Annotated in this window: 90 protein-coding genes, 1 pseudogene and 1 riboswitch (1 of these 92 running past the window's edge); of the genes and pseudogenes, 51 read left to right on the top strand and 40 right to left on the bottom strand. The window is 46.2% G+C overall.

Translation table 11 applies throughout. The annotated features are described in order from the left end of the window. Window positions 1-709, bottom strand: partial view of a TonB-dependent receptor gene (locus tag LSG34_RS08760; RefSeq protein ID WP_233008478.1) — the start only. The gene continues 1,490 nt to the left of window position 1, outside the view; only the first 709 of its 2,199 coding nucleotides appear in the window; it begins with the start codon at window positions 707-709; the stop codon falls past the left edge of the window. Between the two features lie 246 nt (window positions 710-955). Between LSG34_RS08760 and LSG34_RS08755 the strand changes: the two genes are divergently transcribed. From LSG34_RS08755 to LSG34_RS08745, 3 genes are all read left to right on the top strand, one after another. Continuing rightward, window positions 956-2,539 (top strand): amidohydrolase family protein, encoded by a 1,584-nt coding sequence (locus LSG34_RS08755; protein WP_233008477.1) that lies wholly within the window; start codon window positions 956-958, stop codon window positions 2,537-2,539. A gap of 244 nt (window positions 2,540-2,783) precedes the next feature. Continuing rightward, window positions 2,784-3,392, top strand: coding sequence for a PAS domain-containing protein (locus tag LSG34_RS08750; protein ID WP_233008475.1), 609 nt, complete (start codon window positions 2,784-2,786; stop codon window positions 3,390-3,392). Window positions 3,393-3,486: 94 nt separating this feature from the next. Beyond that, a complete protein-coding gene (locus LSG34_RS08745; RefSeq protein ID WP_233008473.1) occupies window positions 3,487-6,060 on the top strand; it encodes a chemotaxis protein CheB in 2,574 nt (857 codons plus the stop codon). 10 nt (window positions 6,061-6,070) lie between these two features. On the opposite strand, the gene LSG34_RS08740 is transcribed toward LSG34_RS08745, so the two are convergent. The 4 genes from LSG34_RS08740 to LSG34_RS08725 all read right to left on the bottom strand — a co-directional run bounded on the left by LSG34_RS08740 (window position 6,071) and on the right by LSG34_RS08725 (window position 10,528). Further along, window positions 6,071-6,352, bottom strand: coding sequence for a hypothetical protein (locus tag LSG34_RS08740; protein ID WP_233008466.1), 282 nt, complete (start codon window positions 6,350-6,352; stop codon window positions 6,071-6,073). A gap of 70 nt (window positions 6,353-6,422) precedes the next feature. Further along, window positions 6,423-6,728, bottom strand: coding sequence for a putative signal transducing protein (locus LSG34_RS08735; protein ID WP_233008464.1), 306 nt, complete (start codon window positions 6,726-6,728; stop codon window positions 6,423-6,425). Window positions 6,729-6,935: 207 nt separating this feature from the next. Continuing rightward, window positions 6,936-8,408 (bottom strand): mannan-binding protein, encoded by a 1,473-nt coding sequence (locus LSG34_RS08730; protein WP_233008462.1) that lies wholly within the window; start codon window positions 8,406-8,408, stop codon window positions 6,936-6,938. Window positions 8,409-8,641: 233 nt separating this feature from the next. After that, window positions 8,642-10,528: a serine hydrolase domain-containing protein gene (locus tag LSG34_RS08725; protein ID WP_233008461.1), complete on the bottom strand. Its 1,887-nt coding sequence runs from the start codon at window positions 10,526-10,528 to the stop codon at window positions 8,642-8,644. A gap of 166 nt (window positions 10,529-10,694) precedes the next feature. Between LSG34_RS08725 and ggt the strand changes: the two genes are divergently transcribed. After that, on the top strand, window positions 10,695-12,386 hold the full coding sequence (gene ggt / locus LSG34_RS08720) for a gamma-glutamyltransferase (protein ID WP_233008460.1): 1,692 nt from the start codon (window positions 10,695-10,697) through the stop codon (window positions 12,384-12,386). Window positions 12,387-12,431: 45 nt separating this feature from the next. On the opposite strand, the gene LSG34_RS08715 is transcribed toward ggt, so the two are convergent. The 4 genes from LSG34_RS08715 to LSG34_RS08700 form a co-directional block, all read right to left on the bottom strand. Beyond that, complete coding sequence (locus LSG34_RS08715; RefSeq protein ID WP_233008458.1) at window positions 12,432-13,268, bottom strand: hypothetical protein; 837 nt, start codon at window positions 13,266-13,268, stop codon at window positions 12,432-12,434. Window positions 13,269-13,447: 179 nt separating this feature from the next. Further along, on the bottom strand, window positions 13,448-13,795 hold the full coding sequence (locus tag LSG34_RS08710) for an AzlD domain-containing protein (RefSeq protein WP_233008456.1): 348 nt from the start codon (window positions 13,793-13,795) through the stop codon (window positions 13,448-13,450). Continuing rightward, window positions 13,788-14,516 carry an AzlC family ABC transporter permease gene (locus tag LSG34_RS08705; RefSeq protein ID WP_233008454.1) on the bottom strand — a complete coding sequence of 243 codons (729 nt, stop codon included), beginning with the start codon at window positions 14,514-14,516 and terminating at the stop codon, window positions 13,788-13,790. The genes LSG34_RS08710 and LSG34_RS08705 overlap by 8 nt, the downstream gene beginning before the upstream one ends. Next, on the bottom strand, window positions 14,513-15,043 hold the full coding sequence (locus tag LSG34_RS08700; protein ID WP_233008452.1) for a helix-turn-helix domain-containing protein: 531 nt from the start codon (window positions 15,041-15,043) through the stop codon (window positions 14,513-14,515). Before LSG34_RS08700 ends, LSG34_RS08705 begins: the two co-directional genes overlap by 4 nt. A 273-nt stretch (window positions 15,044-15,316) precedes the next feature. Between LSG34_RS08700 and LSG34_RS08695 the strand changes: the two genes are divergently transcribed. Continuing rightward, window positions 15,317-16,174: a delta-class carbonic anhydrase gene (locus LSG34_RS08695; RefSeq protein ID WP_233008449.1), complete on the top strand. Its 858-nt coding sequence runs from the start codon at window positions 15,317-15,319 to the stop codon at window positions 16,172-16,174. A 69-nt stretch (window positions 16,175-16,243) separates the two neighbouring features. Here the strand turns inward: LSG34_RS08695 and LSG34_RS08690 are convergent, their stop codons facing one another. Further along, window positions 16,244-17,065 (bottom strand): AraC family transcriptional regulator, encoded by an 822-nt coding sequence (locus LSG34_RS08690; protein ID WP_233008447.1) that lies wholly within the window; start codon window positions 17,063-17,065, stop codon window positions 16,244-16,246. A 102-nt stretch (window positions 17,066-17,167) separates the two neighbouring features. On the opposite strand from LSG34_RS08690, the gene LSG34_RS08685 reads away from it, so the two are divergent. After that, entirely contained in the window at window positions 17,168-18,385 is a 1,218-nt protein-coding gene (locus LSG34_RS08685; RefSeq protein ID WP_233008440.1) for an MFS transporter, read from the top strand. Window positions 18,386-18,626: 241 nt separating this feature from the next. On the opposite strand, the gene LSG34_RS08680 is transcribed toward LSG34_RS08685, so the two are convergent. The 3 genes from LSG34_RS08680 to LSG34_RS08670 all read right to left on the bottom strand — a co-directional run bounded on the left by LSG34_RS08680 (window position 18,627) and on the right by LSG34_RS08670 (window position 22,473). Beyond that, entirely contained in the window at window positions 18,627-20,084 is a 1,458-nt protein-coding gene (locus tag LSG34_RS08680; RefSeq protein WP_233008438.1) for a winged helix-turn-helix domain-containing protein, read from the bottom strand. Window positions 20,085-20,162: 78 nt separating this feature from the next. Then, the gene (locus LSG34_RS08675) at window positions 20,163-20,927 is read right to left on the bottom strand and encodes a hypothetical protein (protein WP_233008436.1); all 765 of its coding nucleotides are present in this window, start codon (window positions 20,925-20,927) and stop codon (window positions 20,163-20,165) included. 1 nt (window position 20,928) lies between these two features. Further along, on the bottom strand, window positions 20,929-22,473 hold the full coding sequence (locus tag LSG34_RS08670) for an alpha-amylase family glycosyl hydrolase (RefSeq protein ID WP_233008434.1): 1,545 nt from the start codon (window positions 22,471-22,473) through the stop codon (window positions 20,929-20,931). A 514-nt stretch (window positions 22,474-22,987) separates the two neighbouring features. On the opposite strand from LSG34_RS08670, the gene LSG34_RS08665 reads away from it, so the two are divergent. The 4 genes from LSG34_RS08665 (at window position 22,988) to LSG34_RS08650 (ending at window position 26,706) form a co-directional block, all read left to right on the top strand. After that, entirely contained in the window at window positions 22,988-23,995 is a 1,008-nt protein-coding gene (locus tag LSG34_RS08665; protein ID WP_233008432.1) for a DUF1852 domain-containing protein, read from the top strand. Window positions 23,996-24,036: 41 nt separating this feature from the next. After that, window positions 24,037-25,077 carry a methionine synthase gene (locus LSG34_RS08660; RefSeq protein ID WP_233008430.1) on the top strand — a complete coding sequence of 347 codons (1,041 nt, stop codon included), beginning with the start codon at window positions 24,037-24,039 and terminating at the stop codon, window positions 25,075-25,077. Window positions 25,078-25,190: 113 nt separating this feature from the next. Then, window positions 25,191-25,493, top strand: coding sequence for a helix-turn-helix transcriptional regulator (locus tag LSG34_RS08655; protein ID WP_269822845.1), 303 nt, complete (start codon window positions 25,191-25,193; stop codon window positions 25,491-25,493). Beyond that, window positions 25,483-26,706: a type II toxin-antitoxin system HipA family toxin gene (locus LSG34_RS08650; RefSeq protein ID WP_233008426.1), complete on the top strand. Its 1,224-nt coding sequence runs from the start codon at window positions 25,483-25,485 to the stop codon at window positions 26,704-26,706. Before LSG34_RS08655 ends, LSG34_RS08650 begins: the two co-directional genes overlap by 11 nt. Window positions 26,707-26,909: 203 nt before the next feature. On the opposite strand, the gene LSG34_RS08645 is transcribed toward LSG34_RS08650, so the two are convergent. Next, the gene (locus LSG34_RS08645; protein ID WP_233008424.1) at window positions 26,910-27,332 is read right to left on the bottom strand and encodes a type II toxin-antitoxin system MqsA family antitoxin; all 423 of its coding nucleotides are present in this window, start codon (window positions 27,330-27,332) and stop codon (window positions 26,910-26,912) included. Window positions 27,333-27,643: 311 nt separating this feature from the next. On the opposite strand from LSG34_RS08645, the gene LSG34_RS08640 reads away from it, so the two are divergent. Both LSG34_RS08640 and LSG34_RS08635 read left to right on the top strand, forming a co-directional pair. Then, window positions 27,644-32,410 (top strand): DUF3320 domain-containing protein, encoded by a 4,767-nt coding sequence (locus tag LSG34_RS08640; RefSeq protein WP_233008422.1) that lies wholly within the window; start codon window positions 27,644-27,646, stop codon window positions 32,408-32,410. Then, a complete protein-coding gene (locus LSG34_RS08635) occupies window positions 32,407-34,566 on the top strand; it encodes a hypothetical protein (RefSeq protein WP_233008421.1) in 2,160 nt (719 codons plus the stop codon). Before LSG34_RS08640 ends, LSG34_RS08635 begins: the two co-directional genes overlap by 4 nt. A 207-nt stretch (window positions 34,567-34,773) precedes the next feature. On the opposite strand, the gene LSG34_RS08630 is transcribed toward LSG34_RS08635, so the two are convergent. From LSG34_RS08630 to LSG34_RS08615, 4 genes are all read right to left on the bottom strand, one after another. Next, complete coding sequence (locus LSG34_RS08630; RefSeq protein WP_233008420.1) at window positions 34,774-36,615, bottom strand: NACHT domain-containing protein; 1,842 nt, start codon at window positions 36,613-36,615, stop codon at window positions 34,774-34,776. Between the two features lie 614 nt (window positions 36,616-37,229). Then, window positions 37,230-37,709, bottom strand: a complete 480-nt coding sequence (locus tag LSG34_RS08625; protein ID WP_233008419.1) for a PaaI family thioesterase — start codon at window positions 37,707-37,709, stop codon at window positions 37,230-37,232. Next, window positions 37,706-38,230, bottom strand: a complete 525-nt coding sequence (locus tag LSG34_RS08620; protein ID WP_269822844.1) for a DinB family protein — start codon at window positions 38,228-38,230, stop codon at window positions 37,706-37,708. The genes LSG34_RS08625 and LSG34_RS08620 overlap by 4 nt, the downstream gene beginning before the upstream one ends. A 29-nt stretch (window positions 38,231-38,259) precedes the next feature. Next, the gene (locus LSG34_RS08615) at window positions 38,260-38,991 is read right to left on the bottom strand and encodes an SDR family oxidoreductase (protein ID WP_233008417.1); all 732 of its coding nucleotides are present in this window, start codon (window positions 38,989-38,991) and stop codon (window positions 38,260-38,262) included. Window positions 38,992-39,089: 98 nt separating this feature from the next. Here LSG34_RS08615 and LSG34_RS08610 point away from each other — a divergent pair, with 98 nt between their 5' ends. Continuing rightward, window positions 39,090-39,785 (top strand): LysE family translocator, encoded by a 696-nt coding sequence (locus LSG34_RS08610; RefSeq protein ID WP_233008415.1) that lies wholly within the window; start codon window positions 39,090-39,092, stop codon window positions 39,783-39,785. Window positions 39,786-39,860: 75 nt separating this feature from the next. Here the strand turns inward: LSG34_RS08610 and LSG34_RS08605 are convergent, their stop codons facing one another. From LSG34_RS08605 to LSG34_RS08580, 5 genes are all read right to left on the bottom strand, one after another. Beyond that, entirely contained in the window at window positions 39,861-40,322 is a 462-nt protein-coding gene (locus LSG34_RS08605; protein ID WP_233008413.1) for a hypothetical protein, read from the bottom strand. A gap of 152 nt (window positions 40,323-40,474) precedes the next feature. Beyond that, window positions 40,475-41,416: a ketopantoate reductase family protein gene (locus tag LSG34_RS08600; protein WP_233008412.1), complete on the bottom strand. Its 942-nt coding sequence runs from the start codon at window positions 41,414-41,416 to the stop codon at window positions 40,475-40,477. A gap of 329 nt (window positions 41,417-41,745) precedes the next feature. Further along, window positions 41,746-43,170, bottom strand: a complete 1,425-nt coding sequence (locus LSG34_RS08595) for an aminotransferase-like domain-containing protein (protein WP_233008411.1) — start codon at window positions 43,168-43,170, stop codon at window positions 41,746-41,748. A 513-nt stretch (window positions 43,171-43,683) separates the two neighbouring features. Continuing rightward, window positions 43,684-45,816 (bottom strand): TonB-dependent receptor, encoded by a 2,133-nt coding sequence (locus LSG34_RS08590; RefSeq protein WP_269822843.1) that lies wholly within the window; start codon window positions 45,814-45,816, stop codon window positions 43,684-43,686. A gap of 199 nt (window positions 45,817-46,015) precedes the next feature. Continuing rightward, the gene (locus LSG34_RS08580; protein ID WP_233008410.1) at window positions 46,016-50,251 is read right to left on the bottom strand and encodes an EAL domain-containing protein; all 4,236 of its coding nucleotides are present in this window, start codon (window positions 50,249-50,251) and stop codon (window positions 46,016-46,018) included. A gap of 145 nt (window positions 50,252-50,396) precedes the next feature. Here LSG34_RS08580 and LSG34_RS08575 point away from each other — a divergent pair. After that, window positions 50,397-50,987, top strand: a pseudogene (locus LSG34_RS08575) (transposase). A gap of 32 nt (window positions 50,988-51,019) precedes the next feature. On the opposite strand, the gene LSG34_RS08570 reads toward LSG34_RS08575, so the two are convergent. From LSG34_RS08570 to LSG34_RS08560, 3 genes are read right to left on the bottom strand one after another with little or no spacing between them, the layout of a single operon-like run. Then, window positions 51,020-54,160: an efflux RND transporter permease subunit gene (locus tag LSG34_RS08570; protein WP_233008409.1), complete on the bottom strand. Its 3,141-nt coding sequence runs from the start codon at window positions 54,158-54,160 to the stop codon at window positions 51,020-51,022. Then, window positions 54,157-55,776 (bottom strand): efflux RND transporter periplasmic adaptor subunit, encoded by a 1,620-nt coding sequence (locus tag LSG34_RS08565; RefSeq protein ID WP_233008408.1) that lies wholly within the window; start codon window positions 55,774-55,776, stop codon window positions 54,157-54,159. The genes LSG34_RS08570 and LSG34_RS08565 overlap by 4 nt, the downstream gene beginning before the upstream one ends. Continuing rightward, window positions 55,773-57,149 carry a TolC family protein gene (locus LSG34_RS08560; protein WP_233008407.1) on the bottom strand — a complete coding sequence of 459 codons (1,377 nt, stop codon included), beginning with the start codon at window positions 57,147-57,149 and terminating at the stop codon, window positions 55,773-55,775. Before LSG34_RS08560 ends, LSG34_RS08565 begins: the two co-directional genes overlap by 4 nt. An 826-nt stretch (window positions 57,150-57,975) precedes the next feature. Here LSG34_RS08560 and LSG34_RS08555 point away from each other — a divergent pair. After that, window positions 57,976-58,563 (top strand): hypothetical protein, encoded by a 588-nt coding sequence (locus tag LSG34_RS08555; RefSeq protein WP_233008406.1) that lies wholly within the window; start codon window positions 57,976-57,978, stop codon window positions 58,561-58,563. Between the two features lie 13 nt (window positions 58,564-58,576). Here LSG34_RS08555 and LSG34_RS08550 read toward each other — a convergent pair whose 3' ends face one another. Together LSG34_RS08550 and LSG34_RS08545 are read right to left on the bottom strand one after the other, a co-directional pair. Then, window positions 58,577-59,026 (bottom strand): hypothetical protein, encoded by a 450-nt coding sequence (locus LSG34_RS08550; RefSeq protein ID WP_233008405.1) that lies wholly within the window; start codon window positions 59,024-59,026, stop codon window positions 58,577-58,579. Window positions 59,027-59,198: 172 nt separating this feature from the next. Beyond that, window positions 59,199-60,047 carry a LysR family transcriptional regulator gene (locus LSG34_RS08545; protein WP_233008404.1) on the bottom strand — a complete coding sequence of 283 codons (849 nt, stop codon included), beginning with the start codon at window positions 60,045-60,047 and terminating at the stop codon, window positions 59,199-59,201. A 100-nt stretch (window positions 60,048-60,147) separates the two neighbouring features. Between LSG34_RS08545 and LSG34_RS08540 the strand changes: the two genes are divergently transcribed. Genes LSG34_RS08540 through LSG34_RS08530 form a run of 3 tightly spaced genes read left to right on the top strand, consistent with a single transcriptional unit; the run spans window position 60,148 to window position 64,731 of the window. Further along, on the top strand, window positions 60,148-61,323 hold the full coding sequence (locus tag LSG34_RS08540; RefSeq protein ID WP_233008403.1) for an acyl-CoA dehydrogenase: 1,176 nt from the start codon (window positions 60,148-60,150) through the stop codon (window positions 61,321-61,323). A gap of 13 nt (window positions 61,324-61,336) precedes the next feature. After that, on the top strand, window positions 61,337-63,658 hold the full coding sequence (locus tag LSG34_RS08535) for a thiamine pyrophosphate-dependent enzyme (RefSeq protein WP_233008402.1): 2,322 nt from the start codon (window positions 61,337-61,339) through the stop codon (window positions 63,656-63,658). Further along, the gene (locus LSG34_RS08530) at window positions 63,655-64,731 is read left to right on the top strand and encodes a malonyl CoA-ACP transacylase (RefSeq protein ID WP_233008401.1); all 1,077 of its coding nucleotides are present in this window, start codon (window positions 63,655-63,657) and stop codon (window positions 64,729-64,731) included. The genes LSG34_RS08535 and LSG34_RS08530 overlap by 4 nt, the downstream gene beginning before the upstream one ends. Before the next feature lie 90 nt (window positions 64,732-64,821). Here LSG34_RS08530 and LSG34_RS08525 read toward each other — a convergent pair whose 3' ends face one another. Further along, window positions 64,822-65,199 (bottom strand): SirB2 family protein, encoded by a 378-nt coding sequence (locus LSG34_RS08525; protein ID WP_233008400.1) that lies wholly within the window; start codon window positions 65,197-65,199, stop codon window positions 64,822-64,824. A 324-nt stretch (window positions 65,200-65,523) separates the two neighbouring features. Between LSG34_RS08525 and LSG34_RS08520 the strand changes: the two genes are divergently transcribed. After that, the gene (locus LSG34_RS08520) at window positions 65,524-67,785 is read left to right on the top strand and encodes a nitric-oxide reductase large subunit (RefSeq protein ID WP_233008399.1); all 2,262 of its coding nucleotides are present in this window, start codon (window positions 65,524-65,526) and stop codon (window positions 67,783-67,785) included. A gap of 185 nt (window positions 67,786-67,970) precedes the next feature. After that, the gene (locus tag LSG34_RS08515; RefSeq protein ID WP_233008398.1) at window positions 67,971-68,270 is read left to right on the top strand and encodes a hypothetical protein; all 300 of its coding nucleotides are present in this window, start codon (window positions 67,971-67,973) and stop codon (window positions 68,268-68,270) included. A 98-nt stretch (window positions 68,271-68,368) separates the two neighbouring features. On the opposite strand, the gene LSG34_RS08510 is transcribed toward LSG34_RS08515, so the two are convergent. Continuing rightward, a complete protein-coding gene (locus LSG34_RS08510; RefSeq protein WP_233008397.1) occupies window positions 68,369-70,336 on the bottom strand; it encodes a methyl-accepting chemotaxis protein in 1,968 nt (655 codons plus the stop codon). A gap of 149 nt (window positions 70,337-70,485) precedes the next feature. Continuing rightward, window positions 70,486-71,847: an oxygen-independent coproporphyrinogen III oxidase gene (gene hemN, locus LSG34_RS08505; protein ID WP_233008396.1), complete on the bottom strand. Its 1,362-nt coding sequence runs from the start codon at window positions 71,845-71,847 to the stop codon at window positions 70,486-70,488. A 307-nt stretch (window positions 71,848-72,154) separates the two neighbouring features. Between hemN and LSG34_RS08500 the strand changes: the two genes are divergently transcribed. Then, window positions 72,155-73,330 carry an HPP family protein gene (locus LSG34_RS08500; protein ID WP_233008395.1) on the top strand — a complete coding sequence of 392 codons (1,176 nt, stop codon included), beginning with the start codon at window positions 72,155-72,157 and terminating at the stop codon, window positions 73,328-73,330. Between the two features lie 135 nt (window positions 73,331-73,465). Next, window positions 73,466-73,882 (top strand): putative zinc-binding protein, encoded by a 417-nt coding sequence (locus LSG34_RS08495; protein WP_269822842.1) that lies wholly within the window; start codon window positions 73,466-73,468, stop codon window positions 73,880-73,882. Here the strand turns inward: LSG34_RS08495 and moeB are convergent. Beyond that, entirely contained in the window at window positions 73,845-74,618 is a 774-nt protein-coding gene (gene moeB, locus LSG34_RS08490) for a molybdopterin-synthase adenylyltransferase MoeB (protein WP_233008394.1), read from the bottom strand. The two genes, LSG34_RS08495 and moeB, sit on opposite strands and share 38 nt — an antisense overlap. Window positions 74,619-74,675: 57 nt before the next feature. Then, the gene (norR, locus tag LSG34_RS08485; RefSeq protein WP_233008393.1) at window positions 74,676-76,199 is read right to left on the bottom strand and encodes a nitric oxide reductase transcriptional regulator NorR; all 1,524 of its coding nucleotides are present in this window, start codon (window positions 76,197-76,199) and stop codon (window positions 74,676-74,678) included. Between the two features lie 173 nt (window positions 76,200-76,372). On the opposite strand from norR, the gene ytfE reads away from it, so the two are divergent. Together ytfE and LSG34_RS08475 are read left to right on the top strand one after the other, a co-directional pair. Continuing rightward, window positions 76,373-77,071: an iron-sulfur cluster repair protein YtfE gene (gene ytfE, locus LSG34_RS08480; RefSeq protein WP_233008392.1), complete on the top strand. Its 699-nt coding sequence runs from the start codon at window positions 76,373-76,375 to the stop codon at window positions 77,069-77,071. A 148-nt stretch (window positions 77,072-77,219) separates the two neighbouring features. Further along, on the top strand, window positions 77,220-77,468 hold the full coding sequence (locus tag LSG34_RS08475) for a hypothetical protein (RefSeq protein WP_233008391.1): 249 nt from the start codon (window positions 77,220-77,222) through the stop codon (window positions 77,466-77,468). Window positions 77,469-77,604: 136 nt separating this feature from the next. Here the strand turns inward: LSG34_RS08475 and ubiT are convergent, their stop codons facing one another. After that, complete coding sequence (ubiT, locus tag LSG34_RS08470) at window positions 77,605-78,099, bottom strand: ubiquinone anaerobic biosynthesis accessory factor UbiT (RefSeq protein ID WP_233008390.1); 495 nt, start codon at window positions 78,097-78,099, stop codon at window positions 77,605-77,607. A gap of 103 nt (window positions 78,100-78,202) precedes the next feature. Here ubiT and ubiU point away from each other — a divergent pair, with 103 nt between their 5' ends. The 3 genes from ubiU to mog are packed head-to-tail and all read left to right on the top strand — an operon-like array spanning window position 78,203 to window position 80,658. Then, a complete protein-coding gene (ubiU, locus tag LSG34_RS08465) occupies window positions 78,203-79,198 on the top strand; it encodes a ubiquinone anaerobic biosynthesis protein UbiU (RefSeq protein WP_233008389.1) in 996 nt (331 codons plus the stop codon). 4 nt (window positions 79,199-79,202) lie between these two features. Then, entirely contained in the window at window positions 79,203-80,096 is an 894-nt protein-coding gene (locus LSG34_RS08460) for a U32 family peptidase (RefSeq protein ID WP_233008388.1), read from the top strand. A gap of 4 nt (window positions 80,097-80,100) precedes the next feature. After that, window positions 80,101-80,658, top strand: coding sequence for a molybdopterin adenylyltransferase (gene mog, locus LSG34_RS08455; protein ID WP_233008387.1), 558 nt, complete (start codon window positions 80,101-80,103; stop codon window positions 80,656-80,658). Window positions 80,659-80,662: 4 nt separating this feature from the next. On the opposite strand, the gene LSG34_RS08450 is transcribed toward mog, so the two are convergent. Both LSG34_RS08450 and LSG34_RS08445 read right to left on the bottom strand, forming a co-directional pair. Next, window positions 80,663-82,423, bottom strand: coding sequence for a bifunctional protein-serine/threonine kinase/phosphatase (locus tag LSG34_RS08450; protein ID WP_233008386.1), 1,761 nt, complete (start codon window positions 82,421-82,423; stop codon window positions 80,663-80,665). A gap of 30 nt (window positions 82,424-82,453) precedes the next feature. Further along, complete coding sequence (locus tag LSG34_RS08445) at window positions 82,454-83,950, bottom strand: NarK family nitrate/nitrite MFS transporter (RefSeq protein WP_233008385.1); 1,497 nt, start codon at window positions 83,948-83,950, stop codon at window positions 82,454-82,456. Window positions 83,951-84,256: 306 nt separating this feature from the next. On the opposite strand from LSG34_RS08445, the gene LSG34_RS08440 reads away from it, so the two are divergent. From LSG34_RS08440 to modC, 12 genes are all read left to right on the top strand, one after another. Beyond that, window positions 84,257-85,558 carry an MFS transporter gene (locus LSG34_RS08440; protein WP_233008384.1) on the top strand — a complete coding sequence of 434 codons (1,302 nt, stop codon included), beginning with the start codon at window positions 84,257-84,259 and terminating at the stop codon, window positions 85,556-85,558. A gap of 28 nt (window positions 85,559-85,586) precedes the next feature. Then, a complete protein-coding gene (locus LSG34_RS08435; protein WP_233008383.1) occupies window positions 85,587-86,804 on the top strand; it encodes an NnrS family protein in 1,218 nt (405 codons plus the stop codon). Window positions 86,805-87,051: 247 nt separating this feature from the next. Continuing rightward, a complete protein-coding gene (locus LSG34_RS08430; protein WP_269822841.1) occupies window positions 87,052-87,456 on the top strand; it encodes a putative zinc-binding protein in 405 nt (134 codons plus the stop codon). Window positions 87,457-87,644: 188 nt separating this feature from the next. Beyond that, a riboswitch (molybdenum cofactor riboswitch) is annotated at window positions 87,645-87,804 on the top strand. Then, window positions 87,796-88,767 (top strand): GTP 3',8-cyclase MoaA, encoded by a 972-nt coding sequence (moaA, locus tag LSG34_RS08425; RefSeq protein ID WP_233008382.1) that lies wholly within the window; start codon window positions 87,796-87,798, stop codon window positions 88,765-88,767. Its footprint overlaps the riboswitch before it by 9 nt. Window positions 88,768-88,816: 49 nt before the next feature. Beyond that, window positions 88,817-89,377, top strand: coding sequence for a molybdenum cofactor guanylyltransferase (mobA, locus tag LSG34_RS08420; protein WP_233008381.1), 561 nt, complete (start codon window positions 88,817-88,819; stop codon window positions 89,375-89,377). A 42-nt stretch (window positions 89,378-89,419) separates the two neighbouring features. After that, on the top strand, window positions 89,420-89,980 hold the full coding sequence (locus LSG34_RS08415; RefSeq protein WP_233008380.1) for a molybdenum cofactor synthesis domain-containing protein: 561 nt from the start codon (window positions 89,420-89,422) through the stop codon (window positions 89,978-89,980). Further along, window positions 89,977-90,537 (top strand): cyclic pyranopterin monophosphate synthase MoaC, encoded by a 561-nt coding sequence (moaC, locus tag LSG34_RS08410; RefSeq protein WP_233008379.1) that lies wholly within the window; start codon window positions 89,977-89,979, stop codon window positions 90,535-90,537. Before LSG34_RS08415 ends, moaC begins: the two co-directional genes overlap by 4 nt. Continuing rightward, window positions 90,537-90,785 (top strand): molybdopterin converting factor subunit 1, encoded by a 249-nt coding sequence (gene moaD / locus LSG34_RS08405; protein ID WP_233008378.1) that lies wholly within the window; start codon window positions 90,537-90,539, stop codon window positions 90,783-90,785. The genes moaC and moaD overlap by 1 nt, the downstream gene beginning before the upstream one ends. A gap of 1 nt (window position 90,786) precedes the next feature. Continuing rightward, the gene (locus tag LSG34_RS08400; RefSeq protein WP_233008377.1) at window positions 90,787-91,260 is read left to right on the top strand and encodes a molybdenum cofactor biosynthesis protein MoaE; all 474 of its coding nucleotides are present in this window, start codon (window positions 90,787-90,789) and stop codon (window positions 91,258-91,260) included. Next, on the top strand, window positions 91,254-92,039 hold the full coding sequence (gene modA / locus LSG34_RS08395; RefSeq protein ID WP_233008376.1) for a molybdate ABC transporter substrate-binding protein: 786 nt from the start codon (window positions 91,254-91,256) through the stop codon (window positions 92,037-92,039). Before LSG34_RS08400 ends, modA begins: the two co-directional genes overlap by 7 nt. A gap of 8 nt (window positions 92,040-92,047) precedes the next feature. Beyond that, entirely contained in the window at window positions 92,048-92,725 is a 678-nt protein-coding gene (gene modB / locus LSG34_RS08390) for a molybdate ABC transporter permease subunit (RefSeq protein WP_233008980.1), read from the top strand. Beyond that, window positions 92,722-93,939, top strand: coding sequence for a molybdenum ABC transporter ATP-binding protein (gene modC, locus LSG34_RS08385; RefSeq protein WP_233008375.1), 1,218 nt, complete (start codon window positions 92,722-92,724; stop codon window positions 93,937-93,939). The genes modB and modC overlap by 4 nt, the downstream gene beginning before the upstream one ends. A gap of 10 nt (window positions 93,940-93,949) precedes the next feature. Here modC and LSG34_RS08380 read toward each other — a convergent pair whose 3' ends face one another. From LSG34_RS08380 to narL, 3 genes are all read right to left on the bottom strand, one after another. Next, window positions 93,950-95,617 (bottom strand): thiamine pyrophosphate-binding protein, encoded by a 1,668-nt coding sequence (locus LSG34_RS08380; RefSeq protein WP_233008374.1) that lies wholly within the window; start codon window positions 95,615-95,617, stop codon window positions 93,950-93,952. Window positions 95,618-95,821: 204 nt separating this feature from the next. Further along, window positions 95,822-97,057: a molybdopterin molybdotransferase MoeA gene (moeA, locus tag LSG34_RS08375; RefSeq protein ID WP_233008373.1), complete on the bottom strand. Its 1,236-nt coding sequence runs from the start codon at window positions 97,055-97,057 to the stop codon at window positions 95,822-95,824. 35 nt (window positions 97,058-97,092) lie between these two features. Continuing rightward, window positions 97,093-97,737: a two-component system response regulator NarL gene (gene narL, locus LSG34_RS08370; protein ID WP_332909086.1), complete on the bottom strand. Its 645-nt coding sequence runs from the start codon at window positions 97,735-97,737 to the stop codon at window positions 97,093-97,095. A 317-nt stretch (window positions 97,738-98,054) separates the two neighbouring features. Here narL and LSG34_RS08365 point away from each other — a divergent pair, with 317 nt between their 5' ends. Then, a complete protein-coding gene (locus LSG34_RS08365) occupies window positions 98,055-99,671 on the top strand; it encodes an MFS transporter (RefSeq protein WP_233008371.1) in 1,617 nt (538 codons plus the stop codon). A 96-nt stretch (window positions 99,672-99,767) separates the two neighbouring features. Here the strand turns inward: LSG34_RS08365 and LSG34_RS08360 are convergent, their stop codons facing one another. Beyond that, entirely contained in the window at window positions 99,768-101,558 is a 1,791-nt protein-coding gene (locus LSG34_RS08360; protein WP_233008370.1) for an ATP-binding protein, read from the bottom strand. A 329-nt stretch (window positions 101,559-101,887) separates the two neighbouring features. Between LSG34_RS08360 and LSG34_RS08355 the strand changes: the two genes are divergently transcribed. The 11 genes from LSG34_RS08355 to LSG34_RS08305 all read left to right on the top strand — a co-directional run bounded on the left by LSG34_RS08355 (window position 101,888) and on the right by LSG34_RS08305 (window position 115,209). Continuing rightward, window positions 101,888-105,619, top strand: coding sequence for a nitrate reductase subunit alpha (locus LSG34_RS08355; RefSeq protein WP_233008369.1), 3,732 nt, complete (start codon window positions 101,888-101,890; stop codon window positions 105,617-105,619). 10 nt (window positions 105,620-105,629) lie between these two features. Further along, window positions 105,630-107,165: a nitrate reductase subunit beta gene (gene narH, locus LSG34_RS08350; protein ID WP_233008979.1), complete on the top strand. Its 1,536-nt coding sequence runs from the start codon at window positions 105,630-105,632 to the stop codon at window positions 107,163-107,165. A gap of 3 nt (window positions 107,166-107,168) precedes the next feature. Beyond that, entirely contained in the window at window positions 107,169-107,960 is a 792-nt protein-coding gene (narJ, locus tag LSG34_RS08345; RefSeq protein ID WP_233008368.1) for a nitrate reductase molybdenum cofactor assembly chaperone, read from the top strand. Between the two features lies 1 nt (window position 107,961). After that, the gene (gene narI, locus LSG34_RS08340; protein WP_233008367.1) at window positions 107,962-108,666 is read left to right on the top strand and encodes a respiratory nitrate reductase subunit gamma; all 705 of its coding nucleotides are present in this window, start codon (window positions 107,962-107,964) and stop codon (window positions 108,664-108,666) included. Window positions 108,667-108,795: 129 nt separating this feature from the next. Further along, entirely contained in the window at window positions 108,796-109,572 is a 777-nt protein-coding gene (locus tag LSG34_RS08335; protein WP_233008366.1) for a peptidylprolyl isomerase, read from the top strand. Window positions 109,573-109,792: 220 nt separating this feature from the next. Then, window positions 109,793-111,010 carry an alginate export family protein gene (locus tag LSG34_RS08330; protein ID WP_233008365.1) on the top strand — a complete coding sequence of 406 codons (1,218 nt, stop codon included), beginning with the start codon at window positions 109,793-109,795 and terminating at the stop codon, window positions 111,008-111,010. Between the two features lie 396 nt (window positions 111,011-111,406). Continuing rightward, window positions 111,407-112,021, top strand: a complete 615-nt coding sequence (gene nrdG / locus LSG34_RS08325) for an anaerobic ribonucleoside-triphosphate reductase activating protein (protein WP_233008364.1) — start codon at window positions 111,407-111,409, stop codon at window positions 112,019-112,021. A gap of 16 nt (window positions 112,022-112,037) precedes the next feature. Beyond that, window positions 112,038-113,879: an anaerobic ribonucleoside-triphosphate reductase gene (nrdD, locus tag LSG34_RS08320; RefSeq protein WP_233008363.1), complete on the top strand. Its 1,842-nt coding sequence runs from the start codon at window positions 112,038-112,040 to the stop codon at window positions 113,877-113,879. Between the two features lie 194 nt (window positions 113,880-114,073). Next, the gene (locus LSG34_RS08315; protein WP_233008362.1) at window positions 114,074-114,478 is read left to right on the top strand and encodes a ribonucleotide reductase subunit alpha; all 405 of its coding nucleotides are present in this window, start codon (window positions 114,074-114,076) and stop codon (window positions 114,476-114,478) included. Between the two features lie 57 nt (window positions 114,479-114,535). Beyond that, window positions 114,536-114,808, top strand: a complete 273-nt coding sequence (locus tag LSG34_RS08310) for an HU family DNA-binding protein (protein WP_233008361.1) — start codon at window positions 114,536-114,538, stop codon at window positions 114,806-114,808. Between the two features lie 107 nt (window positions 114,809-114,915). Continuing rightward, window positions 114,916-115,209 (top strand): transposase, encoded by a 294-nt coding sequence (locus LSG34_RS08305; RefSeq protein WP_233008360.1) that lies wholly within the window; start codon window positions 114,916-114,918, stop codon window positions 115,207-115,209. Window positions 115,210-115,343: the final 134 nt, after the last annotated feature.

Here is a 115,343-nt window from a genome sequence, read left to right as displayed (position 1 = left end):
CACCCACATCATATTCAGCATCAGGCACATTGATAAATTTGCCTAAACCATCACGCTGGTTGTACCCGGCGTTAAAGTTAAAAGCCAGGGTGTCAGTCAGTTCACGATTAACAAATACATCGCCTTTAGCGCGACCACGACCACCAGCTTCCAGTGCTACTTTGGTCACAGCCACTTCGTCCGGCTGCTTGGTGATGATATTAATAGCACCACCAATAGAGTTACGTCCGTACAAGGTGCCTTGAGGGCCACGTAATACTTCGATACGTTCAATGTTGCTCAGGTTCCAGTTCTGACCTACCTGACGTCCCAGATAGACGCCATCCACATAGACGCTGACACCAGGATCTGTGGTGATCAAGTGATCCTGTAAACCGATACCCCGAATAAAAGGGTTAGCAGAGGACGTATGTCCTGCAGAAAAACCTGTCACATTCAGGTTAGGCACAAACTTACCCACATCAGTAAGGTCGCTGATGCCCTGCTCAGCTAACGCATCACCACTAAAAGCACTGATGGCTAAAGGCACTTCATAAATCACCTGAGTACGTTTGGTGGCTGTCACCTGAATGGTTTCAATTTGGTCTTCATCTGTGGGTTGTGCTTGTTCTTCTGCCCATGCCATAGAGGACAAAGCTGTAGCTATAGCTGCGCCTACTAAACTGACTCGGGTTGCAAAACGCTGGACTGGTAATTTCGTAGTATTCAAAAAGGCTCTCCACTATTATTTTGTTGTGTGCAGGTCGGCCACGAAGGCATACAAGTATATGCGAATTGACTTATATTCGTCATTAACAAAACAAAGAAAATCAGGAACTAAAACCCGGAGATATGCCCGACAGTTGACTGATTATCGCTGCAATACCTCGATTAAACCTATTCAGTTGCAGCTTGCTCTGCACCTTGCCATAGTGATTTACAGCCTATGCAACATAAAAAAATATAAGGAAAAACTATGCGCATTCTGCCTTTCATCGGCACAGCTTTAGTGCTGGCACTAGCTGGTCAGCCAGCCTATTCAGCAGCAAGCACAGCAGAACGAACTCCGTCAGCACCTGAACGTGACAGAGGCGAAGGCCCCTATAAACGACTGATTTTGCGTGGTGGTACCTACATCAGCGGTGAAGGCGCGCCTCCTGTTGGGCCTGTCGATATAGTGATTGAACAGGATCGCATTACAGAAATCACTGCAGTAGGAAACCCAGGCGTGCCTGTATTGCCTGAAGGCAGGCCTAAAGCTCAGTCGGGCGATCAGGAAATGGATGTCAGTGGCATGTATATTCTGCCGGGTTTTATTGATATGCATGGCCATATTGGTGGCTCTGCCAACGGCACTCCGGCCGAATATGTATTTAAACTCTGGCTGGCGCACGGCATTACCACAGTGCGTGAACCCGGCAGCTTTAATGGTGTGGACTGGACCATGCGTCATGTCAAAGCTTCAGAGAAAAACAGCATAGTAGCGCCTCGTATTGTGCCTTATATCGGCTTTGGTCAGGGCCTGAGTAAACCCGTGTTTAGCCCGGAACAAGCCAGAGACTGGGTGCGGGATATTAAAGACTCAGGCGCCGCTGGTATTAAATTTTTTGGCTCTACCCCGGCTATTATTTCGGCCGCTTTAGATGAAGCGAAAAAACAAAAGCTCGGCACTATGATGCACCATGCTCAGCTCAACGTGATGGGCACCAATGCACTGGATAGCGCCCGCATGGGCTTAACTTCGATGGAACATTGGTATGGTTTACCTGAAGCGCTGTTTACTGGTCAGGTGATCCAGAATTATCCGGCCAATTACAACTATCAGAATGAGCAGGACAGATTCGCTAACGCGGGTTTGTTATGGAAACAAGCAGCAGCACCGGGTTCAGACAAATGGAATGCAGTGCGGGATGAGCTGATCAAACTGGACTTTACCATCAACCCTACGCTGACCATTTATGAGGCCACACGGGATGCCAGCGCGCAGCGTAATGCTGAATGGCATCAGGACTACACCTTACCAACACTGAGTAACTTCTTTAAACCTAATCGTTATGCCCATGGTTCGTTCTGGTTTGACTGGACTACTGATCAGGAAATAGCCTGGCGCGAAAACTACCGCATCTGGTTCCAGTTTTTAAATGACTACAAAAACCATGGCGGCCGTGTCACTGCTGGCTCTGATGCGGGTTACATCTATAAAATTTATGGTTTTGCTTATATTCAGGAGCTGGAACTGCTGCGTGAAGCAGGCTTTAATCCGCTGGAAGTGATACAGGTCGCTACCTTAAATGGCGCTCAGGCTTTGGGTATGGAGAAAGACATAGGCAGCTTAGTACCGGGCAAAAAAGCCGATATGCTGATAGTGGCAGAAAACCCACTGGCTAACTTTAAAGTGCTGTATGGCACAGGCCATTACAGACTCAATGACAATAATGAACCAGAGCGCAGTAAAGGCGTGCGTTACACCATTAAAGATGGTGTGGTGTACGATGCACAGCAGCTGTTAAAAGATGTGCGCGATATTGTTCAGAAAGCCAAAGACGCCCAAAAATCTTAAAATTAACCCGTTGTTTCGATGATAGAGGCGGGTCTTGTACCCGCTCCTCTCTTCAATAAACAAACACCAAATAAGCTTCATCTTTCCCTATTCTTCGCCCTGGTTGCTTTAATCAGTGCATGCCCGTCACGAATAGGTCTATACTCGACCCACCTCAGGAAGCCAGACGCAGATGGCCCTCTGTCCGCCGTCCACTTGTGACAGCAAGCGCGGTACATGATCGTCAATCAGAACGGAGACTTATATGTCTGACTTCATTAATCCTCATCAAGATGTGACCTCATTACGCCAGCAAGCCAAAGAAAGACTCAAAGATGGCACAGCTCAGTGTAGTGACGTTGTAGCCGCAAGTTCAGAAGCTCTTGCAGTGCTCTATCAGTTAAGCAGTGCGCCTGATACTGCCGGTGACGGCCTGAAATTACTGCACGAGTTACAAACTTATCAGGTCGAACTTGATATGCAGCTTGAACAATTGCAGGCCAATGAACTGGAATCAAATCATGAATTAAGCTGCTACCGGATGTTTTTTGAGATGGCCGCTACCGGCTGCATGCTGCTCAGAACAGACGGCGTGATTATGGACTGTAATCTGTCCGCAGCCCGCTTGTTTGATACAGTCAAAGAACAACTTTTAGGCCAACCAGTCGATTCTTTGCTGAGCACAGAAAGTAAGGCCCAGCTAAAAACCGCCTTAACCCGGCTACAAAGTGGCGATACCAGCACCAATAAAATTCTGACTACAAATCCCGCTCAGACAGGGTTGCATAGTCTGGAACTGAGCATCACCTTGTCGCCGGATCGACGTGCCATCATGATGATGATCACAGACGAAGAACCAAAGCTGATCAGCTAAAGCTTAAGGTTGTCTGACCTGTTTTTTATTCCCGTCAGCAATGACGGGTTGTCCGTTTTCTGTAGTGAGCCCCCTGAATGAGTACCGTCTTATTGTGAGTTCGAAACATAGCCCAACAACCACTCCCCCTCGCATCGTTGGTATAGGTGCATCGGCCGGCGGCCTTGAAGCGCTGAATCAATTTCTGGCCCAGACGCCAGCAGACACAGGCATGGCCTGGATTGTAGTCCAGCATCTGGACCCGACCAAAAAAGCCTTATTACCTGAGTTATTACAGCGGGTTACCACTATGCCGGTGCAGGAAGCTGCACATGGCATGGTGATTAAAGCGGACCATCTTTATGTGATCCGGCCCGACACAGAACTGACAGTAGCCAATGGGACTTTAAAACTGGCACCTCCGTCTGAGCCTCGTGGCATGCGTCTTCCGGTGAATATTTTATTTTCATCCCTCGCCACCTCTTTGGGTGAACGAGCCATTGCCGTAGTGCTATCAGGTATGGGGTCGGATGGTACTCTTGGCACCCAGGCCATAAAAGCTGTGGGTGGTTTGTCCTTAGTACAAAAGCCTGATTCGGCACAGTTTGACTCCATGCCAAACAGCGTCATTAACGCTGGCTTCGCCGATATTATTGATACACCAGCCGAACTGCCGGGCCGTATTCTTGCGGTGATCGCTCATAAGCCTGAAGTGCATCAACAGCCACAAGACAACGCAGAATTAGTCGATACGCCGTCAGATGCACTGCAACAGGTTGTGGTGCAGTTGCAGCGCCAAACCCGCCATGATTTTTCGTCTTATAAAAGTAGCACCTTGTTGCGCCGTATCGAGCGGCGTATGGCAATTCACTCCATCGGGTCTTTGCCAGACTATGCCGCCTTTTTGCCCGACAACCCGCAGGAAATCGAGCTGCTGTTTAAAGAGCTGTTGATTGGCGTCACTAACTTTTTCCGGGAACCTGCCGTCTGGCAACATTTATCCGAAGTGGTACTGCCTGAATTACTGCAACAACATATAGAAACCAAAGCGCTACGGGCCTGGTGTATCGGTTGTTCGAGCGGTGAAGAAGCCTGCTCACTGGCCATCACCTTTTGCGAGGTGCTGGAGCGGCATAGCGAATTTGAGGGTTTTAGCCTGCAAATTTTTGCGTCAGATTTAAATCTGGACGCTATTAGCAGTGCACGTCGTGGCCAGTATCCGTTGTCGATTGCCGAGCATGTGTCGGCTGAGCGGCTGGAACGTTTTTTTATCCGTCATGACAACTGCTACCAAATCAAGCAGTCCGTACGTGACATGATTTTGTACGCACAGCATGACGTTATTCTGGACGCACCTTTTACCAGACTGGATTTAATTGTCTGTCGCAACCTGTTGATTTATTTTGATACTATGTTGCAGCGCCGCCTGCTGCCTCTGTTTCATTACAGCCTGCGTGAAAAAGGAATTTTGCTGCTTGGCAGCTCAGAAACTACAGGCCGTTTTCATGATTTATTTACACCTATCCAGGCCAAGTTAAGATTGTATCAGCGCCTGCCCCGTCAAAAGACAGCAGGCTCAAAACTGCCGGTTCAATCTTTTCCACCTCTGTCCACACTTGCTAAGGAGCATCCGGTGCCAACTGATAAAACACCCACCCCAAAAATTGATAACCTGCAAACTGCCGCGGATCAGCTGCTGTTACAGGTTTACTCCCCGGCAGCAGTAGTGCTGAACGGCAGCGGTGATATCGTTTATATCAGTGGCAGAACAGGTAAATATCTGGAGCCTGCGGCTGGTAAAGCCAACTGGAACTTCCACGCTATGGCTCGGGATGGCTTGCGGGCGCCGCTCGCTACCGCATTAAAACAAGCAGCGCAACACAATGCCCCCTTGCAGTTACGTGGATTGGCGGTCTCGGAAAAAGACACCAGTCAAAGAGTTGATATTACAGTGCAGGCGCTGCGTGAACCTGCTGCTTTGCAAGGCATGACCATGGTGGTATTCCGTGATGTGGCAGGCGAAGCAACAGATCCACAGAATCCGGCAGCCAGCGTCGATTTTTCATTGGCTGCTGTGCAGCAACAATATCTGGATGAAATTCAGCTGTTGCGCGAAGAAACTCAGGCGTCCAAAGAAGAGCTGCAATCGAGTAATGAAGAATTACAGTCCACCAACGAAGAACTGCAATCAACCAATGAAGAGCTAACGACTTCCAAAGAAGAAATGCAGTCGATGAATGAAGAGCTGCAAACTATCAATACCGAGTTGCAGACCAAACTGGACGACTTAGCTTTGGCACAAAGCGACTTACAAAATACGCTGAACAGTATAGAAATTGCAGTGTTGTTTTTGGATCAGCAGCTCAATGTCAGACGTTACACCGACAGAGCAGCCAAAATTATTAACCTGCGCGAAAGCGATCTGGGCCGGCCACTGACCGACCTGACCAGCAGTTTGTTGTATCCAGCCCTGCATCAGGATGCACAGGATACCTTGCGCACACTGGTGTTTTCCGAAAAACAAATTCCAACCAATGACGAGCGCTGGTTTACCGTACGCATTATGCCGTATCGCAGGCTGGACAATGTGATAGATGGTGTGGTCATTACGCTGGTAGATATCAGCACCACTAAAAGACTGGAAGCAGCGTTGCGGGAACAATCGACACCAACCTCAATTGCGCCCTAATCAAGCCGTTTTATTTGATGCTGACGCCAGGAATTTCAGTGACAGTTTTCGCATTTGAACGCTCAATAATTTTTACCAGTACAGATTGAATAGTCTCATCCTGCCGGACATCTTCTGTACTGGAAAATCTCTGCTCCATAGCAGCCGCACCTTCTTCTAATACAAAAGTCAGCAGCACTTCGGTCGCTTTATCCGTAGTGTCACCGAAATAAGCCAGAGACAACACTGGGTAACCCTCAAAGCCTTTAGTCAGTTGCTTGGAAAGACGTTTTTTCGCTTTATCTAAATTCATAGGTTTTTACACAAAAGGATATTCAGCAAGACTATACAGCGCCAACGCTTGCCGTGCAGTTATTTCTCCTTCAGCCCGGCTCAGTACCACAATTCCAGCATAACTCAAATGAAGCTGCGTTTTCTTCGGCGCATTTGCTGCAGTGCCAATCTTCAGCTTCACTGTCGAGTTTCAGGTTGTTTAATATCATGCTGGCTAAAGCAAAATCATTTTCGTCCACCAGCCATAATTCCAGCCAGCTATCAAAGGCCGACACCTCGCCCATCACACTGACGGCATGTTCGTTTTTAACAAAAACCTCAAAACCACGGCGTTGCAGAATGTTTTTGATATTGCTGACAATCAGCCTGTTTTCATGGGTATAAATCATCTTCATGCTGGTTTTACTCCTGGTGCCATATCACAGGAAAGTGAACACAGTCTGGACTTGGCATAACGAACCATCACGATACAGTATAGAGCTGAGTATTGGTGAACGGAAAATAGTAGAGCCTTGATGAAACTGCAACAGAGCTGCTATTTCAACAATAAAATAGCAGCTCTGCAAAGTGGCCTGATAAAAGCGGGCTAGAGTAAAAATCAGTTACTGCGCAGTACAACCACAGACAGAACCAGCACTGGTATTGACATTGGTCCAGTTGCCGTTCCATTTCAGGTTACTGCCGGCGTTTTGGCATACGCCTGTTGCGCCGCCACAAATACCGGCTGCGGCACTGTTGTTGCTAATCACTGTGGGCGCTGTCACATCCACATTTTCACCTTGCCCAATTTTTACATCTAAAAAGAGATGGCTCAGGTTCTGCGACGTAATGTTATTGCTGACGCTCTGGCCTGTGCCGCTGTAGTTGTGGCAACCAAAACAGTTACTGGCAAAACCTTTTTGCAAATCCACATTCTGAAAGGTAGTTTCGGCTACTGTATTGGCTAAACGCAACGAACCCCGCTCATTTGGTACACCCACTCCACCTGAACTTTGAGTGATATCACTGACCCACAAGGCTCCTACATGAAAGTAGTTCGCCAGTACCTGCATACCTGCCGGAACACTGCTTCCTGCCAGCAACGCATCCACACCACTGTTTTGTTGCATAATATCAGCGACGTTTTCATCCGCTTTTAAGTCGCCTGCTGCAGTGCCATAAGGATAAACCCGGCAGATATTGGTGGCTGTGCCCGTAGGTGCAGTCTGGTTTTTCAATGGGTTATTAAAATTACAGGCATTGCCTGATGCGGCTGTGCCAGGTAAACCACTGGTGCAGCTGGCACTGGCAAAAGTCCAGGGAGATGCAGGCTGAGTTCCAACTGGCGTGCAATCCGGCGAGTTCATTTGATGTTCGTAGGTTGCCCAGACAAATTCAGGATGATCCGTAGTGGCAACAGCGATATGCATACCCACCAAACCTAAAGTCACGTTCTGACCACCAATAGTCTGAGGCTGAGTCACAAAAGTACCGGCAGCCACTTCGGCCGCGGACAGCAGTTTCCAGGCCGATTTCATTTCAGTGGTGCCAGATGGGAAGTTAATGATGTTTTGTTGTTGCAGTGTTACAGCACTGCCCGACAAGCTGCACAGGCCCTTGTCAAAACGCACATCGTAATACACCACATTGGTATCCTGAGCATAAATAGTAGCGCCATCGCCCGCCTGCTCTGTTGATATGGAAGTGCTGTCGGCTTTATCCAGACTGGTTCTTAAAGTCGAACCTGTGATGGCGTTGTCACAGGAATTCACCGGATTACCATTGGCATCAAACTCCAGCACCGGATACAAAGCCTGGTTCATAAAGTTACGCTGACCACTGCTGTTTTGTGACATCAGATACAAAAAAGCCTGAGTGGAAAACTGGTAAAAATCACAAAAATTTGAGCTGCCATCCGAACCGCTTTTTTTCACTTCAGTCGGCATAGAGGGGCTATTCAGCCAGGCTGGGTCTACAGGACAAGCTGCTGCAGCTGCGGTTGTGGCCTTGTAGGCCTGATTTGCCGACACCGGAGTGGATGCACAACACAAGGCGAAAACCAGGCTGCCTGCTGATAGTATTTTTAAGGTATTCATCTGCGGTATTCCTTCCTTTGGGGTTGTTGTCTTTATCTTTTTTAGCAACAGGGTCTGCTGGTTTTACCACACCACATTTACCCGTTTCGAAAACTCTAGTTGCTATTATGGAAAAAGGAAGGTTTTCTAAAAAAGAAACTGTTCTGTTTTCTCGCACGACATATAACTTCTGTGTAAAAACAGCAATTAAGCACTTGAAATAAGTTTCCAGGGAAACATAAGTCAAGCTCAAGCTAGTAATAAAGCTGCACCGACCACAAGTTATATACAGCAAGATAAGAAGCAATAAATAAAAATGCCAAGACAGTCAGCGTATGCAGTATTCGTTGTCGCCAAACACCAGCTCCAAAGCTTTGCTTTAACAGTAATCCCGCAGGAACAAGGCCTAACACTGCAAAAAAGCATAACAACTGGGCGGCGCGGATCAGCAGATCTGAAGGAGCAAAGCTGTAGATCCCATCCAGCGCCAGATTTAACAAAGCTAAACCAGCAAACAGAGCTAAAGCACAGCAAGCCACAGCTATCGCAGTAATAGCTCCTGTCTGGTGCACCCAGCGTTTTTTATACCTGAACCACAAGTACGGCAGTTTCAGCACTGCCAACAACAAAATCACCAGTGCACTGCACCAGGCAGGAAGCAATACAGCAGCGTTGGCCAGAGGGTGAACTTTATTCCAGGACTGTACAGCGGCTAAAGCGCCGATATTTAACATCACAGGCTGGCCGGGTTTGACCACTGCACTCAGCCTGTCTTGCCCATCTACTTGTTGCCACAGATAAGGCTGAACTTCGCGCCATAACCAGGATGTATTGTCTGCTTTGTTATACCCTGCCAAAATCAAATCACCAGTCTCTGTTGCCGTGACTTTTAACCGATACAGAGGTTGAAGCACGGCCAGCAAGGTACTGAAACTTGTCCTGCTGCTTTGGTAATAGCCTATCACTTCATCAGCTCGCTGTTTCTCGCCAGCAGGATCGGAATGCAGCTGAGTTTCAGTAGCCTTGGTTGGCAGGTATTTTTTAATAAAGGCGGTGTTTAACGCTTCGCGTAACTCATAAGCCTGAGCACGGCCAGCCGCAGAACCTATGCTGACAAAAAGCCCGGCACCAAATTCAGGAACCAACATCAAATGACTATGGTAAGTGCGGGTATTGCCACCGTGCTGCCAAATCTGCAAACCTTGCTCATTGTCGCGGAAAAAACCCAGCGCCATAGTGTCCATACCTTGGGCAGCAAATGCAGAGTAACTAAGCATTTGTTCACGGGTTTTGGCATTCAGTAGCGGTGTAGTTCCATCTTTAGCTTCCGCTAAAAAAGCAGCCATAAAAAGCCCCATATCCTGAGCTGTAGCCGATAAAGAACCTGCAGGTATTGGGCTGATATAGTCGTAAGGCACTTGCCTGATGCCTGACTTATCATAAATTTTTGCGATATGACCAGCTAAAGCATCTGGTACAGGCTGGCGAAAGCTGGAGTTTTTCATGCCAGCAGGCTGGAAAATATGCTGCTCAACATAAGTCGCAAAAGGCATTTTGCTGACTCGCTCCACAATGTAACCTGCCAAAGCCGCAGAGTAATTGGAATAAGCCGGCACAGTGCCCACAGCAAAAACCCGTTGTGGCACCCAGCGTTTGAGCCATTCTTCGTTGCTGACTAATTGCTGTGGGCTAGTAGCCATTAAATCACGCAGTACGTCTTCAAAACCTGCTCTGTGCGTCATTAAATGCCGCATAGTCACAGGGCCGCTTGGGTGCTCTGGAATAGTGAAATCCAGGTAGCTGTTAATATCCGTATCCAGATCAATCAGGCCCTGCTCTGCCAACTGCATGACCGCTGTCCAGGTCAGTAGTTTGGACACAGAACCTGGGCGAATTAAATGCTGGGTTGGGTCGAGTTTTTGCCCTGCAGCTTGATCCGCAAAACCATAACCGCGGCTTACTACAAGTTTGTTGTGATACACCAGCGCTACGCTGACATTCGACAATACGCCTTTGTCCAAACGAGGTTGTATCAATTCATCCAGAAATTGTTCAAATTCTGCCTGTGCAACCTGGGGTTGTTCGGCTGAAGCAGCCGCAGATCCCAAAAACAACAAAAGTCCCAAAACCCAATTTCGCATCACCACATCCATGTCAGAAGTTGTATTAAAACCACAGACTAGTCGATAGTAAGATATTCATACAATTAGAATTTCAAGGTTATGACCACAGCAGTAGTTTTAGCCCTGAGCTTGCAATTGAGTGATTGAAAGGATAGAACAGTAGTCAAACATCAAGGAGTTAGTTATGGCTTACCGCTTTTTTTCTTCCGTGTTACTGCTGTCTTTATCCATACTTTTTAGCCCTTTGCAGGCAAAAGAAACTACAGCCCAAACCAAAAGCATAAAACACGGCGCTGTCGCATCTCCTGATCAATACGGTGCTTTAGTGGCGGAACAAATTCTGCGAAAAGGCGGTAATGTAGTAGACGCGGCCATAGCCACAGCTTTTACTTTGGCTGTCACTTACCCCGAAGCTGGCAATATAGGCGGCGGTGGTTTTATGCTGGTCTGGTTTGACGGCAAACCTTATTTCCTTGATTACCGCGAAACAGCACCAGCGGCGGCTCATAAGGATATGTTTTTAAATGCCGACAAGCAGGTGATTGAGAACTTAAGTTTAATAGGCCATAAAACCAGCGGTGTGCCAGGCACTGTGATGGGATTATGGCTGGCACATAAAAAGTTTGGCTCCTTGCCATGGCAAGACTTAGTAGCTCCGGCTATTCACTACGCCAGCACTGGTTTTACTGTGGCTGAAAACCAGTATCAGTACCGCGCCGATTTATTACAGCAACTGGAGGGTAAAACCAACTTTGCGCAGTATTTTGCCGCGATGAAAGCAGGCGAAAACTTCAAACAGCCAGAGCTTGCCGAAACCTTGAAACGCATTGCAACACAAGGCCCTGACGATTTTTACAAAGGCAAAACGGCAGAGCTGTTAGTGGCAGAAATGCAGCGGGGTAAAGGTTTAATCACCATGGAAGATTTAGCCGCTTACCGCGCTGGCTGGCGTGATGCTTTAGTCACTCCATGGCGCGACAAGCAGCTCATTAGTGCATCGCCACCAAGTTCAGGTGGCATAGCTTTGGCTCAGCTATTGGGTTTAAAGCAGCGCCGCAGCAGTGATTTCGAAAACGTAAAACACAACAGCAGCCAGTATGTGCACTTAATAGCTGAGCTGGAAAAACGGGTTTATGCTGACCGGGCAGAGTATTTGGGTGACCCTGGTTTTGTCACAGTGCCGCAGCAGCAATTGCTCGACAGCACCTATCTGGATAAACGCGCTAAAGAAATCAATCCGTTAGCTATCTCAGAAACCAAAGCTATAAAGCCAGGCCTTGAGGGTTATCACACCACTCACTTCTCTATTTTGGATAAGCACGGCAACGCGGTATCCAATACCTATACGCTGAATCTGGATTTTGGCAGCGGCGTGGTGGTGCAAGGTGCTGGTTTTTTATTGAATAACGAAATGGACGATTTCTCTTCCAAACCTGGGGTACCCAATGCCTTTGGTGTAATAGGCAACGATGCCAATGCAATAGCACCGGGTAAACGTATGCTGTCGTCTATGACACCCAGCATTTTGGTGCAGAACAATAAAGTGCAGCTGGTGGTTGGTACACCGGGAGGTTCAACCATCATTACCTCTATTTTTCAGGTGATCACCAACCTGTTCGACTTCGACATGCCACTACAAGAGGCCGTCGCAGCCCCGCGTTTTCATCACCAGTTATTGCCAAAAGACCAAATCACTATGGAGCCTTACGCCCCACTCTCTGCAGAGGTACAACAAGAGCTGACGAAAAAAGGTTACACCCTGCATACCCAAGGCTGGAATTTAGGTGACGTGCAAGCGATACAAGTGACAGCAGATAAAGTAACAGCCGCAGCCGACCCACGTTCCCGTGGTGTGGCGAAAGTGATTGAGTATTAAGTCAGCACTATAAGGGGCTGGAGAGCATCATCCAGCCCGGAGTAGTTATTGTGCTGGCTGATCCGTACCAGAGTTTTTAGCAGGAGCAGTAGTGGTCACACTGTTCTGACTGGCCTTGCTGACCAGGTAACCGCCGTGGCTGATGGCGATAATAGCAAGCAACCCCTCACTCAAATCCGGTAATGACTCAAAAGCAGCGGCCTGGCTCAGTTGTCCATGCAGTAATACAGAGTAAATCAGCAAGGCGACCAGAGTAAAAAAGCACATCTGCAAGCGGGGTAAATCCAGATGCAAGCAATTGCTGTTTTGTTCCCCAGTGATTAAATCCGACCAGCGTGCATCTTGTGGTGATTCGTTTCTGTACAAGGGGCCACTCAGCTCCTGCTCAGACGTCTGATAACCCTGTTTGGCAAGACCATTGGTAATTTCCTCACTTTTCTTTTGGTCTGGTTCTGCAGCACCACTGTTACTCAACAACACAGGAGATGCCACCAGGGTAGCTGTGCTAAAACCCATCAATAACCACAGCTGCTGCGGAATGTCAGGTACACAACCAGTTGCATCACGCAGACAATTGCCATCCCCTGTCTCTATATTGTGCAACACCAAAGCCAGCACAGCTGTAAGCACCAAAATACTCCAGGCCACCATTTGTACCCTGGACAAAGACATCACATTGCGTTCATCGACAAACACACCTTTCCAGGTGCCACACATGACTTTGCCAATCACAGCCAAGACCAGCACAAAAAGCCCCATCAGCCAGTACCAGTTTGTCAGCGCATTGTCTGCATTTTTATAGATGAAATACAAGGCTGCTAAAAAACCAAGCACGGCGATCAGGCTATAGCTATCCCGCCATTTTGTTTGATTTGCATCCATAAACTCTCCTGCATTGTTTGGTTCAACTTCCATTCGGCGCAGGCATAAGGCTGCGCCATTACGTCAGAAAACTTAGCAGCAGCTTCGGATTTAACAAGTAAAGAGGTACAAAATATCCCGAAAAAGAAAACGCAGATAAGCGAGTAACAAATCCCCTGTAGCATCAATTCAGCTGTGGCTCAGCCCATCATCTTTAGCAACACCACCACCACACCGTACACAGTCACACCAACACAAACTGGCCAACCTAAAGAACGGGTGCGCCGCCAAACCAGAATAGTGCAAAGCCCGCCCAAAAGAGTTGCCAGCCAGGAACTGATACCAGCATGAGCAGGAACCAGAGACACACCAAACATAGCGGCAATCATGGTTGGTGCCAGCACAGTCAGCCAGACCGGCATAGCTTCAGTGCTGTTACTAATACTGCGGCGAACCAAATGCCGCCGCATCCAGATCAAAGGCAAAGCCCGCAGTAAAAAGGTGCCCACAGCGCAGGCCAGCATTAACAACCACAGCGATTTATCCATGGATTTTTCCCTCTGCTTTTAGTTTGGCCTGCACCAGATAAAACAGCGACACACCACATAATGCCGCCAGCGGAATAGCAGAATTAGTCATGCCCATCAGCTTCAGCACCAGGGCAGCCACTATGGTGACGAGCATGGTTAAGGTCCACTGCACAGAGGTAAAACGTGGTGCTAACAAGACTAAAAACAGCGCAGGCAAAGCAAAGGGCATCACTTCGCCCAATAAAGGCCATCGACTGGTAATTTCAGCCCCGGCAACAGCCCCTACTGCAGTACCGATAATCCAGCTTCCCCACGCAATCAAAGCAGCACTGATGTACCAACCCATTCGATTTTTTTCTTCCAGCTGCGGCAATCTTGTATGGGCCAAAGCAAAAATCTGATCGGTTAAGCCATGCATAAGCACTGGCCACCAGCGGCTGTTTGATAAATAAGGCGCAATATTAGGCCCGTACACCAGATGCCGGGCATTGATCAGTAAAGTCATCACCAGTACCAGCCACAGTGGCGCACCAGAAGCGACCATAGCAATAAACAAAAACTGCGAAGCACCAGCATAGATAAGAGCTGAAATAAGCACAGTTTCCAGCGCACTAAAACCCGATTGCACTGCAATTAAACCAAAAGAAATAGCCACCGGAATATAACCGCCGAGCAGCGGCAAAGCATCACGGGCGCCTTGCTGCCAGGCTGAGCTTTTCGACAGGTCAACTGAACTCATACCCCCTCCCCGCTTTGCTGATACACAATGGTCAAAAGCGCAGTCGCCCAGCTTTCGCCAGTGCGATACAAATGAGGCTGGTCAGCAGCAAAGCTATGGCTTTGTCCTGCTGTTAAAGTTTTGCTATCACCTTCAGTGCCTACTTCAAGCTGACCGCTGATCAAAGTGATAGATTCCACAGTGCCAGCAGCATGAGCCTCCGCCTTGCGTTCTGTAAAAGGTGCACAAGACATCCAATAGGCATCGACAGGAGGATTGTCTTTACCCTGATCGATCAACCGCACCTGCACCCCACTGTCTCCGACCAGCGCACTGACAGGCGCTATCAAATTGCCAAATGGCACCTGCAGCTGCAACGACAAACGCCAGATAGTATCCAGCGTTGGATTGCCATTGCCCTGCTCTAGTCTGGACAGGTTAGATTTAGCAATACCGGCATCAGCAGCCAGCTGCGACAAAGACAAACCGCGGGCTGTCCGCAAACTTTGAATATGGCGTCCCAGCGTATCAAGAGTAGGTTTATCCATGACAGTTCCAAATCGTTCTTTATATAGAACGTTCTATATAATGAACAGGCTCTTGTCAATGGGATTTATGAAGCCAGGCCAAAACCTGAAGCCAGATAAAACGTCAGACACTCACTTTTTAGTTCGAAAAAAGATGCGTCCAATCAGCGACAAATTCAGCCAGAAAAAGTAGCAAAACGGCATGCTTCGTCTACAGTGTATCGGCTTGGCAAAGCACTCATATTACCCTGATATGTAGTGGCGCATTTGGCCCGGCAGAACCAAGGACATGTTATGAAACTATCTTTTTTTTCTTGTCTGTTATTTTCCGCTGTTGTCTGTAGTGATCTTCAGGCTGCTGAAGGGTCACATCATGCGGTCAGCGATGAAGTGATTGCCCAGCAGAATGCCAAACTAGACGCAGCCACCAAAGGCAAAGGCTATGGTCCGCAATCACCGCGGGATATTAGTGTAAAAACCGGCAGTGATATGCGTTTGTTTGCTCTGGCACCGTCCTATGAACATATGAACTTGTGCAATATTCATATGCATCTTAATGCCGAACACAAAGGTGGCGAGTTCACCACTTACGCTGGTAACGGCGACGGTAAAGGCATGGGCACGGGTTATAAATACAATGGCAAATTAACCAAAGCCGAGTTAACCCCAGTAAAAGAGCCAATCTGTGCAGGCAAGCATGGTAGCCTGCATTCGGGTGACACGGTAGAAGTGCATTATGTGCATACCAGCGCCATGGCAGTGCCAGGTGTAAGCTTGGGCGCCTGTATGACCGAAGCTATTAAAAACCCGGAATTACGGGTAGAGGCTCAGGTGTTTGTGCTGGTAAACGACCCTAAAGCGTTGGACTTCAATAAACTGGCAGCTGTAACCATGGACGATGGCTACAATCAGGCCACGAACATTCCGGACAATACAGGCGAACCTGTCGAGTATGCAGGCTCAACCACAGGTCCTGATTACAACGAAGTAGCTTCACCTTTTCAGGTCAGCTGGGGCGTTCGTCCTAAAGTAGCCAAAGTGAATATCGCTACCATGGGCCAATGGTGTAAAGCCAACCCATTTAACGAATCGGAAGCGCATGCTGTGCGTAATCTGGTCACCAACCCGGATTTATTGTCAAAAATTGACTGATAGCAAATCTGTTTAATGCAATAAAACCAACTGCTTTTTAAAGAAAGGCAGTTGGCAGCTTTTCGGGTTTTAACTTGCAACAGAACTTTGCATTGTTGGTAACAACATGGTGCGCTGGGCATACAACTGCGGCGACAAGGCAAAACTACGTTTAAACATGGCTGTAAAAGCACTGGGGCTACGATAACCCAAAGCAGCAGCGATGCGGGCCACTGGTTCGCCCCGTTGTAAACGTAATACCGCTTCTGCCAGTTGCAGTTGCCTCAGCCATTGCCGGTAACTTAACCCGGTTTCTTTGCTAAACAGCCGCATCAGAGTACGGCTGCTTGCTCCAGCCATCGCAGCCAACTGATCGATACTGTGACTGGTTCCCACCGAATCCAGCAACCACTGACAGACCCGTTGCAAACGCCTGTCCTGTGGCCAGGGCAGATGCATGGTCTGACAGGCAGCCCCCTGAATTTCACTTAATATCAGTGCGGCTAAATGTTCGCCCCGGCCAGGCTGCGGGTATTCGGCAGGTTCCTGTAACAAAGCTAAGATAAGCTCTTTCAATAAAGCAGATACCGTCACAGCCCGGCATTCCTGCCCCAGCGTCTGTGCTACCGCAGCATCAATATACAAAGTACGCATTTGTACATCGCTCATCATGAACAAATCGTGTTCCACACCAGGTGGCAACCATAACGCCCTGTGAGACGGAATAGTCCAGACACTACCTGGCGTATGCACCTGCATCACGCCCTGTACTGCATACAAGAGCTGTGCTCTTGGATGTGAGTGCGCAGCAACTTTGTCACCTGCCTGATAATGCCCGGCCCAGGCCACCACAGATCTGGGCAATTGTTGCAGTTGCTCAGCACTGGAATGCTTCTGGCGTTTAGGTTGCACAGCGTTCTCCTGCCTCAATTTGTCAGTTAAACGATAGTTTATGGCATATCTGCGATTTTTTGCAGTTTATAATGCCCCTGATATTTTCAGTGAGGTGTATTTATGTCTGTTCAATGTCCGCAAAGCCCTCTTGGTCAGGCAAGCAATGCTTTCGACGCCAGCAAAACTATTGTGCCTGTGGTGGCGGCTGTCAGCTTTGTTCACCTGTTAAACGACTTGATTCAGGCCATTTTGCCGTCGATTTACCCTTTGCTGAAAACAGAATACAGCCTGAGCTTTACCCAAATCGGCCTTATCACCTTATGTTTTCAGTTGATGGCGTCGGTACTACAACCAGCTGTTGGTTTGTACACAGACAAATACCCTAAACCTTATTTATTGCCATCCGGCATGGTGATGACCTTATTGGGTTTGATACTGCTGGCACTGAGCAGCAGCTTTTCTATGTTATTGCTGGCGTCCGCGTTGATTGGGATGGGGTCATCGACTTTTCATCCTGAAGCCTCGCGGGTGGCGCGCTTGGCTTCGGGTGGTCGTTTTGGTTTTGCCCAGTCGTTTTTTCAGGTGGGAGGCAACGCTGGCTCTGCCTTTGGTCCCTTACTGGCTGCAGTCATTATTCTGCCACGGGGGCAAACGGCTATTATTTGGTTTAGTTTGTTTGCACTCTTGGGTATCGCTGTCTTAAGTGCGGTCAGCCGCTGGACTATTCGCTCAGGCGCCAGTTTAAAAGCTGTAAAAAAACAGCCACATTTCAGCCATTTATCTTCAGCTCAGGTCAAAGGTGCTTTACTGGTGCTGGCCCTGCTGGTGTTTTCGAAGTACATATATATGGCGGCGATCACCAACTACTACACCTTTTACCTGATGGAAAAATTTGCCGTCTCAGTCGCAGATGCGCAGCTGTACCTCTTTGTATTTCTCTCCTCTGTAGCCTTGGGAACTTTTGCCGGTGGGCCTATAGGTGACAAAGTCGGCCGCAAAACAGTGATCTGGGTTTCCATCCTCGGCGCTGCGCCTTTTACCTTGCTGCTGCCTTATTGCAACCTGTATTGGACAGCAGTGCTGTCGGTACTGATTGGCCTGATTTTATCCTCAGCCTTCTCTGCTGTTATTGTGCTGGCACAGGAATTAGTACCACATAAAATAGGTCTGATCTCAGGTATCTTTTTTGGCCTGATGTTTGGTATCAGCGGTATAGCTGCAGCAGGTCTGGGCGCATGGGCTGATGCCACCTCTATAGTGCAGGTATTTGATTATTGTGCGTATTTACCATTACTTGGCCTTGTAACCATGTTTTTGCCAACCCGGCGTAAAGGCTGAAACCAAAGATGAAGCAGGTAAAAGCCGGCAGGCAGCCCATTTCAGCAAAAAAGCAGCTGTTGCGGTTTTCGGCGTTTTCCCCGCCGCGCCCACCAGCTTCAGTGCGAAGCTGACAGTTTTGTTTTGGCAGTTCATCAGGCATAGGTCTGAATTGCCCCGTCATTTCAAGCAAGGCAATGAGTGCAGGCCGATCTCGAAGGATCATGCCTAACGCAATAACCATGGATTATTTTAGTTTGGTTTAATCGAGCAACAGCTTATGTTGCTTTTCAAATTCCAGTAAAGCCGCATAAAGAAACGACATTTCTTTTTGTTGAATTGCAGTTTTTGCTTTAAGAAAAGAGCGCCTGGCCATCTCAGGCTGTTGATTGCCAATATACAAGGCCGCCAGCTTAAGTTGCAAACTGGCAGTGTTCACCGGTGACTGGATCTGATCATAAAAAGATTGTGATTTTAGGTATCCACGTAAGGCTTCAACAGAACGATTTTGTTGATAAAAGATATCAGCCCGTAATTCTTCCAATTTAGCGCGAGTTAACCAATTGGCGGGTTCATTGGCCAGAGTAATGGCTTGATCTATGTTTGCTAATGCCAGTTCAGGCTGCTGATATTGATAAAGCAGAGCACGATTGAAAAGCAATTCAGCGTGGTGATTGGCATCTGGTGTTGGGTTGGTTAGTCCGGCATTGATCAGTTCTAACGCCCGCTCCGTATTACCTTTCCAGACATACAAACGACTCAAATATTGTATAGCCTGCACTGATTTTTCGTTCTTCAGAAGGTAATGTTCCAAATCTGTTATCGCAGTTTCCCAGTCTGTTTCATACACCACCATAGCTTGAGCAAAATCACGACTCTGCACTACCTGTGGAGACAGGTTCACCACATCAGCGCTGGCTTGATTGATATCCATCACAGTAACTTCAACCAGCAACTGCATTGCCTGCTCAATGGAATGAGCGAAAACGACACCTTCATAGTGTTGCTGCTTATTACTTAACAAATACACCACTTTGTAATCGTACACATCGCCATATACCGAAGTGGCAAGTTGCCATGCTGCATTGGCTTTAAGTGCATTATTTTCGTCTGTCAGACGAGCCAACTCAGACGATGTAATCACAACCCTGTTTGGCAATACATCTGCAAAAGCCTCAGCTATTTTTGTCGCCCCTTCACTTACCAGCCAGCGCAGGTCGTTACTATCCACGTAATTTTGTACTGGCAGAACAACCACTTGTGGCGGCTTATTTTCCGATGTAAAACCGAACCAAAGCAGGCCGCAGATAAATAGGAAGGCCAGTATCCAGCTGTTACGCTGAGTTCGATGATAAGAAGAAGCGACGGATTTAGTGTCTTGAGCCTCAAAAGATGCCGCCTGCTGCAGCGCTACTTCATCCGCTACAGGTGTTACATCGGCTATCCATTGATAGCCCTTACGCGGATGATTCTGAATGACGACAACGTCTGCAAACATTTGTCTGATTTCGCGTATAGATTGAAAAATCACACCTTCATTAACAGTGACATCATCCCAAATGTGATTCAGAAGCTGTTCTTTACTGACGATCTGGCCTTGGCGCTCAATCATAAAAAGCAGCAAGGCCAGTGTTTTAGGCCGAATGGCATGCACTTCAGACGCAGATCTGAGTGATCGCGCGTTCACGTCCAACCTGAATCGATCAATCTGTAAGTTCATCAAAAATCACGTTCAGACTTGTAAGCATTAAAATACACTATCCAGTATGGCGCGCGGGCTGACAAGTAAATTTTCACCTCATAATAAGGCTTCAATCTGCTGTTTCAGTGCGGAATTAACACTGTAGTGTTGATCAGCAAACGCCAGCAGCGTCGCCGCCACTTCAGGCAATTTGTCGCTGCTAAGCAAACACTTCCCAAACAATGCAGTATGGTGTGGGTGGCGCTGCTCTGCGCGTCGGTCAATACAAAAACTATCACGGCGAGCTAACTGCATGGGTAGCAGTTGCAAATCCAGCAAGTTCACTAATCGATCCAGAGCGTAAACCTGAATGAAACGCATGGCTGACAGCTTTTCACCGCGACGGTAACGACAGAGCCCAACATATAAGTTAGTTAATAGCTCACCAAGTAAATAGTCCACATCGTCTGAAAATCTATGTGCTGAGTTATACGGGCTGGCCAGTTGTTCGGCCAGAGCCGGATCCCGCCAAATAAATACTCCTTCTTCAAATGGGATCTGAGATAACTCTGCTTGCTCAAAAATTGCAAATTCACAAAACACACCATCTGCAAATAGCAATTTATAGCCATCAGGACTATTGCGAAAACAATAGGCAATGGGCTGAATGCCACCAAGCCAACTCAAATCCTCCATAAAGTACTGCTTGGTGCCATCGGCAACCAGGGCAAAAAAATCCAGATCGGAATACATATCCATCCTGTCCAATTCTTTACCACTGGAGCCCAAACCAAGCAGGCCCAGGCCATGAGGGTCTGTACGCAAAACATCCCCTATCTGCTGCAGGCGTTGGCGTAATAACAGTGTTTTGTCATCAGGCATATTAATTCTGCTTAGGTGCCAGCAATACATAGCTGTAAGGTGTGTTCAGTTTAATCTGACCATTTTTGACAGTCGTGTTTAGTCCTGAATAATGATCGGTCAGCACAACACCGTCCGCATACACACCATGTAACTGAATCGACTTAGGCCCCTGTGCCAGATCCTGCGCTATCACCACAGTCTGCGCACCAGACAACTCGCGTTTAAACAGATATGGCCTGGCGTTTAACATATGATGCACTCCGGCACCAACAGCTGGAAATTGCTGGCGAAACGTCCCCAGTTTTTGCCAATGAGCCAGCAGAGCCTGAGTTTCTGGTTGCGATAAATCGTCCCAGTTCATAGTGGCGCGCATACCGGCATCACCAAAGCTTCCCTCAACCAGCATAGGTCTGGCAATTTCGTCACCGTAATAAATTTGTACGCCACCGGGTGCCATCATCAATTTAAAAGCTGTGGAAAAATTGTGCTTTCTGGCGCGATCAAAGGAGTCTTGATCATCATGTGAGCCTATGTAGTTCAGCATGCCTTTGCCTTGCATTGGGCCATCATTGAGGTACGCCGAATAGCGACTGTACAATGTCTCAATATCCTGCTGAATATGCTCAACAAATCCCATGTTGATTAACCCATCAAATCCATAATCAAAAAAGTTGACTTGTTTATCACCATAATCGTAGGCCAGGCTGGACTCCACCGCATTTTTGTAGCCCAGAACACCCCAATTGACGACTTCGCCCACCATGTAAAAGGGTTGCGAGTCAGAGAGTTGTTGTGGATGTTTGGCTCGGTATTCAGCCAAAGCAATTTCACTTTCTTTTTTCAGTACAGTCCAAATTCCAGCTTCCACATGCTTAGCCGTATCAACCCGAAATCCATCTACGCCGTAGTCTCTGACCCAGTCTGTTAACCATTTAACAATGTAATATTTGGGCGCACGGGGATAACCTGTACGAGTGAAAAATTGTTCCAATTCAGCCAGTTCTTGCTCCAATCGTCCCTCTGCCCGCCACTTGTCCAGTAAAAAAGCTGGTAACGCCACCGGTGCTTCACTTTCCGTTTTTATATCTGTTAATGAAGTGGCTAAAGCGCATTGGACATTTTGCATAAAGCTGCTCCAATTACAGATGGGACGAGTGCGTACCCAGTCTTCAGGCCAGGATACGTCTGCCTGAGTTGCTGGCCCGGTATGGTTGATAATCACATCAATTAACACGCGGATATTATGTTTGTGCGCTGTTTTTATCATCTGTGCTAACTGCGCCTCAGTGCCAAAGTTGGCATCTACTGCAGTCCAGTCTTTTGGCCAATAACCATGATAAGAATAAGTAATACCAGAGGAGTCATCGTAGCCGTGCACCTGCTCAATCACAGGTGTCATCCAAATAGCATCAACGCCAAGATCAGTGAAGTAACCATCTTCTATTTTATCAATAATGCCTTGTATATCTCCGCCCTCAAAACCGCGTAACAAAGCCGGTGCTGCAGTGCGGTTGTAGCTCTGATCATTTGCTGTTTCACCGTTATTGAAACGGTCAGTGAGCATAAAATAAACTGTGGCGTTACGCCAAAAATCAGAGGTGGCAGCTCGTGCTTTTGCCTCGGTGCTGCATACAGATGCCAACAGGCAAGCCAATAGTAGTGATGTGTTAATTAAGCGATAGCGTGGTAAGAAGATCATCATTAGCCTCGTATTTATAAAAATAACCAAGACCCATCTTCAGCAGTTCGCCTGATAAATGGCATTTAAATCTTCTTAAACTTTCTGAAATTGGAGTTGGGCTGGTTGTAAAACTGCATTATTTACAGCCTCAGCAAAAAACTTCAGTTGCTGATCACCCTTTTGAAAGCCAGTGTTTTAAAAACCAGTGCTCAGCGCTCTTCTATAGATGAATTGCTTAGCCCTCCAACCCCAACATGAAGATCCTTCATACAGCAGATGAAATAAAACCACTTTTCTTCATCCAGCCATCCGCGTATAACAGACACATCAACTTTAGACGTCCAGACTTCTTAATGGATATTTAAGCCGCATAGCAGCGAATGAGAGAGCAGATAGCATGAACAACTTCAGATTCAGCATTAAAAGCATTGGTTTTGATGAAAATTATCAGCCAGCAGACAATACCCGTATCACTACCAACTTTGCCAATTTAGCTCGTGGTGAGCGCCGTCAGCAGAATCTTCGCAACACTCTGGCCATGATCAACAACCGTTTTAATAGCCTGGTGTTTTGGGATAACCCAAACTCAGATCGTTATTCGGTGCAGCTGGATATTATTTCTGTGGCTATCCAGATAGAAGGCACCAGCGAGAGCAGTGACCATAACTTCCCAGCCATTGAAGTATTAAAAACCACTATTATTGACCGCAAAACCAACCAGCGCATTGAAGGCATTGTTGGCAATAACTTTTCCTCTTATGTGCGGGATTATGATTTCAGCTTAGTGCTGGCGGAACATAACAAAAACCAGCCTAGCTTCAGCATTCCGGATCAGTTTGGTGATCTGCATGGCAAACTCTTCCAATTTTTTGTCAATTCAGAAGCTTACCAGCAACATTTTCACAAACTACCAGTGATCTGCCTGAGTGTGTCAGACAACAAAACTTATCAGCGCACCAACAATCAGCATCCAGTGTTAGGGGTTGAATACCAGCCAAATGAAACGTCGTTAACCGAGCAGTACTTCAAAAAAATGGGTTTAGAGGTTCGCTACTTTATGCCTGCGGGCAGCGCCGCGCCTTTGGCTTTTTACTTCTTTGGCGACTTGCTGAACGACTACAGCAACCTGGAGCTGGCAAGCACTATCAGCACCATGGAAACCTTTCAACGCATTTACCGGCCTGAAATTTACAACGCCCATGCCGCCGCCGGAGAGCGTTATCAGCCCAACTTAAAAAACCGCGATCACGCCCTGACAGACATAGTGTACGACAGAGAAGAGCGCAGCCGATTAGCGGTAGAACAAGGCAAGTTTGCGCACGAGCACTTTATCAAGCCGCACCAGGCGCTATTAAGCCGTGTGCTGGCACAAAGCTCTGCTGGCAAACCAGCACAGCAACAGTAAACCCAGCACAGAATTCAATTGAACCAAAGAGCGACTTATTGATGAAAAAATTACTCCCTACCTCAACGGCCGGCAGCTTACCTAAACCTTCATGGCTGGCCCAACCTGAAACCTTATGGTCGCCATGGAAATTGCAGGGCGAGGAATTAACAGACGGCAAACAGGACGCTTTACGTTTGTCGTTACACGAACAACAACAGGCTGGTATTGATATCGTCAGTGACGGCGAACAATCGCGCCAACACTTTGTCACCACCTTTATCGAGCACCTGGACGGCGTTGATTTTGCAAAACGCGAAACAGTGCGTATTCGCAACCGTTACGATGCCAGCGTGCCTACTGTGGTCGGTGCCGTAAGCAGGCAAAAACCAGTTTTTGTCGAAGATGCCAAATTTTTACGCCAGCAAACCAATCAACCTATCAAATGGGCGCTGCCAGGCCCTATGACCATGATTGATACGCTGTACGACGCACATTACAAAAGCCGCGAAAAACTAGCCTTTGAGTTTGCCAAAATTCTGAATCAGGAAGCCAAAGAACTGGTTGAAGCAGGTGTAGACATAATCCAGTTTGATGAACCGGCCTTTAATGTGTTTTTTGACGAAGTAAACGACTGGGGTATTGCCGCTTTGGAACAAGCAGCTGACGGTCTTAAAGAGCTGCAATGCGAAACCGCAGTACATATTTGTTACGGCTATGGCATTAAAGCCAATACCGACTGGAAACAAACTCTGGGCTCTGAGTGGCGTCAGTACGAAGCAGTATTTCCTAAGCTGCAAAAATCCAGCATCGATATTATCTCTCTGGAATGCCACAACTCCCGTGTTCCAATGGAGCTGTTGGAACTTATTCGCGGCAAAAAAGTGATGGTAGGCGCTATTGATGTCGCCAACCACAATATTGAAACGCCGGAAGAAGTAGCAGCCACGCTTCGCCAGGCCCTGCAGTTTGTCGACGCACACCACCTCTACCCTTGCACCAACTGCGGCATGGCGCCGTTACCGCGTCATATTGCCCGAGGCAAACTGAATGCATTAGCAGCAGGCGCGGAGATAGTGCGCCGGGAGCTGGCGGCGAAGTAGTCAGCTATCAAATACTGTCTGTGTAGCTTCGGCTACAACACAACAGATGGCAGTTGACAATCAAACTTAATGAGCCATAATTTGTGCATTAATATATTAATGCACAAATTATAATGCAAAAAGAGGCAATACAACTTAGTCAAGCTTTAGGGCAACTGGTGAAACAGATCAGGGCTGAGTCTATGGACCAATCCGAGCTTGCTGTGCGGGTTGGATTGAGCCGTAACACTATTTCTGCTATTGAAAATGGCAAATCGGTAAACTCCGAAGCGCTGTTTGCAGTGCTGGTCCAACTCAATTTATTGCAGCCCATCACAGATGCAGTAGAACAACAATTGGCTCAATTTGCTCACCAAGTGCAGAAAAAGCAGCGCAAACAACGCAAAGCCAAACCGGAACTATCGAATGACTTCTGAGCAGGCTTATGTATTTATTGACGGCCTGGAGCAACAGCCGGTGATTTGTGGCGTGGTCACGTTAGATCCAACACGGCGCTATGGTGAGTTTCGATATGGTAAAAGCTATTTAGCCCGACCTGACGCCTTCCCTTTGGACCCGCTGAACTTACCTCTGTCAGAACAGTTATACAGCACCAACACTGGCAAAGGAGTGTTTGGCGTGTTATTGGATGCAGGTGCAGACGCATGGGGCCAGAAAGTTATTTTGTCCTTGCATAAAACCAAACCACAAAATGCACTGCAGTTTTTATTGGCGGGTTCCGGTATGGGAGTGGGCGCTTTAGTTTTTAGTTTATCCCGCAGCTCGTCAAAACCTAAACTCAACAAAAATACGCTGGGCGATTTACCTTTGCTGCTCAAAGGCAAAGACGCCATATTGAATGACGAAGCCATACCAGAGGAAGCAAAAAAAGCTTTTGAGCATGGTTCCAGCATGGGTGGAGCCAGGCCCAAAACCTTAATCACATACGGTGACACAACCTTTTTGGCCAAATTTAACAGACCCGACGATTTGTTTAATCAGGTAAAAGTAGAGCACGCCTGTATGCGTATGCTGGCAGAATTACCAGTGCGGGTTGCTACAACAAGAGTCGTCACAACTGACACTGATGATGTATTACTGGTGGGACGTTTTGACTGTCATCAGCAGCGCCCTACCCATCACTTTATCAGCGCCAACTCGCTGATCAATGTAGCCACTGTCAATAACGCGGCTTTGAGCAGCAGCTACAGCTATGGTTTTCTTGCAGAATTTTTGCGCACACAAGGCGCAGAACCCGAAGACGCACACGAGCTCTACCAACGTATGGTGTTTAATGTGTTTATGGGTAACACAGACGATCACAGCCGCAATCATGCATTGCTGTATTCCTTCAGCGATAAAAACTGGCGTTTATCCCCCGCTTACGACTTGTTACCTGTCAATAACAGCCGTCAGCATGGTATGGGCATTGGCGATTTTGGCCGGGATGGAACAGTCGAAAACCTGTTGTCGCAGTCATTACGTTTTGGTTTAAAACAGTTTAAAGCAAAAAAAATCATCGAAGAGGTAGCAGCCTTAAGCCAGGAATGGTCTTTTTACTTTAAACAACAAGGTGTAGGCGAAGGCGATTTGGAACGTTTAAAAGCTGTGATACCGATAATTAAGTTAGATTATCCCCAAGAAACTTGAAGCTGCAGCTTTGTTAGCTGCGCTATCTCACAAGCAAAAATGCACTTCACGTAAAAGCGGGTTGAGTTGATCCTGATCGTAACGAAAAGCAGGCTAGTCTGATTGTTGCCAAATCCACACTATAAAATTCCATGAGGCGAATAGATGGCTTAATCTAATCAAAAAGTGAGGCGAATAGCCAAGTTATTTGCCTTATTGGGGATTTAAGCAGTCAACCCAACCTGTTCAGCCAGAATATGAAAAGCATCCACTGAACTGGCTGAAAGCCTTATCAATTTATCCATGGCCTCAGATTGGGTTACATCATCGGCTTCATACTTCGCAAAAGCGACCGGTCCGCCACCAAATACTCTGGCAGCCTGCGCCTGTGTAATACCAAGTTGCTCACGAATTGCTTTTACCTCTGCGCCAGTTAAAAAACCATCAACTTGTTTTTTAAAAGCAACCATAGCGCGCTTGTTATCACGCAACTGGGCAGCATCAGCCTGCTCTGAACCACAGTGATCACACACAGAGAAATGGCTGACGATAGCTGCAGTTTGCCCTTTATAGTCAACAAGCAAAGAGCCAAGCTGATGTGCTAAATGTCCTTCGCCACATAAAGGGCAAAGATCTTTACCTTGCATACAACTCTCCTTTTTAGCTACAAGATGGGCGACTTGATATCACTACAATCAACTGCCCTGCTTTACCAACCATATGATGCAGAATAACGCAGAAATTACCATAATGGTAATTTTCGGATATTGAGTAACGTCTTCTTAGGAGAAGTTATACCGGATGATCTACTTAGAAACATTGATGCACAGGCTAATACCTGAATGCCATGTTTGCTTTTGGAAACAACCGTTGTTATGTTAGTTTTTTAACCATCGCCACACTTAGAAATAAATAATTAGCAGACAACAAAGGCGATTGGTATTCAAGCAGACCGGAGATGGATTTTATGGTTGTTGAGCAGCAGTTGGAACGTGCGCGTCTTGAATTACTTGATATGGGTCTTCGATCCAACCCTCAGTTGAATTACCGCAGTGGCAGCAAAGCCCTCGACATTATTGATGAACAATCTGCCAAGATTTTTGAAATGCTGGTTGAGCAGGAAAACACGCTTAGCTTTTTGCCGCTGCCGGAAGCTTATCAGCAAAAAATTGCCGACAGCGAAGATGAAGGAAGCTTCTTTCAGTCGGACGACGACTCCGAATTACCGCCGCTTGATTTGTATCTTGAACAAAAGAAAGGTGCTGCCCGCTTTAGCGATAAATACCTGCAAACTGGGCTGATACCAGCAAAGCTGGATAAAGCACTGCTGAAACTCGAAACTGAAGCGCACACCATGCTGCAGGAGCAAGGTGTCGAGGTTCTGTATCTGGCTCTTGGTTTTTTACAGTGGAATGAGCCCACCAACTCATCAGTTTCAAGGTACGCGCCGTTAATTCTGATCCCTGTCGAACTTACCCGATCTTCTGCCCGCGACAGTTTTAAATTGCGTTACACAGGCGAAGAGCTAGGCTCAAACCTGACTTTAGCGGCAAAACTCAGAACAGAATTTAAGTTACTACTGCCAACCTATTCAGATGAAATGACAGTCTCGGATTATTATCAGGCGGTGACAGATGCAATTGCGGCACAACCTTCGTGGCGAGTGCATCAGGACAAAATTGGTTTAGGGCTGTTCTCTTTTGGCAAGTTTCAGATGTATATGGACCTTGACCCAACCGGCTGGCCTGAAGGAAAAAAACCATCCCAGTTGCCTTTGATTGGCCGTTTATTCCGGGATGGTTTTGATCACAATGCCGAGATTAACCAAGATGATCTGAATCATCCTGAAAAGCTCCATTTGGTAAAAGACGCCGACTCCAGCCAAATTGAAGCCATCTTAGCCATGAAAGGTGGTGCAGACCTGATCATTCAAGGCCCGCCAGGCACGGGCAAATCTCAAACCATCACCAATATCATTGCTGAAGCCGTTGCTTTGGGTAAAAAAGTACTGTTTGTTGCGCAAAAAATGGCAGCACTTGAGGTGGTAAAAAAACGCCTTGATGAAACACATATGGGCTTTGCTGTACTGGAACTGCACAGCCACAAAAGTACCAAAAAAGCTGTGCTGGAATCTATTGCTGAGTCGCTCGAACAAGGGCGGCCACAAACCGGGAACCGCCAGCAAGAGCTATCGGATTTAGCACAATCAAAAGCTTCACTGGATGCTTATGTGCATGCCATTCGCGCCCCTGTTTTGCGCAGTGGCCTCAATTATATTGAAGCTTTAGGCTCTTTATTGCAGCTGAAAACAAAGGATCCCGAAAGCTCTTTGCCAGCTTTGCCTTTTAGCTGTTTTGAACAATGGACAGCAGAGCAATACAGTAACGCCAGAAAGCTGGTGGCTGAATTGGTGCAGCAACTGGAACGTGTTGGTGTGCCTGCAGCGCATCCTTTTGCTATGTCTGGCCGTACTGATTTTTCTCCCGCATTGCAACAAGCGTTAACCTCAGCTTTGGCAGAAATAAGCCAATTGCTTAGCCAACTTGATGCACAAACTCAAACCGTCAGTGCATTTCTGAAACTTGAGAAACCACAAAGCTTGCAACAAGTTACCCCACTGATCGCAACAACAAGCTGGCTATCCGAGGTGCCGGATCTAAAGCAGGTTAAAGTAAATAACCCTTTATGGGCTGTTGAACAAAAGCGGATTGATAACGGCCTGGCTTGTTTAGCAAATTTCTTAAACCTAAAAGCCAGCTGCGAACAACACTTTATCGCTCAAGCGCTGGATGCCGATTTGCTAAGTATCCGCCAGGGCTTGATTGGCAAAACAGATAAATGGTGGCGTTTCCTGTCGTCCAGCTATCGACAAGCAAAAGCTAACTTAGCAGGGCTTTGGCGTGGCGCTCTACCCGCTTCGTCTGCAGACTGGCTCACTGCATTAGATACTGCCTTAGCATACCAAAGTACGAAAAAAGAGCTGGCCAGCTACAACGCCATTTTGTCTGAAGTTTTTGGCTCTCAGTGGCAAGGTGAGTTTTCAGAGCATGCTGAATTAACTCAAACCCATAGCTGGATCAGCACCTTTTATGCAAAGGTAAACCGTCTTGAATTGTCGCAGTCATTGGCTGAACTGATTGATACGGGCGTTGATAAAAAGCTGCTGCGCGATCAGGCGAACTCACTGACAGCACTTTGTAACGCCATTGCAGTGCAGGCTCAAACACTGAAAGAGCTGATACAAATCCCCAACAGCAATCCAAACCATGATTTAGCGGCAATGCAATTTACCCAGCTCAATGCTTTGTTAGAAGGCTGGAAAAACTCAGCCCTGCTTTACGATTTCGCTCGCTATAACCAGATTATTCAGGCCTTTGAGCCCTATAAAATCAAAGCTTTCACTGAACTGGCGTACTCATGGCAAGCAGCTCCAGACCTGCTAATGACAGTATTCGAACTTAGTTATTACCGTGGTTTGGTTGATCATGCCTACGACAGCTCGGAAGCCATACGGCGCTTTGACCGCAATAAACATGAACAAAGCCTGCGTGACTTTAAACGTATTGATGGCAATAGTTTGTTTTTCGCCCAAGAGCTGTTAGTGAACACCTTGTATGAGCGCTTACCGAAGAAAACAGCGAAAGGTGAAATGGAATTAGTGCTGCGCGAAATGGGTAAGAAAAAGCGCCATATTCCTATCAGAAAACTACTGGCAGAAGCCGGTAACGTGATCCAGCAAGTAAAACCTATTTTTATGATGAGCCCTATGTCCATCGCCACTTACCTGAAACAAGGTGCTTTGGATTTTGATCTGGTGATCTTTGACGAAGCCAGCCAAATTCCAGCCCCTGATGCCTTGGGCGCTATACTGCGTGGGCGGCAGGTGATTGTGGTGGGTGACAGTAAGCAAATGCCACCAAGCAACTTGTTTGGTAAAGCCGTTGAACTGGAAGAAGAAGAGCTGGAAAGCAGTGCTACCGCTGAAATGGAAAGTATTCTGGCGTTAATGGAAGCCCGCGGCGCGGCAAGTAAAATGCTGCGCTGGCACTATCGCTCCCGCCACGATTCGCTGATTGCCGTATCCAACGACCAGTTTTATAAAAACAAGTTAGTGGCCTTTCCAAGCCCGGGTTTTCACCCCGATGCAACAGGGCTTAAGTTTCATCATTTGCCAGAAACCCATTACGACAAAGGCGGTTCACGCACCAATCCAGGCGAAGTAAAAGCTGTCGTAGCGGCAGTTTTAAATCATGCGTTAAGCAAACCTCACCTGTCGTTGGGTGTTGTGGCTTTTAGCCTTTCACAGCGTGATGCCATCTTGCTTGAGCTGGAAAAAGAGCGCCGCTTACACCCTGAAACCGACGAATTCTTTGCACGACATGCTGGTGGCGATGAGTTTTTTGTAAAGAACCTGGAGAACGTACAGGGCGACGAGCGCGACGTTATCTATATCAGTATTTGTTACGGCAAAACCAGCACAGGCCAACTGAGCCAAAATTTTGGTCTGCTGAATAAACCCGGTGGTGAACGGCGCTTAAATGTGTTGATCTCACGCGCGCGGCTGGCGATGGAAGTCTTTGCCAACTTCAAAGGCGACGAGCTGAAAGTTGAAGCAGACAGCCCTTTTGGTGTGCGTTCGCTGCAAATCTTTTTGCAATTTGCCGAATCAGGCCAGTTGAACAAAGCCCATGAAAAAGAGCAGGAACAAAACTTTGCTTTTGGTGCCCTATTGCATCAAGCGATCCAGCGTTTGGGTTATCAGGTAGCCACCCGGGTCGGCAGTCAGGGTTACTACATCGACTTAGCCATCAAGCATCCGGAAGACCCCAGTAAATTTGTATTGGCGCTGGAATATGATGGCGCAGGTTATTACCAGGCTGCTTCAGCCCGCGACCGTGAACGGCTGCGGCAAAGTGTGCTTGAAGGCCTTGGCTGGAGCTTTGGACGCATTTGGTCCACCGACTGGTTCAGAGATCCAGAGGCTGAATTACATCGCCTGAAAGTATTGATAGATAAAGCCATAACCCAGCACAACGAATTGATGGTATCGATGGCGGCCCAAGCCAATAGCTCCAGACAAGTAAGGCACCAAGTTGCCGCACCGGAGCTTGTTGCAGCGCCTATTCTGCGGGTAGAGGAAGAACAACCAGAGTTTGAAGCCTGCACTACGCCCTATAAAAAGGCCGATGTGTCTAAGCTAAATATTCCTCATGTCGATGATTTCAGTGCCATTCCTTTGAGTATGTTAGTGCATGCGGTGGAACGTATTGTTGAAACCGAATACCCAATATTCGCCAGCTTAGTTGCCACCCGTTTAGCTAATGCTGCTGGCCTGACACGAGTTGGTGCCAAAATTAAACGCACTGTTGACCAAGCCATCGAAAGCGCCGTAGCCAAAGGACTGATCCAGTTAGATAAAGACGAAGTGTTATGGCCCCAAGGCCGCAGCACAGTCAAATTAAGAAACTGGAACAGTGTCGACACCGCCACCCGTAAGCTGGAAAACGTCTGTGATGCAGAACTCACCAATGCCTTATTACTAACAGTGCAAGACGCCCACGCTATAAGCGTAACGGACGCAGCATCTGCGGCGTTGGGGTTGCTAGGTTTTCAGCGTGCAACAGCTCAGGCGGCTGAACGGATGGCTAAGTTAGCGCAGGTTCAATGCGATAAAGGTGTGTTGGTTTGTGAGAATGAAAGGTTGAAGATTGCGGTGAATTCATGAGATTAAAACTGGAACTATCCAACTGCTATGGCATAAATCAACTGTCTAAAGAGCTGGACTTTACCAAGTCCGCAGACAACAACGGTGTGAACTCGTTATATGCACCAAACGGAACGCTGAAAACGTCACTAGCGAAAACCTTCAAAGATGTGGAGGCAAATAAGCCCACGAAGGATCTGATTTTTTCTGACCGAGCCACCAATAGAGATATTAAAATCAATAGCATCGACATTACTGCAAAGCAAGTAATGGTAATTGATTCATACAATGAAAGTTATAGCTCCAAACAAATATCAACACTGCTCGTTAATGACGTGCTCAAACAACAATACGAAACAGCTCTCAATCAAGTTAGTGCGAAACGAGAATTACTGCTGAAAGCTTTGGTCAAGCTATCTGGTAAACGCGATATCGCGGCGTTGATATGCGAAGCCTTTTCCAGGCAAGAGAAGTCGCTATTAGAATTACTCACTGATTTGTCGCAGCAAAATATTCCCGACTATACCAGGTTCAGCGAATTTAAATTCTCCGTACTGTTTAACCCTAAAGTCTTAGAACTCATCTCTTCAGGTGACTTTAGCCAAGAGTTGGCTGAGTATGTAAATACTTACGACCAGCTAATTCAAAGATCCTCTGTTCTATCAAAAACCTTCAACCACCAAAAAGCGGGAGTTGTATCAAAAAACTTAACCGAGACTGGATTCTTCAATGCATCACATAGCGTCAATATCTCAGTTGATGGTGTAAAGCAGGAAGTCGCATCAAAAGAAGAGTTCAACCGATTGCTTCAAGAAGAGCAGGATAAAGTTCTACAAAGTCCTGAACTGAAAGAAAAATTTAGTCGAGTTGATGGAAAACTTAATACCAAAGATACACAAGAATTTCGTGATTTCATTGCTGAACATCAAGAGCTTTTGCCGGAATATCAAAACCTGACCGAATTCAAAAAGAGCGTGATTCTGGGCTATCTACAGTCGCAGCAAAATTATTGGGACGATCTGGTCGCAACCTTTAAGCAAAATCAAGAACTGGTAGGAAACATTATCTATCAGGCCCAACAGCAAAAGACAACATGGGAAGCAGTAGTCGAAACTTTCAATAAACGCTTTAAAGTTCCTTTCAAACTCAAGGTCGGTAATCAGGATGAAGTGATCCTCAATGGTGCCGCACCAGCAATAGAATTTGAGTTCGATGATGGGCGCGGTGAATCAAAACAAGTCAGCCAATCAGGCCTAATTGAAGCCCTGAGCCAAGGTGAAAAACGGGCACTTTATATACTTAATGTTCTCTTTGAAATAGAGATAAGGCAAAAAAATACTCAGCCGACTTTAATTATTATCGATGACATCGCCGACTCATTCGACTACAAAAATAAGTATGCCATCGTTGAATATCTTCGTGATATCGCAAAAGTTGCTCACTTCAGTTTGCTCTTACTTACCCACAATTTCGACTTTCACAGAATTGTGAGCAGCAGATTGGGAGCCAAGCGTCAGAACCGCCATCTTGCAATTAAATCGTCTGATGGGATCATAGTCCGAAAAGAAAAGTACCAGAAAGACGTTTTTAGCACTTGGAAACAAGAGCTTGCAAATAATGAGAGTTACTTGCTGGCGAGTATTCCCTTCGCCAGAAATATCGCAGATTACTGTGGACACAATGCACATTTCGATAGACTAACTTCGCTGCTGCATCTAAAGGAAGATACCAAAGAGATTAAAGTAAGCGATCTTCAAGCTATTTATTCTGAAGTGTTTACAGATCAGGCTGGATTAGTTTTGCCTGACGGACAAACGCCGGTATTCGACAAAATTATGCAACAAAGTGACGCTCTGTTAGCTACCAATGAAGAGTCTCCAGAACTTGAATGCAAAGTCATTCTTGCAATGGCTATTCGATTAAGAGCCGAAGAATTTATGATCAGCCAAATAGCGGACCCCAAATTTTTAGAGGGCATTACCAGTAACCAGACGCGTGAACTATTTGATAAGTACGTGAATATGTTTAGTACGGAGACCGAGATAATTAACTTACTCGATCAAGTTAATCTTATGACGCCAGAGAACATACATCTCAATTCATTTATGTACGAGCCCATTTTAGATATGTCTGCTCATAACTTGTATCAATTATATGAGCAGGTAAAACAGTTATAAACATTATATATTGGTATATCTAATGAATTCCGCGTCAGACAGACTATTAAAGGCTTTTAGCATATGATCTTTTAATACAGTATCATAGTAACTTTCCTCGTCCATATCAGCATTATAGCTACTGAATAGCAACCTTAATCAGAATTTTGAAACAAGCATAACTGTTACTTTTTTGTAAGAAAATCATTTGTAAAGTGCGATAACCTTTTATCCAAAAAGCAACTCAGATAGCTCAGCTTGCTTGCTTTGATATTTATCACGCAATTCGTTTAGTTTTAATGCCAAGAAACTCAGGTTAGCATTTAAATGCTCGTAACATTTTGACTTATATATTACTTTAGCAACCTGACTATCTATTCTTGATACATCAACTAGGCTAAGAAGCTCAGGTTCTTCCCCAGGGATAGCACGTATTATTTCTATCAGCTTTTTCATTGCATTTCTTTCTGCTGGCGTGTTTCCTTTACTTTGAACATTTTCATAGTAACTGTGCATTTCTTCCCCATAAATTTTGTAAAGCACATGGATAAATCGAGCATAATCGCCTTCCCTACTATATAGTCTAAAAGCAATTTGGGGTTCATCTTCATCATCATAAACGGTCAAACCACTATACATTATTGATAATAATCTCAGTTTTCCTTGCACAGTATCAGGAACAGCAGATAGCTCGGATAGCATCAATTCCATTCTTGGCATAATCCATTTTTGTTCAATTAAATCTTGGTTTATGTCAAAAAACATTGGTATCACGTTGTCACGATCATTGATGAAAGCTATTCTATCTATGAGTTCAAATTTATTATCAGGAGCATAATTCACAAGAAATATTGACGTAAAATATTCTTGAAATGATCTGTGCGTAAATGTGTAACCGTTACCATCCCTCTGCATAATGCACACAGTGTCTAACAAATCACACAAAAATAAATTCACATCAATATCAATCCCTGAAATTCTACTAGCGTTTTTCAAATATTTTGTGACTTCATCTTCTGAGAAATAATATTTTCTGTCTACGTAGCTAACTACTGAGAATGCAGATAGCATTTTTTTGAATTCATCCAGAGGTAACTCAGAAAGTGATTTTCGCTTATATAAGCTTTTCAAGGAGTCATGTTTATTAAATAAAGTCAAAAATGCCTGTTCATAAAACAAATGTATTTTATTGGGAATTTCTGCGATTTGCTCATAAGTTAGGAGCATCATTGTTAGCAGCAAAGGATTACTTGCAAAGCTTTCATGTTTTTCAAAAAGAACACTATCAAGCTCATCTAAGAATTTTTGCTTAACTTGTTTATCATAATCCAACTTATTTATTAAAGATTTTGATTTTAGTTTGTCTAAAGGAATTACGTTATATATGTAAAATTCCTCCCACGATTGAAATCTATCATCTGGACGGCTAGATAAGAGAATCAATATGTTTTGATATTTTGATGCAAGACTAACAATCTCCTTTTCATATTTATCTCTAAGCTCATTATTTAGCTCATCAAATCCATCGAAAATCAACAGGGTCTTGCCTAAACATAGGGAGTAATCAAGCTGCGATTTATTAAAATTTGGTTCTATCTCAGATAGGGTTTTAAGGATGAAGTCAAACAAGCTAATTTCAGAGTCAGAGTTTAGATGCCTTAACTCTACAAATATCGGAAAAATGCCAACTGGTTTTTCAATCAAATCTAAGAATACACTTTTGCAGAATGTAGATTTTCCTGACCCAGCAGTACCAGAGACTACAACTCTTTTATTAATTCTTAATTTTCCTAAAAACATTGATTCCGGAAGTATTTCTCCAAATCTCATATTAAGATCTGTTCTGACATAGAAATCTTTTATGTTAACTGGTGCATCACGGTACAGAATAGTTTTTATTTTTGAGTATCGGTCGTAACTTCTGGTTATGTACTTTGAAAAGCACGTATTCAAAGTAACCTTTAATTTATCAAGTGCCTCAGAGCTTATCTTGCCAACACCATCGAACACTGGTTTTACAAATTCCTTAACTAGCTCTATGGCAATTAAGCTTGCATCTAATTCTTTCATAAGAATCCTCTTTATTAATTTCTTATAACCATATTCAACTCTGATGCTAGAAAAAATTGTACTCGTAATCATCAGTCTGCATTTTTTGAATCAGTTAGCACCTAATTATTAATATAATATGCTAGAGTTCCTTATCGTGACTTAAGACAAAATGTAGCCGAGACAGGAAAATAAGTCACTAATAATATTTAAAATCTTTTAGGCGAAACATAGCTTAACCATTCGTTATACAAAGCGAACCGCATCATTGCTTAACATTTTTAACCTTCAGTTTTTGCCAACAAAAAACCCGCCTCAAAGGGCGGGTTTCAAAGTAAATCAATCACTAGCCATCTACCATCTGCACTCAGATAAATCCGACCGTAGTTGGCAAACTGGGGTCACAGCCAAACCGCTGCGCGGTGTTGGATCTGACTGTCAGCGTGTAATTAAGTTTGTGACTACCACACTATAAAAATCAATAAGTTATAAAGAGTTAAATTTAATTAAGATTGTGACTTTTATCAACCTACGACCTTAATGCTGAACTTTGGGTTTAATTAAGTTTGTGACTGGCAGTTAAGCAAGGAGTGAATGTGAACAGAGTCTTTACTCAGCGTAGCTAATTCGGCGACCTAACGCCCTTTGGCCTGCGCTCCACGTAATGTCATCACTATGCCGCTGGCTTTTGCTGCAACTTTGCCATCATCTTTATAAATCATGCATTCATAATGGGTAACGGTTTTACCTGACTGGACAGGTTTTGCCACTGCAGTGAGCTTGTCCTGCCACACAGGGCGAAAGAACTGGATACGCAGATCTATACTGGTAAAAGTTTCATTTGGCTGCATCAAAGTTGAATGTGCAGTGCCAATAGCCGCATCTGCTAATTCAGCTAACAAGCCGCCATGTACTGTACCTTGCTGGTTACCGTGAAGCTTTGGATCTGTATGTAACATCAAGCTTGCCTCTCCGGCAGCAACTTGCAGAATATTGAATTTCAAGGTCTGCGATATAGCCGTTGGGTAGAGTTGAGTAATGTGATCTTGAGCTGTCAGTTCACCAGCTAGCAGCTTTTGTAAGTAACTTAAAACAGGCAACGTGGCGTCAGTCATGCAAACTCCTCAGCACTCAATAATTTCTCTGCATCAGGCATAAAAATAAGGTCGGTACAGCCAGAATTGACGCCCAATTGCGATAATAAGGTAGTGATTTGGCCGCGATGATGTGTCTGGTGATTAAATAAGTGCAGCAGGATCAGATCCAAAGGGTAAAGTTTTGGTTGCGCAGATTGCAGGCTGGTGTATTGAACAGGTTTTTTAAGCTGCGCTGTTGTCAGTTCATTGCTCAGTTTGATCAATTGATGGTCAAGCGTAAAACGTGCTTCTCTCAGCTCAGCATAATCGGTGTAAAGTTGTTGTGCTAAATGTGTTGCTGGGCACTCTATCTGTGGATTAATTCGGGAAAGCCATAATAAATCCACCAGTAGCAAATGATTTAAAGTGTGATGTACAGACCCGAAAAATGCCCCAAGGTTTTTACGTCTCAGCTCATCCGGAATATCATTGCAGGCGTTGTAAAGCGTCTGATTCATCCATTGATTGTAATGCGCTTTGCATTTGAAAAAAGACAACATAGTTCTGTACCCCATTTCTGCCAGTCTGATTAGCGACCACCCGCTACATCCAGCAAAGAGCCTGTGATATAACCTGCTTGTTCCGACAGTAGCCAGGCTATGCTTTGTGCTACTTCATCAGGCTGACCTCCGCGGCGTAGTGGGATCTGCGGGCTTAAACGCTGCACCCTATCCGGCTCCCCCCCATCTTTATGCATATCGGTATGAATAAAACCGGGGCGCACAGCATTTACCCTTATAGCCCGTGAAGACAGTTCGATAGCCAAGCCTTTTGTCAAAGTATCAATGCCTGCTTTAGAAGCCGCATAATCTAAATACTCGAACGGAGAGCCTGTTTTTGCAGCCACAGAAGATACATTCACTATGGCTCCTCCATCTTGCATGCGACGACTTGCTTCGCGACAAGCTAAGAAACAACTTAGCAGGTTGTTGCTGATCATCTGCATAAAGCGCTCAGCACTGATGTCATTAATACCGCTTTGAGGCAATAACATTCCTGCATTGTTGACCAGATGTGTGATTGGGCCTAACTGGCTTTCCGCCTGGTCGAACAGCTTGAGCACGTCTGACTCCTGCGTCAAATCGGCCTGAACTGCAATGACGTTAGCAGCTGTGGCAGACAGCTGTTTTAATAAGCTTTGCGCCTCAACATGGCGCTGGCGGTAACTAAAACAAAGCTGGTAGCCTTGTTGCACCAGTAGCCTGCAGGTCGCAGCGCCAATACCTCTGCTGCCCCCTGTGACAATAACAGTTTTTTTCATACAGCCTCCCTTCATTACAAGCCTACCCATTAAGTGAATTAAATACAGTAACAGAAGAAGTGAATAACATAGGCACAGAGACTGTACTGCAGAAATTTATGCTTTCTGTATCGGGATTGGCGCTTCAATCTCTGATGCAATGGATGCCTAAGCTTTTAACACTGGAGGCCGCTGTGATCTTTACGATGGAATGGAATTATTTACTGGCTTTATTAACATTTAGCTGGGTTGCCTGCATTACTCCCGGGCCAAATAATATGATGATTTTAAGCTCGGGACTGAATTTTGGAGTTCGGGCCAGTCTGCCTCATTTGTTTGGCATAAACCTGGGCTTTTGTCTTATGGTGGTATTGATAGGTATGGGCCTGGGATCTGTGTTTACACTTTACCCAATGTTGCATCAATTGGTGAAAGTGGTTGGGTTACTCTACTTGCTTTGGTTAGCCTGGAAAATTGCCACCACTGATCCTGTGAGTACATCAGAGGGGAAGGTAAAACCTTTTGGTTTTTGGCAGGCTGCAGCTTTTCAATGGGTAAACGCCAAAGCCTGGGTCATGATTACTGGTGCTGTTGCCACTTTTACTACTGTAGGGGGCAATATTGGGCTGCAGATTTTTCTGATCACTGCGGCTTTTTTTCTGGTCGGTTTACCTTGTACTACCAGTTGGTTGTTAGGCGGGCATTTGATGTCCAAAGTTTTGAAAAATGACCGGGCTTATCGTCTGTTTAACAGGCTCATGGGCTTGTTGCTTGCCGTATCCACCTGGCCTGTGGTTTATGAGTTATTCGGTTAGTTTATCTGATAGTTGAGAAGATATGAAAGATTACCTTTAATTAGCATAATCACCAATATAAGTAATATCGCTGATTCACATAATAAAAATATCCCTCACTGACAGATAAGACTTATAACGCTCTGTTGGCAGTTTGTAGGTTGAACTCAATTTCAACTCAGATAGAAGCTGTAACAGCTCTTGTCGGGAGAATGGCTCGGCTTTGTTTAACGTTACCAGCCAATTCTTCTCTTGCAACAGCAGCCTAACTGACAAAAGTCCACTGTCAGTTTGTAGCTGGTAGTGCCCCGCCTGAAGCTGCACAGGCTGACCCAACAACCACACTTGCTCTTTGTTACTGAAATGCTGGCGGACTGCATTTATCCGCAACTGCAGCTGGTTGCTGCCTTGCAGTTGGTCCGCTAATTCCGGCCATGTTTCGTGTTGCATCTGAAGGCGATAAAAGCTGTATTGTCCTGAGTGAGGCTTTATTGTCGTGGCTGCGCAGCTGTTCAGGCTTAGCAGCGCTATGGCTGTTATTAGTTTAGATAATTGCATTAGTGCTCTCCGCTAAGTAAGAGCGCTAAGCTTCGGTTAAAAACTCCGATAAGTGCAGAGACAGTTTTTGAGTATTTTTTATGTACAGCAACGCTGGCCCAGTCAATGCTGTACGCCACTCGCCCAGGGTTTCAGAACACTGAAAAAACGCCTTACTTTTTATCGCCATAGAGCTGTGATGTTAAACGCTGTTTTAGCAGTATAAGTTCGCCCAACACTCTGGTGCGGGTTACCGCCCCCGTAAGGCCATAAAGGTCTGCTTTTCTGGCAACGGCCAGGTTGATGTCATTGATCTCTGTTTGACGTTTTGCGTTTAAGTCCTGCAAGGTGGAAATTAGCAAACCACTGGAGGCTTGACTGATCGCCAGAATTTGCTCTCGTACCATTTGATGCTCCAGTTCAACTCCATCAGCTTGTGCAACCTGAATGCATTCAGCAATGAGCTCATCACCTAATGCCATTACTTCGGGGTTACGGAAAAAAACTCCATTGTCCTGATTCAGAAGTGGGCAAATTGAGTTAAATACAATATTTGCTATGGTCTTTTGCCACACAATAGTTTTAATTTGCTCTGTTGCCTGAAATACCAGTAAAGGATTTTGCAGTTGATTCACCAGTTCGGGCAACAGCTCTGAACTTCCTTTCACTACCCCTACTACTGAAGGTTTTACTGGCTTCACAGAATAAGTGAGCTCAGCTTTTTTCTCGCTGGTGAAATACAAGACAGTGCGGAAAACTTGTTCAAAGCCAGCGTCGATAAATGGAGCTTCAACATCCAGCCCGTTTTGCATCAATACTATAGGGCCTGATATGTTCAGTTGGGAAAGTTGAATTGCAATCTGTGTGTTTACGAAGGTTTTTGCGGTGATAACAAAAATACCTTTCTGCCTCTGCAGTAAATCCAGACTGGTCACGGCTACAGCAATTTCTGTCTCCACGCCATTTTGCTCAATTTTTATCAGCTCAAAGTGCAAACCTATACGACTGACAGAGCTTCTGACCGCTATTACATTTTTTCCAATCTGACTTAAGGACGCCGCAAGTGGAAAACCAATAGCTCCGCATCCAATAACATAAACAGGCGTTGTATCCATAATTTCGGTTCTGGATCAAAGGGTGGCTATATCAGCATAAAGAGGCTGCTGATGACAGATACAGAAGATGTTGATCATTGCGGTACAGCTTCCGAACTGGCATTCAGATCAACAGCTAATCCGAAGCTAGTTAAAAAGGACGGCATGAGCAGACATATAGTCTGCTATGCCGCCATTCTGTTCATCTGAACAGGTGAAACACAGCCAAAGCTGTGACCAGTTAAGAAGGCGATTTCAACCCTATGGATAGAAATCGTCAGGCCTATAGTGCTTTGGATAACAGAGGCCAAGTAGCTACAGAGCCATTAAGTTTTATAAGCACAACTCCATCAGGCCACAGAGGAATCAGCAAACCGGATTAAATCAGCTAAGGTTTTGATGGCATAGTCCATGCGGGCATCCCATGTTCTGGCACAAGATAACCGGACGTAATTACGATACTTTTGCGTTGGAGAAAAAAGCTGACCAGGTGCAATGCTGATGCCTTTTTTTAAAGCCGCATTGGCTAATAAATTACTGTCTATATGCTCTGGTAGCTGTAGCCATAACAGAAAACCACCTTTGGGGACAGTAATGTGGCACTCATCCGGAAGAAGCTGGCACAGTTTTATCACCATTCTGTCTACTGCCACCTGATATTCCAAACGAACTTTTCTCAGATGACGCTCGTATTTACCTGATTCCAAAACCGAAGCAACAGCTAATTGGGTGACTGATGATGTTGCAACATTGCTGGAGAACTTAAGTAGCTCCAGCGCGTTTTTGTGAAACCTTGAGGTGACCCAGCCAATCCTTAAATCGGGAGACATAGATTTAGAAAATGTGTTGCAGTACAAGATATCAGCATGTGGTGCCAGACTGACTAACGAGGCGGGTCTGGACTGGTTGTAACCGAGATCACCATAAGTGTCATCTTCAATGATGCTGATTTTGCGCTCAGATAAAAGTCTGATCAGTGCAAGCTTTCGCTCATCAGACATTGTGAAACCCTGAGGATTATTAAAGTTTGGGATAACAATACAGGCTTTAATGTCCCAATGCTCGGCGGCGAGTTGTAAAGCGTCGAGCGAAATTCCGTTTTCAGGATGAGTTGGAATTTCTATAACTTTTAATCCCAATGATTTTATGATTTGAAGCAGTCCATAAAATGTAGGGCTTTCAACAGCAACCAGGTCGCCGGGTTGCGTGACAGCACGCAACGCTAAAGATAAAGCTTCCTGCCCTCCATTGGTCACAATGATATTATCGGCATCCGCCAGATAGCCTTGCATAGCCATTCGTCGTGCAATCTGAATACGTAATTCCGGCGCCCCTGCTGGTTGCTCATAGCCAGCGAGGCGCTGCATATGCTGGGTAGCCTTGACTAAAGCTTTGTGAACAATTTGTATGGGGAAAAAAGACGGACCAGGTACAGCAGAGCCAAGCTTGATACAATCTGGATCACTGACAGCTTTGGACATCGCCAGTATCATTTCTTGCCCTGTGACCAGACAAGGGGCTGGAAGCTCTGCTGATTTAACAAGCTTCAGTTTCCGGATCACAGGCCGAAGTTTTACAAAATAGCCAGATCTTTGACGAGCCTCGACATAACCCTGCTCTTCCAGTCGGCGATAGGCAGAAACGGCAGTGATCATACTTAACCCACGATCTGTACTCAGTGTCCTTATTCCTGGCAGCTTATCTCCGGGCTGGTATAGGCCTTTTTCTATATTGTGTATAAATTCCTGTGCTAATTCCTGATACCTATGTGCCATAGCTCACCTCCCCCAGCAATCTGTACTTATATTCATTAAATATAACTGATCTGCATAGATACAGATTGCGCTGTTTAGTTAGATACAGCAATTGGATTTCAACCGCCTAAGATTCGAAGCATCCGGATTCATTCACTTATATCACCTCTGGATAGGACTAAAAGACCAGCTCACTCAGAGCCATTGTTTAAACTTTCACTTTATTTAACTCATCAAGATATTGAGATCAGGAAATCATCATTGAAAAATTCACTACAAACAAAAACCCGCCTCAAAGAGCGGGTTTTAAAGTAAATCAATCGCTAACCAGCTGCCACCTGCAATCAGCTAAACCCGACCGCAGTTGGCAAACTGGGATCAGAGCCAAACCGCTTCGCGGGGTTGGATCTGACTGTCAGTGTGTAATTAAGTTTGTGACTAATGTAGGTTCTCCAATCAAATGGTTTTAGAGCTGACTCTAAAACGCTATACACCTTGTCACTTGACTTAAAATTGTGATGTTATCTTTCACTATTAAAACGTGTAACTAACACCCATATTTAAGTTTGCACCTAATCCTTTAACGCTGTAACCAGTACCGTACCTGAACGACTGCGAACGGGCCGGGAAGTAATCTTCATTCAGCAAATTCTCAATACCTGCAAACAGTTGCCAATTGTTTATCTGATAGTTCGCTGACAAATTCAGCACATCGTAACTCTTCACCGGGCCTTGGTCACCTGTGTAAAAACCATCAGCGTTAGGGCTAAAACGGTCCCGGTTAAATACGTGCAGCCAATACATACTAAAACTCAAATCAGCGCTCGAGCGGTAACGCACAGAGCTGGTCAGTTTTGGCGCACTAATTTGGCGGGCACCCAGGTAAATATCGTTTTTCGTATCTTTACCTTCAGCGTAGCCATAAGCAGCGCTTAATTGCCACGCATCAGACAAACGATACTCGCCAGATACTTCATAACCCCAGATTTTTTGAGGTGCCCGCACCGGCCGGTAAATGCCAGTAGCACTATCAAGTTGGCTACCAGTGCCTAATTCAGACTCGCTGCGATAAACTGCAACATTCAGGTACAAAGCATCAACCTGGCTGCTAAAACCAGCTTCATAATTTTTAACCACAGACGCTTCGCTTTGGATCAAGCTGATAGCATTTACCGTTGCAGTGCGCAGCAACAAACCCAGGTCAGGTACTTCAAACCCTTCGGAGTAACTAACATAAGGTGAAAAGGCATCAGACCAGCGATAACGTAAGCCCAGATTGTATGTGGTTGCATCGTAATCTATTTTTCCGCCAGTGACAGCCATCGGTGTTGAGCAGGTTTGAGCATTGCGGCATAACCTTAAGGTGTCATAGTCAGCTACCTTCACGCTGACCGACTCGCGCCGCGCACCGGCTTTTAATGTCCAGTCATCACCGAACGCCCACTTGCTTTGCACAAATAAGCCCTGGGAGCCCATATCCATTTCCGGTACCCAAATACGACCATCTAATAAGGGTTGCGATGTGACATCCTGCAGCACATCGACACCATAGATGAAAGTCGCATCAACCAGGCCTAATGTTACGGCGCTGGTCAGTACGGCGCGCAGGCCGTCTTTTTCCGATAAGATGGCCGATTGGCCACCGTCAAACTCCTGCTCTGGATTCGCCAGCGTTGCTGACCAGAAAAACACGTTGTCGATTTTCTGCCGGTAAGCATCCACAACCAGACCGGTGTTACTAAATAGCTCATTATGCTGATATTTCAGCATCAGATTATAATTGCCTTCAGGCCCTTGCGGCGCCCCCTGCACCACCTCACCTGCCGTCAGCGGCACAGAATAGGTTTTCTCACCCAAATCAATATTGCCAGCAACATCACGGTACTTCGCATCTTGATCCGAGTCGTAATAATTGTAACTGAACTGCAGCGACTGCTCGTCATCAAGCTGGTAGGCTAATTTCACAAAAGCATCACGCTGCCGACTGTCCGACAAGCCATATTGCAGGCCAAGAATATCGCCGTCAGCATCGCGTTGCACACCGTATTTCTCCTGCGACAACTTAGCCACATAGCCCAGCTTGCCCGCATTTCCATTAACCGACAGTACGCTGCGATAACCGATGCTATCTTCAGCTTTAACCAGACTGCTACGGATTGATTGCGACAGCATGACATTAGCTGCGCCCTCACCCGGCTTTTTCGTGATGTAGTTAATCACGCCCCCTGCAGCGCCATTCCCCCAAATTGACGTTGCACCATTCACCACTTCAATACGCTCAATACTGGCCGGATCTAAAGTCCGAATACCGAGGCCGCCATTACGCAAAGGGGTGTCTTGTGGTACTCCATCAATCATCACCAATACATTGCGACCACGTAAAGTCTGCCCAAAATTACTAGTACTGCCAGTACCAGGTGCCATACCCGGCACAGCAAGTGACAGCAGGTTTTGTAGTTCAGAGCTCACCTGCAGGTTTTCATTAATGGTTTGCTGATCTATCAGGGTAATACTGGCCGGAACTTCGTCCAGACTTTCTACTATACGGCTACCGGTAATAGTTATCCGCTCAATACCCTGAGTTTCAGTGGCACTGTTCGCTTGCGCCACTACAGGGTTTAACGCCAGAAACACGGCTAAATACGTCATATTGCGAATACCAGTCATAACTACTTCCAAATGAGGTGAATGCTAAAATTGAGCGCATTATAAACGCCTAAAAATCAATTAACAATCGTTATCATTTGCATTTACTGACGCGTAGTTGCTGCTGTCTATCCAAAAGGAGCAGTTCAAATGCAGGAGAATGCGCTAAACAACAATCTGTTTACAGCGCACTGCAGGGCTCGTCGGGCGGGTACAATTTTTACTTATCAAAGATGGCATACTGCGACGACAGCACGGTATATAAAGTTAACAATTGCTCGATAGAAACTGGTTTACTGTATAAATAACCTTGCATATAGTGACAATTTTTACTCAGCAGATAATCTCGCTCAGCTACGGTTTCTACACCTTCTGCTATACAGACAACTCCCAAACTATCTGCCAGAGTGATAATAGTGTCGATAATGGCGGTATTGTTGGATTTAGTGATGTTCGATACAAAACTGCGGTCTATCTTGATCGCATCCAGTGGAAAATCCTGAATATATTTCAACGAAGAGTAACCAGTACCAAAATCGTCCAAAAAGATCTGAAACCCAGCGTCTCGCAGCTCGTTCATATTATGGATAGCATTGCCTTTATTCTGGATCAAGCTCGACTCCGTGATCTCAAGTCGTATTAGCTTTGGTGACAAGCCCTTTTCCAGAATAATCTTTTTAAACAGCGCAAGAATCGAGTGTGAACACAGTTGTGTTGCTGTTAGGTTGATGGACAAATAAAGCGTGACGCCCTGGTTCTGCAATAACAAGATATCTTCACAGGCTGTTGCAAGAGACAAACAGGTTAATTGGTCAATCAAACCGCACTGCTCAGCAATCGGAATAAACTCGTCAGGCGGCACAAACTGGCCATTGTTGTTCCAGCGGAGCAGCAACTCTACTCCAACCGGTACACCACTTTTTGCATTGATAATCGGCTGATAATAATTGAGCAACTTATTCTGCGAGATTGCATCCCTTAACTGCTGCTGCAGAATAAATTTTTGTTTGGTTTGCTCCAGAAGCCCGGTTTGATAAGAATAATGTTGATAACCACCACTGTCTCTTGCAGCACGCAGCGCAAGCTCGGCTTGGTTCAGTAATTGTTGTCCGGAATAAGGCTCATTAGCACTGCACGCCGTACCCGCTATACCTGATATCGTAATGTCCTGTTCATGAACAGTGATCGGAGTGTTAATCAGTGATAGTAAGCGCTCAGATATAATGCTTACATCCCCAGCTTCACTGTTTTGCAGGGCGACTACAAAAGTTGACTCTGCAGCATGAATTAATAAATTGGGCGTACTTATTATGCTACGCATACGTGTCGATAGTTGTAACAGTGCAGAATTTGTCACTAAGTCGCCAAAAGCACTTTTAATTTCGCTAAATTGCAACAATTTGATGACAATAAAGGCACTGAATTGCAGCCCGTTTTCCGCTTGTGTCAGGTATTGCTGCAGTAAATTACGGTTAGGCAGCCCAGTTACCTGATCATAGTGCGACAAGTGCTCAAGTTCCTGCTCTGTTAACTTATGTGAGGTAATGTCGGTGTACAACCCATAAATCTGCTGTGGCTTGTCTGATTGCAATACGGACAGCTTGCCGACATCTTTAAACCAGCGCCATTGGCCTTCGTTCGTTTTTATCCGGTAAATACAATTAAACTCGGTGCTCTCGTTATCTTTCAGCGCTTGCCAGTTTTGGTAATAACTGGCCCTGTCATCCGGGTGCAGTTTCGCCAGGTAGTCCTCTATACTGTAAGTGTCCTGCAACGTCGGAAAAATAAATAACATACGACTGGAATGGATAAGGCAGTTCTGGTTAAGGTCTGCTTCCCATACGTCACTAGAAGCCACTGCCAAGGCCAACTCAAGCTTATTTTTTACCTGCCTTAAAGCGTTATGCTGTTCAAGTAGTATGGTTCTTTGCTTTATTTTGCTGCGAAGCCAAAGCATTACCATGCTGAGAACCATTACCACATAAAGCGCATAGGCTAAGGGACTACGCCAGGGCGGATAATCTACACTGATCTGCATCAAGGCGGGTTTGCTGTATTGCTCTGTTGCCGGGTTAAAAGCGCTGACCTTCAAGGTGTACTTACCTGGTGTCAAATTTGGCAATGACAAATAGGGAAAAGGTTTGATGTAATCCGGTAATTCCATTGACCCACTCAGGTCAAACCTGTATTGGGTGTCATTCTGTAGTTTGTAATCAAATGCCGAAACTTGGACCCTCAAGCCATAATCATCATGTGCCAGTTTAAGCTCTTGTTGTTGTGCTGGTATAAGTTGTGGTACTAATTTTTTTGATTCAAGCGATACATTCGTAAAATATAACGTTGGCTGGGCCTGTTTTTGAGCGATAAATTGATTTGCTTCAAAAATCGATACTCCCCGCATCGAGCCAAACACCATCTTGTTATTGTGCTGTGAGAGATGGCCCGAAGTACCATTAAACTCGTTATAAGCCAAGCCATCACGACTCGTAAACTGACGCAAAAGCCGCAGCTTGGGGTTAAACCGCCATAATCCGGAATGGCTACTCATCCACAAATAGTCCTTATTGTCTTTTTGCAGCGCATACAAGGTAGAAGTTGATAAGGAGGGCTCATCCGGATTGAAAAAAGTGCTCTTCAAAGTAAAATTCGTGCTGTCCAGCTCAACCAACCCCAGACCAGAGATTAAAAACCACAGGCTTTGGTTCACTTGCTGCATTCCTTCCCCAAATAAAACTTTGTCTTTATGTTGCTCTGGTAGCTGATATACCAACGATACTTTGTCTTGCTCCAGCCTGTATCGCCAAATCGCGCCTTGGTAAAAAAAGAAGAACTCATTTACAGCTGCAGGATCAGCGCCAAACCATTGCGCGTCTTGAGGTGAAGATAAAAACAATGACAGAGATTTCAAAGGCTGTGTACTACTGTCGTTTTTTATCCGAAATGCCCCTTTGGCATTAATAATTAATAAGTCGTTGTCAGCAGTTTGTGTGACACTGTAAATATATTGCTGAAACACATCAGAGTTTTGTATTGAAGTTGGTACCACGAGCTGATTTAAAACGGTATCAAATTGTACTAAAGACACTGCTGTCAGCAGCCATAAATAGCGGTCAGATGCATGCGGGTAAATACCGTATATTGTCGCTGCTGACTCCACAGCTGCACTATCGCTATTCACCAAAAACTGTTTAATTTCACCGCTGTGCCATTGATAACGGTTCAGGCCGTTTTGCGTGCCAATCCATAAATCTGTTGCAGTGCTGTGTAAACCGAAGACAACATTATGGCTCAGTGTATTTTCACCGGTGCGATTAAACACATTTTCAAAACCGGCGAACTGGCTGTTCCAGAAATAAGCCCCATCTCCACGTGAGCCGAGCCAGAAGTTGCCATCATCTAATTCAATAAAGTCCAGAATGGTATCGTCGGCATAAGCAAAAGCAGTACTCCCTGGCTGAAACAACGTCTTTGCTGTGATTGCTTCAGCATCCAGTTGTAACAAGCCAGAGTCAGTAGCCAATAAAATACCGTATTGTTGCGACAGCTTAATTTTCCAGACGTTGTGTTTTGGTAGCAATGTCTCAGCCAGCACCTCAGCAGAGGGCTGCCGTAAAACACTGATTGGTAAGCGATATAGGCCTCTGACAGTACCGATCAGTAAATGCTCGTCATGCAGCAACAACGCTTTACTGTTGAGCTGGTCTTCGACGGCATTTTCCGGTAAATACGGTAGTGGTTTTAATAGTTTATTGGATAAATCGAACTGGTATAACCCCATCGACGTAGCAATAATAAGGGTATCCTCGAAGCGAAGTATATCGCGTATGTGGTGAACAACAGGGTCTTTCCCAGTGAACGTAAATACTTCGCTAAGGTTACCGTCTTTATTCAACTGATATACGGACAGTTCATTGGCATACCAGCGTTCTTGCTGCGCATCTTCGCGGATTATATAGATTGCCCGTGCCCGGGAAAACGCCCCTTTACTATCTCGTTGCAGATAGCGGGCATGACCTGTTAACAAATCCATCTCAATGAGACCTGCATCCGCTGTTGCAACATGCAGTTTGGTATCAGTAACAAAATCAAAGTCCCAGACAATATCGCTGCTTAAATTAAGCGCCGCACGCATGTGCTCTACACTGGTGCCATCAAACCGGTCTAAATCACTTTCTGTGGCTAACCAAAGCTGCTTTTTGCTATCCAGCTTCATTGTGTAAACCACGCCCTGACTTAAACCATTGTCAGGAGAAAGACGCGACACATTGGGGGTGGCAGATACCAGAGTACAAGTAAAAACGGACACAATGAACAGTAAAAACCCCGGCCAACAGCGAAGAGGCTTATAGCGAGTCACAAAAGCGCTGCAGGCAAGAAATATGGTCTGAGTAAGAAACGGCATATTTGGATTTTTATCTAGGTTTGTAAGCCGGACGATAGCACGATAGTAGTACAAATCCCCAATTGCTTACATACTGTTTTAGTAATAAACGAGTGTAACCCAAAGCCGGGATAAGAAAGTTTGCACTAAAGGCTCTCATCGTGATCGGATCTTTCGATCGGCCTCTCAATCACAACAAAGAGGATCTGTGCACAAGTTAGTGGAAGTTTTTTACGATATCGATGATTTTTCTGCGGTTTTCATCCCTGAATGGGGAAAATTCTTTTAACCGATGGAACACGCAAGCTGCAGCGTGCTGGGCGCATGCCAATGAGTGAAATTATGACCATTATTACCTTATTTCAGATACTCAACGCCTCTTTGCAGTTACTTCGTCAGCCTGAAAAGCCAGCCAACTGGCATCGGATCTGTTGATTCCACCTGTATCAAAGTCTGTCACAACTTGCGAATTCAGCGGCGAAAATCCCCTCTGCCAATCTGCATGACAGCAAAACATGGTCCAGTGATCGACTGGAGAAAGGCATTACGCTGGTGACCAACCTATGTAAAAGCATGAAAGCAAAAGCCATATCCTTGTGGGACAGAGTCATGCATTCAAGGTGCTTTATCATCGATACCATCAACGACCAGTTGAAAAATATCTCACATAGAACGCTCCAGACATCGCAGTGTTCATAGCTTTTTGCAGAACATGATAGAAGAGCTCATCGCTTATTAATTGAAGGGCAATAAGCCACAACTGAACATCATAAACGCGAAGTTTATTACTGTTACAGTCATGACTCGTTAAACCGATCTCTGGTTAATTAGACGTCGTGTGCCTCAAACTTGTACATCTAATTGTCGACGAGGCCGATACATCAGATAATACGCTGCCGGGATCACAAACATCGACAGCAGCGGCGCAGAAATCATTCCGCCGACCATAGGGGCCGCAATCCGCTGCATAATCTCACTGCCGGTGCCCGCTCCCCATAAGATGGGTAAAAGACCGGCCAGGATCACAGCAACTGTCATGGCTTTGGGCCGCACGCGTAACACTGCGCCTTCACGAATGGCATCCAGCAAATCAGCTTCACTGCTCTGATGTTGATCGGTTCGTGCCTGCCATGCTTGTTTGAGGTAAAGCAGCATGATCACACCGAATTCGGCAGCCACACCGGCGAGGGCGATAAAACCCACTACGCCAGCAACAGAAAGATTGTGACCGAGACCAAACAACAACCAGATCCCGCCGACCAGTGCAAAAGGCAAGGTTGCCATCAATAGCAAAGCCTCAGCAAAGTGCTTAAAGGTCAGGTAAAGCAGGATAAAAATGATCAGCAAAGTAAACGGCACAACCAGTTTTAGCTTCTCTGTGGCTCGTTCAAGAAATTCAAATTGTCCTGACCACGAAACTGAATAACCGGGTGGTAATTTGACCTGCTCAGCGACGGCTTGTTGCATCTCCCGCACCGCGGTGCCCAGATCCCGACCACGCAGGTCCACGTACACAAAGCCCGCCAAACGTGCGTTTTCACTGCGCAACATCGGTGGACCGTCTTCTATACGAATGTTAGCGACATCACTAAGTATCAACTGCTGCCCTCTGGGTGTAACAATAGGCAAACTGCGTAACAGTGCTAGTGAATCGCGGACCTCACGTGGGTAACGAACGTTGATGGGGTAACGCTGCAGCCCTTCAATAGTTTCGCCAATGTTCATCCCGCCCACAGCACTGGCGACAGTCAACTGGACATCAGCGATATTCAGCCCATAACGAGCCGCCCGCTCGCGCTGGATATCGATATTGACATAACGTCCTCCCGTCAAACGCTCAGCAAAAGCGCTGGTTACTCCGGGAATCTGTTTAACCTTTTGCTCAATCTCTTTTGTCAGTTGATTAATCACCGAAAGATCGCTGCCCAACACCTTCACCCCTACCGGACTTTTGATACCTGTGGCCAGCATATCGATACGGTTACGAATTGGCGGGATCCAGATATTCGTCAGGCCGGGCACCCGCACTGTTCTGTCCAGTTCTTCAATGATCTTTTCCGCCGTCATTCCTGAACGCCATTCGCTTTTGGGCTTAAACTGAATGGTGGTTTCAAACATAACCAGCGGTGCTGGATCCGTTGCAGTATCTGCTCTGCCCACTTTTCCGTATACACTGGCAACTTCGGGTACCGCTTTGATCAGACGATCGGTTTGCTGCAGTAACTGCGCAGCTTTACTGGCCGACAGGCCCGGCAGTGCCGTTGGCATATACAGCACATCACCTTCGTCAAGAGGCGGCATAAATTCAGTGCCAAGATGTTGTAATGGCCATAAACTGGCCACAAAAATGACAAAGGAAAATACAATGGTGGTCCAGGGAAAACGCAATACGATATTTAGTAAAGGCCGGTAAGCAGCGCTTAACCAGCGATTAAGCGGATTCTTTTGCTCAGCAGGGATCCGGCCGCGGATCAGGTAGCCCATTAGTACGGGGATCAAAGTAACCGCCAGACCAGCACTGGCTGCCATAGCATAGGTTTTGGTAAAGGCTAGTGGCGAAAACAGCCGTCCTTCTTGTGCCTCTAATGTAAAAATCGGCACAAAAGACAAGGTAATGATCAATAGAGAAAAAAACAGCGCAGGACCTACCTCTGCAGCTGCATCGGCGATCACCCGCCAACGAGTTTCACCATGCAACAACTCCTCAGGATGATCCTGATGCCATTTCTCCAGATGTTTATGAGCGTTTTCAATCATAACCACAGCAGCGTCAACCATAGCACCTATGGCAATGGCAATGCCGCCCAATGACATAATGTTGGCATTGACCCCCTGCCAATGCATCACAATAAATGCAGCCAGAATACCTAAAGGCAAAGAGACAATAGCCACCAAAGCTGATCGGAGATGGAACAGAAACAGCGCACAAACGACTGCAACAACAGCAAACTCCTCAAGCAGTTTGAAGCTAAGATTCTCAATGGCTCTTTCAATAAGCCTCGAACGGTCATAAGTCGGCACTATTTCCACACCGGGCGGCAGACTCTTCTTCAACGCCGTCAATTTTGTTTTGACCGCCGCTATGGTTGTTAAGGCGTTCTCACCGGAGCGCATAATAATCACGCCTCCAACGGCTTCGCCCTCACCGTCCAGCTCGCCTATCCCCCTGCGCATCTCTGGCCCAATCTGAACATGGGCAACATCACCCAGCAAAACCGATACTCCGGCATCAGTAGTTCTCAGTGGAATGGCACGAAAGTCGTCCAATGTTTTCAGGTAGCCGGAGGCTCGTACCATAAACTCAGCCTCTCCCATTTCCAGTACCGATCCACCCGATTCCTGATTAGCCCGGCGAATGGCCTCGATCACTTGCTCCACAGGAATACGATAAGCAGCAAGTTTGTCCGGGTTCAGTACCACTTGATACTGCCGTACCATGCCGCCGATAGTCGCGACTTCAGCCACTCCGGATACTGCCTTTAATTCAAACTTGAGAAACCAGTCTTGCAAGCTGCGCAGCTGGGCCAGATCCTGCTGACCAGAGCGGTCGATTAATGCGTACTGGTAAATCCAGCCCACCCCAGTCGCATCAGGACCAAGCGCTGAGCTTGCGCCCGGAGGTAGCCGGGATTGCACCTGATTGAGGTATTCAAGTACTCGCGAACGAGCCCAATAGAGATCAGTCCCATCTTCGAACAACACATACACATAACTGTCGCCAAAAAACGAATAACCACGCACCACCCGCGCCCCAGGCACTGACAACATAGTGGTCGTCATCGGATAAGTGATCTGATTTTCAATCAGCTGAGGTGCTTGCCCTGGCCAACTGGTACGGACGATTACCTGAGTGTCCGACAGATCTGGCAAAGCGTCCAGCGGAGTACGAAGCAAAGAGATGACGCCCCATGCAGCTACTAGCAAGGTGGCAAGTAAAACCAGAATGCGGTTGCTAATCGACCAGTGGATCAAGCGGGCAATCATTGCTCACCTCCGTTTGCCTTGTTTTGTTCTGGTTGCCATTGGATAATCAGTGGCGCTTCGTCCTCCGGCAGGAGAAACTCAATTTGTATCGTGCTACCCACCTCAGGTTTGATGGATGAGTGATCAGGAGCCAACCTGAAATCCATCGTCATGCCAGGCCATTTTAATGCCGGTATTTCCGGATGCGTCAGCGTAAGGGTTTCATCGGCTACTGCTTCCACTAATGCAGATGTGTGGTAGCTTTGAGCCTCTGGTGTTACTGAACCTTGTTTCTTGTCTAAAGACCAACGGCCTTCAACACCTTTTAAGTTGGCTTCAGAGTCGATAAGGAATTGTCCGGAAAGCACAATTTTTTGCCCTTGCTTTAATCCTGACAAAATTTCAGTCTGACCGTTCTGTTCATAACCAATACGCACTTCGAACGGACGAAAGGCTTCATTTTCAACCCCAATAACAAGGGTTCGTTGACCGGTACGTACCAGCGCCTCTGACGGAACGACCAACGCAGTGCGGGCTGGTCCGCCGCTGAGCTTCATCTGCACAAACATGCCTGGCACTAACAATTCGTGCGGGTTATCGAGCACCATCCGGGCTTTACGTGTGCGGGTCGTTGGATTAATCTCAGGCAATAAGGCTTGCACCTGACCACGGAACACTTCTGCTGGTAACGCAGCAGTTTGTGCCTCAACTTCTGAGCCAACCCTCACCTGAGCGGTCAGACTTTCCGGTATTTCAGCCTCAACCCACAGACTCGAAAGACTGTTGATGCGCATAAGCGGCGTCCCCATAGTTACTGTGGCTCCGTCACGAACCATCAATTCCGTGATAACGCCACTGGCCGGAGCGCTGAGCGTGATACGGGCATGAACCTGCCTTGTGCTTTTTACCTGGCTGATCTGAGTTTCGGTCATACCCGCCTGACGCATGCGCTGCAGGGCAGCTTGAGTAAGCCTCTCCAGCCCCTCTGTTTTCAAACCCAGAGTGGTCAGGTAATCTTGCTGCGCTGCTACCCAGTCCGGTACATAGAGCTCCAGCAATGACTGTCCCTTACTAACCGGATCTAATGCTGTGCGGACATGTAGCTTCTCCACAAAACCAGTTGCGCGAGCCTGCACCATAAATTGGCTACGGTCATTCCACGCCACTGTACCCACAGCTGATAGTTCAGGAGTCCATTGAGCCTGCATCACTTCACCAGTCCGCACGCCCAGATTCTGCTGAATACGCGAACTGACGGAGACTGTACTGTTGTCTGAGCTTTCGGCTCCGGCGTAAGTTGGTACTAACATCATATCCATAAAAGGAGATTTTCCCGGTGCCTCAAACTTGTTCCCCGGAACCATAGGATCGTGGTAATAGAGAATTTTTCGCTCTGTAACGGGATCTATATCTCCGGCCTTTAGGCCTGCTTCAATATGGCGCTTCGAGGCAACCTCACCTTCAGCGATCCCCCAGGTCGAGGGGTCAACGACTTGGGTTGTTCTTTTAGTTTCTGTGGACCCGACACTTAATGCATGCGTCTCTCCGTTGCTGAAACCTAATTGATAGAAACTTAGTCCCCCAGCCATGAGTCCGGCTGTTATCACTACGATGAGCAGAATAGTTTTGGTACTCATGGCAAAGTCTCCTCAGCTGAGTGATTAGACGGATGGTATGAGTTGGTTGGTCTGCTGTAGTCGCGGGGAATAAGAAATTCCAGTTCAGCCCACCAGGCAGCTGTCTGTTTTTCAAGACCTAGCTTGTCTAACTGGGTGTCGATCAGCATTCGCTGAGCTTCAAGTACTTCTGCCAAAGATGCCTTGCCGCCACGAAATGCAGCAATTAAAGCCTCCACGCGCTGGGTTGCCAGCGGGATCAACCTCGTGTTGTAATTATCCAGGCGGGTCAGGTTGCTGCGCCAGTTTACAAGGAGTCTTTGAGTCTCAAAAAGGTGCTCACGCCGCAATTCTTCGCGCTCAAAACGCACCTGTTCAACTTGCGCAAGTCTGGCTGCAACTTCTCTGTCTTGCTTGTTCGCCTGATCCCACTGCAGAGGGATGGACACGCCAAGCGATACCATATCGCCAAACTGACTGCCTCTCTTGCTGTACATAAGAGACCAGCTCCAATCAGCATCTTTTTCCAGTTCAGCCAGGTCGACATCCGCCAGCGCAATACGCTCACGGGCATTCAGCACGGCGACATCCGGATGCAAATCAATATCATCTGCTAACTGGTGTGCTACAAGACGAGTACTGTCAATGCGGGGCGGGAGGGCAAGTGGATCTGAAGCCGCGTCACCAATCCAACGTTGCAAAAGTGCCTCAATGGTGCTGAGTTCCGCCCTCGCCTCCAGCATTCGGTTGTCAATTTGTGCTACTGCGGATTGCGCCGCCAGGACGTCAGCCTGACTAAGACGGCCAGCACTATAAGAGGATTCGATAGCCTCACTCACCCCTTTGGCTTCGTCACGCTGACGTTGCAACAGTTCGAGCATTTGCTCTTGGTAATAGCGATCGAACCAGGCCTTGGCTGTTTGAGTGAGTAGCCATGCTTTAAGTAATGATTGCTCAGAGGATGCCGCCTCAGCTTCGCGTTCATAACGAACACTGCGCGCCTGACGTTTATCAGCTGCTGTAAACGTCTGCATCAGGCTGACTGAACGCATGGTCATAAAATCATCAGTCAGACTGTAGCGCATGGCTCCTTCGACAGGCAGATTGTCTACAGACAAACGCAGCAGAGGATCAGGCAGGCGAGATGCGGAAACTGCCATCTCACGCGCAGCTCGTTTTACTGAATCCTGAGCCTGAAGTGTTGCAGAACGGCTTTCAGCAAGCTCCAAAGCAGCTTGCAGAGTCAGTGCTGTTGAAGATGATTGCGCTGCTGCAACATTGGCAAAACAAAGCAACAAACAAGCACTGATAACGAAGTTGTTTGAGCAGAGCCTATGGTGGCGAATTGGAGATAACAGAGACCCCCTGACGCCCAATGTAAAAATTGAATGCATTTACGTAATTCCATCAATGATCTTCGCCCAGGCTCTGCGAGCCCGGTTAAAAAGCTGTTGCCTGTATTGGTCAACAACCACATTCCTGGTTAGATGGGATTACTGAATAGAAGGAGGCCGCCAATGACTGGATGAATTACGACTGGCTGTCATGTTTGTTTTAGCTGATAGAGAGTCAGGGAGCTTCAAAGCTAAAGGATAATCGTAAGATGCAAATAAAATGCAAGCAGTTGCAGTGCTACAGGAGGTATCGGCTTTACAGAGCTTGCCGGTCATAGCAATTGTTTTGGCATCCTGACAGCAATCCGCAACGGGGGCTGTCATTTCATCGTTTTCAACGGACGATTCACTGACATTTTTCATCATTGGGCAAGGTTCTGCAGGCGTAAAGGGGGCCGCGAAGCCTTGGCAGGCCACAAAAAAGCAAAGCATGAGAGTGAATATGGTGCGCATTTGATTACTGTAGCAAATACAGAATTTCAATGAAAGTTTCGCATGACTTACTTTAGGAGTCGTTGAACACCTAAATCCGTTTCTGCAACGACTTTGACCTCGAACATTTAGACTTGCAAACAACATAAGAAGTCTTACGAGGCTTATTAACACTGGAATACTTCAATTTTCTACCCGTATCGGATAAGCGAGCGTTTACCGAAGATTAAGACATTCAGCTACCTATTTTGCACCTAAAACTACCACTTGGCGGCATCACTTTTTTTATTTATTTTTATTATTCTTGGCGTTAAAGCGAGGTCTGCAATATCGGTTCATTTTAAAAGAGAAATGAAGCCTCACTTACCAAACCAATGCTGACTGTGAGGCAAACATGAAACATGTACTCATATCCGCAGTATCAAGCTGCGGTAGCTTGCACGATCAGCTTCTGCGCGCAACTGCCTCAGCGCTGGTTGATAAACCTCTCGCCTCACTGCAGGAACTGGCTAAGTCTATTGATGTTAGCGAAGCCATTTTGCGTGGTTTTTGTTCAGACAGGGATAATCTAATTGAGCTGCTGTATAGCAGATCTTTAGGGCAGCTCCATATGGCAATTGAAGTAGCACATCTGGATTCTGGAGTAATACAAGAATCTTTTAAATCTCTCACTGAGGGTTTATTGAGATATAAAGAGCTCCTTATTTTTCTGACACATAGATTCGAACTAGATGAAGTGTCTAGCCCCCGAAAAGCTTCCTGGCAAGATTTTCAAACTAAAATTGATCGTTTTTTTCTGAGAGGCAAATTCGAAGGTTCGTTCCGCAACGACGTAAGTGCAGCCGCCATGAGTGATGTATTTATCGGTATGTTGCTGGCTTTAATAAATTCAGCACGAGTCGGTCGGATAGCAGAATCCGAAATACTCTGTAGTATGGAAACCATGTTTTTAAAAGGTGTTAATTCAGGCTGTAAAGCGTAATAACCCAGCTGTCTCATTTACCATTAAAGAAAGCTGTTATCTGACAGAGCACCAGAAATACGAGTATTGGGGAATAAAATCGTCTTATTGCGGGTGCCGCCAAATTGTCTAGTTGCAGAATTTTGACCCTGGACATGGCACTACTTAGCTCATTGGCAACATCTTTGAGCTCCCACTCATCAGGAGTTGCTCTGGATTTCTGGTACTGCTTAAGTATCACTCTCAGTGCAACATAGTAACCATCCATTAAAGCGCTTAAAAAAACAGGCAGGACTGCAACAAAAGTATAAGTTAGTTGATTGTTGTAAACTGCACCGATCAAAATCGCAGCTACGACAGTAACGCACCAGGCTCGGTAATTTTCGCTATTGCTTGCAACACTCTGCTCCATACTCTGAATAATATCCTCATACCTTGATAATACAGAGTCATCTGAATTTTTGTGCCGGGGTGTAGTCTTCATTATCGATTTCCCAAACTCTCTTTTGGTTGCTCAATTTACCGTAAAAGAGTGAAAGCCAAAGAAAAGCGGACAACATTAACATTCTGAAGAGAAAAAATATCTTACCCAATGGGGTTATACCTCCAAAAGGTAAGCATTAAGTCATATAAGACAAAGAGTTCAACAACTAGAACTATTCACCAATCTGTTTGCATAACTGTCGTAAACAATTTAACAATGGACTGCTGCTTAAGCGTGGGCTCGCTAACCCCAACTCCCTGGGGAGAGTCAGCTCATTAAAGCTTTTCAAAACAATATCAGTACGCTGAGTAAATGCGTCAAAGTTAGGAACGAGAGCAGCTCCAACTCCGGCTGTTACCAATCCAACCGCATACTCTATGGTATGAATATCTGCACGAATGTCAGGCTTGATACCTTGCCTCAACAATTGCGGATATAAAACAGACCAGGCTTCGCAGGGGGTGCGTTTAATCATGGGTAACTTATGGAAATCACTTAATGTTAACTGAGGCTTTAACATTAAAGGATGTTGGGCTGGCAGTGCTAATTGGTATAGATCTTTCCAAAGCGGTGTAAAATCCTCTCCGGCACGCAAATGTTTAATATTGATAATTCTGGCATCACAGGGCTCATCCGGCTCTACAAGCACCAATTCCAGTTGTACTGAAAGATTCGCTGCCTGCTGTTGAAACTCCTTTAACAGCTGGCTCATTCGTTCAACTCCAAGCGCCTTTACCAATCCCAATTTGAACTGCACCCTTTCTGGCGCAGGTGAAAATGTATTTTGTACGGCTTGTAGTTGATTTAATAAATTACAGGCATGCCCATAAAGACGCTCAGCGTCCTCTGAAGCAACTACTCCTTTAGGAATACGCCTGAATAAACAAACCTGCAGTTGAGTTTCAAGTTGAATCATTGCGGCAGATAACGTGGGTTGGCTAATACCCAGCCGTCGCGCGCCAGCGCTCACAGAGCCTGACTCATAAACAGCAATAAAATAATTTAATTGTCTAAAGTCCATAGATAAAAGCTATAGATACCAAAGGATACATCTAATTTAACTTTACATGGTCTCAAGCTAAGCTCCCAGCACTTTTTGTGTTTTCTATCTGGAGTCTAAGATGCGTGCAGCTTTTGATTGGCAAGACCCATTTTTATTAAAACAATTACTGTCTGAAGACGAGAGAATGATCTGTGATATGACGCATAGTTTTTGTCAGGATCGATTACAACCTCGAATTCTGGAGGCCAACCGTAAAGAATATTTTGATCGGGAAATCATGAACGAACTGGGTGAGTTAGGCCTGTTAGGTCCAACCTTACCAGAGCGTTATGGTTGCGCTGGCGTCAATCATGTTAGCTATGGCCTGATTGCTCGCGAAATAGAACGTGTGGATAGCGGCTATCGAAGTGCAATGAGTGTGCAGTCAAGTTTGGTGATGCACCCGATTTACACTTATGGTAGTGAAGCACAGAAACAGCACTACCTGCCGAAACTCGCGTCAGGCGAATGGGTTGGCTGCTTTGGATTAACAGAACCAGATTCAGGTTCAGATCCGGCGAGCATGCGTACAGTAGCCACACGCAACCAGGATGGGTTTACCATCAATGGCAATAAAATTTGGATAACAAACTCTCCTATTGCCGATGTATTTATTGTCTGGGCCAAGCTTGAGGGTGAAATTCGTGGTTTTATCTTGGAAAAAGGCATGCCAGGTCTGAGCGCTCCAAAAATAGAGGGTAAGTTTTCGCTACGAGCCTCTGTGACTGGTGAAATTGTGATGGAGGATGTTCATGTGCCTGAATCTGCGTTATTGCCTGATGTGACAGGTCTAAAAGGTCCTTTCAGTTGCTTAAACAAAGCTCGCTACGGAATTGCCTGGGGCTCATTGGGGGCTGCAGAATTTTGTTGGCATGCCGCGCGCCAATATACTCTCGATCGCAGTCAGTTTGGCAGGCCTTTAGCCGCCAATCAATTGATCCAGAAGAAACTGGCAGACATGCAAACGGAAATTAGTATTGGCCTGCTGGCTTGCCTGCAGGCGGGACGATTAATGGATCAAGACGCACTCGCCCCTGAAACTATTTCACTGATCAAACGAAACTCCTGTGGCAAAGCATTAGACATAGCGCGTAACGCTCGCGATATGCATGGCGGCAATGGTATTGCAGACGAGTTTCATGTCATTCGTCATCTGATGAATTTAGAGGCAGTCAATACCTACGAGGGGACACATGACGTGCATGCGTTAATACTGGGGCGCGCGCAAACTGGCCTTGCAGCATTTGCCAACTAGTTGAGGTCAGAAAATGAAGCACTCCCCCTGGCCCTGGGCGTCATTCACAGAAGACTCTGCTGATCATTCAGCAGAGTCTCAAAGTCATCCATGGTTTACCGATTTTTGCGTTCAACTGCAACAAGCAGACAACAGATTTTGGTCAGACTATCAAATCCATAGTCAAGAACCGGAAGCGGCATTGGACCAGGCAAAGTTCATGCAGATCTATCAAAGCCAGTGGCAAAGTCGTTTGCTGGATTTACGCTCAAGAACTTTGCAACGTCAGGGGCAGAGTTTTTACACTATAGGCAGCTGCGGTCATGAAGCTAATGCTGCCATAGCAGCCGCTTTGACGCCACAAGACCCAGCTTTACTTCACTACCGTAGCGGCGCTTTTTTCATGGAGCGCAGCAAGCAAGTGCCGGGACAAACTCCTCTGTATGATTTACTTTTGTCTTTCACTGCCAGCAGCCTGGATCCAATCTCTGGTGGACGGCATAAGGTGCTGGGTAGCGTACCATTAAATATATGGCCACAAACAAGTACCATTGCCTCGCATTTACCAAAAGCTTTGGGGGCAGCTTTCGCCATTGAATTAAAAAAGCGTCTTGATAAAAATCAGACGGACACCTCTGTGCCTTTGCCTGATGCCAGTATTGCAGATCCAATCGTCATTTGTAGTTTTGGTGACGCATCAGCCAACCATGCCAGCGCTCAGGCAGCTTTTAATACGTCGGCCTGGACCAGTTATCAAGGGCTTGCTCTTCCTCTTCTGATGGTTTGTGAAGATAATCAGATAGGGATTTCAACACCCACTCCTGCCGGATGGATAGCCAGGCGCTTACAGAGTTATGCTGATATCGCCTATTTTACTGCAGATGGCAGGGATCTGTCCGCCAGCTATCATGCTGCAAAATCAGCTGCCGACTATGTCAGGTTTAACCGCAAACCAGCATTTTTACATCTAAAAACAATACGTTTGTTCGGTCATGCCGGTGCTGATGCCGAAGCGACCTACTTAAGTCAAAGCCAAATCGCCCAGAACCACGCCAATGATCCGCTGTGGTTTGGTGCGGCTTATATATTGTCCAAAGGCTGGCTGAGCGCTGCACAACTGCTGCTCTGGTTACACAATCTAGATCAACAAATAGTTCGGGTCAGCCAAAGTGTCATCAAACAGCCCAAAATACAAGGTGCAGAGGCCATTACCGACAGCATTATTGCTAAAGTCCATCCGATTAAGACCAAAGCGCTGACAGCAGTTGACAACCAACTCGCGCTGCAGTTTGACAAACATAATTTAGAAAAGCCGCAACACATCGCCAAATTACTGAACTGGACTCTGCATCAATTGATGAGCCAATACCCTGAACTTATTTTATGCGGCGAGGATATTGCAAAAAAAGGCGGCGTCTATGGCATCACACAGCACTTAGTACAGGATTTTGGCTATAAAAGAGTGATCAACACTCTGTTGGATGAGCAAAGTATTCTGGGGCTGGCAATAGGTCTGGCGCAACAGGGCTTTATCGCCATGCCAGAGATCCAGTTCTTAGCTTATGTGCATAACGCTGAAGACCAAATCAGAGGAGAAGCGGCAACATTACCTTTCTTCTCCAACGGACAACTCCACAACGGTATGGTGATCCGTATTGCAGGCTTAGGTTATCAAAAAGGTTTTGGTGGCCATTTCCATAACGACAATTCATTTGCGGTGTTTCGCGATATACCGGGCCTTTTGGTGTTTTGTCCCTCGACCGGAGAAGATGCAGTTCTGATGCTGCGTCAGGCTGTCCGGTTAGCCTATGAGCAAAAACGGGTCGTGATTTTTCTGGAGCCTATAGCACTGTATATGATGCGAGACTTACATCAGAGCAAAGATGGCTTATGGCTGAACAACATGCCGGATATCAATGAGGCATTACCTGATTTGGGCGCTCCCCGCAGTTATGGCGCAGGCAAAGATGTTGCGCTGCTAAGCTATGGCAACGGTCATTATTTATGTCAGCAGGCGTCGAAACATCTGGCTTGTCGCAATATTGCTTTTCGTATTATTGATATCCGTTATCTGGTTCCTTTAGACATACATGCCATAGTGCAGCATCTGGAGGGATGTAAGAACATAGTGATCGTAGATGAATGCAGACGCCGTGGTTCATTAAGCGAGGAACTCTATACCCTGTTGCATGAAGCTAAACCTGAGCACTTTAGAATTCAACGACTCTGCGCTGTCGATAGTTTTATCCCTCTGGGTAAAGCCGCCTATGACGTTTTACCCAGCGTCGACGGCATAGTGCATGCCGTTCTTTCTCATCTGTCAGTTCACGCTTCATCCTTAGCGGAGTCTGTATGAATTACTCAACGTTAGTGGTAGCTCCGGGAAGGGGCAGTTATCAGAAACAAGAATTGGGCTATATTAGCCATAACCTGAGCGACACAGCTGCGGGCGCTGAATTATTAGCGGGCTTTGATCAGAGCAGAATAAAGCTTGGATTAAGCACTGTCAGTAGCCTGGATCAGGCTCCACAATTTAATGTCAGGCGTTATCAGCAAGCGGACAATGCCGCCGCACTTATTTTGGCCAGTGGCTTCATTGATTATCAAGCCTTGCAGCAAAGCTGTTATCAACCCGCAGTGATCACAGGGAATTCGATGGGATGGTACACAGCGCTGGCCTGTTCCGGAGTCTGGCAGAGCGCAGAGGCTATGCGGATAGCCAGCCTGATGGCTCTGTATACCTCCCAAAGTCAGTATCAAGGCGACAATGGCGGTCAGCTGATTTATCCATTGGTGGATGAGCACTGGCGTCCCAAACCAGAATACCAACAACAGCTTGATGCGCTGTTAGCCCGCTGCAGTGGTCAGCTGTATATGTCCATTCGTTATGGCGGTTATGCCGTGCTGGCAGGTAGTAGTGAAGCCATAGCTATAGCCATGCAAAGTTTAACCAAAATTGATGAACGTTTTCCGCTGCTGTTGCCCGGTCATTCGGCCTTTCATTCTCCTTATATGACACAAGCCTCAGAGCAAGCCCTGCAGACGATAGATCGTTCATCCTTTCAGGCCCCGGCAGTGCCGCTGGTGGATGGTTGTGGCCGGATCTGGCAGCCGGAGTGTAGCGATCTGAACAAGCTGCGTGACTACACTTTGCAACAGCAAGTGACAGAAACCTACAATTTCACCGCATCTATTCAGGTCGCGGTAAAAGAATTCTGTCCTCAACGTATCGTACTTCTGGGACCGGGTAATGGTTTGGCAGGAGCTGTGATCCAGGCCTTGATTAAACTGAACTGGCAAGGATTAAGTAGCAAACAGGATTTTATTGATCAACAGCAACAGCAGCCCTGGTTACTTGCCATGGGCACCCCAGCTCAACGGGCTATTCTGTTGCAGCGACCAGCTTTAACAGTAGCCCAAAGAGCCTAAAGGCAAAGCTGAAGCCGGTGAGTGAACTCAAACCTTCTCTCAAGGGTTGATGTAGCTCACCTTTTGAAAGTTCATCGCTCAACGCCCTGTTTAAAAAAGCACAGGTTTAAACTTTGCCAGATAAAACACCAAAAACAGAGACGAAATAGACAGCGCAGAATAGATCAAACGAGTACGCCATCTGAACTTCTCCTTCATGGCAAAAAAGCCAAAAACTACATAACAAACAATAGCTAATATCTTAAAGCCTAACCATTGATGCACAAAAGGCTGCCAGGGGCCTATCGCCAGCAACACAAAAGCCAGGGTTAATAATATCGAATCATTCAAATGCGGCAGATAACGCAGAGTACTTTTACGCCAGTCAAATATGCCTGTCAGGTCCAACAACAAACGAACCATAAACAACGCGGCGCTCAGATAGGCGCAAAACATGTGCAGCAGCTTCACATCTGGATAAAACTCCATAACCAGCTCCTCAAAACCAGCCTTCCAAAAATACTGCGGCCACCTTAAAACAATTGATAAAGCCTTGCCTATATAGCTAAAGAGGTAAGGCTTCATACTTCTTTTTCACCATGGCAGGTACATTTAACCAAATAAGGTATTTATAACCCAAATCTGCATGGTTAATTTAACCAGTTTAAATAAAAACCAAATAAAAAACAATCACTTAAAATGTGGCCCGTTTATTGATATCACACTGTGACCGACGGGAGAACCGTCCGTAATAGTACAACAGGAGTTAAAAAATGAGATTTGGAACCATCATCAACCTAATGAGGGGGCCTCATGGCTGGATATCGTAAATTATGGTGGCTGTTAATTGCCATTCTGGCTATTACCTTTAGCGTGCTCGGTTATTTCGGAGCAGAAGTGTACCGCTCGGCACCGCCTATTCCGGCCAAAGTAGTGAATGCACAAGGCCAGGTCATTATGACCAACGAGACCATCTTAAACGGCCAGACCGCCTGGCAATCTGTTGGTGGTATGCAATTGGGCTCTATCTGGGGCCATGGTGCTTATCAGGCACCAGATTGGACCGCCGACTGGCTGCATCGTGAGTTGATGGCCTGGCTGGAACTTGCGGCCCGGGATGAGTTTGGCCAAAGCTACACTGAGCTTGACGCTGCACAGCAAAATGCGTTGCAGTTTTCATTAAAGCAGGCCTATCGCACCAATAGCTATAATAAAGCGACAGATACCTTAGAGCTTAGCGATCGCCGGATACAAGCGATAACACAAACCGCTGAGCACTATATTGCCTTATTTGGTGATGATGCATCGCTTAGCCAAACCCGCGCTAACTATGCGATGAAAACCAATACCCTGCCCTCGTTAAGCCGTCGTCAGGAAATGACGCAGTTTTTCTTCTGGACCGCCTGGGCCGCCAGCACAGAGCGTACCCCGGATGGTGCAACCTATACCAACAACTGGCCGCACGAGCCACTGATTGACAACAGGCCCACGGCGGAAAACCTGATTTGGTCCTTAGTCAGTATTATTTTGCTGATCGCTGGTGTCGGTGGTCTGATTTGGGGTTGGGCATTTTTACGCAAACAGGATGAAGAAGAGCCTGAAGCCCCCAAACAGGATCCTATTGCACAGCTTACATTAACACCATCACAAAAAGCCCTGGGCAAATATATTCTGGTGGTGGTGGCACTCTTTACTCTGCAGGTGATGCTGGGTGGTTTTACTGCACACTACACGGTCGAAGGAGATGGTTTTTATGGTTTAAATACCACGGAATGGCTGCCGTACAGCCTGGCCAGGACCTGGCATATTCAAGCCGCTATGTTCTGGATTGCGACTGGCTTTTTGGCGGCAGGGCTATTTTTAGCCCCGATCATTAACGGTGGTAAAGATCCAAAGTTTCAAAAACTAGGGGTCGACCTGCTATTTTGGGCTTTAGTGGTGTTAGTGGCTGGCTCTTTTGCCGGTAACTACTTTGCCATTATGCAAATTATGCCAGAGCAATACAGCTTCTGGTTTGGCCATCAGGGCTACGAGTACATTGATATTGGCCGTTTCTGGCAAATTATTAAGTACGTTGGCGTCTTGTTCTGGTTAGTGCTGATGCTGCGCGCTGTGGTACCGGCCTTTAAAGCTCCTGGCGATAAAAACCTGCTGGCTTTATTTGCCGCCTCAGTGATTTGTGTGGGTTTATTCTACGGCGCCGGCCTGTTCTACGGCGAACGTACACACTTATCGGTGATGGAATACTGGCGCTGGTGGGTTGTTCACCTGTGGGTCGAAGGTTTCTTTGAAGTCTTTGCCACTGTATCGCTGGCCTTTATCTTCCACAGCATGGGATTGGTATCACGTACTGTCGCGACCAGTGCCAGCCTGGCATCTGCCTCACTCTTTATGCTGGGCGGTATACCAGGTACTTTCCATCACCTGTATTTCGCTGGCACCACTACACCAGTGATGGCTGTGGGCGCTACCTTTAGTGCACTGGAAGTGGTGCCACTGGTGGTACTGGGCTACGAAGCCTGGGAAAACTGGCGCTTACAACACAAAGCCCCCTGGATGGGTGATATTAAATGGCCACTGATGTTTTTCGTTGCGGTTGCCTTTTGGAATATGCTTGGTGCCGGTGTGTTTGGTTTTATGATTAACCCACCTATTGCGCTGTACTACCTGCAAGGCTTAAACACCACGCCAACCCATGCCCATGCTGCACTCTTTGGGGTCTATGGTTTCCTGGCACTGGGTTTCTGCTTACTGATCCTGCGTTATATCCGGCCACAGCTGGCGTTCGATGAAAAACTGATGAAAACCGCCTTCTGGTGGATGAATATCGGCCTGGTACTCATGCTGTTTACCAGCCTGTTGCCTATAGGTTTTATTCAGTTTTACGCCAGCGCCACTGAAGGTTTATGGTATGCCCGTAGTGAAGCCATGATGCAAAGCGACATTCTGGTGACTCTACGCTGGGTTCGGACTTTCGGTGACGTGATATTCATCGTCGGCGCTCTGGCTGTTAGCTGGCAAGTCGTCAAAGGTGTGTTTTCCAGCACCCCTGCCAAAGAAAGCAAACAAAGTTAAATTGACAGCCTGACAACCCGCTGCGGTATGACGAATACTGCAGCGGTTTAACCAACGAACCCGCGTACTCAAATCAACAACACGAAAGCGTCATTTCAACAGCAACTAACCCTTATGGGGAATATTCTGATTCTGTTATGCCTGATAGCATAAGGGCACATTGCGTACAACGAGGTGCAAATAAGGTGATAAGCAAAAAACCGGATTTGAAAACAGCAATGCTCCAGCTTATTGCGGAGGTCAAACAAACCCTTCCGCTCTATGAACCATCCACTTTTGTTTGTGGCACCAACACAGATTGTGTCGGTTGCCCGAAGAAAATGCTGGAGATGGTTGACTCAGAACTTTCGTATTGGGAAAGCGCGATGAAAAGGGGCGTTACGCCTAAGTTTGATGAATTAAGACGGTTCGGGAAACTATGCCAAAGTGTACGTCGCAGTTTAATACGGAATAAGATCATTCCCGATGTTGTGACGCTTTCCTAACACGAATAACAACTATCTGCTGACTGAACCTTCATTTAAAAAGCCAGAACCTAGCGTGATAATTCTGGCTTTAACTATCTAGTTATATTGAGTTGAGTTTATGAAGTTCTAAGCGTAAAGCGGCTGACCAGGTCCTGTAACTGTTCAGCTAACTTAGCCAACTGATGACAGGCTGCTGCGGTTTGTTCTGCACCTGAACTTGTTTGGGTCGCTATATCACTGATACTGACAATTTTCTGATTGATGTCTTCAGCCACCGCTGCCTGTTCTTCAGTGGCCGAAGCTATCTGCATATTTTTATCATTCATTCCATGTATCCCTTCCAGTACCCCTGACAAGATGGTGCCGGTCTCTGCAACTTTCTCACGCCCACTATGAGCCAAAGTAAGACTCAAATGCATGGCATTCGATGCATTCAATGCGTTGCTCTGCAACGCCTCAATCATATGCTGTATGTCGCCTGTAGACTGCGCTGTGCGCTGCGCTAAAGTTCGCACTTCATCTGCAACCACTGCAAAGCCGCGGCCCTGATCGCCTGCTCTGGCGGCCTCAATGGCCGCATTAAGCGCCAACAAGTTGGTTTGTTCAGCAATGCCCCGGATCACATCAAGAACCGAAGTGATAGAGGTACTATCACGCTTAACGGTCTCAATCACATGGGCTGTCTCTTCGACTTGAGTTGTTAACTGCTGGATCAGGCTTATTGTTTCTTCAAGTTTCGACTGACCGCTAGCCGCACCAGACTGTACAACCTCAGATAACGAAACGGCCTCAGCTGTACTGCTGGCAACATCCCGTACAGTCGCTGTCATTTCGTGCATAGCGGTCGCCACCATTTCAGTGTCTAACTGTTGCTGCTGCACGCCTCTGCTCGTCTCAACTGTCACTGCTGAGGATTGCTCCGCCGCCGTTGCAACCTGAATCGTCGCCTCACCAATCTCAGTGATAACTTTCTGTAGCTCGGCAGCCATAGCGTTTGTACTCAATGCGATTTGTCCGAATTCATCTTGTGAGCTGTAGACACAGCGAGCGGTAAGATTGCGCTCAGCTAAAGCCCGAATGGTTCCATCGACACTTTTCACAGCGAACGTAATATTACGTACCGACACCAGTGCAATAAAAAACACCACTGCGGCTATGACTATAGTGAGAATAGACAGCCCCCACAGATGAGTGAGCGCTTGCTGTTTCAGCACATCCGCTCTATCTGTAATATCGGTATTGAGCAGTTTTTCAAATTCTGCCATGTCGGCTAATCTTTTGGTGGCGATGTCAAACCACTGGCCATCGTCTACATTCAAAGGCGATTCTAAAGGCGCAGTAAATGCCAATTGTTGTAGTTTTGCGACCTGTGAAAAACTCTGCTGTACCACAAGTTTTTTCCAATCCTCAAGTCGCTCCACCGACAACAATCGGGTAAAGCTTTCCATTAAAGCATGGTATGCACCGAAATTATCACTGTACTTTGTTAACAAATCACTGTTAAAACTTCCCCGACTAAATACTAAGCCTAACAAGGCCCTATCTCTGCCAGCCCGCTCTTTCATCTCAATAAACTGGTTTAAAGTGGCAAGTTCTCTGGCCATCTCACGATGAGGTACATCCGCCTCTAGTTGGTGATTGACCGCTATCATGGCTTTGATCAGGCGGGTGTAACGTTCTGCAGATTCACTATTACTGATTGTCAGTGGGTCAATCAGGCTACGTAGCTCACGCACACTGTCTAATTGCTGCTTCAAAGAAAGCAGTTCTGGTTGGCTTAATGCAGACACTATTTGTAACTTGTCATCAGATTGAATACGTAATTGCTTCATCCGATCGCCAAAACGCTGACCTTTGCTTGCCAGATAGACCCCACTGGCTCCGCGTTCAGCCTGTAAGGCACTGATTAAAGAGTTCATCCTGATCGAGGTATTGATGGCGGAGGACACATAGTTCGCCATCTGCTGCTGTGACCAACTCGCCACAAGACGCTCACCCAGTAACCAAAGCACCGCGCATACAGGAAATACTAGTAATAAGGTGAGTTTTTGACGTAGAGTCAAATCACGAATAAAGGAAGCCATAGGATATACCTCTTGGTAGAAATTACCGCTATTTTAGGTAAAAACTACCAGAACCCCCAGAAAACAAAAGGCCTACCTCTTCCGGGTTAGCAGCTACCTCTTTTGCTCTTTTTCTTCATGAACCAACAGGAGACAGGCACCTGCTACTGCTACACCACTTTTGAATAACTCTGCTGTCCTTGAGTAAGATAAAAATCAAAGCAAGCGCATATGCTGCGAACCCACAGACGTCCTTTCTCCGTCACCCGCAAATGCCCCGCACTGACTTCAACCAGACCATCACTGATAAAGGGCTGCAGTTTTTGCATTGCATCGGCAAAATACAACATAAAATCTTTGACAGGCCACTTGGTACAAAATGCTTTCAGATCCAGCTCAAAATGACAAATCAGCTGACTGATCAATTCAGCCCGGATCTTATCGTCAAGATTTAAGCAAAATCCTTTTTCTACCGGAATGGCATTGGCTGCAATAGCGGCATAATACTCAGGCAGTTCTTTGGTGTTTTGCCAAAGTACACCGTTGACCTGGCTGATACTGGAGACCCCCAGACCAATCAGCGCATCTTGTCCACTGGTGGTATATCCCTGAAAATTACGCTGCAGCTGACCAGACTTTTGCGCTTGAGCCAAGGTATCGTGAGGTTTAGCGAAATGGTCCATTCCGATAAACTGATAACCCGCTTCTACAAATCTAGTGATAGCGATTTGCATCAGTTCAAGCTTTAATGGGGCATCTGGCAAACTGCTTTGTGGGATTTTGCGCTGTGACGCAAAGCGATCAGGAAGATGTGCGTAACTGAACAAGGAAATGCGGTCCGGGTTCAGTCGCACTATTTCCTCCACAGTTTCGGCGAAACTCTTGGTCTGCTGATGAGGCAGTCCATAGATAATATCCAGATTCACCGACTCAAACCCAAGCTCTTTACTTAACTTCACCTGACGACGGATCAGATCAACATCCTGCACTCTGTTGATGGCAATCTGAACTTTTTCATCAAGGTCCTGAACGCCAAAACTAACACGGTTAAAGCCTAAGTCTTTTAGATGAGCAAGTTTTTCATCACTGCAGCTACGCGGGTCTATTTCGATACTCACTTCTGCATCTTTATTTAAAACAAAATGACGATGGATAAGACGCATCAAGCGACTCAATTGCTGTTCAGTGAGAAAAGTAGGTGTACCGCCGCCCAAATGTGCCTGATTGATCAATCTCCCCTTAAGTAGAGGTGAATACATTTCAATTTCTTTCTCAAGTGCATCCAGATAATCGTCAGCTTTATTTTGATGACGAGTGATGACTTTATTACAACCGCAGTAATAACAGAGCTTGTGACAAAACGGCAGGTGAATGTACAAACTCAATTCTGAAGAACTGGCTAACAGTGTTTTATGCACCATCTGGTGTGAAAAACTTTTATCCATCGCAAGCGCTGTTGGATAGGAGGTATAGCGCGGACCGTTAATATTGTATTTAGCTATTAACTCAGGATCCCATAACAACGTATTCATGCTTACCTCGGCCCAGGAATGCTTTCGGTGGTGCTGCAAACCGCGACCACAGGAAAAAATTACTTTATCGCTTATTCTAACAAGCTAACTTGATGGGCCTGAAAATCATTGCGGGTAGCTTGTCGTCACATTGGAGGTATAAACAGGTTTAAATCGGCGCTTATCACTGACGAAAAAGAGCGTCGGCTGACTCTTTTTCGCCGCCTTTGTACAGGGCTGCACCAGTTTAGTTCACAAAAACTCTGTACGCTTTGTTTTGGTGCGGTTTATCATAGACATATATACATCTAACAGGCCAGATCCACCCATGACTCCAGATACCCTGCTGCAACGATTGCTGCGCCAACTTGGGTTATATCACCCTCACGAACAGCGCTTGTCGGCTATTACCTTGCAACAACGTTTAAAAGTAGTGTGCGCCGCATTTATTGCGCTTGGTCTGGTGGCTCAGGTCAGCAGTACACTGCTCGCTGGTAGCAGCTATATTCTATTACTCGCGTCAATGGGAGCTTCAGCAGTACTGCTATTCGGTATACCAAACAGTCCGCTAGCAAGACCTTGGGTATTTCTGGCTGGTCACTTGTTCCCGGCAACCATTGGCCTTGCATGCAGTCACCTGTTTAACAATTTTCCCCTGATGGCGGCGACCACCATCGCAGTAGTGTTATTTGTTATGTACTTGCTTGAGTGTATGCATCCACCCGGAGGTGCCACAGCTCTGGTCCCAGTGATAGCAACCACAGCAGGGCCCGCGCCTGGATTAGAATTCCTGCTTTATCCGGTAGGCCTTAATCTATTGGTGATGTTAAGTTGTGCACTATTGCTGCAGCGTTACTGGCTTAAAGCAAAGACAACACTGGAGGGGCCTGGCGCACCAGCGACGGCAGACGCCAAGCCACTCGACAGGTTGCAGTTGCAGCACAGTGACTTAGCCTCGGCAATAGAGAGTCTGGATAGGGTACTGGATATCAGTGAAACCGACTTATTACAGCTGTACCATAAAGCTCAGCAGCATGCCTTTAGTCGCCACTCGCAGCTGTTATGCCGCGATATTATGGCAAAAGATTTATTGACCATAACATCAGAAACACCATTGCAAACAGCCTGGCAACTACTGCGCCGCCACAAGGTTAGTATGCTGCCCGTAATCGATCAGCAGCGGCAACTGGTAGGCATATTTACCCTGGTGGATGTAGTGAAAGACTTGACCGAATCTGATCTGTTCTCGTTCAGAACACAGATTCTCAGTTGGTTTAAACCTAAATCTGATTCTAAGCGAGCTACAGTTGGAGACTGGATGAATCGTCAACTGGTCACAGTCAACGAGACAGATCACATCGCGGCGTTGATTCCTTTGCTTGCACACAACGGCTTGCATCAGGTCCCAGTCCTCAACGCAGCTCAGCAACTCTGTGGCATTATCACCCAATCTGATCTATTGGCTACATTGGTTCAGCAACAACCTCTGCAACAAGCGGTGTAACGTCTTATTCAACCATCAAGGTAAGATCCTGATTACCCATAAAGTGGTAGTCAGGGCAACGACTTGATTTGAATCAATGCTCTGCCGCCAGCAGCTATTAGACTCAAAATTCAATCTTGCGCGCTGGAATGAATGATGAAAGCTGATAGTGACAACAAGCCTCTGGTCTATGCTTGTTCTGGTTGTTCAAACGTGGCACAACTTGCTAATGATTTAGCCCTGATACTAAACAGGAAAAATCTGGCGGAAATGTCTTCTATTGCTGGTATTGGAGGCAATATCACAGAGTTTATAAAAACAGCACAATCGGGAAGATCTATATTAGCTATTGATGGCTGCCCACTAAATTGCGTAAAACAATGCCTTGCGACAATAAATGTAGTTCCAACCTGGCATATCGAATTCACAAAGTTTGGCTTTAAAAAACGCGCTCATGAGGACTATGTTGTCACTGACGCATACGACCTACTCGAATTACTCCCACACGAGATTGTGCCGAACGAAAGTCGCGCTATCAATGAGAGCCACAGACAGGACACTCTGGATCCTTAGTTAACTTAAATTGACGCCACTGGCCATGAAAGGCGTCAAAAAGCTGAAGAACTCCAAATGATGGGGTTCCGACAGAGGCTAATATTTTGACGACTTCCAGAGCCTGAACAGCGCCTATAACACCGACGACCGGACTCAAAATACCGGCTTCCATGCACGTCAGTTGCTGTTCTGTAAACTGAAGACTCAAACATTGGTAACAAGGCATATCCTCTTGCATATTAAAGCATACAACCTGGCCTTCAAAACGGATAGCGGCCCCAGAAACCAGCGGCACCCGAGCCTTAAAACAAGCTTCGTTTATCGCATTTCTTGTTACTACATTATCAGTACAGTCCAGCACCAACGAATAGTCAGCCACAGATTTAGCAAGCTCTTCTGCATCCAGTCTTTTGCACAGCGCTTCAATTTCTATTTCGCTATTGAGCTCTCGCAGTGCCATGCAGGCACGTTCGGCTTTGGGCGAACCCACATCACTTTCCCGATACAGGATCTGTCGTTGTAAGTTCGTTCGGTCGATCAGATCATCATCGACCAGAGTGATATGTCCTATACCACTGGCAACAAGATAAGGAGCAGCTGCGCAGCCAAGCCCTCCCATTCCCACCACTAACACTCTTGATGAGAGTAAAGCCTCCTGACCACGAAAGTCCATGGCGGGCAGCATCAAATGCCGGCTGTAGCGTAAGGCTTCAGCTGTACTTAATTCAGTCGTGTCGCGGGATTTTTTTGTCATGTGGTTACCATTTAATCTGCGTCTTCAGTGGCGTTGCTTATCCCGAATTCAGGTTGATTATTTCAACCCGAGTCGTTGAGCTAATTTATGTAAATTGCTGGGATCTAAATCCAGTTGGCGGGCCGCCTGAGACCAACTGCCATTATTTTTATCAACAGCCTGGCGGATCAGCGATTTCTGCAGTTGCTCTACGCCTTGCCTCAAAGTGACATGACTTAACTCGTCCACTCTATAGTGCTCAGAGTCGGGAATATTCTGCATACCGTCAAATATATCCAACAGGTCTGGCTCTATGGTCACAATGTCTGAACGTTGGGCGCCGCGGCTTAACGCCTTGATCGCCGCTCTGCTAATGACGTGTTCAAGCTCTCTGATGTTTCCGGGCCAGCTGTAATTGATAAGCCCGAGCTCTGCCGATGCAGACAAGCGCAGAGCCCTCATGCCTAATCGGCTTCGGTTGAGTTCGAGAAAATGACCGGCAAGTAATGGAATGTCTTCCTGTCGCTCCCTCAGCGGAGGAATAGGCAAAGGATAGACCGACAATCTATGGTACAAGTCAGCTCTGAACTCGCCTATTTTTACTTGTTGATGCAAATCCCTGTTCGTCGCAGCCACAATACGCACATTGACCTGACGTTGCTTGTCACTGCCTAAACGTTGGATCTCACCATTTTGTAAAACCCTTAATAACTTTGCCTGTATAGACAGTGGTAATTCACCTACCTCATCGAGAAATAAAGTGCCCTCATCCGCAGCTTCAAACCGTCCCATCCGCTCACCATGAGCGCCGGAAAATGCGCCTCTGACATGGCCAAACAATTCAGTTTCCGCCAGACTTTCGGGCAAAGCTGCGCAATTGACGTAAATCATCGGCTTATTTCTTCTGGGCGAGCATCGATGCAAATGTCTGGCAAAGAGCTCCTTGCCAACGCCGGTTTCGCCCAACAGTAATACCGGAAGGTCTGAACTTGCCACTACGGTAAGTTCCTGCAATATTTGCTGTAAACCTGAACTTTGCCCTATCAGTTCGTAGCGCTCAGGTAATTCTTTACCTTGCTCACTCTCATGCTGATGATTCAAACGCAGAGCACGATTTGCCTGTTCCAGTTCAGTCATACGGACAGAAGCTTCAACCAATAAGCTATATCGCTGTAACTGGTACACTGCAACCTCAGTAAAACGGCCTTCCTCAAGTGCATCAAGAGTTAATACCCCCCAGCACCGGCCTTCGACATACAAGCTAGTCCCCATACAATCATGCACTGGCAACGCTTGCCCAGGTTGATCAGCCAACAAGCCATCGTATGGATCGGGCAGCTCTGAACCTGGTTCAAATCGAACGGGGTTACGGCTTGCAAGAATTGCAGCAAGCCGGGGGTGTTGCGACACCACAAACCGCCTGCCTAAAGCCTCGCGGACAAGCCCGTGCAAAGCCACAGGTTTGAGCACATCATTTTCAAGCCGAAGTATAGCGACAGCTCCACATGCGAAATGACTGCGTAATGTGCTTACAAGCCGCTGTAAACGCACGGCAGCAGGCAAGTCAGTCACCAAATCAGCAATAAGGCTTTCTTCCAGCATGGTACTTTTCACCTTCGTGGTGTATTAAACCCAACATCAATTGGGTCTAATTTACCACGCTAAAAAAAAAAGCCATATAAATCAAAGGTGGTATATCTGGCCTGAGTATTGCGATGTTTAAGCATGGAGAAACAACTCGTCCATATCAAACTCAGTCAATCTCAGGAGCTCTTATGTCATTACTAGATAAATCGTTAGGGGAAATCGCGACCACAATCCCTGGGGCTACTTCGGTATTTCATCAACACAAACTTGATTTTTGTTGTGGAGGTAGTCAAAGCCTGGCCGAAGCTCTGGCGAAAAAACAACTGCCCCCCACGCAAGTGGTCGAGCAATTGCAGAAACTTCTCAATTCGGGAGAAAAAATGACGGATTGGAGAAGTGTGCCAGTGAAACAGCTGATTGAGCATATCCTGGAACGTTACCATCAACGTCATCGCCAACAACTACCAGAGTTGTGCCGCTTAGCCCGTCGTGTTGAACATGTGCATGCCACAGCCGAAGACTGCCCGACAGGATTAGCGGATCATCTGGAAGATATGTATCAGGAATTAGAAAGCCATATGATGAAAGAGGAACAGATTTTGTTTCCTATGCTTGCCAGAGGTATCTACCCTTCAGGTCCGATTTCCGTTATGGAAGAAGAGCATATTCAACATGGCGACGCCTTACAAAAGCTTGATGCACTCACCAACAATATCACGCTGCCAGACGGAGCATGTAATACCTGGACTGCTTTGTACTTAGGTCTAAAGGAATTAAAAGAAGATCTGATGAATCATATCTTGCTGGAGAATGAAATCTTATTTGTCGAGTGGGAGCCCTCTGCTCAACCAGCCGAAAAACACATGTGCTGCGGCAGTTGCCAATAACCTGAAGCAGTAGCTCAACCTCTGCAGAACCAAGTCGTGATTAATTAGTGAGGCATACAAATAAATGCCTCACTCTCAATATCCTCATGAATACCTAATGTGGTGTATAGCCAGTTTATATTCAAAGAACACAGAATAAGAACATCCAGTGCAACCTAGACAAACCAATATGACATTCGCTTCCAAAACAGACAACAACATCCTTGCAGTCCAAGACTTTACAGAACATAAACTCAGAACTCGTTTCTCTCAGCTTCAGAGCGAACTTAAGACAACTCAAAACCCATCTAAACGTTATTTAGCTATGAGTGAAATGATGGCAATTAATTTAGATTTAGTGAAGATACGTCTGCTAAAACTCAATGCAGAACTGAAATCTAGTGATTGTGCCAGCTAAATAAGCCCTAGATCGCAGTCGAGTTCAGGCAGATCTGAAACAAATTCTGATATTTCAAGACTATTACCTCAAGTCCACACCACATTTAACTCAATAGCGACAATATAAAATTCTCATTTAAAACATACTGCGAAGTCTATTCCCTGAGCTTTAATAACTCAGTTGCTATATGTTGTTGCACACTCAACACCGAAGCTGGCATATGGGTTGTCGTATCAAAGCTATCAAGGAAGTTTTTCAGGTAAAGCCCAAGCTCAGTATCTCCCAACATGCTTAACCTGCGCTGGAAAAACAGAGTATCAGGATCCACTTTAGCGCTGCACAGCAGAAAGAAGTCCTCGCTGCTGGCCATTACTCTTAAATCAGGTGCTGCCACCACAGAATTCACCAGTAATTTCTGCTCAACTAAGCTCAGGCTAAATTGAAATTCAAAGTCACTCACTTCAATAAGAACTATTTTTCCTTTTAAAAAATCCAGCTCCCCTTGCTGGCAGGCGGTGACAAAAAGCCGGTTCAACACCTTACTAATCAACACATTTTTTAACGATGAAGGCAACAAGTCAGATAGCGTTTTACCGAACGCAGGCAAGGCAGCTATCACTTTTGGGGTAATCATTTTGCTTTTAAACATAGGGAACACCTCTGTGACACAACAACTTATACTGAAGATCTGAATGGCGCACATAGTGTCATAGACAGATTAAAACGCCCATCGGGCAAAAGAGGTAGTAGGCATGGAATTATTGTGTCCCGCCGGAAGTGTAGCGGCCTTGAAAGCAGCCATTGAAAACGGAGCTGATGCCGTCTATGTAGGACTTAGAAACGAAACCAACGCGCGTAATTTTGCTGGGTTAAATCTTGATGATTTAAAGCTGGCAGAAGCGGCTGCCTATGTACATAAAGCAGGGAAAAAGCTGCATGTCGCCATCAACACCTTTGCACATCCAGACACATGGCAATTATGGCAGCACGCAGTGGATCAAGCCGTACATGCCGGAGCAGATGCACTGATTATCGCTGACATGGCGGTACTTGCCTATGCAGCTGAGCGTTATCCTGAAACCGAACTTCATTTGTCAGTACAAGCTTCTGCGACAAATCTCGCCGCCATAGACTTTTATCGTCAGTACAATATTAAACGTGTCGTGCTGCCCAGAGTCCTCTCCATTCAACAAGTAAGAGCGCTGGCGCGCAGCACTGATATTGACCTTGAAGTCTTTGCATTTGGCAGTTTGTGTATTATGGCTGAAGGTCGTTGCTACCTCAGCTCCTATCTGACAGGCCAATCCCCCAATACCTTTGGTGCTTGCTCTCCGGCATCCTTTGTTCGCTGGGAAGAAACCACTGACGGTCGGCTTGAATCAAGACTAAACGGCATGCTGATTGATTGTTTTGAGAAGCATGAAACTGCCGGGTACCCCACCTTATGTAAAGGCCGCTTCGACGTCGATGGAGAGCGATACCATACGCTGGAAGAGCCTACCAGCTTAAATACCTTAAGCCTGCTGCCTGAGCTTTACAAAGAAGGGGTGAAGTCGCTCAAAATTGAAGGACGCCAGCGCAGTCCATCTTATGTAGCCAGTTTAACCAGAGTATGGCGACAGGCCATTGATTCACTTCTTGCCGATCCAACCGCCTTTGAAGTTCAGCCCGCCTGGGACAAACTACTGGCATCAATTTCCGAAGGCAGCCACACCACTCTTGGCGCTTATCACCGGGCCTGGAAATAAGTTCATGACCACAGCATCTATCCAACCTTTAAAATTTACTCTTGGCCCGGTTCAGTACTATTGGACCAAACAGCAGATGCAACTGTTTTATCAGGAGGCGGCAGCTTCAAAAGCTGATGTCGTCTATCTGGGGGAGACGGTCTGCGCAAAAAGAAGAGAGCTCAAGTTCTCGGATTATATGGACATTGCCTTGATGCTGCGTGAAGCCGGCAAAGAAGTGGTGTTGTCGACCATGACCCTGCTGGAGTCTCCCTCCGAGCTTCGTGAACTTCGTCGCTACTGTGACAATGGCGAGTTTATGATTGAGGCCAACGATGTCGGTGCTATTTCCATGCTGCAAGAGCAGCAACTGCCCTTTACGGTCGGCGCAGCAGTGAGCGTGTACAACCATGTCGCACTGCGGCAACTACTGCAACTGGGCATGAAACGTTGGGTTATGCCGGTAGAACTTTCGCGGGACTGGTTATCTAACATCTTGCATCAACCTTTGATCGCTGATGTCCGGGATTGTTTTGAAGTGGAGGTATTTGCTTTGGGCCATTTACCCCTGGCCTGGTCAGGACGCTGTTTTACCGCCCGCTCCGAAAACCGCTCAAAAGATCAATGTGAACTCTGCTGTCTGAAGTATCCAAAAGGACGACTGGCAAACAGCCAGGACGGAAAGAGCATGTTTCTGCTCAACGGTATCCAAACCCAGTCAGGAGATAGATATAACTTACTCAATGATTTACCCTCCATGCATGGTTTGGTGGATTTAGTCAGGATCAGCCCGGAGCCGGACCATACGTTTTATTGGCTGGAGCAATTTCAACAAGAAAAACGCACTGCACTGCCACCTGGAGATTGCAACGGATACTGGCATCAATTAGCAGGGTTAAATCAGATAGAGGTTGAGTAATTTAATGGCAAACATAAATACAGAAAATCAGCAGCACAAGGCCAGAATTGGCATTGTCACCATCAGCGACAGAGCCTCAGCAGGAGTGTATGAGGATATATCTGGCCAGGCAATCATTGATACCTTCACAGACTACCTGACAAGCCCATGGCAAGCAGAGTATCGCTTGATCCCCGATGAAAAAGATCTGATTGAAAAAACGCTTTGCGAACTGATTGACCAGGCAGGCTGCGCTTTGGTTGTCACCACTGGAGGAACAGGGCCGTCAAAACGTGATGTCACCCCGGAAGCGACAGAGGCAGTGTGCGACCGGATGATGCCGGGTTTTGGAGAACTGATGCGACAAGAGTCGTTAAAATATGTCCCTACAGCGATTTTATCCAGACAAACGGCTGGACTCAGAGGTAATAGTCTTATTATCAATCTACCAGGTAAACCCTCTGCTATTCGTCAATGTTTGGACGCCGTATTTCCGGCTGTACCTTATTGTCTTGACCTGATGAATGGCCCTTATCTGCAAACCAATGAAGCCGTGATGAAAGTATTCAGACCGAAAAACTGACACTTCAATTGCTGCGGATCAAGAACAACCAGATCACCAAAAGCAGAGTGGCAAACCAAAAACCTGACATCATTTGCCAGAACAGCAGCCGGTTTGTTTTGTGTTTAGCCACCACCTGCTGCTGTAAAAACAGAGGATTAGGATTTTGCAGATCTTTCATCAGCAGAGGAACTGAGGCATAACGCTGGGATAAATCCAAGCTCACTCCCAGCTCTAACGCCTTGTCAAACCAAAGAGGGATCACAGGATTATGCAAATAACTGGGTTTGTAACGTAACTTCTGATAATCACGCATACTCTGGCATTCCTCCACTTTCGGACCGTACGGAAGCTCACCGGTAAAAAGTTCGTAGCAGATGGTCGCCAGAGCGTACACATCACCCTGCTCACCTGAATTATGTCCAAGTAAATAATGCGGATCGGAATAGCTGGCAGTACCCAGCGCACTATCCTGAGCAAGAGGTGAATAAATTTCCGCTAAGCCAGCGACATAAACAGAGCCAAAATCCACCAGGATCAACTGGTCATCATGACGAACCATGATATTGCCTGGTTTCAGATCCTGATGCACAGCACCTTGTCGATGCAACGCCAATACGGCATCCGCAATTTGACGAACCAAAGCAATAGCTTTTGAGGGTTTGATAGGCTTACTTGCCTTAGCAAACCACTGTTCCAGTGTTTCGCCTTCAATATATTCAAGCAAGTAATATAAAAAAGTTCTGGCACGCTTTTGCCTGTGAACCTGAACGACGTGAGGATGCTGTATTCTCAAACCTATCCATTCTTCACGAATAAAACGCTCGATATAAGCATGATCCTCGCAAAAGTTTACAGAGGGTGTTTTTAACACCCAGCAAAGCTCTGTTTCTGTATCACGAACCAGATATAAATGGCTGCGACTGCTTGAGAACAGCTCTCTTTCTATCAGGTATCCGTCTACCTTCATTCCGGGTACCAGCACGGGTAAAAAAGGCAGTCTGGTTAAACGTTCACTGTAATCATCCAGACTCTCTGAAGGTAAACTAAGAATATCGACTATCAATGCACTGACATTGTCGTCACTGCCTTTGCAGAGCGCCAACTGACAGAGATCAGCAGACACCTGCTCTGCAGACCGTTCGCTACTTAGCGCAGCAAACAGCTCTGACTCCTCAACAAAATCATATAAACCATCAGTACAAAGTAAAAATCTGTCGCCATTTTCAATGCTGATGGCATCCTGATCCCATAGGACACTTTGATCCATCCCCAAAGCCCGTCCCAAAAACTGCCTGCTTTCGCTAAGAACAGTGGTATGGTCCTGCGTCAATTGACGCAGCAGGCCTTGTCGCCACAGATAGATCCGACCATCGCCGATATGAAACCAATAAGCCGTCCGAGATTTAACCACCAGTGCGTCAAAGGTCGTTAAGAAGCCTTTTTCATTATTGCTAAACTGATGGCTTTGTTTATAGAGCGCACTATTTATAGTAGCGATAAGCTGGCCAGCGCTATAGGGTACCGACCAGCTATCGGGAGTATTCAGGTATTCTTCGGCAAAATACTTCACTGCATAGTGGCTGGCTTCTAGCCCCGCTTCCGCTGAACTCACGCCATCAGCGACACAAAAGCAAGCCCCTTTGTGCACAAGCAAATGCTTATCTGAAGGGAGCTGTTGGCTAATGGCATCTTCATTAGAAGCTTTGATACCAGCCAAAGTCTCACCACCAACGGCAAGTTGTAACAACATACCGTCAGAACCAGCTATAACATCTGGGAACACTGAGCCTCCGTTCAAGCTAAGTAACTTAGATTAGCTGACATGTATGTGATGCACATTGCCTTCTTCGTCTACCTCAGTCATGTGTCCCTTTGGATCATCAAGAAACATCACAGCCACTAATCCAACCAAGGCGGATGCCGCAATCACATAAAAGAATGTACTGTAATCCACATAACTCAACACGGTCAGATAGACCACGGCCCCGACATTACCGTAAGCGCCAGCCATGCCGGCTATTTGACCTGTCATTCTTCTTTTGATCAGCGGTACTATGGCAAATACAGCGCCCTCACCACCCTGAACAAAAAACGAACAGGCCATGCTAACGAACACTGCAAGTGGCAACCACCAATGACTGTCCATCAAGCCCATCATAAAATAACCAGCAGATAAACCAGCGATCAGCAACACCATACTTTTCCGCCGGCCAAATTTATCTGAAAACCAGCCGCCCATAGGTCTGGAGACCAGGTTCATAAACGCAAAACTGGAGGCCAGTATACCTGCACTGACAGGACTTAAACCTTCAAAGGTATCCAGAAAGTACAAAGGCAACATCGAGACTACGGCTAACTCAGAACCAAAGGTAGTGAAGTACGCCAGATCTAAAATAGCCACTTGCTTAAAGGAGTACTTTTCGTGTTGAGGCACACCTTTGCGTAAATGTTCAACGTTGACCCGCCACACCTGATGAGTCTGAACAATATACAGAATGACTAAACTGGCCCAAATCAGATACATGTATTGTTCAGAAAACAGATTGACGCCTGCAGGAGACATTTTCCAGGCCAACATAGCAAGAGCCAGGTGCATTGGAATATTTAACACTATCAGTAGCCACAAATCGGTCCAACTTGTGACCTCCATTGCTCCACTCTTTTTAGGTTTAAAATACACTGAGCCTTTGGGTGTATTGCGGGCCTGATGATAAAAAACGAGGGCATAAACAGCGCTTAATACACCCACACTGATCAACGCATAGCGCCAGCCATCAGCACCACCATAAAGCAGCGCAATAGTCGGAAGCGTCATAGCTGCCGCAGCTGAGCCGAAGTTGCCCCAACCGCCATAAATCCCTTCAGCTGTGCCCACCTGATGACTTGGAAACCATTCCCCTACCAGCCGGATCCCCACCACAAAGCCAGCGCCTACAAAGCCCAGCAAAAATCTGAATAATGCCAGAGTTTCGAAACTTTCAGCGAGCGCAAATCCAATACAAAAGAAAGCAGAAATCAGCAACAACAGACTGTACATGATCCTTGGGCCAAACTTATCAACAAGGATCCCAACCACTATCCTGGCAGGGATAGTCAAGGCAACGTTCAGAATGAGCAAGGCTTTTATCTGGGCGTCAGTTAAGCTCAGCGCCTGCTTAATTTCTGTTAATAGAGGTGCATGGTTAAACCACATCACAAAAGTCAGAAAAAAGGCGAACCAGGTCAAATGCAGTGTTTTTATTTTTGCATCGCCAAAATTCAGCAAATTGACCTTTCCGACATCAGCAGCGGAAGAGGACAGCTTGGACATATAAACCTCCAGTGGGGAACCTATTAGATTTAAACCAGCTGAAGAATAGAGAGTCTGCAGACTAAAAACATTGACTTTGATCAATCAAAAAAATCCACAAACCGCCCCTCCGGAATCGGCTATCCACATAGAGGTAGCCGGTCATTCCCAGCCAAAGCGCTCCAGTACAACCCCCTCTACCCCTTAAGTGGTACAGCAACCCGAAGCGCCATAAAAACAAAAGCGAAAGAGATACTCCCCCGCCCCTCCCCTCGATGATTCAAACAGGTTTATTATCTCCATTAAGGTTAGAACAGAGGCTATCTGATGTCTCATCCACAAGCCCGAAGGGCCCTTATTTGCTCGGTATTGGCTTTTGCCTGGTGCTTTGCAATTTGGTGTTTGTATGCTGCGGTAGGACTTGAACTTGCAGCAGAGTTAAAATTTAGCGCCACTGAATATGGTCTCTTCGTCTCAGCTCCCATAGTGACGGGGGCTTTACTGCGCTTCCCGGCTGGTTTGCTGACAAAAACCAAAGATCCACGCGTACTGTGGATGGGATTGATGCTGTTGTTAATACCGGCACTACTGCTGTTGCCTTATGCCCAAACTATGCTCAGCTTGATTAGTCTTGGATTATGGCTGGGGATATCAGGTGTCTCCTTTACTTTTGGCATTCAGTATGTTTCAGCATTTTATCCCCCCGCTTCGCAAGGCACTGTAATGGGGTTATTTGGTACTGGTAATGCCGGCGCTGCACTTAGTTTATTTTTAGTGCCACAACTTGAAAAATGGCAACTCCCCATCAGCACTGGCGCTGTTTACGCCCTACTGACCGCATTAGTTCTGCTGTTTTTTTATCTATATTCTCCAGCCATGCCTGCGCTGACTCAGCCTAAAACAGCACAGAGTTCCAGAATGGACGCCGCACCAGCACAGAGTTTGATGTCAGGACTGCAGTTACTCAAAGAGATGCGACTGTGGCGTTTCTCACTCTACTACTATTTTGTCTTTGGCAGCTTCCTTGCGCTGTTGTTATGGTTACCGCATTACTATATGCAGGCTTATCAACTCAGTGCATCAGATGCGATGACGTTCACGCTTTTCTTTGTGATCACATCCAGTATGGCCAGAGCACTTGGAGGTTGGTTGGCCGATCAGTATGGAGGCAGAGCGGTCAACTGGAGTGTATTCTGGATTTGCCTGATTTGTTTATTTATCCTGAGCTATCCGCCCACCAGTCTAGTGATACATGGCATAGAAAAAGAAGTTGTTCTGGAAATTAATATCAACATCTGGCTCTTTACCATTCTGATTTTTGTGATTGGCATAGCTCAAGGGCTTGGCAGAGCCAGTGTATTCAGAACGCTCTATGATTATTATCCTGAACAATTAGGCGCAGCAGGAGGTATGGTTGCGGCTATAGGTGCTCTTGGCGGCTGCACTTTGCCGCTGATGTTTGGTTTATCTCAAGACATATTAGGCATTCACACTGCATGTTTTATGCTGCTATATGGCGTGCTGGCACTTTGTATGATCCTGATGTTTTTCGCGAATCAACAGCAACTTTATCAACGGGAACTGTCTTTAGCACGGGCTCATAATTTTTTATTAGATGAAGATAATTAAGCCTTCAACTTAACTACTGGAAACAGATATGCAAATCACTGACCTGGAAACTGAGCTTAAAATGCATCCGTTACTCAGACTGGCTTTTCGTCCACTCTTCTTGTTTGGTGCGGCCTTTAGCGCTCTGGCCATTTTGATATGGGGTCTGGCGCTGTTCGGAAAAATCCATATTGAACCTGTTGGAAATATCCTGTTTTGGCATAGCCATGAAATGATTTTCGGTTTTGCCTGCGCTATTGTCATCGGCTTTTTACTGACGGCGATGCAAAACTGGACCGGGCTGAGAGCTCCACATGGTAAGCAGCTATTTTTCCTTATCACCCTGTGGCTCCTATCCAGAGCGCTGATGTTATGGGGAGCTGCTTTGCCTCTATGGTTAGTCATCTTTATAGATATAGTTTTTTTACCTTCGGCTGCTGTTTTGCTTGCCATCCCCATTCTGGCTGCAAAACAAGTCAGGAATTTGTTTTTCATCCCCATCTTACTTCTGTTGACTGCCTGTAATGCGATTAGCTGGCTAGGTTTATATCTGCATGACTATGCATTACAGCAACATGGGCTGTACAACGCTGTACTACTCATTACCTTATTGATGAGTATCCTCGGTGGACGGGTGCTGCCTATGTTTACCGCCAATGGTACCCTGACCAAAAAGGTTGACCCCATTGTCTGGCTGGATCGACTGGCACTCGGAGCCCTCTGGCTTATTTTCATTCAACAGTTTCTCAAGCTGGAAAATTATCTGCCACACCCAGTGATTGGTCTGCTTTATGCTGTCGCAGCGGCTCTGTTGTCTGTTCGCTGTGCACGCTGGAAACTTTGGATCACCTTCAAAGTGCCACTGCTCTGGTCCTTACATTTGGCCTACTGGTTCATTCCCGTAGGGCTGGCTTTATTTGCAATGCACTACAGTGGCATAAGTTTGAATGGCAATGCGATACTCAAAAGCACCGCAATGCATGCTTTAACAGCGGGCGCCATGGGGTCAATGATTCTGGCCATGATGGCCAGAGTATCGTTAGGACACACAGGAAGACCTCTTCAGGTGTCCCCTCTTATGGTGCCAGCCTTTATGTTGGTTCTAAGCGCAGGGATCAGCAGAAGCCTGCTGCTGATCCTCTTCCCAGAGTTGACTCAGACTATTCTGGCTCTCTCGATCATATTTTGGGTGTCCGCTTATAGTCTGTTTTGTTTTTGCTACAGCAGAATACTGACAACAGACAGAGCAGACGGCAGACCAGGTTAAAGCCATGTACCCAGGTCACTTCAAAATGCAAAATTCAGCGTCTTGAGGTGACCAGGGTAGAAATCCCCCTCACCAACTACCTATGAAGTAGTAGCTGAACACTAGTGTTGATTTATATCAATCTTCTTCAGGCTGAGCAGCCTAGACTGCATATACCCTTCGTTTTTGAAGCAGCCCCCTTTGTTGGCTGCACCATCCAGGCGCTATTTCAAATGTCTTGGGTATAGCAAATGTACAGGAGATAAATATGGCAACGAAATCAGATAAACCTCTAGTCTATGCGTGTTCAGGCTGCTCCAAAGTTGCTCAATTGGCCAACGATCTTGCCGTAGTGCTTGACCGTGAGGGCATTGCAGAAATGTCCTGTATCGCAGGGGTAGGAGGACAAGTAAAGCCATTGGTGCGGATCGCCAAATCAGGCAGGAATATTCTGGCCATTGATGGCTGTCCCCTCAATTGCGTAAAACGCACGCTGGCCTGTCATCAAGTGGTTCCCACCTGGCATTTGGAGCTAACCAGCTTCGAAACCGAAGCCATGGAAAAAGGTCAAAACGAGCTTCAGCAGGCTTATAAACTATTGCAACATATTCAACAGGACATACTACCGCCAGCATCTTATGCCGAGCAGGTTCAGGTTCAAAGCATGCATTAATGCTTTCACGTGCGAGCTGTATTTTTAAAGGATCAGAGTCTGTACATTCGGGTGTTCTTGCCATAGATCCCGAAAAATATTTCCATGCGTTCTAGCCATTTAACTGGTAACGCCTTTAAGTGACTACCCCTAAATGGGTAGCACACCCGCCACTTGAAGGTCATATCAATAAATAGCTAAGCACTCTAACATTGATCTAACGCCGAGCGATGTGGGCTAAGTCCGGAAACACCGGATACGAGGTAGCGAACAGCTATCCGTCTGCTTCTGCCGTGGTAATAGTGCCACCGGGCCTGATTGGAAACAGTCCGACCTCCCGACTTGGAAAGGTGTACAACCATGCTTCACGATCAATTTAGCCGAAGATTCAGCTACCTCAGACTATCCTTGACAGAAAGTTGTAATTTCCGTTGTAGCTATTGCCTGCCAAATGGAAACGAATGTCAGACTCGTAGTCACGAACTCACCTTGCCGGAAATAAAGCGGCTGGTTACGGCCTTCGCTATGGCTGGCACCCGAAAAATCAGATTAACAGGTGGAGAGCCGAGCCTTCGACGCGATCTATGCGAAATAATCTCCATCTGCAAAGAAACGCCCGGCATAGAAACCGTGGCGATGACCACAAATGGCTACAGACTAAAACGGGATATAAGTAGCTGGCTTGATGCAGGTTTAGACGCGTTGAACGTTAGTGTGGATAGCCTTGACCCTGCGACTTTTGAACTCATTACAGGACAAGACAAGCTGGTTGAAATTCTGGAAGGTCTTGAACTGGCAACTCAGCTTGGTATTAAAAAATTAAAGCTCAATACGGTCTTACTTCGGCAACATAATTCAGGTGCACTGCCGGAATTTATGGATTTTGTGAAACACCGTGCAATCACCTTGCGATTCATAGAATTGATGCAAACCGGTGATAACAATGCTTTCTTTGCGCGTCAGCACCTTTCAGGTGAAGAAATCAAACAACAATTATTGGCGGCTGGCTGGTTGCAGGCGGTGAAAGACCAAGACGCCGGCCCTGCGCAAGAGTTCTACCATTCATCCCACCAGGGCGGCATTGGCTTGATCATGCCATACAGCAAAAACTTTTGTGCAGACTGTAACAGACTCAGAGTCTCCAGTCTGGGAGAACTCTATCTGTGTTTATTCACCGAGCAGCATCGCAGTCTTCGACACTTGCTACAACAAGACCAACCGCTCAAAGTTCAGCAGTTTTTGCAACAAAGTTTGCAATTTAAAAGCAGTAGTCATCAACTCGCAGAGCAAAAAACCGGCGCAACCCGCCATCTGGCAATGATCGGCGGCTGATGCAAACAACAGTCATCCTGATATGCAATACAAAGCGGGTGTAGTGGTCATGCAAAGTGCAATAATTTTGGCTGGAGGTCGTTCCTCAAGGATGGGGCAAGACAAGGCGCTGTTAAAACTACAAGGCAAGACCCTGCTACATCGCGCAGTGGCTCTGGTTAAAGCGGCAGGCATCAATCAAATACTGATCAGCCGAAATGAACCCGGCTTTATCAATGATCTGTACCCGGGAGCCGGACCTTTGGCTGGTATTCAATCCGCCTTATTGCATGTCAATGCGAAGCATTGCCTGGTGCTGCCGGTCGACACGCCATTACTTACTGCAGATTTATTGAAGTTGCTTCTACAACATCCTTGTAGCTGCTTTGCAGACTCTCCATTACCTGCGGTCATACCTAATACCACTGAAGTAAAACACTGGTTATCAAATCAACTGCAACAAAAAACGCCGGACCGCTCGATTCAGCAATTTTTACAGAGCTTCGGTGTTGTAGAAATAGAGTGCCCAGACCAGCAAGCACTGGCCAATACCAATACACCGGATCAGTGGCAGCATGTGATACAGCTCTGCGGGGATCATGCAAAAAACCTTCAGTATCACCAACCATGATGGGTGAAAAATCAGTCCGAATTTTCTGAGAGAGCATGCAACATGGCAAAAAAAACGAAGCCCTTTAAGTCACTTAGTATCGCTGTTTTGACTATTTCAAATCGCCATACCCCGGACACCGATGAGAGTGGGCATTTAATCCATCAATTACTGACCGAGGCAGGGCACTGCGTGAGCTATCGTGAAATAGTCCGGTCGAATTTGTATACAATCAGAGCCATAGTTTCGCAACTTATTGCGGACCCCGCTAGTCAGGTGATTATCCTCAACGGAGGCACAGGTTTTGCGCCGGATAATTGTACGGAGGAAGCGCTGCTGCCCTTACTGGATAAAAAAGTGGAAGGATTTGGCGAGCTATTCCGCTGCTTGTCTTATCAACAAATTGGCAGCTCAAGTATGCAGTCGCGGGCCTTATCCGGTCTTGCCAATCAGACCTTACTTTTTGCTATACCAGGCTCCCCTTCTGCATGTTCGCTCGCCATGCTCGCGCTGATCCTGCCACAACTGGATGCGCGTCAGGGCCCATGCAATTTTGTTGGGCAACTATGTAACATCAGCTCTGGCTGTAGTAAAGACTTGGATAACGAAGAAGGTAGTGTATGAACAATGACCCTAATGTAGCAGCAACCCTTACGCATTTAACCAAAGACGGCAGTGCCCAAATGGTGAATGTTGGCCATAAAGCCGTGAGCTCGCGAAAAGCGATAGCATCAGCTGTCGTGATCACCACTCCTGAAGTGGTGGGCTTGCTGTTATCCGCTTCTCTAAAAAAAGGGGACGCCTTTGCCTGCGCCCGTATTGCGGGGATCATGGCAGCCAAAAAAACCAGTGACCTGATCCCACTGTGCCACCCCCTACTGCTCACTAAAGTTCAGGTGGAATTCAGCGCGGATCAAACATCAGGACAGGTAAAAATAATGACCTCTTGCGAGGTCAATGGAAACACGGGGGTCGAAATGGAGGCCTTGACTGCTGCGGCCGTAAGCGCACTGACTATCCATGACATGTGTAAGGCAGTCGACCCGGCCATCGTCATCACAGACATCAAGCTTGAAGAGAAAACGGGCGGGAAATCGGGCGTCTGGATACGTGAAGATTATGTACAGCACAGAGACAGCTATCAAGACCATACTCTAATCGGCAAACAAGGAGACTTCTGATGATCCGGATCCTATTTTTTGGCGCTCTGCGCGAAAGATTGCAACAAGACAGCCTGAACCTCCCACTGAGCACAAGCTGCAGTGTTGAAGAGCTGCAGCATCAGCTTTGTGCTCATTTGCCAGCTTTTGCCGAGTCAATCAACCGCACAAATTTGCTTTGTGCGGTAAATCAACAACTGACCAAAAAGGATCAAATGATTCAAAGTGGTGATGAGATAGCTTTTTTTCCTCCTGTCACAGGAGGATAACATGACTGAGAAACAATCAGCAGCTATCACAGTAAAAGTTCAGACTGAGGATTTTTCTCAGGAGATGATTTACAGGCAGTTGGCCGCAACCCCTTATTGCGGCGCAATAGTCACCTTTGTCGGTCTGGTACGTGATCACCCTGAGCTTGAGTTGAAAGCGCTGGAATTAGAGCATTACCCGGGAATGACTGAGCGGTGCCTGTTTAGTATTGCTGAACAGGCGGTTCAACGTTTTTCCTTGAACGCAGTGCACATCGTTCATCGAGTGGGGTATCTGACTCCTGAACAGCAAATTGTCATGGTTGGGGTTGCTGCTGGCCATCGTTTAGCGGCCTTTGCAGGTGCAGAATTCATCATGGATTATTTAAAAAACCAGGTGCCTATCTGGAAAAAGCAACATGATGCATCAGGAACGCTGTGGGTTGAGGCGAAAACCAGCGATCAACAGCAATACGACAGGTGGTCAAAATGTTGAAAACCTGGCCAACACAGTCCTTATTGAAGTTTTTTTGTAGCTTGCTTTGTATTGTGAGTTTCAGTATGCATGCTGAACCACAACTTGTACTCAGAGTTGCGGCAGCCTCAGATTTACGTGACGCATTAAACGCTATAAGCCTCGAATTTCAACGGACCGAGCCAGGAATACCAGTACAAATCGTATTTGGATCGTCTGGAAAACTGAGCCAACAAATCCAACACGGTGCTCCTTATGATCTCTATTTCTCTGCAGATATACATTTCGCCGAGCAGTTATGGCAAAAAGGTTTTGCCCAGCAAGCTCCGGTTGCTCTAGGTCGTGGTCATTTAGTATTAGTGACCAGAGCAACACTGCAACCCGCTCTGCGCTTAGCCGATCTTACAGCTTCGCGCTTTCGACGTATCGCCATCGCAGAACCACAACACGCTCCCTATGGCGACAGAGCTAAACAAGCTATAGAGAAGAGTGGACTTTGGCACAAGCTGGAAAATAAAATTGTGTATGGAGAAAATGTCGCCAAGACCTTTCAACTGGTGCAAAGCGGCGCCGCCGATGCCGCATTAGTGGGTATGGCCTTGGTAACTAAACCTGAGCAGATCCAGCCTTATCCGATGATCAATCAAGACCTGCATTCCCCATTAATCACAGCCTTTATCAAGATAAAAAGAGCTCAAAGCTCCCCCCAAATAAGCGCTAGAGCTCACCAGTTCAGTGACTTTATGCGCTCAAACCAGGCACAACAATTACTGCTCAGTTATGGATTCACTGCGCCATGAATACTGAGTTGTTCCGCCTTAGCACAGAAGATTGGCAAGCTATTTGGCTGACACTCAAATTGTGTAGCCTGACCACCCTGATCTTATTGTGTATTGCTATTCCTTTGGCCTGGTGGCTGGCATTTGGTCAACAGAAACGTCATAGTTTCGTTGAGGCTTTGGTCACTCTTCCTCTGGTGTTGCCTCCAACTGTGCTTGGCTTTTATCTCTTGCTACTGCTCAGTCCAAATCATGGCATTGGGAACTGGCTTACTGCCGCAGGACTGCCGCCTTTGTTATTCAGTTTTGAGGGGCTTGTACTGGGGTCGGTAATTTATTCTTTGCCATTTGCTGTGCAGCCTCTGAAGCAGTGTTTTCGTAGCATTGGCACTCAGCCCCTGGAGACGGCCGCCTTACTGGGCGCTAAAAAGTTCGACAGGTTTTACAATGTGCTACTGCCTCTGGCAAAACCAGGCTTAATAGCAGCAGCCAGCTTGAGTTTCGCCCATACCTTGGGAGAGTTTGGCATGATCATGATGATTGGCGGTAGTATAGCTGGCGAAACTAAAGTACTTTCCGTGCTTATTTACGATCACACTGAAGCCATGAATTACGATGCAGCCCATCAGCTGTCTTTTTTCCTGTTAGTACTCTCTGTTTTACTACTATTCATTCTAAATCGCTGGCAGCAGGATAGTCGCAGATGAACGACAGACACGACTTTACCGCTAAAGTATCTGGTGGCACTTTAGGCAAAGCTACAACGTACCTCCGGCAGCTGATACATTCACTCTTTCACTCCTCTGATGTAAAAGAAATGCTCAGTGCAGATAAACCTGAAACTTCATCGTTATGGCTCGATATTTCTCTGCAACGCCAAGGTTTCCGGTTACGCATAAAGACCCAGATTGCTTTAACAGGTATTACCGCCATTTTTGGGCGCTCAGGATGCGGCAAGACTAGCTTACTCAGAGCAATAGCAGGTCTTGAACCCAAGATCACCGGAGACATCTGTTTTGGTGAGCAAGTCTGGCTTTCAGACAGGTACAAATGCCCGGCAGAGCAAAGGCGAATTGGCTTAGTGAGTCAAAATGATTCACTGCTACCTCATCTTACTGTTGAACAAAATCTGCTATTTGGTTACCAGCGGACCAGCCCAGACTTACGTCAATTGCATCCTGAGGATATCTATCAGCAGCTTGATTTAACCCCTCTGCTTCACAGAGCTGTGCAGCAATTGTCCGGCGGTCAGAAACAGAGAGTTGCTCTTGGTCGAGCACTGCTGGCACAACCTCAGTTATTGCTGCTCGATGAGCCATTGAGCGCTCTGGATCGGATAGGCAGACAAGAAATTGTGCCCTACTTACGTCGGGTACTTATCGATATCAATATTCCGGTTTTGTTGATCAGCCATCAGTTAGAGGATGTGGTGCAACTGGCAGACTTTTTAATTCTGCTCGAACAGGGACAACTGAAGGCTCAGGGAGCGCTAGCAAAATTACTGCACAGCGAGCCTGAATTGCAATCAGAAGCGATGAGTGTGTTATATACCAGGCAATTACCCAAAGAGCCATCATTACCCTCTTCGGTCTGCCAACTCGAACTGAGCGAGCAGCGGATCCTATTGCCTGCATCACCGTCACCCAGCACCAATTTGCCTAAAATGTGCAGATTAAGGATCCGGGCTAAAGACGTTAGTGTAAGCCTGCGACCTTTAGAACAGAGTTCAATACAGGTGCAGTTGCCCGTGCAGGTCACACACTGGCAGGCGGCATCCTCTACGGCTGAGCTATTTTTATATTTGTCACTCAGTGATGGTCAGCAGTTGCTTGCTCAGATCAGCCAATACTCTTTCGACCAGTTAGGCATTAAAAAAGGCTGTAGGCTCTATGCAAATATAAAGGCTGCAGCTATCAGTTGACTATCATTTGCTAGATTACCGGTAAGGCTTTTTTCTGCGCAGCTAGAAAACCATTTGCAAATGCCTGCAAACGTTCGCTACGACTGTCGACCGGTAGTATCAGCTCGATTAATGTAAATTTTGTTGGCTGTTGTAACGCCATAGTCATCGCTTGTTCCAGTTCATCAAAATTTCTGACCTGATGACTCTCACCCCCCATGCCTTTGGCAATAACTGAGTAATCCCACCCCTGTAGACAGGTAGAACTTAAATCGGGTGAAAAAGCTTTGATCATTTGCCAGCTACTGTTGTTGAACAACAAGATAATAGGAGCAAAACCATATCTGGTGCAATGTCCAAGCTCCAGTCCTGTCATTTGGAAGGCGCCGTCGCCGACTAATACTAATGGACGACTACCCGTTGCAGCCTGAACGCCCAGCGCCGCCGGCACGGCATACCCCATAGAGGCGTAAAAGGAAGGAGCTAACAAGGTTGAAGATCTCAGATGCAAAGACGCGAAAAGACAATCACCAATATCACTGACCACAGGAACAACAGAAGAGTGATGACTGAGGATTTCATCCACTAAAGCAACGGCATTGACCGAATTAAAGCTGTTCGCAGTGCGGGTTCTTCGGCTTTTCAATCGGGTTTGTTTAGCGATCTGGTGAGAAAATGCAGCTAAATCTGTAGCCAGCAAAACGGACAATAGATCCCGAATAGCCAAATCATGGAAGGCAAAGCCTGCCATCCTGAGCTCTCCTTGCTGGACAAGTATAGATTTCTCTATCGGAAACAATGCCTGATGAGCAGCAAAATTACTATCGCTTTGAATCACGCCTAACTGAATGATTAAATCGGCGTCCCGGATCAGTTCATACTGAGACTGATCCTTGCTATCGATAAAAACCCCCGCATACATGGGATGTAACTGGTCAACACAAGCTCGTCCCAGCAAAGTGGTCATCATAGGAATATTCAATTGGGAGGAAAGTTGCTCAACTAATGCGCCAATGCCAAAACGGCGAACGCCAATACCACATAACAACACTGGTTTTTTCGCTTGAACTAACCGTCTTTTAATCTCCTCTGCTGCAACAGCCAATAGTTGTTGATGCTGAAGCTCTGAATGAATCAGGGCGTTGCATGGTTTTGGATCGGCCCGCTCAACATCTATGGCTGGCAGTACCCAGGCTGACGCATCCCTTGGCATTTCAATCAATATGGGCCGGGATTCTTTCAGACAACAGTGGATCGCATAAGAAAGTTCAGCGGCTGCCGTGTTGACGTCGTCTAACCTGACTTGTGCACAGGTGATCTCCCGATAAATGTCCCGTTGGGAGTCGACATGGCGGGCTTGATGGTGGATCACTAATTCTCTTTTTAGTTCTTGCTCAGAGGGAAAACCGGCAATGATGATAAGAGGAACCTGTTCCATATAAGCCTGAGCCACCGCATTTACCGCATTGAGCGCTCCGGCACCATAGGTCAGCACAGCAACAGAAGGTTTATTACTGATCCGGGCAGCACCATCCGCAGCGAAGATGGCAGATGGTTCATGACTCAGGTAATACAGTGGGATTTTTCCGGATTGCTCTATCGCCAAAAATAACGGCAAAACAAAGTCACCCGGAATGCCGAAAATTTGCTGGGCACCAGCTTGTTCAATCTGCTGTAACAATAAATCGACCAGCTTCATAATCACACCTCATAGTTTTAGTTCACAAAGTGTGCGGCGAAGCGGGTGATGCATTATTGATTTAGATCAAGCTGTTCAGCAGCTGAGGATGGCAATAAGGGGGTACTAACATCTACTCCCTATCTCCGGCTTTTGAACAACAGCAGCTATGCAACAGCGCATAGCTGCAGGAGTTGGCGGAAAAAAACGTGCAAGAACAGTGCGCTAGTTTAATAGCTCACTGAAAAACTGTACTTTGACCAGTTCCCCGGCTGCGACATCAGAACGTTCGGCCTCAAGAATAGCGAAACAGTTCGCATCAATTAATGACGTCAGCATACCCGAACTATCTTTACCAACCGGCCGGACAGTAAGGCGTCCATTGGACTGTTCAACAAATGCTCGCTGGAAATCAAGGCGCCCGGGCTTTTTGCGAAAGGTTTGCGAAGCAATGGCTTCAAATAACTGCGTTTGAATCAACTTCTCTCCAGCTAACTTCCGAAGAGCGGGTTGTGCCAGTTGATCTAAAGTGACTATCGCAGAGACCGGATTACCTGGTAAGCCAAAAAACCAACAGGCATTTAATTTGCCAAACGCAAATGGTTTTCCGGGTTTGATTGCAACCTTCCAAAAGTCCACTTGCCCCAATTCGGCGAGGACTTGTTTGGTGTAATCAGAATCACCCACGGAAACGCCGCCACTTGTGATCAAAACGTCAACTTCATCCGCAACTTTTTGGAATAGAGCTTTTAGCAGTGAAGGATCATCAGCCACCCATCCAAAATCAACCAATTCAACATCTAGCCGTTTCAACATTGCGGCCAAAACAAACCTATTACTATCATATAGCTGTCCGTCTCGAAGACCCTCCCCCGGTTTTACAAGCTCATCACCCGTTGATAATACGCCCACTTTCAGCTTCCGAAACACGGGTAATTTGGCAAATCCTAAAGTCGCAGCCAAACCAATGTGCAAAGGACCGAGTCTCTGTCCTGCGGACAATACTAAGGTGTCTTTTTCAATCTCGCTGCCAGCAAGACGCACATGAGAACCCGCTGAAACCTTTTGCTTAAATTCAATACAGCCAGCAGAGTGAACTAAAACGTCCTCTTGCATCACAACAGTATCCAATCCAAGAGGTAATTCGGCTCCCGTCATAATCCGAACACAACAGCCAGCGGGAACAACTTGATGATAGGGATGCCCAGCCAGGCTATGCCCAATTACTCTGAACGAAGCATATGCGTCAAGGTCGGAAAACTTAAAAGCGTAACCATCCATAGCTGAATTGTTATAGGAGGGTATTTGTAATGGTGAATTAATATCCTCAGTAAGGATTCGACCAAGACAGCTACTTAACGGCATCATTTCTGCAGAAAGCTTACAACTTACAGCATTTAACAAAGTTGTAACTGCTGCTTCAAAAGTCAACATCGTATTCTTACCCTGAGAGGCTTTCATTAAAAGGTCCTTTGTCTTCGTAAAACGGTGTCACTTTAATTCTGGTTGTTCACCATCCAGACAGCCGCTTCAACTCTGGAACGTAAATTGAGTTTCTTCAATAAATGTTTAACGTGCACCTTTACTGTTCCATCTGAGATATCTAATTCACGTGCAATAAGTTTATTGCTGCGCCCTTTAGCAATTAAACTCAATATTTCATATTCCCTGTTGGTTAAACTATTGATGTCGGCAGCTGGCTTTTCCGCAGGCCGCCTGATGGCCGCCGCTAACGCCGCATTCACGGCATCACTCAATACCATTTTTCCGCTCGCGGCTTTTTTTATTTGCTCTAACAACTCATCAGGATCAGAGTCTTTCAGTAAATAACCATCAGCTCCCTGACTAATAGCCTTAACAACATCTTCGTTGTTATCTGAGACAGTCAGCATGACAATTCGTGAGGTGATGCCCTCGTCACGAAATCTTTTTAAGGTTTCAAGCCCATCCATGCCCTGCATATTCAAATCCAGAATAATCAAATCAGGTTCCGTTTCAGACACTATGGTCAAGGCTTCAGCGCCGGAGCCAGCTTCTGCAATAATTTCAAACTCAGGTTCAAAGCTCAATAACTGACGAAGCCCCTTGCGAAGTAGGGGGTGATCATCGACAAGCATTACCGTTGTTTTACATTCCGACATTTCATTCTCCGACATCCAAATCTCCCGGTACACACCTATGCTGCAGTATTGTAAGGGTAGTTAGCTTGATTTATATCATGTCTCTGATGATGTTTGGCACATTCCTCTATTACACACTGGCTAACGAACCTAGAACACTATCCGTAATTCATTGTTTTATTTAAAAATAAACATAAAACCCACTATCCATACCTCCTTGTAGGTATCTACTCTGCCTAACAATTCTGTCGAAACTAACTCCTCAGAACAATTGTAGTGGTTCACGGCTGTCTGCATAGTTCCATAGCACCTTTTCTGGGTTAGCATGGAGTGAAACTATGTCGAATTTAAAACGTTGGGAACCGGAAAGTGAAACTTTCTGGCAACAGCAAGGCAGTAAAATTGCAAATCGGAATCTGTGGATCTCCATTCCCAGTCTGCTCTGTGGTTTTGGTGTATGGATGCTATGGAGCATTCTTACAGTACAGATGTTAAATGTAGGTTTTCCTTTTACAACCAGTGAATTATTCACTTTAACTGCAATTGCTGGTTTAACTGGCGCAACTCTGCGTATTCCATCAAGCTTCTTCGTCAGACTTTGTGGTGGTCGTTACACATTGTTTTTGACAACTACACTATTAATTGTTCCTGCTGTATTCACTGGCTTTGCATTGCAAGACAAGACCACTCCTTTATGGGTATTTCAGTTAATGGCTTTGTTATCTGGTATCGGAGGCGGAAACTTTGCGTCTTCGATGTCAAACATCAGCTTTTTTTATCCAAAAAAACAGCAAGGCCTTGCTTTGGGTCTGAATGCGGGCCTTGGTAACTTTGGTGTGACTACAGTGCAGATTGCTGTACCTCTGTTTATGTCTTATGGCGTATTTTCGATGTTTGGTGCTGGTGAACCTATGGTACTTGAAAAAGCCAGCGGAACCGTCATCGGCACTATTGCAGCAGGCTCTCAGACATGGATCCAGAATTCTGGGTTTGCCTGGCTAATCACTCTTGTACCACTGGCATTTTTGCTCTGGTTTGGCACTAACAATATTAATACCGAAGAAGTCACACCTAAACTTCCCGCAGCACCGATTTCTTTTTCAATTATCTTGGCCATGTTAGGTATTGGCTTTTTAACATCTGTCGTTGGTCTTTGGTTAATGTTGCCAGAAAATGCCAATGGTTCAGGCTTTGGTATTCCCAAAGAGATCGTTATAGTCTTGGTTCTATTTTCAACTGTAATGCTTCTGAAGCTACTGCCTGGTGCAATTCGTACCAGCCTGGATAGACAGTACAAAATTTTCAACAATAAGCATACCTGGGTTATGAGTGTTTTATATGTCATGACTTTCGGTTCCTTTATTGGTTTCTCTGCAGCCTTCCCTCTTTCTATTCAGGTGATTTTTGGGTATAGCCATGTGATGGTGGATGGCGTGATGACTCATACCACACCAAACCCTAATGGCCCAAGTGCACTGACTTATGCATGGATAGCACCTTTTATCGGCGCTCTGATACGCCCTGTCGGTGGTTGGATCGCAGATAAAGCCGGTGGTTCTTTGGTCACTCAGATTTGTTCTGTCATTATGATTATATGTGCAGTGGGTGCAGCCTACTATATGCAGCTGGCCTATCAATCTGCCACTCCTGAACAATACTTTGTGCCGTTCTTCCTGATTTTTTTAGGGCTATTTGCTGCCAGTGGTATTGGTAATGGTTCAACGTTCCGAACTATTGCCGTGGTATTTCCTAAAGAGCAAGCAGGGCCCGTATTAGGCTGGACCTCCGCTGTCGCGGCTTATGGCGCTTTTTATATACCACAGGTACTGGGAGAACAAATCAAAGCTGCTACGCCAGAATATGCCATGGTTGGTTTCGCCGCATTTTATATTCTGTGCTTAGTGTTGAATTGGTTTTTCTATTTACGGAAGAGTGGGGAGTTTTACAATCCATAGAAAACATCTTTGACTACATCCACAGAGAAGCCATTTTCTCCTTCAGTTGGCTTCTCTGTGATTAAGTATAATGCTCTGTTTAATTTCCTATTTTTCTTAAGCAGACAACTGAAGATAGTTTGGCGTGAATCTAAAATAAACTCCTGTACCGCCCTGCTCTCGCCGACTAATTCGGATGGATCCTCCTAGTTGCTTACATCGCTCTTGCATGATGGCCAATCCATAGTGATTTTGTTTTTCAGCCTCGGGGGGGATACCTACACCGTTGTCTTCGATTGCAAGTTCTATCGCCTGGTCAGATCTCTGCACAACTCGAATCAATACCTCAGTTCCCTGGCTGTGGTGTACCGCATTCTGACTTGCCTCACGCACAATTTGTAACAAGTGTATTTCTTCGTGTGGCTCTAATGGTGTATTAGTCAGCTGATAATCTAACTTAAATTTCATTCCTGACTGAGCAGATAACTGGGTCGCGGTTGTCTCCAGCGCTTGCTGTAATCCACCACCATCAACTTTCAATCTAAAGGTTGTCAGCAACTCTCTGAGTTGCCTGTAAGCGGCGTCCAGTCCGTGTTTTAATTCTGAGGCTACATCTAGCATCGACACTTTGTCATCCAACGAGATCGCTTTATTCAATCTGCTTACCTGAATTTTTAAATAGGACAACGCCTGTGCCAGTGAGTCGTGCAATTCGCGAGCTATCACTGTTCTTTCCTGCATTAAAGCTAGTCGTCTGGATTGTTCCGCCTCTGATTTAAGACTCATCGCAATAGCGAGCTGATCAGCGAAGGTAGATAGCAATTGTTGCTGCCACTCAGCCATATCAACTGATGGCTCTATTCTCACAACCAGTACACCGTAGTTATGATTATCACGGCGAAGCTGATAACGAAATACCACCATATCCCCAAGGGGAACACCTCTGGCCGGAGCTTCAATACAATCATCGCAAGTTGCTCTGCTGCAGGCATCATGATCTACATCTCCAGGTTGCAATTGCAAGTAAGGTAAATTACCGCTTTCAGTGATTAAACAAAGTTCAATATCCTTAATGTTTGACACCTCTTGCAGACGATTAATGAGGTCGTCAAGCTGCTTTCTATCTGGCACTTGCTGATTAAAACTGCGTGCCATGTCGTATAAAAATTGCAATTTGATATTACTTTGTTGTAATGCCTGGGTTTGTTGATCTACCCGTTTTTCAAGACTTCCATACATATAGCCTATGGCGTCACTCATCTTATTGATGGTGCCGGCAAGCACTCCGAGTTCATCATTCTGCTGGGGCTGTATTCTTGAGGTGAAATCACCTTGACCTATACGGCGTGCCGCACGAGTCAACTCTGAAAGAGGCTGCTCTACTCTGGTCTTTAACCAATACATAACAATCATAGCCAGAATCACGGTCAAAAATAATGCAACGATCTGAACAAGTCGCAAGGTACGAACCTTAGTCTCTGCATCACCTTGTATTCGACTTACCAAATCTTCCAACAAACCTACATGCCTAGTAATCCCTGCACTCAACTGCGCACTACTGAGTTTACTTTCACTCATAAGTGCAGATAACGTAAGCCAACTAAGTCGAGCCTCACGGAATGATTCTCTTAGTGGCAGATCTTCATGCTTTAATCTCAAAAAAACAGGATGCTGCCAACTATTCAGTAACTGTTGCTGCGCTTCAACCAGTTCATCCGATTTTCCTTGTTGGCTTAGCAAGGCCACTTTGTAAGTTTGCATTCGTAAAGAGCCAGCAATATTGATGGCTAAAGCATCACTGTCAGCCTTTTCAGACAACCAGTAAGAAATAAGCATAGTGCCAAGAGCCAAAGTCACTATGCAGGACAAAGCGACACCAATTCGGGTAACAATTGAAAATTCTTTCATCTTCAAATTCATGTTCACTCAGACCTATTCAAAATTAAACGCCATAGCAACAGGGTTGAGCAAGCTAGCTACCTCCTTTATCTTACCAGAGGTCTAACTCTACTTACCGCATAAAACCACAATAAGATTTTTCATTTATTTTCATTGAGTTACAAAAAACCTTCTATACCCATTTAGTGGTACAACGCCTCAAATGTACCCATTTTTATACCATGGCAAGCTTGTTCCAGATCAATCATTATTCCTTACACACTCTTATAGTGTTCGCAAGTAAAGCAGACAAGGTCACACCACAAGTAAAAGCTGTGATCAGCGCCAGGAGTAAACCGATGAGTCACCTTCTCGATAAATTACGGTTTTTTAAAACTCGTAAAACCCCATTTTCAGATGGGCATGGTATTACAACTAACGAAGACAGAACCTGGGAACAGGGTTATCGTCAACGCTGGCAGCATGACAAGATAGTTCGTTCTACCCATGGGGTAAACTGCACAGGTTCTTGTAGCTGGAAGATTTACGTGAAAGACGGGCTGGTTACATGGGAAACTCAGCAAACCGACTATCCGCGTACCAGACCAGACCTGCCAAACCACGAACCTCGTGGCTGCCCAAGAGGTGCAAGCTACTCTTGGTATATTTATAGCGCCAACCGCCTGAAGTATCCAAAAGTACGTCAAAGTCTGATGAAACTGTGGCGTGAAGCGAAAGCTATCCATAAAGACCCTGTGTTGGCCTGGCAATCCATTATCAATGACCCAATCAAAGCCAAGAGTTATAAAGAACGCCGTGGTTTAGGTGGTTTTGTCCGTGCCAGTTGGGATGAAGTAAACGAGCTGATTGCGGCGGCAAACGTTCATACAGCAAAAACTTATGGCCCAGACCGCGTTTCAGGCTTTTCACCAATTCCTGCCATGTCTATGGTGTCTTATGCGGCGGGAGCTCGTTACTTATCACTGATTGGGGGTAACTGTTTAAGTTTTTACGATTGGTACTGTGACTTACCTCCATCTTCTCCTCAAGTCTGGGGCGAACAGACTGACGTTCCTGAGTCTGCGGATTGGTACAACTCAAATTACATTATTGTCTGGGGCTCCAACGTACCACAAACCAGGACTCCTGATGCCCACTTCCTGACTGAGGTTCGTTATAAAGGCACTAAAACCTGCGTCATCACCTCGGACTATTCGGAAGCATCAAAGTTCGGTGACACCTGGCTTGCACCACGCCAAGGCACTGATGCAGCGCTGGCGATGGCGTTTGGTCATGTCATTCTAAAAGAGTTTCATGTCAACAATCCTAGCGTGTATTTCACCGACTATGTCCGCCGCTATACCGATATGCCCATGCTGGTCATTTTAGAAGAGCAAGATGGCAAACTTAGCCAGGGTCGTTTCCTGCGCGCAGCGGATCTGGTCGATAATCTGGGCGAGAACAATAACCCGGATTGGAAAACTATTGCTCTGAACAACACAACAGGCAAACTGACCAGCCCGAACGGTGCTATTGGTTATCGCTGGGGCCAGACTACAGATCAAGCTGGTAAGTGGAACTTAGAGCAAAAAGATAAAGACGGTGACATTGAACTGGCTCTGAGCCTGAAAGATCAACACGACGCTTTAGTTGATGTGGCATTCCCTTATTTTGGTGGTGCTCCACACGAATACAAGTACTTCCAACACACAGCACATGATGACATTCAGCTGCGTAAAATACCGGCGAAAAAAGTTACTCTTGCAAACGGTACTGAAGTACTGGTCGCCACTGTATTTGATTTAACTCTCGCGCATTATGGTGTCGACAATGGTATTGGTGATGCCAATCGCGCCAGTTCTTACTCAGACAATGTGCCTTACACTCCGGCCTGGCAAGAAGCTATTACCGGCGTCAAACCTGAAGATGTGATCAGAGTTGCTACTGAATTTGGTCGTAATGCAGACAAAACACGTGGCCGTTCTATGGTTATCGTTGGTGCAGCGCTAAACCACTGGTATCACATGGACATGAACTACCGTGGCTTAATCAACATGCTGATGATGTGTGGTTGTATAGGTCAAAGTGGCGGCGGCTGGGCGCATTACGTCGGTCAGGAAAAACTGCGGCCACAAACGGGCTGGGCTCCACTGGCATTTGCCACAGATTGGCAAAAGCCGCCACGCCATATGAACGGCACTTCATTTTTCTATAACCATGCCAGCCAGTGGCGTTATGAAAAGCTCGACATGAAAGAAGTTATCTCGCCTCTTGCCAATAAAGAAAAATGGACAGGTTCAATTATCGATTTTAACGCCAGAGCGGAGCGTATGGGTTGGTTGCCCTCTGCCCCTCAATTGGCGGTCAATCCATTACATATTGCAGGTAAAGCTAAAGCTGCCGGGTTAGAGATTAAAGACTATCTGTTAGGCGAACTTAAAAATCGCAATATTAAGTTTGCCTGTGAAGAGCCTGAAAATCCGCAGAACTTCCCTCGCAATATGTTTATCTGGCGTTCAAACCTGCTGGGGTCAAGCGGCAAAGGTCATGAATATATGCTGCGCCATTTGCTTGGAACCAAACATGGTTTGTTAGGTAAAGACTTAGGTGGATTTGGTGGTAAAAAACCAGAAGATGTGACCTGGACAGATGAACCGGCAGAAGGAAAAGTTGACCTGTGGGTAACACTGGATTTCCGTATGTCGACCACCTGTTTGTATTCAGACGTCGTACTTCCTACCGCAACCTGGTATGAAAAAGATGATATGAACACTTCGGATATGCACCCGTTCATTCACCCACTGTCAGCTGCAATAGACCCAGTCTGGGAAGCCCGCAGCGATTGGGAAATATTCAAAGGCATAGCCAAAGAATTTTCCAGAGTCTGTGTCGGTCATTTAGGTGTTGAAACCGATGTCGTCACCACACCTATGCATCACGACACTCCTGCCGAGCTGGCACAACCTTATGGTGTGAAAGCCTGGTGGAAAGGTGAATGTGAGGCAATACCAGGCATCACTATGCCGCATTTGAATCTGGTAGAGCGTGATTATCCGAATACCTATCAGCGCTTTACCTCAGTGGGTCCTTTACTTGAAAAATCCGGTAACGGCGGTAAAGGCATCAGCTGGGATACTAAAAATGAAGTGAAATTTTTAAGAGAGCTCAATCGCACCCACACGACTGAAGGCATAAACAAAGGTTTAGCCAAAATCGAGTCTGCTATTGATGCCTGCGAAGTGGTGTTAACACTGGCGCCTGAAACCAACGGTCAGGTGGCAGTAAAAGCCTGGGATGCCCTTGGCAAAATCACTGGCCGCGATCACCGTCATCTTGCACTGAACAAAGAAGATGAAAAAATCCGTTGGCGCGACATCGTGGCACAACCTCGCAAAATTATTTCATCTCCAACCTGGTCTGGCCTGGAAGACGAACATGTGTCTTACAACGCAGGTTACACCAACGTGCATGAGCTGATCCCATGGCGCACTATTACAGGCCGTCAGCAGTTCTACCAGGATCACGAGTGGATGCGCGATTTTGGTGAACAGCAATGTGCTTACAAACCGCCAATTAACTTAAAAACTGTCGCCCCTGTGCTAAATAAAAAGCCCAATGGCAACACCGAAATAGTACTGAACTGGATCACTCCACACCAAAAATGGGGCATTCACAGTACTTATTCCGACAACCTGCTGATGCTGACGCTGTCACGTGGTGGTCCTATCGTCTGGCTCAGCGAAATTGACGCTAAAGCGGCAGGTATAGAAGACAACGACTGGATTGAAATTTTTAACGTCAACGGCGCCATAGCAGCCCGTGCAGTGGTGTCACAGCGCGTGCCGGAAGGCATGAGCATGATGTACCACGCGCAGGAGCGGATCGTGAACGTGCCAGGCAGTGAACAAACAGGTACCCGCGGTGGTATTCACAACTCAGTGACCCGCGCAGTAATGAAGCCCACCCATATGATCGGTGGTTATGCCCAGCAATCTTATGGCTTTAACTATTACGGCACTGTGGGGTGTAACCGCGATGAGTTTGTCATCGTCCGTAAGATGAACAAAGTCGACTGGCTGGACACCCAATAGGAGTAGCATGATGAAAGTACGCGCACAAATAGGCATGGTATTAAATCTCGACAAGTGCATAGGCTGTCATACCTGCTCCATTACCTGTAAAAACGTCTGGACCTCACGCGAAGGCGTGGAATACGCCTGGTTTAACAACGTCGAAACCAAACCTGGTATTGGTTTTCCGAAAGAATGGGAAAACCAGCAAAAATGGAATGGTGGCTGGGTGAAAAACGCCAAAGGCGAACTGGAGTTAAAAATTGGCGGCAAACGCCGGGTGTTGGCAAATATTTTCGCCAACCCGGATTTACCGGAAATTGACGACTACTACGAACCTTTTGATTTTGACTACCAGCATTTACATAACGCACCGGATAGTAAACACCAGCCTGTGGCAAGACCACGTTCGCTGATCTCCGGTAAGCGCATGGAAAAAATTGAGTGGGGCCCGAACTGGGAAGAAATTCTTGGTACAGAGTTTGCCAAACGCAAAAAAGATCAGAACTTCAACGAAGTAGTGCAAAAAGACATCTACGGTCAGTTTGAAAAAACCTTCATGATGTATTTACCACGTCTTTGCGAACACTGTCTGAATCCGGCTTGTGTGGCGGCTTGCCCAAGCGGCGCCATTTATAAACGCGAAGAAGACGGCATAGTACTGATTGATCAGGACAAATGCCGCGGCTGGCGGATGTGTGTTTCGGCTTGTCCGTACAAAAAAATCTATTACAACTGGAAAACCGGTAAATCAGAAAAATGTACTTTCTGCTTCCCGCGCATTGAAGCAGGTCAGCCCACAGTCTGTTCAGAGACCTGTGTAGGCCGGATCCGTTATCTGGGCGTTCTGCTCTATGATGCAGACAGAATTGCAGAAGCGGCCGGTGTTGCAAATGAACAGGATTTATACCAGGCACAATTGGATATTTTCTTGGATCCGAATGACCCGAAAGTCATAGAGGCAGCCCGCGCTGAAGGTATCCCAGATAACTGGATCAATGCAGCTCAACAAAGCCCTGTCTATATGATGGCGATGGAATGGAAAGTTGCACTGCCACTACACCCTGAATATCGCACTCTGCCGATGGTTTGGTATGTGCCGCCACTGTCACCTATTCAAAGCGCTGTGCAGGCTGGTCATGTCGGTATGAATGGCGAGATCCCTGATCTGAAATCATTGCGTATTCCACTGCGTTATCTGGCCAATATGCTGACCGCAGGTGATGAAAAACCTGTAGTTCGGGCTTTAGAACGCATGATCGCCATGCGTGCCTTCAAACGCTCACAACAAGTGGACGGTGTTGAAGATCTGGAGGTTTTAAAAACTGTTGGACTGACTGCGCTGCAAGTGGAGCAAATGTATCGTTATATGGCCCTGGCTAACTATGAAGATCGCTTTGTGATCCCAACCAGCCACCGAGCTTATGCTGAAAATGCTTATGATCTGAAGAGCAGCTGTGGTTTCAGCTTCGGTAACGGTTGTGGTGATGGCAATAACGGCGTCAGTCTTTTTGGCACTAAAGCCAAAGGCGTTCGTCAGGTAATTCCAGTTGAGCTGAAGGACTAACAGATGAAAATTTTACAAGTATTATCGCTGTTACTCGATTACCCGACTGAACTACTGAGCGACAGTCGGGACGAGTTAATACATTTGACGCAAGACTCCTCCTTGTCAGCTAAGGCAAAAGAAGCTGTGCTGGCCTTTATCAACACCAGACTGGATGGTGATTTAATGGACTGGCAGGTTGATTATGACGGCCTGTTTGAACGGGGTCGTTCACTCTCTCTGTTGTTGTTTGAACATTTACACGGTGAGTCGCGTGACCGGGGTCAAGCCATGGTTAATCTGCAAAATCAGTACAAAGAAGCAGGTCTTGAAATTGGCCTGAAAGAATTACCTGATTATGTGCCGCTTTACCTAGAGTTTTTATCAACGCAGGGAGATGACAACGCTCGCTTCGGTTTGCAGGAGGTAGCGCCTATTCTGGCGCTACTAACAGCACGGTTGCAGAAACGCCAGAGTGACTACTCGGCTTTATTTCTGGCGATGTTGGAACTGTCAGACACCGATATCGATCTGTCAGATATCGTACGTCAAATCGCTTCAGAAGAACGCGACGACACCCCCAAAGCACTTGATAAAGTGTGGGAAGAGGAGGTGGTCACTTTTCTTGGCAATGATCAGCAAAGTGCCTGTAGTAGCAGTACCAGTCGACCAACAGAACAACAACGTAAAGATCAGTTTATTCCGCTGAATACCGAGCTACTGAACGGCCAGGAATTCAGCACGGATACACTGGCCGCCGAGCTTTTTGCCCATGCAGTGACTAAAGCACCGGCAACAGCGACCAAAGGAGCTTGATATGACCGCCTTTACCCCTTCAATTTTTGACAGTTTTGCCTTTGGTATATACCCCTATATCGCCATGGCCATCATGTTTATCGGTAGTTGGATCCGGTATGACAGAGAGCAATACACCTGGAAAACCAGCTCCAGCCAGATTATGGAAAAGAAACAATTACGAAAAGGCAGTATTGCTTTTCATATTGGCGTAATTGCAATTTTCTTTGGTCACTTTGCGGGTTTACTGATGCCAAAATCTGTCTGGCATTTGCTCGGTATTACCACTGAAATGAAACAGCTGATCGCTATGGGTGTTGGTGGATTCTTTGGGCTCATTTGCTTTTACGGCCTGACGATCCTCATTATTCGCCGCCTGACCAATCCCAGAGTGCGGGCCAATTCCAGCACTATGGATATAGCCATCTTGCTGGTGTTGTATGCGCAGTTAATTTTAGGCTTACTGTCTATTTTTGTTTCCATGGGACACTTAGATGGCGCTGAGATGCTGAAGCTAATGGCCTGGGCACAAAATACCATGACTTTCCAAAGCGCGGCGGCTGTTGAAGCCATATCAGGAGTTCACTGGATTTTTAAAGCTCACGTGTTTTTAGGTATGACTATCTTTGTACTGTTTCCGTTTAGCCGCTTAGTGCATATGTTAAGCGTCCCAGTGCAATATGTTCGTCGTCAGCATCAGATAGTACGTCAACGTTTCGTGCGTTAAACCTGAAAGTAAGCACGGATGATTGCATCAGGCAGCATCCGTGCTTTGTTCAAATTACCGCTGATGTTGTCTGTCAACCATTGATTGTAACGACAACACAAACATCAGAAGAGCTGTGAAGAGGCAGACATGATCATTGTCAATGAAGTTAAAATTCCTGAACACGCTATTATGGCGGAAATGCAATATCATCCAGCACCAGAGAAAAGAACGGCAATGCTCAAGGCCGCCGAAAGCCTTATTATTTCGGAGCTACTTAAGCAAAGAGCTGTTGAGCTTGGTTTAGCCGAAGCCGACCAGTTAGAGGACACTTCTCCGCAGGCACAAGATGCAGTCTTAGACATGCTGATCACTAAAGAAGTACTGATCCCAAAAGCAGGTGAAGCCGAGTGTTTACAGTATTATCAGCAAAACCCTGGTCGTTTTGTCACCTCTCCCCTGTTAGAAGTTCGTCATATTTTGCTGCCGGCGGCACCAGACAATGACGGTGAGAGAATCAAGGCCAAGCAACTTGCAGAAAGCATCATCTCTGAACTGCAAAAATCGGCTGATTTTGCAGCATTAGCCACCAATTATTCAGTCTGCAGTACAAAAGATAGCGGCGGCTTGTTAGGCCAAATCACCAAAGGCCAGACCGTGCCTGAATTCGAACGACAAATATTCAAAGCGCAACCCGGATTAATGCCTTACCCGGTGGAAAGCCGCTTTGGCTTACACGTCGTCGATGTACTGCGAAAGGTTGAAGGTGAGCTGCTGCCCTATGAGGCCGTCGAAATAAAAATTAACGATTACCTCAACGAGAAAGTGCGCCGTAAAGCTATTGCACAATATATTGAAACCTTAATCAGCGCTGCAGCAATTGAAGGCTACGATTTTCAGGTAAGCAGCTCCCCTTTGATGCAATAACAAATCTGAAAAGTGAACACAGGCTTGAATAAGGCCTGTGTTTTGTTATTTCCCGAATCGATAGACATCGACTCCAATACGCTTTACGCCACATTATTTAACCTGCAGCAGAACTTCAAAGCGCACCTACCCACAAGTAGGTAACCATCTAATTTAATTAATATTTTCATGGGAAAACCTTACAATTAGGCGGCGTTATACAGTCCTAGTGAAGGCATCTATGAACACAACTTCTTTTGTATCTTCGGTTAAAATTAAAACCATAGTTTGTGCTCTGTCCGGTTTAGCGCTGATGCCGGCACAAGCCACAACAACCACTCTGGCCGATGCCTTAAAAGAAGGCTCTATCAACGCTCAGTTTCGTTACCGTCTGGAAAATGTAGATCAAGACAATGCACTTAAAACTGCAACAGCTTCGACATTACGTAGTCGGCTTACCTTACAATCTGGTAGCTGGTTCCATACCAAAGCGCTGATTGAGTTAGATAACGTCAGCAGTATAGGTGGTGAGCGTTACAATAGTGGAGTGAACGCAAATAACTATTACTCCGCAATAACAGATCCAACCGGAACAGATATCAATCAGGCCGCATTGTTATTCACCCCTTATAAAAACAGTCAGTTTACCCTAGGCCGCCAGCGTATTAACTTACAAAACCAACGCTTCATAGGCAGCGTAGGCTGGCGTCAAAACGAACAGACGTTTGACGGTGTGCGGTTGACGCAACAGCTTGGTAACCAATGGCAGATTGACTTATCTAGTCTGCACAACACAAACAGAATCTTTGGCACAAAAGGAGCTGATGCAGATCTACACGGCCGATTTTCTTTAGGGCAACTGAAATGGCAACCAATGCCTCAGCATACTTTCACCGCATTTCACTATGATCTGGATTTTGATATTCTGAATAGCAGCGACAGCCTGACACAAGGTTTGGATTACGCTGGTTATTTGGCGGCATTGCCGGATTTCAAATGGCTGTTTGTCTTTGCTGAACAGGAAGACAAACATCAGGCTCCATTGCAATTCCAGCATCATTATCATCGCGTAGATCTGAGTTACACCTTCAAAGGTATTACAGTGAAGCTGGTACAGGAAAGACTTGGAGGCGATGGTCAAACTGCCTTCCAAACCCCTTTTGCTACACTGCACGCATTTCAGGGCTTCACTGATGTGTTTCTGGTAACCCCAACCGTGGGTATCAGAGATCATTATCTTGAAATCAGTCTGCCATTAAGCTCTGTAAATCTTAGTGCAAGCTGGCACAGCTACCATAGTGATGCAGGCAGCAGTAAATTAGGCACTGAAATAAATAGCAGTGTTACTTATGATCTCCTGAAACAACTCAACCTGATGTTCAAACTCAGCCATTATCAAGCGGACAGTTACGGTGTTGATACGAATAAATTGTGGCTGATGGCAACCTACTCTATTTAAGGCTCTTCTCAACCCGACTCCCCACGTCGGTTTGTTGCTACGCCATTCAATAGGTTCTGAATGGCGTTTTTTTCCTCTTAAATCCGCAAATCTGTACAGGCCCCAGACAAATTCGAAGTAGCTCCAATGGCTAGCATCGCTGACACCACTGCGAATAACTGTATTGTCCCCCCCCGAGTTTAATCACCATAACAGAGACATCTTTACAGTTAAAAGTCTCAACTTACGGACTATTACCACCATAGGGGTAACAACCCTAAACAGAATGCGGCGTGCAGAGATAAGGAAATTCTGATGAATGAATTTATTGATCTAGATCAATCTTTATTCCCCACCGAGGTCTAACCTACACAACATGTAGTGCTAAAAATGAAAATAAACACAAGATAAAGCGTTATGAACACTCTCAACTATTATGCGGAACAAGTCGTGTGGCAAGAGGTGCCAGAGCATACCAGTCTGGCATTTACCATTTGCGGATGCCCCATTGGCTGCAAAGGTTGCCACAGTGCCGAAAGTTGGCCTGAGAATTCCGGATATCCCTTATCAGCAGAGATGCTGCATGACAAGCTACTGAAGTACAGTGGGCTCATCAGCTGCGTGTTATTTTTAGGCGGAGAATGGCATCCGGCATTGCTCAAAGACTTACTTTTACTTTGTAAAAAGCACCGACTTCACACCTGTTTATACACAGGGCTGGAACTGCGGGAAATACCTATAAACTTAATCGACTCTCTCGATTTTGTTAAAACAGGTCCCTGGAAAAAAGAATTTGGTCCACTGGGTTCTCCCTCAGGCAATCAGCGTTTTTATGACTTAAAAAACAGACGAGATCTGACCTGGAAATTTCAGTCGCCACAACATCATGATACTCAATTTCATGACATGAGCTCAGGCAGGAATATACCTGAAAAAGTTGCCCCATCTCATGACACCGCTGCCGGAGCTGAAAACATCTCTTTTGTATACATCGACACATCAGAAGTAACAACAAAGCCACCTATCAATTAAAATAAGGGATTTTGCTATGCAAAGATTAATGAAGCATCAGGTCGAACATAAACTTAACTTTATAGAGCAGTACCTTCATGCACAAAACGCTGCGGACGGTTCGAAGATGGATGCGAATGCCAACGTAACGCAAAAAAATATCGCCACACTGGAAGCGGAAATAATGAAAGATTATTTTATTCAAGTGAATCGAGCTCAGGTCAGTAAAAAAATATCTGAGCTTTTTGGTCAGGATTTAGCTTCAGAGTATGTGAGGCAAATTGAAGCTCATGAAATATACGTACATGATGAAACAAGCCTGAAGCCTTATTGTGTGTCTGTCACTATGTATCCGTTCCTTCGTGATGGATTAACCAAGCTGGGCGGTGAATCAAAAGCGCCTCAACATCTCGAATCATTCTGCGGCTGCTTTGTTAACTTTGTTTTCGCTGTCAGTAGTCAATTCGCTGGTGCTGTCGCTACGGTTGAGTTCCTTACGTACTTTGATTATTTTGCCCGTAAGGACTACGGTGACAATTATCTCCATACACACCGCAAACAGGTTGAAAACCACCTTCAGCACGTGGTTTATGCATTAAATCAGCCTGCTGCTGCACGCGGTTATCAAAGCGTGTTCTGGAATATTTCTGTGTATGACTACTATTATTTTGACAGCATGTTTGGCAACTTTGTATTTCCGGACTTTGTAAAACCTGAATGGAGTTCAGTATCTGCTTTACAGGACTTCTTCCTGAACTGGTTTAATGCCGAACGAGAAAAAACAATCCTTACTTTCCCGGTTGTTACCGTTGCAATGCTCACTGAAAAGAGCGAAGGAAAAAGCCACTGCAAGGATCAGCATTTTGCTGAGAAAATGGCTCATCAACTTGCAGCGGGCAGCGCCTTTTTTGTTTATTTATCAGATAGTGCGGATTCGCTAGCCTCCTGCTGCCGCTTGAGAAGCGAGATCAGTGACAACACTTTTTCATACTCCCTTGGCGCAGGTGGTGTGGCAACAGGCTCCATCAACGTCATTACTATCAATATGAACAGGTTGGTACAGGACAACAGAGATTTAGCCGAAGAAGTGACTAAAATTCATAAGTATCAGGTCGCTTACCGCAAACTGATGGAGGAATACCAGGCTGCAGGTTTGATGACAGTATATGACGCAGGTTTTATCAGCCTGGATAAACAATTTCTGACCATAGGTATTAATGGCATGGTCGAAGCCGCTGAGTCTCAAGGCTTTGAAGCGAGTAATAATCCTGCTTACATTGACTTTGTCCAGCAAAAATTAAAAGTCATATTTGACGCGAATAAAGAAGCCAAAGCTCTTTATGGTTACCTGTTTAATACCGAATTTGTACCAGCGGAAAACCTTGGAATTAAAAATGCAAAATGGGATAAAGAAGACGGTTATTTTGTCCCAAGAGACTGTTACAACTCTTATTTTTATGTCGTTGAAGACAACAGCAGTAACGCGATAGATAAATTCCAGTTACATGGCAGAGCTTTACTGGATTATCTGGATGGCGGTTCTGCTTTGCATTTAAATCTGGATGAAAAATTAACAACCCAGGGATATATGCAGTTATTAAACATAGCCGCTCATACTGGCTGTAATTACTTCTGTATAAACGTAAAAATTACTATCTGTAACCAGTGTGAAAAAATCGACAAGAGAACCTTAAACTCATGTCCACATTGTGGCAGTCACGATATAGATTATGGCACCAGAGTCATTGGCTACTTAAAACGAGTATCGTCTTTTAGTAAAGGCAGACGAATTGAGCATTCACTTCGTCACTACCACCGAAAACCGGCAGTGGCGATAAAAGCGGCCTCCCCCGCGATACCAGAAATGGCAGAAGCTTGATCTTTTCAGCTCAAGGCTAAGCAGGACGGTAAAACGACAGGATAACACTGTCGTTTTGTAAGCCCCTGAAAAAACTACCTACAAAGAGGCATCCTGAATGCCCATTTTTTGCAGCAACCAATGCCGTTTGTGTTGATAAACTTGAGTATGTCGATTATCAGTCAGAAAACTACAGAACTCCCCGGGGTACTTTAATGAATATACAGAGTTATCAGGATTTAATCACAGCTGCAAAGCAACAGCATGAACCACAGCGATTGCTCTTGGTATTTGCAAAAGCCGAGCTCCCCAATGGTTATACCGAAAGCCAACACAATAATTTTCTGCGTGGTGAAGGCGGCACTTTGAACCCTGTACTTTGCGTTGATAAATTGCCAGACGAAATTGCTGAATTTGAAACACTGAGAGCTGAATCCGAAAAAACAGGCTTCGACTGGGATATTGCTTTTGTATCGTCGCTGGCTGGCCGCGGTGGTTTTGCTCCGAACAGTGATGAAGCCGAACAACCGCTTAAAATGATGTTAGCAAAAATTCAATCTGGCATGATCGCAGACTTTCTGACATTTAACCGCTCAGGCGAACTCGTAGCTCTATTGTGAAATTGCACGAGCTGATTTTAATTCTAATGGATAAAAACTTAATAGTTGGTGGCCAAGATGAAAAAAGCACAGTTAGTCGAAAAAATTGCTGACAAAGCGAATATAAATAAAGCAAAAGCTCAAGCAGCTCTAGATTCAATGGTTAGCTCGATTTTAACAGCGTTAAAAGATGGTGACACAGTAGCTTTGGTCGGTTTTGGCACTTTTGAAAGTCGTGCACGGGCAGCACGTTCAGGCCGAAATCCTAAAACAGGAGAATCCATCCAAATAGCATCAACTAATGCTCCATTATTTAGATCAGGTAAAGGCTTCAAAGATGCAATTAATTAGTGTTTCTGCTACTAAACTCTTTAGATAAATATAACCCGTCGCACTGAATCGACCAGAGTTTCCTAGACACAAAATAGCATTACAATGCAGTGTGTTAGGGGGGACAAATGACGACAAAACGGTTTCCAGAAGAATTTAAGATTGAAGCAGTCAAGCAAATTACGGAGCGCGGCCATTCTGTGGCGAGCGTTGCGAAGCGTTTAGACATCTCAACAAACAGCCTTTACCTGTGGCTTAAAAAATACGGCAGCAACAGCGAACATTATCAACAGGTTTCTGAGCAGGAAGCCAAGATCCGTGAGTTAGAGAAACAACTGAAACGGGTGACGATGGAACGCGATATATTAAAGGAGGCCGCCGTGTACTTTGCCGTGGAGTCAAAGAAAAGTACACGTTCATAAAATCCAGACTGGCTCACTATCCGGTGCAACTGATGTGTCAGGTGCTGAATATTCAGCGCAGCGGATTATATGCATGGTTAAAACAGCCACAGTCTGCCCGAACCTTGGAAGACAACCGTTTGTTAGGGCTGATA

The sequence above is a fragment of the Rheinheimera faecalis genome (assembly GCF_021290965.1).
Lineage (GTDB): Bacteria > Pseudomonadota > Gammaproteobacteria > Enterobacterales > Alteromonadaceae > Pararheinheimera > Pararheinheimera faecalis.
This window is presented reverse-complemented; position numbering and strand designations above follow the sequence as displayed.

Excerpts from the sequence above, each read along its gene's own strand:
- LSG34_RS08755 (WP_233008477.1), top strand. The coding sequence starts at position 956 with ATGCGCATTCTGCCTTTCATCGGCACAGCTTTAGTGCTGGCACTAGCT.
- LSG34_RS08750 (WP_233008475.1), top strand. The coding sequence starts at position 2,784 with ATGTCTGACTTCATTAATCCTCATCAAGATGTGACCTCATTACGCCAG.
- LSG34_RS08740 (WP_233008466.1), bottom strand. The coding sequence starts at position 6,352 with ATGAATTTAGATAAAGCGAAAAAACGTCTTTCCAAGCAACTGACTAAA.
- LSG34_RS08735 (WP_233008464.1), bottom strand. The coding sequence starts at position 6,728 with ATGAAGATGATTTATACCCATGAAAACAGGCTGATTGTCAGCAATATC.
- LSG34_RS08730 (WP_233008462.1), bottom strand. The coding sequence starts at position 8,408 with ATGAATACCTTAAAAATACTATCAGCAGGCAGCCTGGTTTTCGCCTTG.
- LSG34_RS08725 (WP_233008461.1), bottom strand. The coding sequence starts at position 10,528 with ATGCGAAATTGGGTTTTGGGACTTTTGTTGTTTTTGGGATCTGCGGCT.
- ggt (WP_233008460.1), top strand. The coding sequence starts at position 10,695 with ATGGCTTACCGCTTTTTTTCTTCCGTGTTACTGCTGTCTTTATCCATA.
- LSG34_RS08715 (WP_233008458.1), bottom strand. The coding sequence starts at position 13,268 with ATGGATGCAAATCAAACAAAATGGCGGGATAGCTATAGCCTGATCGCC.
- LSG34_RS08710 (WP_233008456.1), bottom strand. The coding sequence starts at position 13,795 with ATGGATAAATCGCTGTGGTTGTTAATGCTGGCCTGCGCTGTGGGCACC.
- LSG34_RS08705 (WP_233008454.1), bottom strand. The coding sequence starts at position 14,516 with ATGAGTTCAGTTGACCTGTCGAAAAGCTCAGCCTGGCAGCAAGGCGCC.
- LSG34_RS08700 (WP_233008452.1), bottom strand. The coding sequence starts at position 15,043 with ATGGATAAACCTACTCTTGATACGCTGGGACGCCATATTCAAAGTTTG.
- LSG34_RS08695 (WP_233008449.1), top strand. The coding sequence starts at position 15,317 with ATGAAACTATCTTTTTTTTCTTGTCTGTTATTTTCCGCTGTTGTCTGT.
- LSG34_RS08685 (WP_233008440.1), top strand. The coding sequence starts at position 17,168 with ATGTCTGTTCAATGTCCGCAAAGCCCTCTTGGTCAGGCAAGCAATGCT.
- LSG34_RS08680 (WP_233008438.1), bottom strand. The coding sequence starts at position 20,084 with ATGAACTTACAGATTGATCGATTCAGGTTGGACGTGAACGCGCGATCA.
- LSG34_RS08675 (WP_233008436.1), bottom strand. The coding sequence starts at position 20,927 with ATGCCTGATGACAAAACACTGTTATTACGCCAACGCCTGCAGCAGATA.
- LSG34_RS08670 (WP_233008434.1), bottom strand. The coding sequence starts at position 22,473 with ATGCTCACTGACCGTTTCAATAACGGTGAAACAGCAAATGATCAGAGC.
- LSG34_RS08665 (WP_233008432.1), top strand. The coding sequence starts at position 22,988 with ATGAACAACTTCAGATTCAGCATTAAAAGCATTGGTTTTGATGAAAAT.
- LSG34_RS08660 (WP_233008430.1), top strand. The coding sequence starts at position 24,037 with ATGAAAAAATTACTCCCTACCTCAACGGCCGGCAGCTTACCTAAACCT.
- LSG34_RS08655 (WP_269822845.1), top strand. The coding sequence starts at position 25,191 with ATGCAAAAAGAGGCAATACAACTTAGTCAAGCTTTAGGGCAACTGGTG.
- LSG34_RS08650 (WP_233008426.1), top strand. The coding sequence starts at position 25,483 with ATGACTTCTGAGCAGGCTTATGTATTTATTGACGGCCTGGAGCAACAG.
- LSG34_RS08645 (WP_233008424.1), bottom strand. The coding sequence starts at position 27,332 with ATGCAAGGTAAAGATCTTTGCCCTTTATGTGGCGAAGGACATTTAGCA.
- LSG34_RS08640 (WP_233008422.1), top strand. The coding sequence starts at position 27,644 with ATGGATTTTATGGTTGTTGAGCAGCAGTTGGAACGTGCGCGTCTTGAA.
- LSG34_RS08635 (WP_233008421.1), top strand. The coding sequence starts at position 32,407 with ATGAGATTAAAACTGGAACTATCCAACTGCTATGGCATAAATCAACTG.
- LSG34_RS08630 (WP_233008420.1), bottom strand. The coding sequence starts at position 36,615 with ATGAAAGAATTAGATGCAAGCTTAATTGCCATAGAGCTAGTTAAGGAA.
- LSG34_RS08625 (WP_233008419.1), bottom strand. The coding sequence starts at position 37,709 with ATGACTGACGCCACGTTGCCTGTTTTAAGTTACTTACAAAAGCTGCTA.
- LSG34_RS08620 (WP_269822844.1), bottom strand. The coding sequence starts at position 38,230 with ATGTTGTCTTTTTTCAAATGCAAAGCGCATTACAATCAATGGATGAAT.
- LSG34_RS08615 (WP_233008417.1), bottom strand. The coding sequence starts at position 38,991 with ATGAAAAAAACTGTTATTGTCACAGGGGGCAGCAGAGGTATTGGCGCT.
- LSG34_RS08610 (WP_233008415.1), top strand. The coding sequence starts at position 39,090 with ATGCTTTCTGTATCGGGATTGGCGCTTCAATCTCTGATGCAATGGATG.
- LSG34_RS08605 (WP_233008413.1), bottom strand. The coding sequence starts at position 40,322 with ATGCAATTATCTAAACTAATAACAGCCATAGCGCTGCTAAGCCTGAAC.
- LSG34_RS08600 (WP_233008412.1), bottom strand. The coding sequence starts at position 41,416 with ATGGATACAACGCCTGTTTATGTTATTGGATGCGGAGCTATTGGTTTT.
- LSG34_RS08595 (WP_233008411.1), bottom strand. The coding sequence starts at position 43,170 with ATGGCACATAGGTATCAGGAATTAGCACAGGAATTTATACACAATATA.
- LSG34_RS08590 (WP_269822843.1), bottom strand. The coding sequence starts at position 45,816 with ATGACTGGTATTCGCAATATGACGTATTTAGCCGTGTTTCTGGCGTTA.
- LSG34_RS08570 (WP_233008409.1), bottom strand. The coding sequence starts at position 54,160 with ATGATTGCCCGCTTGATCCACTGGTCGATTAGCAACCGCATTCTGGTT.
- LSG34_RS08565 (WP_233008408.1), bottom strand. The coding sequence starts at position 55,776 with ATGAGTACCAAAACTATTCTGCTCATCGTAGTGATAACAGCCGGACTC.
- LSG34_RS08560 (WP_233008407.1), bottom strand. The coding sequence starts at position 57,149 with ATGCATTCAATTTTTACATTGGGCGTCAGGGGGTCTCTGTTATCTCCA.
- LSG34_RS08555 (WP_233008406.1), top strand. The coding sequence starts at position 57,976 with ATGAAACATGTACTCATATCCGCAGTATCAAGCTGCGGTAGCTTGCAC.
- LSG34_RS08550 (WP_233008405.1), bottom strand. The coding sequence starts at position 59,026 with ATGAAGACTACACCCCGGCACAAAAATTCAGATGACTCTGTATTATCA.
- LSG34_RS08545 (WP_233008404.1), bottom strand. The coding sequence starts at position 60,047 with ATGGACTTTAGACAATTAAATTATTTTATTGCTGTTTATGAGTCAGGC.
- LSG34_RS08540 (WP_233008403.1), top strand. The coding sequence starts at position 60,148 with ATGCGTGCAGCTTTTGATTGGCAAGACCCATTTTTATTAAAACAATTA.
- LSG34_RS08535 (WP_233008402.1), top strand. The coding sequence starts at position 61,337 with ATGAAGCACTCCCCCTGGCCCTGGGCGTCATTCACAGAAGACTCTGCT.
- LSG34_RS08530 (WP_233008401.1), top strand. The coding sequence starts at position 63,655 with ATGAATTACTCAACGTTAGTGGTAGCTCCGGGAAGGGGCAGTTATCAG.
- LSG34_RS08525 (WP_233008400.1), bottom strand. The coding sequence starts at position 65,199 with ATGGAGTTTTATCCAGATGTGAAGCTGCTGCACATGTTTTGCGCCTAT.
- LSG34_RS08520 (WP_233008399.1), top strand. The coding sequence starts at position 65,524 with ATGGCTGGATATCGTAAATTATGGTGGCTGTTAATTGCCATTCTGGCT.
- LSG34_RS08510 (WP_233008397.1), bottom strand. The coding sequence starts at position 70,336 with ATGGCTTCCTTTATTCGTGATTTGACTCTACGTCAAAAACTCACCTTA.
- hemN (WP_233008396.1), bottom strand. The coding sequence starts at position 71,847 with ATGAATACGTTGTTATGGGATCCTGAGTTAATAGCTAAATACAATATT.
- LSG34_RS08500 (WP_233008395.1), top strand. The coding sequence starts at position 72,155 with ATGACTCCAGATACCCTGCTGCAACGATTGCTGCGCCAACTTGGGTTA.
- LSG34_RS08495 (WP_269822842.1), top strand. The coding sequence starts at position 73,466 with ATGAAAGCTGATAGTGACAACAAGCCTCTGGTCTATGCTTGTTCTGGT.
- moeB (WP_233008394.1), bottom strand. The coding sequence starts at position 74,618 with ATGACAAAAAAATCCCGCGACACGACTGAATTAAGTACAGCTGAAGCC.
- norR (WP_233008393.1), bottom strand. The coding sequence starts at position 76,199 with ATGCTGGAAGAAAGCCTTATTGCTGATTTGGTGACTGACTTGCCTGCT.
- ytfE (WP_233008392.1), top strand. The coding sequence starts at position 76,373 with ATGTCATTACTAGATAAATCGTTAGGGGAAATCGCGACCACAATCCCT.
- ubiT (WP_233008390.1), bottom strand. The coding sequence starts at position 78,099 with ATGTTTAAAAGCAAAATGATTACCCCAAAAGTGATAGCTGCCTTGCCT.
- ubiU (WP_233008389.1), top strand. The coding sequence starts at position 78,203 with ATGGAATTATTGTGTCCCGCCGGAAGTGTAGCGGCCTTGAAAGCAGCC.
- LSG34_RS08460 (WP_233008388.1), top strand. The coding sequence starts at position 79,203 with ATGACCACAGCATCTATCCAACCTTTAAAATTTACTCTTGGCCCGGTT.
- mog (WP_233008387.1), top strand. The coding sequence starts at position 80,101 with ATGGCAAACATAAATACAGAAAATCAGCAGCACAAGGCCAGAATTGGC.
- LSG34_RS08445 (WP_233008385.1), bottom strand. The coding sequence starts at position 83,950 with ATGTCCAAGCTGTCCTCTTCCGCTGCTGATGTCGGAAAGGTCAATTTG.
- LSG34_RS08440 (WP_233008384.1), top strand. The coding sequence starts at position 84,257 with ATGTCTCATCCACAAGCCCGAAGGGCCCTTATTTGCTCGGTATTGGCT.
- LSG34_RS08435 (WP_233008383.1), top strand. The coding sequence starts at position 85,587 with ATGCAAATCACTGACCTGGAAACTGAGCTTAAAATGCATCCGTTACTC.
- LSG34_RS08430 (WP_269822841.1), top strand. The coding sequence starts at position 87,052 with ATGGCAACGAAATCAGATAAACCTCTAGTCTATGCGTGTTCAGGCTGC.
- moaA (WP_233008382.1), top strand. The coding sequence starts at position 87,796 with ATGCTTCACGATCAATTTAGCCGAAGATTCAGCTACCTCAGACTATCC.
- mobA (WP_233008381.1), top strand. The coding sequence starts at position 88,817 with ATGCAAAGTGCAATAATTTTGGCTGGAGGTCGTTCCTCAAGGATGGGG.
- LSG34_RS08415 (WP_233008380.1), top strand. The coding sequence starts at position 89,420 with ATGGCAAAAAAAACGAAGCCCTTTAAGTCACTTAGTATCGCTGTTTTG.
- moaC (WP_233008379.1), top strand. The coding sequence starts at position 89,977 with ATGAACAATGACCCTAATGTAGCAGCAACCCTTACGCATTTAACCAAA.
- moaD (WP_233008378.1), top strand. The coding sequence starts at position 90,537 with ATGATCCGGATCCTATTTTTTGGCGCTCTGCGCGAAAGATTGCAACAA.
- LSG34_RS08400 (WP_233008377.1), top strand. The coding sequence starts at position 90,787 with ATGACTGAGAAACAATCAGCAGCTATCACAGTAAAAGTTCAGACTGAG.
- modA (WP_233008376.1), top strand. The coding sequence starts at position 91,254 with ATGTTGAAAACCTGGCCAACACAGTCCTTATTGAAGTTTTTTTGTAGC.
- modC (WP_233008375.1), top strand. The coding sequence starts at position 92,722 with ATGAACGACAGACACGACTTTACCGCTAAAGTATCTGGTGGCACTTTA.
- LSG34_RS08380 (WP_233008374.1), bottom strand. The coding sequence starts at position 95,617 with ATGAAGCTGGTCGATTTATTGTTACAGCAGATTGAACAAGCTGGTGCC.
- moeA (WP_233008373.1), bottom strand. The coding sequence starts at position 97,057 with ATGAAAGCCTCTCAGGGTAAGAATACGATGTTGACTTTTGAAGCAGCA.
- narL (WP_332909086.1), bottom strand. The coding sequence starts at position 97,737 with ATGTCGGAATGTAAAACAACGGTAATGCTTGTCGATGATCACCCCCTA.
- LSG34_RS08365 (WP_233008371.1), top strand. The coding sequence starts at position 98,055 with ATGTCGAATTTAAAACGTTGGGAACCGGAAAGTGAAACTTTCTGGCAA.
- LSG34_RS08360 (WP_233008370.1), bottom strand. The coding sequence starts at position 101,558 with ATGAAAGAATTTTCAATTGTTACCCGAATTGGTGTCGCTTTGTCCTGC.
- LSG34_RS08355 (WP_233008369.1), top strand. The coding sequence starts at position 101,888 with ATGAGTCACCTTCTCGATAAATTACGGTTTTTTAAAACTCGTAAAACC.
- narH (WP_233008979.1), top strand. The coding sequence starts at position 105,630 with ATGAAAGTACGCGCACAAATAGGCATGGTATTAAATCTCGACAAGTGC.
- narJ (WP_233008368.1), top strand. The coding sequence starts at position 107,169 with ATGAAAATTTTACAAGTATTATCGCTGTTACTCGATTACCCGACTGAA.
- narI (WP_233008367.1), top strand. The coding sequence starts at position 107,962 with ATGACCGCCTTTACCCCTTCAATTTTTGACAGTTTTGCCTTTGGTATA.
- LSG34_RS08335 (WP_233008366.1), top strand. The coding sequence starts at position 108,796 with ATGATCATTGTCAATGAAGTTAAAATTCCTGAACACGCTATTATGGCG.
- LSG34_RS08330 (WP_233008365.1), top strand. The coding sequence starts at position 109,793 with ATGAACACAACTTCTTTTGTATCTTCGGTTAAAATTAAAACCATAGTT.
- nrdG (WP_233008364.1), top strand. The coding sequence starts at position 111,407 with ATGAACACTCTCAACTATTATGCGGAACAAGTCGTGTGGCAAGAGGTG.
- nrdD (WP_233008363.1), top strand. The coding sequence starts at position 112,038 with ATGCAAAGATTAATGAAGCATCAGGTCGAACATAAACTTAACTTTATA.
- LSG34_RS08315 (WP_233008362.1), top strand. The coding sequence starts at position 114,074 with ATGAATATACAGAGTTATCAGGATTTAATCACAGCTGCAAAGCAACAG.
- LSG34_RS08310 (WP_233008361.1), top strand. The coding sequence starts at position 114,536 with ATGAAAAAAGCACAGTTAGTCGAAAAAATTGCTGACAAAGCGAATATA.
- LSG34_RS08305 (WP_233008360.1), top strand. The coding sequence starts at position 114,916 with ATGACGACAAAACGGTTTCCAGAAGAATTTAAGATTGAAGCAGTCAAG.